At 62.6% G+C, this 113,698-nt stretch carries 101 protein-coding genes (2 of these 101 cut by a window edge); 44 read left to right on the top strand and 57 right to left on the bottom strand.

Features of this window, described 5'->3' with window-relative positions; genetic code table 11:
- From AC3RCM_RS11400 to AC3RCM_RS11380, 5 genes are all read left to right on the top strand, one after another.
- On the top strand, positions 1–428 hold the 3' portion of the coding sequence (locus AC3RCM_RS11400) for a gamma-glutamyl-gamma-aminobutyrate hydrolase family protein (protein WP_020191450.1). Its footprint begins 382 nt before the window's first position; the window shows 428 of its 810 coding nt (coding positions 383–810); the start codon falls outside the window, past its left edge; its stop codon occupies positions 426–428.
- A gap of 563 nt (positions 429–991) precedes the next feature.
- Complete coding sequence (gene kdgD, locus AC3RCM_RS11395) at positions 992–1,903, top strand: 5-dehydro-4-deoxyglucarate dehydratase (RefSeq protein ID WP_010954445.1); 912 nt, start codon at positions 992–994, stop codon at positions 1,901–1,903.
- A 104-nt stretch (positions 1,904–2,007) separates the two neighbouring features.
- Complete coding sequence (locus AC3RCM_RS11390) at positions 2,008–3,372, top strand: MFS transporter (RefSeq protein ID WP_064492668.1); 1,365 nt, start codon at positions 2,008–2,010, stop codon at positions 3,370–3,372.
- 77 nt (positions 3,373–3,449) lie between these two features.
- Complete coding sequence (garD, locus tag AC3RCM_RS11385) at positions 3,450–5,003, top strand: galactarate dehydratase (RefSeq protein ID WP_014756302.1); 1,554 nt, start codon at positions 3,450–3,452, stop codon at positions 5,001–5,003.
- Between the two features lie 58 nt (positions 5,004–5,061).
- Entirely contained in the window at positions 5,062–6,642 is a 1,581-nt protein-coding gene (locus AC3RCM_RS11380; RefSeq protein WP_064492669.1) for an aldehyde dehydrogenase (NADP(+)), read from the top strand.
- A gap of 133 nt (positions 6,643–6,775) precedes the next feature.
- On the opposite strand, the gene AC3RCM_RS11375 is transcribed toward AC3RCM_RS11380, so the two are convergent.
- Positions 6,776–7,525, bottom strand: coding sequence for a FadR/GntR family transcriptional regulator (locus AC3RCM_RS11375; protein WP_003247694.1), 750 nt, complete (start codon positions 7,523–7,525; stop codon positions 6,776–6,778).
- Between the two features lie 200 nt (positions 7,526–7,725).
- Here AC3RCM_RS11375 and AC3RCM_RS11370 point away from each other — a divergent pair, with 200 nt between their 5' ends.
- Both AC3RCM_RS11370 and AC3RCM_RS11365 read left to right on the top strand, forming a co-directional pair.
- Positions 7,726–8,376, top strand: coding sequence for a DUF998 domain-containing protein (locus AC3RCM_RS11370; RefSeq protein WP_457250566.1), 651 nt, complete (start codon positions 7,726–7,728; stop codon positions 8,374–8,376).
- A gap of 74 nt (positions 8,377–8,450) precedes the next feature.
- Positions 8,451–8,780 (top strand): hypothetical protein, encoded by a 330-nt coding sequence (locus AC3RCM_RS11365; protein ID WP_049588097.1) that lies wholly within the window; start codon positions 8,451–8,453, stop codon positions 8,778–8,780.
- A 32-nt stretch (positions 8,781–8,812) separates the two neighbouring features.
- Here AC3RCM_RS11365 and AC3RCM_RS11360 read toward each other — a convergent pair whose 3' ends face one another.
- From AC3RCM_RS11360 to AC3RCM_RS11350, 3 genes are all read right to left on the bottom strand, one after another.
- Positions 8,813–9,733 carry a LysR family transcriptional regulator gene (locus AC3RCM_RS11360; RefSeq protein WP_457250568.1) on the bottom strand — a complete coding sequence of 307 codons (921 nt, stop codon included), beginning with the start codon at positions 9,731–9,733 and terminating at the stop codon, positions 8,813–8,815.
- A gap of 39 nt (positions 9,734–9,772) precedes the next feature.
- The gene (locus AC3RCM_RS11355; RefSeq protein WP_457250569.1) at positions 9,773–10,747 is read right to left on the bottom strand and encodes a quinone oxidoreductase family protein; all 975 of its coding nucleotides are present in this window, start codon (positions 10,745–10,747) and stop codon (positions 9,773–9,775) included.
- A gap of 113 nt (positions 10,748–10,860) precedes the next feature.
- A complete protein-coding gene (locus AC3RCM_RS11350; RefSeq protein ID WP_198747661.1) occupies positions 10,861–12,075 on the bottom strand; it encodes a YeeE/YedE thiosulfate transporter family protein in 1,215 nt (404 codons plus the stop codon).
- Positions 12,076–12,205: 130 nt separating this feature from the next.
- Between AC3RCM_RS11350 and AC3RCM_RS11345 the strand changes: the two genes are divergently transcribed.
- The gene (locus AC3RCM_RS11345) at positions 12,206–13,114 is read left to right on the top strand and encodes a LysR family transcriptional regulator (RefSeq protein ID WP_064492674.1); all 909 of its coding nucleotides are present in this window, start codon (positions 12,206–12,208) and stop codon (positions 13,112–13,114) included.
- Here the strand turns inward: AC3RCM_RS11345 and AC3RCM_RS11340 are convergent, their stop codons facing one another.
- Complete coding sequence (locus AC3RCM_RS11340) at positions 13,115–13,633, bottom strand: DMT family transporter (protein ID WP_457250572.1); 519 nt, start codon at positions 13,631–13,633, stop codon at positions 13,115–13,117.
- Between the two features lie 176 nt (positions 13,634–13,809).
- On the opposite strand from AC3RCM_RS11340, the gene AC3RCM_RS11335 reads away from it, so the two are divergent.
- Genes AC3RCM_RS11335 through AC3RCM_RS11325 form a run of 3 tightly spaced genes read left to right on the top strand, consistent with a single transcriptional unit; the run spans position 13,810 to position 15,005 of the window.
- On the top strand, positions 13,810–14,574 hold the full coding sequence (locus tag AC3RCM_RS11335) for a hypothetical protein (RefSeq protein ID WP_064492676.1): 765 nt from the start codon (positions 13,810–13,812) through the stop codon (positions 14,572–14,574).
- Positions 14,575–14,594: 20 nt separating this feature from the next.
- Positions 14,595–14,762: a hypothetical protein gene (locus AC3RCM_RS11330; protein WP_196766218.1), complete on the top strand. Its 168-nt coding sequence runs from the start codon at positions 14,595–14,597 to the stop codon at positions 14,760–14,762.
- A 6-nt stretch (positions 14,763–14,768) separates the two neighbouring features.
- Entirely contained in the window at positions 14,769–15,005 is a 237-nt protein-coding gene (locus AC3RCM_RS11325; RefSeq protein WP_196766219.1) for a hypothetical protein, read from the top strand.
- 100 nt (positions 15,006–15,105) lie between these two features.
- Here AC3RCM_RS11325 and AC3RCM_RS11320 read toward each other — a convergent pair whose 3' ends face one another.
- Complete coding sequence (locus tag AC3RCM_RS11320; RefSeq protein ID WP_457250575.1) at positions 15,106–15,687, bottom strand: hypothetical protein; 582 nt, start codon at positions 15,685–15,687, stop codon at positions 15,106–15,108.
- A gap of 216 nt (positions 15,688–15,903) precedes the next feature.
- Here AC3RCM_RS11320 and AC3RCM_RS11315 point away from each other — a divergent pair, with 216 nt between their 5' ends.
- Positions 15,904–18,036 carry a TonB-dependent receptor gene (locus tag AC3RCM_RS11315; RefSeq protein ID WP_014861625.1) on the top strand — a complete coding sequence of 711 codons (2,133 nt, stop codon included), beginning with the start codon at positions 15,904–15,906 and terminating at the stop codon, positions 18,034–18,036.
- Positions 18,037–18,120: 84 nt separating this feature from the next.
- Here AC3RCM_RS11315 and AC3RCM_RS11310 read toward each other — a convergent pair whose 3' ends face one another.
- Together AC3RCM_RS11310 and AC3RCM_RS11305 are read right to left on the bottom strand one after the other, a co-directional pair.
- The gene (locus tag AC3RCM_RS11310; protein ID WP_064492679.1) at positions 18,121–19,413 is read right to left on the bottom strand and encodes a PQQ-dependent sugar dehydrogenase; all 1,293 of its coding nucleotides are present in this window, start codon (positions 19,411–19,413) and stop codon (positions 18,121–18,123) included.
- A complete protein-coding gene (locus AC3RCM_RS11305; protein ID WP_020192131.1) occupies positions 19,410–19,838 on the bottom strand; it encodes a DUF2231 domain-containing protein in 429 nt (142 codons plus the stop codon). The genes AC3RCM_RS11310 and AC3RCM_RS11305 overlap by 4 nt, the downstream gene beginning before the upstream one ends.
- Positions 19,839–20,002: 164 nt before the next feature.
- Here AC3RCM_RS11305 and AC3RCM_RS11300 point away from each other — a divergent pair, with 164 nt between their 5' ends.
- The 3 genes from AC3RCM_RS11300 to AC3RCM_RS11290 all read left to right on the top strand — a co-directional run bounded on the left by AC3RCM_RS11300 (position 20,003) and on the right by AC3RCM_RS11290 (position 24,492).
- On the top strand, positions 20,003–20,287 hold the full coding sequence (locus AC3RCM_RS11300; protein WP_104887775.1) for a hypothetical protein: 285 nt from the start codon (positions 20,003–20,005) through the stop codon (positions 20,285–20,287).
- Between the two features lie 333 nt (positions 20,288–20,620).
- Positions 20,621–23,611 (top strand): T6SS effector BTH_I2691 family protein, encoded by a 2,991-nt coding sequence (locus AC3RCM_RS11295; RefSeq protein ID WP_492629614.1) that lies wholly within the window; start codon positions 20,621–20,623, stop codon positions 23,609–23,611.
- Positions 23,612–23,613: 2 nt separating this feature from the next.
- A complete protein-coding gene (locus AC3RCM_RS11290) occupies positions 23,614–24,492 on the top strand; it encodes a DUF6708 domain-containing protein (protein WP_064492991.1) in 879 nt (292 codons plus the stop codon).
- Between the two features lie 209 nt (positions 24,493–24,701).
- Here AC3RCM_RS11290 and AC3RCM_RS11285 read toward each other — a convergent pair whose 3' ends face one another.
- A complete protein-coding gene (locus tag AC3RCM_RS11285; protein ID WP_014590666.1) occupies positions 24,702–26,888 on the bottom strand; it encodes an OsmC domain/YcaO domain-containing protein in 2,187 nt (728 codons plus the stop codon).
- A gap of 270 nt (positions 26,889–27,158) precedes the next feature.
- Here AC3RCM_RS11285 and AC3RCM_RS11280 point away from each other — a divergent pair, with 270 nt between their 5' ends.
- From AC3RCM_RS11280 to AC3RCM_RS11270, 3 genes are read left to right on the top strand one after another with little or no spacing between them, the layout of a single operon-like run.
- Positions 27,159–27,614, top strand: a complete 456-nt coding sequence (locus tag AC3RCM_RS11280; RefSeq protein WP_003256023.1) for a (2Fe-2S)-binding protein — start codon at positions 27,159–27,161, stop codon at positions 27,612–27,614.
- Positions 27,614–29,869, top strand: a complete 2,256-nt coding sequence (locus AC3RCM_RS11275; RefSeq protein ID WP_064492992.1) for a xanthine dehydrogenase family protein molybdopterin-binding subunit — start codon at positions 27,614–27,616, stop codon at positions 29,867–29,869. The genes AC3RCM_RS11280 and AC3RCM_RS11275 overlap by 1 nt, the downstream gene beginning before the upstream one ends.
- A gap of 18 nt (positions 29,870–29,887) precedes the next feature.
- A complete protein-coding gene (locus AC3RCM_RS11270; RefSeq protein ID WP_064492993.1) occupies positions 29,888–31,231 on the top strand; it encodes a c-type cytochrome in 1,344 nt (447 codons plus the stop codon).
- A 69-nt stretch (positions 31,232–31,300) separates the two neighbouring features.
- Here AC3RCM_RS11270 and AC3RCM_RS11265 read toward each other — a convergent pair whose 3' ends face one another.
- From AC3RCM_RS11265 to AC3RCM_RS11250, 4 genes are all read right to left on the bottom strand, one after another.
- Positions 31,301–32,089 carry a substrate-binding periplasmic protein gene (locus tag AC3RCM_RS11265; RefSeq protein WP_064492994.1) on the bottom strand — a complete coding sequence of 263 codons (789 nt, stop codon included), beginning with the start codon at positions 32,087–32,089 and terminating at the stop codon, positions 31,301–31,303.
- Between the two features lie 206 nt (positions 32,090–32,295).
- Positions 32,296–32,937, bottom strand: a complete 642-nt coding sequence (locus AC3RCM_RS11260) for a LysE family translocator (protein ID WP_010954467.1) — start codon at positions 32,935–32,937, stop codon at positions 32,296–32,298.
- A gap of 50 nt (positions 32,938–32,987) precedes the next feature.
- Positions 32,988–33,188: a DUF1289 domain-containing protein gene (locus AC3RCM_RS11255; RefSeq protein WP_064492995.1), complete on the bottom strand. Its 201-nt coding sequence runs from the start codon at positions 33,186–33,188 to the stop codon at positions 32,988–32,990.
- 8 nt (positions 33,189–33,196) lie between these two features.
- Positions 33,197–33,514 carry a hypothetical protein gene (locus AC3RCM_RS11250; protein WP_003256033.1) on the bottom strand — a complete coding sequence of 106 codons (318 nt, stop codon included), beginning with the start codon at positions 33,512–33,514 and terminating at the stop codon, positions 33,197–33,199.
- A 314-nt stretch (positions 33,515–33,828) separates the two neighbouring features.
- On the opposite strand from AC3RCM_RS11250, the gene AC3RCM_RS11245 reads away from it, so the two are divergent.
- Positions 33,829–35,574 carry a BCCT family transporter gene (locus tag AC3RCM_RS11245; protein ID WP_064492996.1) on the top strand — a complete coding sequence of 582 codons (1,746 nt, stop codon included), beginning with the start codon at positions 33,829–33,831 and terminating at the stop codon, positions 35,572–35,574.
- Positions 35,575–35,654: 80 nt separating this feature from the next.
- On the opposite strand, the gene AC3RCM_RS11240 is transcribed toward AC3RCM_RS11245, so the two are convergent.
- Entirely contained in the window at positions 35,655–36,134 is a 480-nt protein-coding gene (locus AC3RCM_RS11240) for a VOC family protein (RefSeq protein ID WP_014590658.1), read from the bottom strand.
- A 196-nt stretch (positions 36,135–36,330) separates the two neighbouring features.
- Between AC3RCM_RS11240 and AC3RCM_RS11235 the strand changes: the two genes are divergently transcribed.
- Positions 36,331–36,981, top strand: a complete 651-nt coding sequence (locus tag AC3RCM_RS11235) for a TIGR04211 family SH3 domain-containing protein (RefSeq protein WP_064492997.1) — start codon at positions 36,331–36,333, stop codon at positions 36,979–36,981.
- Between the two features lie 67 nt (positions 36,982–37,048).
- Here AC3RCM_RS11235 and AC3RCM_RS11230 read toward each other — a convergent pair whose 3' ends face one another.
- A complete protein-coding gene (locus tag AC3RCM_RS11230) occupies positions 37,049–37,927 on the bottom strand; it encodes a LysR family transcriptional regulator (protein WP_014590656.1) in 879 nt (292 codons plus the stop codon).
- A 156-nt stretch (positions 37,928–38,083) separates the two neighbouring features.
- Between AC3RCM_RS11230 and argC the strand changes: the two genes are divergently transcribed.
- Complete coding sequence (gene argC, locus AC3RCM_RS11225) at positions 38,084–39,025, top strand: N-acetyl-gamma-glutamyl-phosphate reductase (RefSeq protein WP_064492998.1); 942 nt, start codon at positions 38,084–38,086, stop codon at positions 39,023–39,025.
- Between the two features lie 76 nt (positions 39,026–39,101).
- Positions 39,102–39,788 (top strand): GNAT family N-acetyltransferase, encoded by a 687-nt coding sequence (locus AC3RCM_RS11220; protein WP_064492999.1) that lies wholly within the window; start codon positions 39,102–39,104, stop codon positions 39,786–39,788.
- 111 nt (positions 39,789–39,899) lie between these two features.
- Here AC3RCM_RS11220 and AC3RCM_RS11215 read toward each other — a convergent pair whose 3' ends face one another.
- The 5 genes from AC3RCM_RS11215 to AC3RCM_RS11195 all read right to left on the bottom strand — a co-directional run bounded on the left by AC3RCM_RS11215 (position 39,900) and on the right by AC3RCM_RS11195 (position 44,389).
- Complete coding sequence (locus AC3RCM_RS11215; protein ID WP_064493000.1) at positions 39,900–40,655, bottom strand: ABC transporter permease; 756 nt, start codon at positions 40,653–40,655, stop codon at positions 39,900–39,902.
- Positions 40,655–41,860, bottom strand: coding sequence for an ABC transporter substrate-binding protein (locus tag AC3RCM_RS11210; protein ID WP_064493001.1), 1,206 nt, complete (start codon positions 41,858–41,860; stop codon positions 40,655–40,657). Before AC3RCM_RS11210 ends, AC3RCM_RS11215 begins: the two co-directional genes overlap by 1 nt.
- The gene (locus AC3RCM_RS11205) at positions 41,847–42,668 is read right to left on the bottom strand and encodes an ABC transporter ATP-binding protein (RefSeq protein ID WP_064493002.1); all 822 of its coding nucleotides are present in this window, start codon (positions 42,666–42,668) and stop codon (positions 41,847–41,849) included. The genes AC3RCM_RS11210 and AC3RCM_RS11205 overlap by 14 nt, the downstream gene beginning before the upstream one ends.
- Complete coding sequence (locus AC3RCM_RS11200; RefSeq protein ID WP_064493003.1) at positions 42,665–43,729, bottom strand: acyl-CoA dehydrogenase family protein; 1,065 nt, start codon at positions 43,727–43,729, stop codon at positions 42,665–42,667. Before AC3RCM_RS11200 ends, AC3RCM_RS11205 begins: the two co-directional genes overlap by 4 nt.
- 99 nt (positions 43,730–43,828) lie before the next feature.
- Positions 43,829–44,389, bottom strand: a complete 561-nt coding sequence (locus AC3RCM_RS11195; RefSeq protein ID WP_029615376.1) for a carboxymuconolactone decarboxylase family protein — start codon at positions 44,387–44,389, stop codon at positions 43,829–43,831.
- A 102-nt stretch (positions 44,390–44,491) separates the two neighbouring features.
- Between AC3RCM_RS11195 and AC3RCM_RS11190 the strand changes: the two genes are divergently transcribed.
- Positions 44,492–45,412, top strand: a complete 921-nt coding sequence (locus AC3RCM_RS11190; RefSeq protein WP_064493004.1) for an AraC family transcriptional regulator — start codon at positions 44,492–44,494, stop codon at positions 45,410–45,412.
- Positions 45,413–45,481: 69 nt separating this feature from the next.
- Here the strand turns inward: AC3RCM_RS11190 and AC3RCM_RS11185 are convergent, their stop codons facing one another.
- Positions 45,482–46,885: a purine-cytosine permease family protein gene (locus tag AC3RCM_RS11185; protein ID WP_010954483.1), complete on the bottom strand. Its 1,404-nt coding sequence runs from the start codon at positions 46,883–46,885 to the stop codon at positions 45,482–45,484.
- A gap of 316 nt (positions 46,886–47,201) precedes the next feature.
- Here AC3RCM_RS11185 and AC3RCM_RS11180 point away from each other — a divergent pair, with 316 nt between their 5' ends.
- The 10 genes from AC3RCM_RS11180 to AC3RCM_RS11135 all read left to right on the top strand — a co-directional run bounded on the left by AC3RCM_RS11180 (position 47,202) and on the right by AC3RCM_RS11135 (position 56,865).
- On the top strand, positions 47,202–47,687 hold the full coding sequence (locus tag AC3RCM_RS11180; RefSeq protein WP_014756273.1) for a flavin reductase family protein: 486 nt from the start codon (positions 47,202–47,204) through the stop codon (positions 47,685–47,687).
- Between the two features lie 80 nt (positions 47,688–47,767).
- Positions 47,768–48,808 carry an LLM class flavin-dependent oxidoreductase gene (locus AC3RCM_RS11175; protein WP_010954486.1) on the top strand — a complete coding sequence of 347 codons (1,041 nt, stop codon included), beginning with the start codon at positions 47,768–47,770 and terminating at the stop codon, positions 48,806–48,808.
- Positions 48,809–49,072: 264 nt separating this feature from the next.
- Positions 49,073–49,669 carry an amino acid synthesis family protein gene (locus tag AC3RCM_RS11170; protein ID WP_003256068.1) on the top strand — a complete coding sequence of 199 codons (597 nt, stop codon included), beginning with the start codon at positions 49,073–49,075 and terminating at the stop codon, positions 49,667–49,669.
- A 68-nt stretch (positions 49,670–49,737) separates the two neighbouring features.
- Positions 49,738–50,571, top strand: coding sequence for an alpha/beta fold hydrolase (locus AC3RCM_RS11165; protein WP_064493005.1), 834 nt, complete (start codon positions 49,738–49,740; stop codon positions 50,569–50,571).
- Positions 50,568–52,049 carry an aldehyde dehydrogenase gene (locus AC3RCM_RS11160; RefSeq protein WP_064493006.1) on the top strand — a complete coding sequence of 494 codons (1,482 nt, stop codon included), beginning with the start codon at positions 50,568–50,570 and terminating at the stop codon, positions 52,047–52,049. The genes AC3RCM_RS11165 and AC3RCM_RS11160 overlap by 4 nt, the downstream gene beginning before the upstream one ends.
- A 12-nt stretch (positions 52,050–52,061) precedes the next feature.
- On the top strand, positions 52,062–52,547 hold the full coding sequence (locus AC3RCM_RS11155; RefSeq protein ID WP_014590641.1) for a flavin reductase family protein: 486 nt from the start codon (positions 52,062–52,064) through the stop codon (positions 52,545–52,547).
- A 186-nt stretch (positions 52,548–52,733) separates the two neighbouring features.
- On the top strand, positions 52,734–53,123 hold the full coding sequence (locus tag AC3RCM_RS11150; protein ID WP_003256073.1) for a carboxymuconolactone decarboxylase family protein: 390 nt from the start codon (positions 52,734–52,736) through the stop codon (positions 53,121–53,123).
- 88 nt (positions 53,124–53,211) lie between these two features.
- Positions 53,212–53,964, top strand: coding sequence for a GntR family transcriptional regulator (locus AC3RCM_RS11145; RefSeq protein WP_010954490.1), 753 nt, complete (start codon positions 53,212–53,214; stop codon positions 53,962–53,964).
- Positions 53,965–53,966: 2 nt separating this feature from the next.
- A complete protein-coding gene (locus AC3RCM_RS11140) occupies positions 53,967–54,530 on the top strand; it encodes an NUDIX hydrolase (RefSeq protein ID WP_010954491.1) in 564 nt (187 codons plus the stop codon).
- A gap of 151 nt (positions 54,531–54,681) precedes the next feature.
- Positions 54,682–56,865, top strand: coding sequence for a GAF domain-containing hybrid sensor histidine kinase/response regulator (locus AC3RCM_RS11135; protein ID WP_064493007.1), 2,184 nt, complete (start codon positions 54,682–54,684; stop codon positions 56,863–56,865).
- Positions 56,866–56,884: 19 nt separating this feature from the next.
- On the opposite strand, the gene AC3RCM_RS11130 is transcribed toward AC3RCM_RS11135, so the two are convergent.
- Together AC3RCM_RS11130 and AC3RCM_RS11125 are read right to left on the bottom strand one after the other, a co-directional pair.
- Positions 56,885–57,517: a LysE family translocator gene (locus AC3RCM_RS11130; RefSeq protein WP_014756268.1), complete on the bottom strand. Its 633-nt coding sequence runs from the start codon at positions 57,515–57,517 to the stop codon at positions 56,885–56,887.
- A gap of 67 nt (positions 57,518–57,584) precedes the next feature.
- Entirely contained in the window at positions 57,585–58,199 is a 615-nt protein-coding gene (locus tag AC3RCM_RS11125) for a LysE family translocator (RefSeq protein WP_064493008.1), read from the bottom strand.
- Positions 58,200–58,310: 111 nt separating this feature from the next.
- Between AC3RCM_RS11125 and AC3RCM_RS11120 the strand changes: the two genes are divergently transcribed.
- Both AC3RCM_RS11120 and AC3RCM_RS11115 read left to right on the top strand, forming a co-directional pair.
- Positions 58,311–58,763, top strand: coding sequence for an Lrp/AsnC family transcriptional regulator (locus AC3RCM_RS11120; protein ID WP_064493009.1), 453 nt, complete (start codon positions 58,311–58,313; stop codon positions 58,761–58,763).
- A gap of 396 nt (positions 58,764–59,159) precedes the next feature.
- Positions 59,160–60,572: a purine-cytosine permease family protein gene (locus tag AC3RCM_RS11115; RefSeq protein WP_492629613.1), complete on the top strand. Its 1,413-nt coding sequence runs from the start codon at positions 59,160–59,162 to the stop codon at positions 60,570–60,572.
- 150 nt (positions 60,573–60,722) lie between these two features.
- Here AC3RCM_RS11115 and AC3RCM_RS11110 read toward each other — a convergent pair whose 3' ends face one another.
- The 5 genes from AC3RCM_RS11110 to AC3RCM_RS11090 form a co-directional block, all read right to left on the bottom strand.
- Positions 60,723–62,042, bottom strand: coding sequence for an OprD family porin (locus AC3RCM_RS11110; protein WP_104887782.1), 1,320 nt, complete (start codon positions 62,040–62,042; stop codon positions 60,723–60,725).
- Positions 62,043–62,144: 102 nt separating this feature from the next.
- Positions 62,145–62,873, bottom strand: coding sequence for a nitroreductase (locus AC3RCM_RS11105; RefSeq protein ID WP_019436941.1), 729 nt, complete (start codon positions 62,871–62,873; stop codon positions 62,145–62,147).
- 28 nt (positions 62,874–62,901) lie between these two features.
- Positions 62,902–64,254: an MFS transporter gene (locus AC3RCM_RS11100; protein WP_336092585.1), complete on the bottom strand. Its 1,353-nt coding sequence runs from the start codon at positions 64,252–64,254 to the stop codon at positions 62,902–62,904.
- Between the two features lie 270 nt (positions 64,255–64,524).
- Complete coding sequence (locus AC3RCM_RS11095; protein WP_492629612.1) at positions 64,525–65,550, bottom strand: AraC family transcriptional regulator; 1,026 nt, start codon at positions 65,548–65,550, stop codon at positions 64,525–64,527.
- Between the two features lie 200 nt (positions 65,551–65,750).
- Positions 65,751–66,638: a LysR family transcriptional regulator gene (locus AC3RCM_RS11090; protein ID WP_492629611.1), complete on the bottom strand. Its 888-nt coding sequence runs from the start codon at positions 66,636–66,638 to the stop codon at positions 65,751–65,753.
- Positions 66,639–66,750: 112 nt separating this feature from the next.
- Here AC3RCM_RS11090 and AC3RCM_RS11085 point away from each other — a divergent pair, with 112 nt between their 5' ends.
- Positions 66,751–67,812, top strand: coding sequence for a YeiH family protein (locus tag AC3RCM_RS11085; RefSeq protein ID WP_457250601.1), 1,062 nt, complete (start codon positions 66,751–66,753; stop codon positions 67,810–67,812).
- Between the two features lie 208 nt (positions 67,813–68,020).
- Complete coding sequence (gene ppnN / locus AC3RCM_RS11080; RefSeq protein WP_014590577.1) at positions 68,021–69,394, top strand: nucleotide 5'-monophosphate nucleosidase PpnN; 1,374 nt, start codon at positions 68,021–68,023, stop codon at positions 69,392–69,394.
- A gap of 121 nt (positions 69,395–69,515) precedes the next feature.
- On the opposite strand, the gene AC3RCM_RS11075 is transcribed toward ppnN, so the two are convergent.
- Both AC3RCM_RS11075 and pssA read right to left on the bottom strand, forming a co-directional pair.
- Complete coding sequence (locus AC3RCM_RS11075) at positions 69,516–70,661, bottom strand: GGDEF domain-containing protein (protein ID WP_492629610.1); 1,146 nt, start codon at positions 70,659–70,661, stop codon at positions 69,516–69,518.
- A gap of 231 nt (positions 70,662–70,892) precedes the next feature.
- On the bottom strand, positions 70,893–72,221 hold the full coding sequence (gene pssA / locus AC3RCM_RS11070; RefSeq protein WP_104887787.1) for a CDP-diacylglycerol--serine O-phosphatidyltransferase: 1,329 nt from the start codon (positions 72,219–72,221) through the stop codon (positions 70,893–70,895).
- 181 nt (positions 72,222–72,402) lie between these two features.
- Here pssA and cahR point away from each other — a divergent pair, with 181 nt between their 5' ends.
- Positions 72,403–73,410, top strand: a complete 1,008-nt coding sequence (gene cahR / locus AC3RCM_RS11065; protein WP_104887788.1) for a transcriptional regulator CahA — start codon at positions 72,403–72,405, stop codon at positions 73,408–73,410.
- 253 nt (positions 73,411–73,663) lie between these two features.
- Here the strand turns inward: cahR and AC3RCM_RS11060 are convergent, their stop codons facing one another.
- From AC3RCM_RS11060 to katG, 3 genes are all read right to left on the bottom strand, one after another.
- Entirely contained in the window at positions 73,664–74,998 is a 1,335-nt protein-coding gene (locus AC3RCM_RS11060; protein ID WP_010954505.1) for an MFS transporter, read from the bottom strand.
- Between the two features lie 162 nt (positions 74,999–75,160).
- Positions 75,161–76,372 carry a creatinase gene (creA, locus tag AC3RCM_RS11055; protein WP_020191657.1) on the bottom strand — a complete coding sequence of 404 codons (1,212 nt, stop codon included), beginning with the start codon at positions 76,370–76,372 and terminating at the stop codon, positions 75,161–75,163.
- Between the two features lie 157 nt (positions 76,373–76,529).
- A complete protein-coding gene (gene katG, locus AC3RCM_RS11050) occupies positions 76,530–78,785 on the bottom strand; it encodes a catalase/peroxidase HPI (protein ID WP_104887789.1) in 2,256 nt (751 codons plus the stop codon).
- Positions 78,786–79,171: 386 nt separating this feature from the next.
- Between katG and AC3RCM_RS11045 the strand changes: the two genes are divergently transcribed.
- Positions 79,172–80,077: a LysR family transcriptional regulator gene (locus tag AC3RCM_RS11045; protein WP_010954508.1), complete on the top strand. Its 906-nt coding sequence runs from the start codon at positions 79,172–79,174 to the stop codon at positions 80,075–80,077.
- Positions 80,078–80,136: 59 nt separating this feature from the next.
- Here the strand turns inward: AC3RCM_RS11045 and AC3RCM_RS11040 are convergent, their stop codons facing one another.
- Entirely contained in the window at positions 80,137–81,015 is an 879-nt protein-coding gene (locus AC3RCM_RS11040) for a DMT family transporter (RefSeq protein WP_010954509.1), read from the bottom strand.
- Positions 81,016–81,259: 244 nt separating this feature from the next.
- Between AC3RCM_RS11040 and AC3RCM_RS11035 the strand changes: the two genes are divergently transcribed.
- On the top strand, positions 81,260–82,084 hold the full coding sequence (locus AC3RCM_RS11035) for an aldo/keto reductase (RefSeq protein ID WP_492629609.1): 825 nt from the start codon (positions 81,260–81,262) through the stop codon (positions 82,082–82,084).
- 14 nt (positions 82,085–82,098) lie between these two features.
- Here AC3RCM_RS11035 and AC3RCM_RS11030 read toward each other — a convergent pair whose 3' ends face one another.
- From AC3RCM_RS11030 to AC3RCM_RS11010, 5 genes are all read right to left on the bottom strand, one after another.
- On the bottom strand, positions 82,099–84,198 hold the full coding sequence (locus tag AC3RCM_RS11030) for a putative bifunctional diguanylate cyclase/phosphodiesterase (protein WP_492629608.1): 2,100 nt from the start codon (positions 84,196–84,198) through the stop codon (positions 82,099–82,101).
- 161 nt (positions 84,199–84,359) lie between these two features.
- Complete coding sequence (locus tag AC3RCM_RS11025; protein ID WP_274144614.1) at positions 84,360–84,854, bottom strand: GNAT family N-acetyltransferase; 495 nt, start codon at positions 84,852–84,854, stop codon at positions 84,360–84,362.
- Positions 84,855–84,970: 116 nt separating this feature from the next.
- On the bottom strand, positions 84,971–85,906 hold the full coding sequence (gene catA, locus AC3RCM_RS11020; protein ID WP_492629607.1) for a catechol 1,2-dioxygenase: 936 nt from the start codon (positions 85,904–85,906) through the stop codon (positions 84,971–84,973).
- A 43-nt stretch (positions 85,907–85,949) separates the two neighbouring features.
- A complete protein-coding gene (gene catC / locus AC3RCM_RS11015) occupies positions 85,950–86,240 on the bottom strand; it encodes a muconolactone Delta-isomerase (protein ID WP_003256111.1) in 291 nt (96 codons plus the stop codon).
- Between the two features lie 21 nt (positions 86,241–86,261).
- Positions 86,262–87,383 carry a muconate cycloisomerase family protein gene (locus tag AC3RCM_RS11010; protein ID WP_104887791.1) on the bottom strand — a complete coding sequence of 374 codons (1,122 nt, stop codon included), beginning with the start codon at positions 87,381–87,383 and terminating at the stop codon, positions 86,262–86,264.
- 135 nt (positions 87,384–87,518) lie between these two features.
- Between AC3RCM_RS11010 and catR the strand changes: the two genes are divergently transcribed.
- The 3 genes from catR to AC3RCM_RS10995 all read left to right on the top strand — a co-directional run bounded on the left by catR (position 87,519) and on the right by AC3RCM_RS10995 (position 90,704).
- Positions 87,519–88,391, top strand: coding sequence for an HTH-type transcriptional regulator CatR (gene catR, locus AC3RCM_RS11005; RefSeq protein ID WP_064493065.1), 873 nt, complete (start codon positions 87,519–87,521; stop codon positions 88,389–88,391).
- A gap of 245 nt (positions 88,392–88,636) precedes the next feature.
- Positions 88,637–89,404 carry an SDR family NAD(P)-dependent oxidoreductase gene (locus AC3RCM_RS11000; protein ID WP_012051983.1) on the top strand — a complete coding sequence of 256 codons (768 nt, stop codon included), beginning with the start codon at positions 88,637–88,639 and terminating at the stop codon, positions 89,402–89,404.
- Positions 89,405–89,432: 28 nt separating this feature from the next.
- A complete protein-coding gene (locus tag AC3RCM_RS10995; protein WP_017148266.1) occupies positions 89,433–90,704 on the top strand; it encodes a D-arabinono-1,4-lactone oxidase in 1,272 nt (423 codons plus the stop codon).
- A gap of 46 nt (positions 90,705–90,750) precedes the next feature.
- On the opposite strand, the gene AC3RCM_RS10990 is transcribed toward AC3RCM_RS10995, so the two are convergent.
- The 17 genes from AC3RCM_RS10990 to AC3RCM_RS10910 form a co-directional block, all read right to left on the bottom strand.
- Positions 90,751–91,548 (bottom strand): helix-turn-helix domain-containing protein, encoded by a 798-nt coding sequence (locus AC3RCM_RS10990; RefSeq protein ID WP_064493064.1) that lies wholly within the window; start codon positions 91,546–91,548, stop codon positions 90,751–90,753.
- A 115-nt stretch (positions 91,549–91,663) separates the two neighbouring features.
- Entirely contained in the window at positions 91,664–92,896 is a 1,233-nt protein-coding gene (gene eutH / locus AC3RCM_RS10985; RefSeq protein WP_004577508.1) for an ethanolamine utilization protein EutH, read from the bottom strand.
- A gap of 153 nt (positions 92,897–93,049) precedes the next feature.
- Positions 93,050–93,898: a helix-turn-helix domain-containing protein gene (locus AC3RCM_RS10980; RefSeq protein WP_080580376.1), complete on the bottom strand. Its 849-nt coding sequence runs from the start codon at positions 93,896–93,898 to the stop codon at positions 93,050–93,052.
- 53 nt (positions 93,899–93,951) lie between these two features.
- On the bottom strand, positions 93,952–95,364 hold the full coding sequence (locus AC3RCM_RS10975) for an aminotransferase (RefSeq protein WP_064493062.1): 1,413 nt from the start codon (positions 95,362–95,364) through the stop codon (positions 93,952–93,954).
- A 34-nt stretch (positions 95,365–95,398) separates the two neighbouring features.
- Positions 95,399–96,502 carry a polyamine ABC transporter substrate-binding protein gene (locus AC3RCM_RS10970; protein WP_492629606.1) on the bottom strand — a complete coding sequence of 368 codons (1,104 nt, stop codon included), beginning with the start codon at positions 96,500–96,502 and terminating at the stop codon, positions 95,399–95,401.
- A gap of 296 nt (positions 96,503–96,798) precedes the next feature.
- On the bottom strand, positions 96,799–97,500 hold the full coding sequence (locus AC3RCM_RS10965) for an NAD(P)H-dependent oxidoreductase (protein ID WP_492629605.1): 702 nt from the start codon (positions 97,498–97,500) through the stop codon (positions 96,799–96,801).
- Between the two features lie 98 nt (positions 97,501–97,598).
- On the bottom strand, positions 97,599–98,789 hold the full coding sequence (locus AC3RCM_RS10960) for a pyridoxal phosphate-dependent aminotransferase (protein ID WP_492629604.1): 1,191 nt from the start codon (positions 98,787–98,789) through the stop codon (positions 97,599–97,601).
- 24 nt (positions 98,790–98,813) lie between these two features.
- Positions 98,814–100,043 (bottom strand): alanine racemase, encoded by a 1,230-nt coding sequence (gene alr / locus AC3RCM_RS10955; protein WP_492629603.1) that lies wholly within the window; start codon positions 100,041–100,043, stop codon positions 98,814–98,816.
- A gap of 34 nt (positions 100,044–100,077) precedes the next feature.
- Positions 100,078–101,685 carry a 5-guanidino-2-oxopentanoate decarboxylase gene (locus tag AC3RCM_RS10950; RefSeq protein ID WP_047603061.1) on the bottom strand — a complete coding sequence of 536 codons (1,608 nt, stop codon included), beginning with the start codon at positions 101,683–101,685 and terminating at the stop codon, positions 100,078–100,080.
- Complete coding sequence (locus AC3RCM_RS10945) at positions 101,678–103,795, bottom strand: acetate--CoA ligase family protein (protein ID WP_492629602.1); 2,118 nt, start codon at positions 103,793–103,795, stop codon at positions 101,678–101,680. Before AC3RCM_RS10945 ends, AC3RCM_RS10950 begins: the two co-directional genes overlap by 8 nt.
- A 17-nt stretch (positions 103,796–103,812) precedes the next feature.
- A complete protein-coding gene (locus tag AC3RCM_RS10940) occupies positions 103,813–104,973 on the bottom strand; it encodes an acyl-CoA dehydrogenase family protein (RefSeq protein WP_104887800.1) in 1,161 nt (386 codons plus the stop codon).
- A 33-nt stretch (positions 104,974–105,006) separates the two neighbouring features.
- The gene (locus AC3RCM_RS10935; RefSeq protein WP_179053608.1) at positions 105,007–105,801 is read right to left on the bottom strand and encodes an enoyl-CoA hydratase/isomerase family protein; all 795 of its coding nucleotides are present in this window, start codon (positions 105,799–105,801) and stop codon (positions 105,007–105,009) included.
- A 238-nt stretch (positions 105,802–106,039) separates the two neighbouring features.
- A complete protein-coding gene (locus AC3RCM_RS10930; protein WP_265977768.1) occupies positions 106,040–107,446 on the bottom strand; it encodes an amino acid permease in 1,407 nt (468 codons plus the stop codon).
- 196 nt (positions 107,447–107,642) lie between these two features.
- Positions 107,643–109,895: an ATP-binding protein gene (locus AC3RCM_RS10925; RefSeq protein WP_492629601.1), complete on the bottom strand. Its 2,253-nt coding sequence runs from the start codon at positions 109,893–109,895 to the stop codon at positions 107,643–107,645.
- The gene (locus tag AC3RCM_RS10920) at positions 109,892–110,674 is read right to left on the bottom strand and encodes a substrate-binding periplasmic protein (RefSeq protein ID WP_003256136.1); all 783 of its coding nucleotides are present in this window, start codon (positions 110,672–110,674) and stop codon (positions 109,892–109,894) included. Before AC3RCM_RS10920 ends, AC3RCM_RS10925 begins: the two co-directional genes overlap by 4 nt.
- Positions 110,671–111,387, bottom strand: coding sequence for a response regulator (locus tag AC3RCM_RS10915; protein WP_003256139.1), 717 nt, complete (start codon positions 111,385–111,387; stop codon positions 110,671–110,673). Before AC3RCM_RS10915 ends, AC3RCM_RS10920 begins: the two co-directional genes overlap by 4 nt.
- A 74-nt stretch (positions 111,388–111,461) precedes the next feature.
- Positions 111,462–112,106 carry a TetR family transcriptional regulator C-terminal domain-containing protein gene (locus AC3RCM_RS10910; protein ID WP_064493056.1) on the bottom strand — a complete coding sequence of 215 codons (645 nt, stop codon included), beginning with the start codon at positions 112,104–112,106 and terminating at the stop codon, positions 111,462–111,464.
- Positions 112,107–112,222: 116 nt separating this feature from the next.
- Between AC3RCM_RS10910 and AC3RCM_RS10905 the strand changes: the two genes are divergently transcribed.
- A complete protein-coding gene (locus tag AC3RCM_RS10905) occupies positions 112,223–112,969 on the top strand; it encodes an enoyl-CoA hydratase-related protein (protein ID WP_064493055.1) in 747 nt (248 codons plus the stop codon).
- Between the two features lie 72 nt (positions 112,970–113,041).
- Here the strand turns inward: AC3RCM_RS10905 and AC3RCM_RS10900 are convergent, their stop codons facing one another.
- A protein-coding gene (locus tag AC3RCM_RS10900) for an OmpA family protein (protein WP_492629600.1) crosses the window boundary here: on the bottom strand, positions 113,042–113,698 show its 3' portion. The gene runs 510 nt beyond the window's last position; the window shows 657 of its 1,167 coding nt (coding positions 511–1,167); its start codon lies off the right edge, out of view; it ends in the stop codon at positions 113,042–113,044.

The following is a 113,698-nucleotide window of genomic DNA, read 5'->3' as shown; positions in this document are numbered from 1 at the left end:
AGGAAATCAACGTGGCCCTGGGTGGCGACATTTACCAGAAGGTGTATGCCGAACCTGGGTTCAATGACCACCGGGAAAACCCGGAAGACCCGGTCGAAGTGCAGTACGCCCAGGTGCATGGGGTGAAGATCCAGCCGGGCAGCTGGCTGCATGACACCCTGGGTACCGACGAGATTCGCGTCAACTCGCTGCATGGCCAAGGCCTGCATAAGCTTGGCGCCGGTATTGAAGCGATCGCCCGTGCCGAAGATGGCCTGGTCGAAGCGATTCACGCGCCAAGCATTTCGCCGTTCCTGTTCGCGGTGCAGTGGCACCCTGAATGGCAAGCGGCGAAGAACCCTGATTCGATAAAGATCTTCCAGGCTTTCGGCGATGCTTGCCGGGCCCAGGTACGCAAGGCGCAAATCAAGCGCCAGCACGCGGCCTGACCTTCAGTTTCCTCTGCTTTGATCGCGGGGCGGCGCAAGGCCGCCCCCGTTTCCCCGGTCACCCTCTGCTGGTCCCAGAACTCTTCCCGTGGAATCGGGCGGCGGGCTTGTGCCTGTCTCCGCGATCGTTTTTTCCCTCCCCTCAAGAGATACGATGACTGCTATGTGTTTGTCGTCGTACCTGCTGCGCCTGTGAAATCGAGCGCCGCCCGCGCGGCGCTTCGCGGGTAAACCCGCTCCTACGTTTGTTTCGGGCCAGTTATGCCTGTGGCATTTGCGCGCGAACGCCTTGGCGCATGCCTCGATATCGTGTCGTATAAACAAGGCAGTCGCGCGCGTCTGACACAGACGATACTGGCCCGAAACAAACGTAGGAGCGGGTTTACCCGCGAAGCGCCGCGCGGGCGGCGCTCGATCTGCGCCACAACACACATATCCAGACAACCACCCTGGCGAGAACACAAAATTCTGAAAAAGGACTAGTCATCACGCAGGTTGTACGATAACTTACCTCCAACGAAAAGCCACACCCCTCACCCAAGCGCCACAGGATGCCAACAACAATGAATCCACAAGAACTCAAATCCATCCTCTCCCACGGCCTGCTGTCTTTCCCGGTCACCGACTTCAATGCCCAGGGCGACTTCAACCCGGCTGGCTACATCAAGCGCCTCGAGTGGCTGGCCCCATACGGCGCCAGCGCGCTGTTCGCCGCTGGCGGTACCGGTGAATTCTTCTCCCTGGCCGCCAGCGAATACAGCCAGGTGATCAAGACCGCGGTCGACACCTGCGCCACTTCGGTACCGATCCTCGCCGGTGTCGGTGGCTCCACCCGTCAGGCCATCGAATACGCGCAAGAAGCCGAGCGCCTGGGTGCCAAAGGCCTGCTGTTGCTGCCGCACTACCTGACCGAAGCCAGCCAGGACGGCGTCGCCGCCCACGTCGAAGCGGTGTGCAAATCGGTAAACATCGGTGTGGTGGTGTACAACCGCAACGTCTGCCGCCTGAACGCCGACCTGCTGGAAAAACTGGCCGAGCGCTGCCCGAACCTGATCGGCTACAAGGACGGACTGGGTGATATCGAGCTGATGGTGTCGATCCGTCGTCGCCTGGGCGAGCGCTTCAGCTACCTGGGTGGCCTGCCGACCGCCGAAGTGTATGCCGCCGCCTACAAGGCCCTGGGCGTACCGGTGTACTCCTCCGCGGTGTTCAACTTCGTGCCGAAAACCGCCATGGACTTCTACAACGCCATCGCCCGTGACGACCACGCCACCGTGGCCAAGCTGATCGACGATTTCTTCCTGCCATACCTGGACATCCGCAACCGCAAGGCCGGCTACGCCGTGAGCATCGTCAAGGCCGGCGCCAGAATTGCCGGTTACGACGCCGGCCCGGTGCGTACCCCGCTGACTGACCTCACCGCCGAAGAGTACGAAATGCTCGCCGCGCTGATGGACAAGATGGGCCCGCAGTAAGCGCTGCCCGCGGCCTGCCAGATGCCGCGCCCGGAGTGGGCCTGCCCCACTCCGGTTACAATTCGTGAGCCCGCACAAAAATAACTAGTGGGAGTATTGCCAGCATGCAAGCGACTAAGAAAACGCATGTGCGCTACCTGATCCTGTTCATGCTGTTTCTGGTGACCACGATCAACTATGCCGACCGCGCGACCATTGCTATCGCAGGCTCCAGCCTGCAGAAAGACCTCGGCATTGACGCCGTAACCCTCGGTTATATCTTTTCCGCCTTCGGATGGGCTTACGTGGCTGGCCAGATTCCTGGTGGCTGGCTGCTCGATCGCTTCGGTTCCAAGAACGTCTACGCCTTCAGCATATTCACCTGGTCGCTGTTCACCCTGCTGCAAGGGTTTGTCGGTGGCCTGCCGGTTGCCTGGGCTGTGGTCACCCTCTTCACCCTGCGCTTCCTGGTCGGTTTCGCCGAAGCCCCGTCATTCCCGGGTAACGCGCGCATCGTCGCCGCATGGTTCCCGACCCAGGAACGCGGCACGGCGTCGGCCATCTTCAACTCGGCGCAGTATTTCGCCACTGCACTGTTCGCCCCGATCATGGGCTGGATCGTGTTCAGCTTCGGCTGGGAGCACGTGTTCGTGGTCATGGGTGTGCTGGGCATCATCTTCTCGATGGTGTGGCTGAAGACCATCTACAACCCGCGCCAACACCCGCGCATCAGCCCAAGCGAACTCGAGCACATCGAGCAGAACGGCGGCCTGGTCGACATGGATCAGAAGCGCGGCAGCGACGGCCCGAAATGGGGTTACATCAAGCAGTTGCTGACCAGCCGCATGCTGCTGGGCGTGTACCTGGGCCAGTACTGCATCAACGCCATCACCTACTTCTTCCTCACCTGGTTCCCGGTGTACCTGGTGCAGGAGCGCGGCATGACCATCCTCAAGGCCGGCTTCATCGCCTCGCTGCCGGCGGTGTGTGGATTCATCGGCGGCGTCCTGGGTGGTGTGATCTCCGACTGGCTGCTGCGCCGCGGCAACTCGCTGACCTTCTCGCGCAAACTGCCGATCGTCTGTGGCCTGCTGCTGTCCACCACCATGGTGTTCTGCAACTACGTCGATGCCGAGTGGATGGTGGTTGGCTTCATGACGCTGGCGTTTTTCGGCAAGGGCATCGGCGCGCTGGGCTGGGCGGTGGTCGCGGACACTTCACCCAAGCAGATCGCCGGGCTGTCCGGTGGCCTGTTCAACACCTTCGGCAACATCGCGTCGATCACCACCCCTATCGTGATCGGCTACATCATCAGCGCCACCGGCTCGTTCAAGTGGGCGCTCGTGTACGTGGGTGCCAATGCGCTGGTAGCGGTATTCAGCTACCTGGTAATCGTGGGCCCCATCAAGCGTATCGAATTGCGTGATGCTGCCCCAAAGCCACACGCTGAGCCGGCCTCCGACGGCGAACTGGCCAGCTCGCGTCACTGAAAAAACACGCCCGCGCCGGGTCACCCGGCATGGGCGGATGTACAAAAGCCTGAGAACCTGACAAGTAGGGCCCAAACATGCAGTTGATCGAACACTCCGACTCGCCCCGCTACGTCCGCCTGCACGACGACGACAACGTCGTGGTCGTCGTCAACGACGGCGGCTTGGGCGAAGGCGCCCGCTTCGCCGACGGCCTGACCCTGATCGAAGGCGTGCCGCAAAGCCACAAGGTGGCCACCGTGGCCATCGCCAAGGGCGAGCCCGTGCGCCGCTACGGGCAAATCATCGGCTACGCGCTGGAAGACCTGCGCCAAGGCAGCTGGGTGCAGGAAAGCCAGCTGGCCATGCCGGCCGCCCCGGAACTGGACAGCCTGCCGCGCTGCGATGCAGTGCCACAACCGCTGCCGCCGCTTGAGGGCTTCACCTTCGAGGGCTATCGCAACGCCGACGGCACTGTCGGCACCCGCAATATCCTCGGCATCACCACCACCGTGCAGTGCGTGACCGGCGTGCTGGAACATGCAGTCAAGCGCATTCGCAACGAACTGCTGCCCAAATACCCCAACGTCGATGACGTGGTGGCCATTACCCACAGCTACGGCTGCGGTGTGGCAATCAACGCCCGCGACGCTTACATCCCGATCCGCACCGTGCGCAACCTGGCGCGCAACCCAAACCTCGGCGGCGAGGCACTGGTGATCAGCCTGGGCTGTGAAAAACTGCAAGCCAGCCAGGTGATGCACGACAACGACCCCTCGGTGGACCTCAGCGACCCATGGCTGTACCGCCTGCAAGATGCCAGCCTTGGCTTTGTCGAAATGATCGAGCAGATCATGGACCTGGCCGAAACCCGCCTGAAGAAGCTCGACCAGCGCCGCCGCGAAACGGTCCCGGCCAGCGAACTGATCCTCGGTATGCAATGCGGTGGCAGCGACGCCTTCTCGGGCATCACCGCCAACCCGGCACTGGGCTATGCCGCCGACCTGCTGGTCCGCGCTGGCGCCACCGTGCTGTTCTCTGAAGTGACCGAGGTGCGCGACGCGATCTACATGCTGACTTCGCGCGCGGAAAACCAGGACGTTGCCGACGCGCTGGTGCGCGAAATGGACTGGTACGACCGCTACCTGCAGCAAGGCGCCGCCGACCGCAGCGCCAACACCACGCCGGGCAACAAGAAAGGCGGGCTGTCGAACATCGTCGAGAAATCGCTGGGTTCGATCGTCAAGTCGGGCAGCGGCGCTATCCAGGGTGTGCTCGGCCCAGGCGAACGGGTCAACCGCAAAGGCCTGATTTTCTGCGCCACCCCGGCCAGCGACTTTGTCTGTGGCACCTTGCAACTGGCGGCCGGCATGAACCTGCACGTCTTCACTACCGGCCGTGGCACCCCGTATGGCCTGGCCATGGCGCCGGTGGTCAAGGTGTGCACCCGCAGCGAACTGGCCCAGCGTTGGCCCGACCTGATCGACATCGACGCCGGCCGCATCGCCAGTGGTCGCTCGACCATCGAGGAGCTGGGCTGGGAGCTGTTCCATTACTACCTGGACGTGGCCAGCGGTCGCAAGCAGACCTGGGCCGAACAACACCGGCTGCACAACGACATCACCCTGTTCAACCCGGCGCCCATTACCTGATGCCGCAGCCCTGACCACGCATTCACACACGCCACTCTCAATCCCACAGGAGCACCCCATGCCTGAGATCCTCGGCCATAACTTCATCGCCGGTCAGCGCAGTGCCGCTGGCCCTCAGCGCCTGCAGAGCCTGGACGCCAGCACTGGCGAAGCCCTGCCCTACAGCTTTGCCCAGGCCACCGAAGCCGAAGTGGACCAGGCCGCCAAGGCCGCTGCCGCAGCCTTCGCCGAGTTCCGCCAACTGGCCCCGGCGCGTCGGGCCGAGTTCCTCGACGCCATCGCCGCTGAACTCGACGAACTGGATGACACCTTCGTCGCCATCGTCTGCCGCGAAACCGCCCTGCCCGCCGCCCGTATCCAGGGCGAGCGCGGCCGCACCAGCGGGCAGATGCGCCTGTTCGCCCAGGTGCTGCGCCGCGGCGACTTCCTCGGCGCGCGCATCGACCTGGCACTGCCCGAGCGCCAGCCGCTGCCACGCGTAGACCTGCGCCAGATGCGCATCGGCGTAGGCCCGGTCGCCGTGTTCGGGGCCAGCAACTTCCCGCTGGCCTTCTCCACCGCCGGGGGTGATACCGCCGCCGCCCTGGCCGCAGGCTGCCCGGTGGTATTCAAGGCGCATAGCGGCCACATGGCCACGGCCGACCTGGTCGGCTGCGCCATCGTGCGCGCCGCTGAGCGTACCGGCATGCCCAAGGGCGTGTTCAACATGGTATTTGGTGGCGGCGTGGGCGAGTGGCTGGTCAAGCATCCGGCCATCCAGGCGGTTGGCTTCACCGGCTCGCTGAAAGGCGGTGATGCCCTTTGCCGCATGGCCGCTGAGCGCCCGCAGCCAATCCCGGTATTTGCCGAGATGTCCAGCATCAACCCGGTCATCATCCTGCCAGGCGCCCTGGCCAAACGTGGCGAGGCCATTGCCCGCGAGTTGGCGGGGTCCGTGTGCATGGGCGCCGGGCAGTTCTGCACCAACCCTGGGCTGGTGATTGGCTTGCAGTCGCCACAGTACAGCCAACTGCTCGCCGACCTTGGCCAGTACCTGGACCAGCAAGCCGGGCAAACCATGCTCAATGCTGGCGGCTTGCACAGCTACGTCGGCGGCCTTGAACACTTGCATGCCCATGCCGGTATCGAGCATGTGGCCGGCCAGGCGCAGGAAGGCAACCAGGCGCGCGCTCAGCTGTTCAAGGCCGATGCACGCCTGCTGGTCGAGTCCGACCCGCTGTTGCAGGAAGAAGTGTTTGGGCCCACCACCGTGGCCGTAGAGGTGCAGGACAACGACCAACTGCGCGACGCGCTGCTCGGCCTGCGCGGCCAGTTGACCGCGACGCTGATCGGCGAAGCGGAGGACTTCGATGCCTTCGCCTGGCTGGTGCCGCTGCTGGAGGAGAAAGTCGGGCGAATCCTGGTCAATGGCTACCCGACCGGTGTCGAAGTCTGTGATGCCATGGTGCACGGCGGCCCGTACCCGGCGACCTCCGATGCGCGTGGCACCTCGGTCGGCACTTTGGCCATCGACCGCTTCCTGCGCCCGGTGTGCTACCAGAACTACCCGCAGACGCTGCTGCCTGAGGCACTGCGCGACGGCAACCCGCTGGGGCTGCGGCGGTTGGTGAACGGTCAGTGGAGTGACGGGGCGATCTGACTGGTTGCCAGAAACAGGAAAGCCCTGCGCACGGCGGGGCTTTTAATTTTGACTGTACTGGCCTCTTCGCGGGCAAGCCCGCTTCTACAGGGCTATCTTGCCCGCGAAGAGGCCAGTACAGGCAGCAAAGGCTTCAGGTTCCTTGCGCTTCAGCCGCCTCATGCGCCTGGCGCAAGCGCTCGCGGCTGTTGCTCAGGTGCATGCGCATGGCCATCTTCGCCCCTTCGCTGTCACGCCGGGCAATCGCCTCATAGATCGCCTCGTGCTCATGCATCAGGCGGCTCATGTAATGCGCCTGGTCATCATGGGCCAGGCGCGCCGAATTCAGCCGGGTGCGCGGGATGATGCTGGTACCCAGGTGGTTGATGATGTCGGCGAAGTAGTGGTTGCCGCTAGCCTGGGCAATGCGCAGGTGGAACTGGAAGTCCGCCGACACCGCATCAGTAGCGTGGGCCGCCCCCTCGTTGAGTTCGTCCAGCGCCGCCCGCATACCGGCCAGGGCTTCGTCGCTTCGCCGCTGAGCCGCCAGCCCAGCCGACTCGATCTCCAGGGCAATGCGCAACTCCAGCACCGCCAGCACTTCGCGCAGAGTGACCACGGTGGCCGGGTCGATACGGAAACCGCCCGTAGCCGGCGCATCCAGCACGAATGTACCGATGCCGTGGCGAGTCTCTACCTGCCCGGCGGCCTGCAACCGCGAGATCGCCTCACGCACCACCGTGCGACTGACGCCCTCTTCGGCCATGATCTGCGATTCGGTCGGCAGCTTGTCGCCGCGCTTGAGCTGGCCGCTGCGAATGCGTTCGGTCAGCACCGTGACCAGTTCCTGGGCCAGACTGCGCGGCTTGCGCCGGGTCCTTGCCTGTACCTGCTGCTCTGTCATTGCCCTGTATTTCACCTTGGAAGACAGCGCTCATCATAGCGCAAGCGGTTGTACGATCACATACACCCCGTGCGGTATTTATTGCCCATCTTTGCAGTCCCTGGCCCCATGAAAAAACGCGCAGAATCACTGGCCCATGGCCTGCGCGAGCCTGTACTGTACGCCTCCACGCTCACTGTTCCATGGAAGGAATCTGCAGTATGAAAACCCTCGACCGCCTTTTGCTCGGCAGTGGCCTGCTGATCCCCCTCTGGCTGCTGGCGGGGGTATGGCTCACCGCCCAGGCCTACCCTGGCTATGATCACCTGCAACAGGCCATGAGCCAGCTTGGCGCGGCAGGCTCGCCAACCCACAGCTGGTCACCACAGGTCAACAACTACCCTCTAGCCCTGCTGTTTGCCCTGTTTGCCTGGGGCCTGATGCGGCGCTGGCATAGCTCGAAGCTGGCGCTGCTGAGTGCGGGCCTGGTGTTGCTGCATGGCATGGGCAGTTTGGGCACCGGCTGGTTCCCCTGCGACCAGGGGTGTGCACCGGTACAGCCATCTACCTCGCAGCAACTGCATAACCTGTTTGGTCTGCTGATGTTCCTCTCGCTGACCTTGGCCAGCGCCCTATGGGCATGGCTAGGCAACCGCCTTGCCGGCTCCCCCGCCCTGGCGCTGTTTTCCCTGGCTTGCGTGGTGTTGGCGATCATCACCGTCGCGTTGATGGGCCAGGCGGCTCAGAGTGGCCAGCTGTTCGGCCTGTATCAACGCCTTAACTATGGTGTTTCGGTGCTCTGGGTTGCCAGCCTGGCCTGGACAAGCCTGCAGAAGCCGAAGGCCAGTCCCCTGCGCATGGCTGTGACCTGACGGCAAATTGCTGGCCCACGGCTGCGGAAAGCGAAGGCAAACTCCGTTCTCTTTCAGATGCTTAGGACAGCAACATGCGAGTACTTCTAGCAACGATGGCCGGCTGCCTGCTGGCCACCCTCGCTTTCGGCGCCCAGGCCAGGGCACTGAGCCAGAACGATCGCCACACCTGCGGCTGGGGCGCGCAGATAGCCGCCGAGGCCCAACAGGCCAAGCTTTCCGGGGTGACCTTGTATGCCACGCGCAAGAAGCTGCAGGTACGCAAATTCCCCAAACCCTGGATGCGCATGACTGCCTTCGGCATTACCGAGCAGACGTACAACAGCCGCTCGCGGCTCAAGCCAGCAGCGATCAAGCAAACGTACTTCGAGCAGTGCGTTCAGCATGCCGTTGCAAGACGATAACTCTTTATTTACTCACGCCTGCAAAGGCCGCATCAGCGTCTCCAAGGAGGGCCTGCCTTGAAGCGATCTTCTAGCCAGGTCTTGAAGACGCCCATCGCTGCCGTGTTCAGGCGCGCGGTCGGCCGTACCAGGTAAATGCCCGCCGCCTTGTCCAGCTGCCATTGCGCAAGCACCCTTACCAGGCATCCGCTGGCCAGGTCCTCGCCCATGAGCCAGTCACCTCCGGCCAGAATCCCCACGCCGCGCCGGGCCGCCTCCAGCAGCGCTTCGTTGTCATTACTGCGAAGGCTGCCGGCAACTTTGACACTTGTCTGTCGCGTGTCGCTCATCAGGCGCCATTCAGGAAACGATCGTAAGCCATTGAAACCCAAACAGTTATGCACCGCCAAATCTTCCGGCTGCGCGGGTTCCCCATGCCGAGCAAGGTATTGAGGAGAAGCGCACAGGATCCGCACGTGATCGCACAGTTTACTTGCCACCAGACGATTGTCCGCCAGCTCACCAATCCGGATCGCGGCGTCGAAACCCTCGCCGATCAGGTCGACGAAACGATCGGCATACTCGGTCTCCACGATTACCTGCGGGTAGGCCAGTACAAAGTCGGCCAGCATGCCGCTCAACCAGCGTCGGCCCATGGCCGCCGGCAACGCCAGACGCAGACGCCCACGGACCGTTGCCGCACCTTCGGCTGCCTCTTCCTCCGCTTCGGCAATCAGCCGGCTAGCCTCGAGAACCTTGGCTACCAGCCGCTCGCCCTCATCGGTAAAGCGCAGTTGCCGCGTACTGCGCTCCACCAGGCGAATGCCCAGCCGCGTCTCTAAAGCACTCAGGCGTTTCGACAGCACCGTAGGGTGGCGCTCCAGTTGCCGCCCGGCGGCAGCAAACGAGCCCTGCTCATACAAGGCCAGCAGGGTGGCAAGTTCATCAGCGCGGCGACTGTCGAAGGTATCCATGGCAAGGCTCGGCTCAGGGCAGTGAAATCAGGGGGCGGATCAGGCAGTCAGCACCAGCGCGCCCTCCGACCGCCCTTGCTCCAGGTACTCATGGGCCTTGGCTGCTTCAGCCAGCGGGAAGCATCGCCAGACCCGAGGCTGGACGATACCTTCGGCAACCGCTGCCAGCACATCGGCCGCGCGCTGCTGGTACTCCTTGACCGTGCGGGTGTGTGCTGCGAGCGATGGCCGGGTCAGGTACAGCGAGCCATTGGCATTGAGCGTGGCCACCTCGATGGCAGGCGGTGCACCGGAGGTGCCGCCGAACGATACCAACAAGCCGCGCACCCTCAGGCTGCCCAACGAGGCCTCAAGCGACACCTTGCCCACGCAATCGTACACTACGTCCACACCTTGGCCTTGGGTCAGCTCACGCACCTGGCTGGCCAAGGTTTCCGCGTCGAACACCAGCACATGCTGGCAACCCGCCGCCCGTGCCCGCTCCACACTATGCAGGCGCGATACCACCCCTATCACCGTCGCCCCCAGGTGCCGCGCCCAAGGCACCATCAGCTGGCCCAAAGCACCAGCCGCACCGTACAACAACACCTGGGTGCCCGGCCCTACGGCATAGGTGGTTTTCAACAGATATTGCGCCGTGATTCCCTTGAACAGCACCGCTGCGGCGGCCTCGTCCTCCAACTGCGGCGGCAGCGGGACCAGCCGCTCGGCCGGGAACAGCCGGCCACTGGCATAGGCACCGACCGGCCCCATCGCGTAAGCGACCCGGTCGCCCACCTGCACGTTGTGCACCCCATCGCCAATGGCCGAGACCCTGCCAGCGCCTTCCAGCCCCAGGCCTGAAGGCAATGCCAGCGCTGCTCCCCCCTTGCGCTGCAACACATCCAGCGGGTTCACGCCCATGGCCGTCTGCTCCAGCCAGACCTGGCCAGGCCCTGGAGATTGTGCTGCTACGTGTTCAAGCTGCATCACGTCGGCAGCGCCGGTGCTATTGAGAATGATGCGGGTAGCCATGATCGAATCCTGCTGAATGAGTGCTCGAGTCAGGCTAAACAGGAAGCAAAAGTTGAACAATCAGGCGGGATGCAGATGATTTCTGCACCCCTTGCAGCAATTCAGTCAGTGCATCAGCAGCCAGTAAGCATCGTAGGGCGCCGTTCACCGACGAAGAACAAGGGGCGCAGGCGCACGCCTATCAGGTTGCCGGTATAGGCCGCCACCAGCCACAACCAGCCGTGTAAGCTACCCGAGGCGATACCACTGAAGTAAGCACCAATGTTGCAGCCGTAAGCCAGGCGCGAACCATAGCCCAGCAGAAGGCCGCCAATCACTGCGGCCACCAGCGACGGCAGCGGAATCTTCAGGCTTGGTGCAAAACGCCCGGCCAGGCCCGCCGCCAGCAACGCACCCATTACGATGCCCAGGTCCATTACCGTGGTGATGTCCTGCCACAGCGGCGCAGCCAAAGCCTTGGCATTGGCCGGTGCCTGCCAGAACACCCAGCTACCGACATCCACGCCCAGCCCGCTGAGGACCTTGGCCCCCCACAAGGCGAAAGCCGAGGTAATGCCCCAAGGCCGCCCCGCCAGCGCCAAGGTCGCGTAGTTAAGCAAGGCCAGGGCGATGGCGCCCCACAGCAAGGGCCAGGGGCCACGCAGGAAGCGGCGAAGGCCTTGGTGCTCGCTGGCAGGCAGTGCTTCAAGCGCGCCATGCCGGCGCTTCTCAAGCACCACGGTGGCCCAGGCGATCAGCCCGAACACCGCCAGACTTGCCAGCAGCGCAGGCCCTATCCCCCAGGCCTGCACGATCGAGGTGGCCGGAAGCGACGGCAAGGCAAACCACCAATCGGCATGGTGGGTGGCGCTGACCGAGCCGATGATGAAGAACAGCAGAGTCACCAGCATGCGCGCATTACCTCCCCCCACGGTGAACAGCGTGCCCGATGCGCAGCCGCCACCCAACTGCATGCCGATGCCGAAAATGAATGCACCGAACACCACTGAAACACCCGCAGGGGCAACCAGGCCAGTGACCGGGTTACCGAACAGGCTGCCAGCTGACAACGCCGGGAAGAACAGCAGCACCGCCAGGGTCAGCATGACCATCTGCGCACGCAGGCCCGCGCCACGGCGCTCGTTGATAAACACCCGCCAGGCTGAGGTGAAACCGAAGGCGGCGTGGTACAGCGTCAGGCCAAGGGCGGTGCCGACCAGCAGCAACACCACCTGCTTGAAGCCGGCATTGAGGTTGAGGAACCAGGCACTGGCCAGCATCAAGGTCAAGGCGATCAATGGCGCGCCGAGGCGACGTGGTTCAGGCGTGGCAGTTGCGGAAAGACCCATCAAAATACTCGGACAATAGTAAACCGGACAGGGAGTATACGCCCAACAGCCGACACAATCGTTGTAGGAACACACAAAGCATTTGTTAAGCTGATTCAAGTCGCCAGAATTGACCAAGGCCATTCACCCGATGGATGAACTGCGCAAGATCGACCTCAACCTGCTGCTCGCCCTGCACGCCCTGCTCAGCGAAAGGCACGTGACCCGTGCAGCCCTGCGCCTGCACCGCAGTCAACCGGCGGTCAGTCACGCCTTGGCGCAATTGCGCAAACACTTCGACGACCCCTTGCTGGTACGCCAAGGCGGCAGCATGGCCCTCACCGCCCGCGCCCAATCGCTGGCACAACCGCTACAGGATGCACTGAGCAATCTCGACAGCCTGCTGGCCACCCCACTGTTCGAACCAGCCAGGGCCCAGCGCCGGTTCCGGCTGTCGCTGTCCGACTACGCTTCGCGCATCATCCTGCCGCGCCTGCTGCGCCACCTGCGCAAAGTCGCGCCCGGGGTGGACCTGGCCATCAGCCAGGCCAGCCGTGAAACCATGTTGGCGCAGTTGCTCGATGGCGAGCTGGATCTGGCCCTGGGCCTGTTCCCCGAACTGCCTCAGGACATCACCGCCCAGCCCCTGTTTGCCGATCGCTTCATCAGCGTTGCCGATCGCCAGGTGCTGCCTGCCAGCGGCGGCATGACGCTGGAAGACTGGCTGGCACGCCCACATGTATTGATGGCCATGCGTCCGGATGCTTTCGATGAAATCGAGCGCGCACTGGCTGCCCGGGGCCTGCAACGCCGTATTGCCCTGGCCTTGCCACACTGGAGTGCGGCAGTCGAAGTGCTGGCCGGCACCGACCTGATCCTGACAGTGGCCAGCCGCGCTGTGGGGTCGTTGCGCCAACATAAGACACTGCGCCAGTTCACACCGCCACTGGCCATCCCCTCGTTCGACTATCAGCAAGCCTGGCACAACCGCAAGGACAGTGACCCCGGGCACCGCTGGTTGCGCGAAACCGTATGGGCCTGCAGCCAACCAGGGCGCTGATCAGTTTTCTTGCGCCTTCACAGCTGCCGTCGGGTGGGCCGGTGACGCCGTTGCCCAAGTGCCCTGTACCAGCAGCACTCCGCACAGGATCAGCACCACGCCAGCCACCCTGGCCAGACTGAGCGGCTTGCCACCCAGCCCCATCACCCCGTAGTGGTCGGCAAGCACTGCCGTGATGATCTGCCCCGCCACCACCAGTACCAGGAACCCTGCTGCGCCAAGTTTAGGGGTGAGTGCTGCGGCGCCGGCTACATACATTGCCCCCAGCACGCCACCAATCCATAACCACCAGGGCCCCTGCAGGGCCTTGCCCATGTCTGGCGCCGGTACCCGGATAATCAGCAGGGCAGCGATCACCACCAGCATGCTCACCGTCAACGATGTGAAAGCCCCCCACAGCCAGTGCCCAAGTGCCCGACCTGCCGCAGCATTACCTGCGGCCTGAAACGGCAACACCGCACCGGCAAGCAACGTCATGGCCACAGGAAGCGCCAGCAGAAGCATTGATTTACTGAACATGGCAGTCCTCATCCAAGGTATCGATGGCCACCATGATGCTGCATGCCCCAGCACTGATAGAAATCAAAATCCTGCACTTGAACTATTCGTACCCTGCATACTGAAACATTCCTTCCGGCCGGCGTGCGCATGGCCGGCAATCGACTGCACCGTGCCACTGCCATGGAGCCTTAGCCATGAGCGACGACCGAAAGTCCCTGATCGACCTTGGCCAACTGCCAACCCGCAACCTGGCCGAATGCCTGGCGGTGGATCAAGCCGCCTTGGTCAACGCCTTGACAGGCCAACTGCCAGCAGCATTGGTAGAGCACCTCGCTGCCAGTGCGGACCAGACCCAGGCACTGGGCCTGTCAAAAAAAGTGGCGGCCATTGGCCTGGCACTGGGCAAGTGGCTGGAGCAAGCCGCCGAGTCGTTGCGCCAGCAAGTGTTCGAGCAATGCTGCACGCACCCGTCCGATACCGTGCGCAGCTGGGCGGCGTTCGCCCAGGCGTACCTGTCACGCTCGCAGCCTGCGGAAGATGCCCTGCTGGCGCAGTTTCGCTTCGCCCGCGATGAGCACTTCGGCGTACGTGAATGGGCCTGGATCGCCCTGCGCCCGCGCCTGGCCCAGCACCTTGAAACCGCCCTGGCGCTACTCGGCCGACATACCGGTGATGCCGACCCGCTGGTACGTCGGTTCTGCATCGAGATCCTGCGCCCGCGTGGCGTTTGGTGCGAGCACATTGCCACGCTCAAGCAACGACCAGAAGTGGCCGAGCCGTTGCTGGTACCGCTGCTGGCCGAAGCCGAGAAATACGCCCAGGACTCGGTCGCCAATTGGCTCAACGATGCCAGCAAGACCCGCCCCGACTGGGTACTTCAGCTGTTTGAGCGCCATCCCCCGGCCTGCAAGGCCTCACAGCGCATCCAGAGCCGGGCCACCCGAAGCCTGCCCCAGTGAACCACCACAAGGAAACACGCATGTCACTCAAGGCAAAACTCGACGCCGTCAAACAGCAGATGGCCCAACTGCCCACCGAGGTGCTGGAAAAATTTGGCGCCTCGCTGCAAGCCCTTATCGCCAGGCATCCTGAGGACCACGCGCTCAAAGCCGGCGACAACGCCCCGCTGGCCGTGCTGCCACTCTGAAAACCCGTGAATACAAGGACGTGCGCTACCAACTGCCAAGCGGCCCCAAGCCATTACGGCATCGTCTTTGAGCTGGAGCCAGCGCTGGTGTACCGGGCACTCGGCGCCGACCTCAAGACACTGAACGAAAGCGACGACCTCAGCCTGCCGATAGCCAGCGCTTTCGTCATCGGCCAGGATGGCCGCATTCGCCAAGCCTTCGTCAATGTCGACTACTCCGAACGTGCCGAACCCAGGCCTTGATCGAAGCCGCCAGCGGCTAAGACCCACTCCCCGGCACCGGGCTGCCCGGACCGCAAACGGCCGATCGTAGGCGAGTAACCGAGGTCGGCAACGGCCAAGGTCAGCGCGAGGTTTCGACGCGCAGCACTTCGGTGTAGATCGCGTCAACCGTCTGGCCAACCTTGAGGTTCTTCATGCGTTTCTGCAGGTCTGGATTTTCGACCTTGACCACCTGCAGCTTGCCCTCCGGTGGCAACAAGCTCACCTCATGCGTCTTGAGGTCGATCTTCTTGATCTGAGAGGTAACCTTGACCTGGCGGAACGCCTCGCCGCCTGGGTTGGGGTTTTGCTCGGTTGCACGGATGGTACCGGACTCTTCAGTCGCTTTCGGCGCCCCACCCACTTCCGGATTGAGCACATAGGCCACGGCGCGTGTCACGTAGATGTCGACTTGGTCACCGACTTTCAGGTTGGGCAGCGCCTTGGCCCTTTCGGTCAGCTGGAACGTCACATCCTTCTTCTCGTCAGGGCCTTTCACCGTGACCTGGCGGGTGGCCAGGTCGATAGCCGTTACCTGAGTGGTGACATGGCTTTCCAGCGCCTCGCTCCCGATGGGGATACCGGCAGCCTGTACCGTGAAGCTGGCAGCAGAGGCCAGCGTGGCAAGGGCTACAGCACGAGCGAGAGTACGAATGGGGTTCATAGGCGTGCTTCCATGTGATCAAGTCCGAATAGGCGCGTGAAAGGTTCACGCGGTATCAAGCATAGCCATTACCTGCCGCCTTGCCGGCCCTTCCGGCGCGCGACGCATTTCGGCGCAAAAACCACTGTTATAGCTAATACGAATTCTTTACACTTGCTTTACATTTGCAAATCATTACTATTCGTGACTCCCGATAACAACAAAGAGTCGCCTGTAATGGCAAAAAGGTCTGTTGCCCCAGCATCCATTTCCATGCTGGGCCTGCTCGTTGTGCCTGCTGTACACGCTGCCGCCCAAACCGATACGCAAAGTAGCCTCGCCCTGCCTGCGACCGCCGTCACCAGCGTCTATGAGCAGCAAAGCTACAAGGCCAGTGAAAGCCGCAGCGCCATGAAGATCGACGCGCCGCTGCGCGATATCCCGCAAACTGTCAACGTCGTTCCCGAAAGCGTGATCAAGGACCAAGGCGCACAGTCCATGGAAGACGTGCTGAAGAACGTGCCCGGCATCGGCCTGTCCAACGGCGACGGCCAACGCGATCAGGTAACCATCCGTGGCTTCAGCGCCATTGGCGACATGTACATAGATGGCGTGCGTGACGACGCCCTGTACTTTCGCGATCTGTCCAACATCGAGCGTGTCGAGGTGATCAAGGGCCCGGCCGCGGTGCTGTATGGCCGTGGCTCCTCGGGCGGGCTGATCAACAGCATCAGCAAGAAACCAAGCTTCACGCCCAAGCGCGAAGTCGGCATGAACGTCGACAGCGAAGGCAAACGCCGAACCCAATTCGACACCGGCTGGGCCGACCCGCAAAGCAATCAGGCCTACCGCGTAACGGGTGCCTTCGAAGACAGCGACACCTTCCGCGATGATGGCTACATCGACCGCAAGGCCATCGCGCCGTCGGCCTACTTCCGTCTCTCGGACGACCTGGAACTGAACCTGGGCGCCACCTACCTGTACGACAAGCGCCTGATCGACTTCGGCATACCGGCCCTGGGCAACCGCCCGGTGGACGTGGACCGCGACAAGCGCTTCGGCTCTGGCGATGCTGACCAGGATTACGCCCGCAGCGAGGTGTTCTCGCTTACAGCCAGCCTGGACTACCGCATCAACGACAACTTCACCCTGACCAACACCAGCCGTTACTACCGCTACGACCTGGACCGCAACAACACCTTGGCCGACAGCAGCCCGACGCGCTTCGTCACCGCGCCCGATGGTGAACTGCTGATCAAGCTCAACCGCGGCAACGTCGCCCGCGATGAGTACGGTGTGTTCAACCAGACGGAGCTCAAGCAACAGGCGCAACTGGCGGGCATGCAGCACAACCTGTTGTATGGCGTGGAAGCAGGCTTTCAGGACAAATACCAGCGCGTGCTGAGCCAGACCAACGTGGCCCAGGTACCGGTTTACCGCGATGCCTTGGTGCCGGTACCGGAACATGCCGCAAACCTGTCTTCCAAGGGCACCAACTTCCAGCAGACCACCGGTCTGTACGTGCAGGACATGATCGAGCTGAACGCGCACTGGAAGGCGTTGGTCGGTGTGCGTTATGACATCTTTGGCCAGGAGTACGACGACGACCGAGTGCAGAACATCGACCTCGATCGTACCGACAAGACCTGGAGCCCGCGTGCGGGTCTGGTCTACCAGCCAGACGCCATCCAGTCCTACTATGTGTCGGTCAGCCGCAGCTATCAGCCTTCTGGCGAAGTATTCGCGGTGAGCCCGAGCAACCAGCACCTGGAGCCGGAAGAAACCACCAACTATGAAATCGGCGCCAAATGGGACCTGCTCGACAGCCGCCTGTCACTGACCGCCGCAGTGTTCCGCCTTGAGCGCACCAACATGAAGACTGCCGACCCGGCCAACCCCAACCTGACCGTATTGGCTGGCGAACAGCGTACCGATGGCTTTGAAGCCACCGTCAGCGGGCATCTCACCGACAAGTGGCAGATCTATGCCGGTTACGCTTACCTGGACGCCGAAATCACCAAGTCCAACAGCAAGACCAATGGCGTGGCGAACGAAGGCCAGACACCTACCCTGACGCCGCGCAACAGCGCCAACGTCTGGCTGGTACGTACCCTGACACCAGAGTGGCGCGTGGCCGCCGGAGCCAACTACGTCGACGAACGCTACACAGCACTCGACAATGTGGTGGTGATGCCAGGCTATACCACCTTCGACGCCGCGCTGCTGTACAGCGTGCCGCAGTGGGATGCCGCGCTGCGCCTGAAGAACGTGTTCGACCGTGACTACTATGCCTCGGCACATGGCTCGGTCGACCTGATCACCCCAGGGGCACCGCGCACGCTGGAAGCCAGCTTCAACTACCGCTTCTGACCCACGCGCAATGCCTGTCATTCAGCAATTGGGCCGCTCTGCGGCCCATCGCCAGCAAGCTTTGACGATTTGATCAGATAGCATTCAGCGATTACGCGTCACCCGCCACACCGTATTCGCCAGGTCATCGGCAATGATCAACGCTCCCCGCGGGTCCACCGTCACCCCAACCGGTCGCCCCCGGGTCTTGCCATCCTCACCGCGAAAGCCCGTGGCGAAGTCGATCGGCTCCCCTGCAGGCTTGCCATTGCTGAACGGCACGAAGATCACCTTGTATCCCACCGGGTTAGGCCGGTTCCAGCTGCCGTGCTCACCCACGAATACACCGTCGGCAAAGCGCTCGCCCATTGCCGGGGTCGAGAAGTCCACACCCAGTGCAGCCACATGCGAACCCAGGCTGTAATCCGGCTTGATCGCCGCCGCCACCTTATCCGGGTTCTGTGGCCGCACCCGCTCATCCACATGCTGCCCCCAGTAGCTGTAAGGCCAACCATAGAAGCCACCCTCACGCACCGAGGTCAGGTAGTCGGGCACCAGGTCAGGTCCCAACTCATCCCGCTCATTGACCACCGTCCACAACTGCCCGGTCTGCGGCTGAATGGTCAATGCCGTCGGGTTACGCAAGCCGGTGGCATAGGGCCGGTGAGCGCCGGTCTCGGCATCGACCTGCCAGACCATGGCCCGATCGATCTCCACCTCCAGGCCGCGCTCGGTGATGTTGCTGTTCGAGCCGATACCCACATACAAGAAGCGGCCATCCGGGCTGATGGTCAGTGCCTTGGTCCAATGGTGGTTGATTTCGGCCGGCAGGTCGGTGACCTTGGTTGGCGGGCCGTCGGCCTGGGTCTGGCCTTCCTTGTAGTCAAAGCGCACCAGCGCATCCTGGTTGGCTACATACAGCTTGCCGTTGGCATAGGCTAGGCCGTACGGTGCGTTGAGGTTATCCGCAAACACGGCCTGTACCTCGTAGTTGCCATCGCCGTCAGCATCGCGCAGCAAGGTCAGGCGGTTGCCACCCTTGACCTGGGTATTGCCCTTGGCCTTGATCTGGCTGGCGATTACATCCTTGGGCTTGAGCTTGGCCGCGCTGCCCCCCCTGCCCTCAGCCACCAGAATGTCGCCATTGGGCAGCACCAGGCTCTGGCGCGGGATTTTCAGGCCGGTGGCAATGGCGGTGACACTGAAGCCCTCCGGCACGGTCGGTTTCAGTTCGCCCCAGGCAGCCGGTTGCGCAATCTTCATGCTCGGCAGCAAACCGCGCTGAGGCTCCGGCAGCTTCGGGTCCGGGCCATGGGCCTGGGTCGGCTCGCCGTCGCCACCACAGGCACTCAGCAATAGCGCCACGCCCAACAGGCTAAATGCATGCAAAGGCTTCATGCCACACCTCCTGAACGCAGGTTGCTCAAACCGGTCCAGGCGGCCACCACCGCGAGCACTGTCACGATTACCGACAACACCAGCCCAGAAGGCATCACCGCCCAGGCGTCCTTGGCATGCTCAAAGGCATTGATCAGCCCAAGCACCCAAGTCACCAGCAGCAGCACGAAGTACAGCGTAGCGCGCCCACCCTTGCGCTCTGCGCGGATCAGGTTGGCCAGCGCGAACAACAGTGCCAGCCCACAGAAGACCAGGGCCCCGGCGATCAGCCAGGCGGCGAAGTTGCTCCACTGAATCTGATAGCTGTTGTAGTAGGCGATATCGCTCAGCAGCGCGCCGAGGAACAACGGCACACTGCCCGCCAGCAGCAGGGCGTGCAGCGGGCTGGGCGTACAGCGGTAGAGGGTTTGATCAGGTGCGGTCACGGTGCCTCCTTTTCATTCAGTGACCCAGGGTTGATGGTCTTGCGCCATCAGGTAAGCGCAGGGTGCGCTTAGCAAAGGAGCCCCTTGACGCCGAGATAGTTCACCGCTTCGCTGTAATGAAATATCCTGCAAGGCATTTGCTGCCAAGCGCAGAAGGGGAAAACATGAGCAGACCACATGCGTCCTGGGCACTGGCCACCCTGCTCGGCCTCAGCCTGGCTCTCGCTGGCTGCTCCAGCAACGCCAGCAAGGCACGCTACGCCACGCCTGCAGTAGGCTCCAACTGCTTTGCCAAGGCCGTCCCCACTACCGGTGAAGGCGGCCTGGCCTGGGGCAATACATTGAGCATTGCGCAACAGAAATCCCTGAACAACTGCGTGCGTTATGCCAGCCGCTCGGGAGGCACGCCCAGGACTTGCCAGGTAGTGATGGCCAAGTGCAAAAACTGAACATATAACAATCTTAAAGTACGAAACTTCCTACAAAAAACACTGCAACTTTTCACACGATATTGCGCAAACACAATACATATACATTCAAATAAAATCTTACACTTTCATCCTCGACCGAAAAGCAGCGATCGAGGCATTGTCTTTCACTTGAATTCCAGATACTTGATCGCCCGGTCATCTCAGCAAGTAAGTAGGAAACTTCTTACAGTATAGAGTCGGGCCTGAAATCCAGCACAGTATGAATAACGGCATTTCAGTCTTGTCAGTACTGAAAGTTGCCGCAGTGCGTCTCTGGTTGGAAAAGACTGTCTCTCTGAGCAAGGAGCTCGCATGACCAATGCCTCCGTCAGTAGCGCCACCTCCGGCCCTGCCTGCAGCGCACGCGTGCCCATCCTGCCAGTGCGCTACGCCATCGTGCCCCGCACCGGCGACGCCCCCGCCTGCCGCTATGCCGATGCAGGCTTCAACCTGGAACAAGGCTTCCCCATGCTGCAGCACTCGGCCTACACCCTCCGCGCTTTGCGCCCGGGCTATGTCTACGTGTTCATGAAAGGCCCTCAGGGCGAAAAGCTGGTCATTCATGAGCACGTCGGCGCGGGCCTCTACAAGGAGCTGCGCTACCAAGGGCTGGAGGACTACCACCGCCGTGAGCGCTACCTGTCCGGCCAGAGCACCGGCTGGGTGTGGGCCGACACCTGCCAGGACACCGCCAAGGAAGTGTGGATCGGCTACAGCCCGCACCTGTGGACCAACGCCATCACCGCCCGTATCACCGGTTCGGCAGCCCTGCGCAAACGGCACATGCGCCAGCTGGACATGGCCGAGCTGGTGAGCGGCAACCAGGCGCCGTCCACCCAGCCCCATGTGTTGCCAGTCAGTGCCCTGCAAACCTGGGTCGAAGACTTCAAGCCAACCGAGCGGCGCATGCCGCTGACCTGGAGCAGCGACCCGATCACCGAAACCTTACCCATCGGCAACCTCAATGCCATCGCCCGGCACTACCCCTGGACCCAACCGAAAGTGCCGGTGGTGGTGGCGCTCGCCGATGCCGAAGGCATGGCCCTGGACCTGAGCCTGTCGGTCTCGGCCTACCAGCATCAACTGCGTGACCTGATGCCGGCCGAGCAACTGGAGCACACAAGACCCGCCCAACCTCCCGAGCAGGAGCGCGTGCCGGCATGCTACCGGCTGGATGCCGAACAGCTCAGCCCGCAGAGCCGCGACTTTCACCATCGCAACCTGGTCGCCATGCTGCTGAACAAGACGCTGGAAAGCCTGTACCCGGCGGATGCCCCTTCACCGGAACTGGCCGCGTTCAGGCTGGGCACGTCACGCCGGGGGCCCGCCCTGTCGCCGGCCGAGTCACATTTCCAGGCCCTCACCCATGAAGACTACTCCCCCAACGGCGCACGCCTGGCACAGCGCCTCGATGTCGACAAATACCGGCGCTTCCTCGCCGAACGCGACGCGCTGGAACGGCGGATTGCCGCCCTGCGCAACCTGGCCTTGCAAGCCAGCAACGATCATGACACCTGGCTGGCGACGGCCGAATCCCAACACATCGATAACCCCTACAGCCTGGCAGCCGCCTTGGCCTGTTATGACCGCGACGAACGCACCTCCGCCCGCGGTCTGGAAATCTCACTGGCGTTGCTGATTCACCCGATGGGCCAGCCGACACCCGGCACCGAAGATCATGACCGACGCTTCAAACGCCTGGAGCAATGGCTGGACCAGCACGACAGCCCGCTTTACACCGCCTTGGCGCCGTTCAACCCGTTCAAGGACAAAGCCGATTCGATCGGCACCTTGTTCGGCGCCAGCGACAACGTGATCGAAGGGCTGGCCGGTCGCTTCCCGGCCATGGCTGACATCACCGACCTCACCGCCCAGTCGGTCAATGCCGTGGTGCTCAAGCGCCTGCGTGGCCAGACCCGTTGGGATGCCAGCCATGGCCTGCGCCAGCAAGTGTTGCTGGCAGCGCGTGAGGCCAATGCCGAGAAAGCACTGGGGTTGTTGGCGGCGCGCTATCGAATCACCGAGCAGGCCATTACGGAAAATCCATTTAGCCAGGAGGTGCAGCGGTATTTGAAGAGCGGCATGGCGCAGGTTGAAGAGATGAAAGCGTTGCGCATCTCGGGTAGCCGCACGGTGTCGATCGAGCTGACCACCACTGCGCGGGTGAAACCTAACTTTCTCGGGCTGCTCACCTCCGGCGGTGGTGGTGGTTTAAACGCGGGGATGCTGTGGTTCAACATCTTATCGCTCAAGACGGCCTACAACAGCCTGCAGAAGAGCGACGCACCGGAATACACCCTGGGGTTCGCTTCATCTGTTTTCGGGGTGATCGGTGCAGCGGCGGCAACAATGGTCAGCGTGCGGGCAACGCATAAGGCCGTCATGCTGAGATTAAGTGCCACAGCGCCGGGCATGGCCTTTGGCAATGGGATTATCAAGTTCTTGGGTAGCAATCTGTTTGCGCGTTTAGCCGGTTACCCGGCAATTGCATTTAGCTTGCTTTCTGATATCTCCAAAGCAAGGCGCCAGAAAGCGAACGGCAATCAAGCGGCTGCCGATTACACGTTGACTGGTGGTTTCACCATGGCTGTCGGTTCCGCTGTCGTCCTTGAAGCAGGACTTGCAATCGCGGGCGTGACATCGGTTGTGCCCTTTGCCGGATGGGCCGCAGCGGCCCTTGTCCTCGTAGGAGTAGCCATCATTGCAGGAGGCCTCTACCTGCACGCCAAGGCACATGAGCACCTTCACAGCCCAATAGAACTGTGGGCAGCACGTAGCATATTCGGTAATCGCATCAATGATGGAGAGTCGCACGCTGACATCAACTTGGACTTTGACAAAAAACTTCCTGCTTTCACCTCACTACAAACAGAAATTAAGGCTTGGCACAATGAACATTACGGACCCAAGCTACTATCCGCCGAGCAGGCCCTATCCCTCGGCATAACTAAAGTCGACACCCGATGGCATCAGAACAACCACTGGTCGCCGCCAAATTGGACAGCTATCACACATAACGAAGTAGCCACATCCCAACCAACCGTAGAATTCACAGTGCTGCTGCCTGCGTTCAGGCTAGGCGTAAGTGAATGGTCAGGAAGTTTGAGTTCCCTCCGTGACGACCAAGGAATTGACGTTTTTCCAATCAGCCCGACCGGCCACATCGTAGATGCTGGCTTAGTTCTACATTTCGAAAACACCCTAGCCAACCAAAATCATGTCTCACTTCATCTAACCTACAACGCCAATCAAGGCCTGGACGAAGATAATGAGACCCTGTCAATTTTTCGTCTGGAGCGCTGATCATGGCAACCATCTGGATATTCAATTCAGGCTCAAGTTCAGGGCATAAGCCCGCTATTGGCGGGCAACTATCAAGCTTGTCAAAAACCACCTTATGCCTGAAAAACCCCTGGGTAACAGACTCAGTCTTTATGGGAAAGCTGTACTGTGCAATGACCATTGCGCTCGTTGTCTTCACCTACCCTTACTTACTAACCAGTGAAGCCTGGAACCCATACACCTTTAGTCATACCTTTATCCTCCTTACACTAATTACACCTTTCATCTTCCTCCCATTCTTAGCCTATCGAATATATTTCATAAAACGCCTATCAAGTTTCTGCTTCAATCGGTCAACCCAAAAAATCTATTACCAACGTCTGAGTAAGGTACTAATATTCGAATGGGCCAACACCGGAGGTGGCATCTTCAAGCGCACCGAATACGGCGGCTCATCGTTCAGCACCAGCTATGCCCTCGCCTTCGCCCCCCGCCGGGAAGACGGCAGCCTGCATCAAAAAGACTGCCTCTGGGTCGACAGCAACGAACCCACCGAACCCGGCGTCAAGCATGTCGCCGAAGTGTGGGAATACCTGCGCCACTTCATGGACCACGGCCCGGACAAACTCCCCCCGCCCGGTGAACCCAACTGGTGGCACAAGCCACTGCACGCCATCTGCCTGACCCCGGCAGAAGCCTGGCGCCACTATGCCCCCTGGCGAACCGGCGAGCCCGGTGAAATGCAGGGCAAAAAGAACTGGCAATTGCCGTTCTGGGCGGTGCTGTTCCCCTACAACCTGACCGTCGCTCTCTGTTGGTACTGTGTCTGCAAGCTTTTCAATGTCCGTGCAGCGCCACCACCGGCGGAGGCTTTCGAAGGTGGGCCTGCTAAGCCCGAATAGTCACCACCTGAAGTGGATAGGAAGAGAACGCTACGCGCCTGGATGGCAACGCGGCAAGACAGAATGGGGATGGCGCCCAGATCAAAGGGCTGTAGGACGGCTCCTGACTTATCGCAGGCAAGCCAGCGCCCACAGGTTCGGCACAAATCTCAAGAGCGGTGCAATACCTGTGGCGCTGGCTTGCCGGCGATGATTGGGCGCAGCGCCTGTCAGGCGAACTTGGCCCGGGCCGCGTGCAGTTTCTTGTAGCTGTCGATCAGGCGCAGGTGGCGATCAAGGCCTTCGAGCTTCATGCTGGTCGGGGTCAGGCCATGGAAGCGCACACTGCCGTCCAACGAGCCCAATACCGCGTCCATGCGCGCATTGCCGAACATACGGCGGAAGTTGGCTTCGTAGTCATCCATCTCCAGTTCGTCATCCAGTTGCACTTCCAGCACCACGTTCAGCGCCTGGTAGAAGAGGCCGCGGTCTACGGTGTTGTCGTTGAACTGCAAGAATGCCTCGACCAGTTCCTTGGCATCCTCGAAACGCTGCACCGCGAGGCAGATCAGCAACTTCAGTTCGAGAATGGTCAGTTGGCCCCACACCGTGTTCTCGTCGAACTCCACACCAATCAGCGTGGTGATGGTGGTGTAGTCATCCACATCGCAGTTGTCCAGGCGCTTGAGCAGCAGCTTCAGCGAGCGGCTGTCGAGGCTGTGCAGGTTGAGGATGTCGGCACGGAACGACAAGGCGCGGTTGGTGTTGTCCCAGATCAGGTCCTCGACCGGGTAGATTTCCGAATAGCCCGGCACCAGGATACGGCACGCGGTGGCGCCAAGGTTGTCGTACACCGCCATGTACACTTCCTTGCCCAGGTCTTCGAGGATGCCGAACAGGGTCGCGGCCTCCTGCTGGTTGGAGTCCTCGCCGTGCCCGGAGAAGTCCCACTCGACGAATTCGAAGTCGGCCTTGGCGCTGAAGAAGCGCCACGACACCACGCCGCTAGAGTCGATGAAATGCTCGACGAAGTTGTTCGGCTCGGTCAGCGCGTGGCTTTCGAAGGTGGGTTGCGGCAGGTCGTTCAGGCCTTCGAAGCTGCGGCCCTGCAGCAGTTCGGTGAGGCTGCGCTCCAGCGCCACTTCCAGGCTCGGGTGGGCACCGAACGAGGCAAACACGCCACCCGTGCGCGGGTTCATCAAGGTCACGCACATGACCGGGAACTCGCCCCCCAGCGACGCATCCTTGACCAGTACCGGGAAGCCTTGCTCTTCCAGGCCCTGGATGCCAGCGAGGATCGCCGGGTATTTGGCCAGCACCTCTTGCGGCACGTCCGGCAGGCACAACTCACCCTCGAGGATTTCGCGCTTCACCGCGCGCTCGAAGATTTCCGACAGGCACTGCACCTGCGCCTCAGCCAAGGTGTTGCCCGCGCTCATGCCATTGCTGAGGAACAGGTTTTCGATCAGGTTGGACGGGAAGTACACCACCTGCTGGTCGGACTGGCGCACGAACGGCAGCGAACAGATGCCCCGCGCCGTGTTACCCGAGTTGGTGTCATACAGGTGCGAACCACGCAGCTCCCCGTCAGGGTTGTAGATCGCCAGGCAGTGCTCATCGAGGATCTCGGCCGGCAGCGCGTCGCGCGGGCCCGGCTTGAACCACTGTTCGTTCGGGTAGTGCACGAACGGGGCGTTGGCCAGGTCTTCGCCCCAGAACTGGTCGTTGTAGAAGAAGTTGCAGTTGAGGCGCTCGATGAACTCACCCAGCGCTGAGGCCAGCGCAGCCTCCTTGGTGGCGCCTTTACCGTTGGTAAAACACATCGGTGACTGCGCATCGCGTACATGCAGCGACCAGACGTTGGGCACAATGTTGCGCCACGAGGCGATCTCGATCTTCATCCCCAGCCCGGCGAGGATGCCCGACATGTTGGCAATGGTCTGCTCCAGCGGCAGGTCCTTGCCGGGGATATAGGTGCTGGTGTCCGACACCGGCATCAACAACCCCTGGGCATCGGCATCGAGGTTGTCGACCACTTCGATAACGAACTCAGGGCCGGTCTGCACCACCTTTTTTACCGTGCAGCGGTCGATGGAGCGCAGGATGCCTTGACGGTCCTTGTCGGAGATGTCCTCGGGCAGTTCGACCTGGATCTTGAAGATCTGGTTGTAGCGGTTTTCCGGATCGACGATGTTGTTCTGCGACAGGCGGATGTTTTCGGTGGGAATATCGCGGGTCTGGCAGTACAGCTTGACGAAGTAAGCCGCGCACAAGGCCGAAGACGCCAGGAAATAGTCGAACGGGCCGGGGGCCGAACCATCGCCTTTGTAGCGGATAGGTTGGTCGGCGATCACCGTGAAGTCATCGAATTTGGCTTCGAGACGGAGATTGTCGAGAAAATTGACCTTGATTTCCATGCGGGATTACCGTGATTTAAGCGTGCAAAACGAAATTGGCCGGCATTATCCGGGTTTTCGTTGCGCAAGTCCTGTTCAACGCCGACCGCAGGCTTGATTTTTCGAAGCTGGCTTGCGTATTCCACCGGATTACTTGCCTGATCCTCTGAAGCCACCCCCGCCACCAGACCAGCGGTCATCCTCCTGTGCTAGCGTTTCTGCACCGGGGGACAACGTATTCCCCATGCAGAAAAAACACAGCGACAACAACCGTGACGGGCAGGTGAAACCATGGAACTACGCATCAACCAGAAGACCTATCAGGTCGAGGCGGACGCCGACACGCCCCTGCTGTGGGTAATCCGCGATGACTTGGGGCTGACCGGCACCAAGTATGGCTGCGGCTTGGCCCAGTGCGGCGCCTGTTCGGTGCTGGTGGACGGCAATGTGGTGCGCGCCTGCGTTACCCCGGTGGCCGGTGTGGTGGGGCGTGAGGTCACCACCATCGAGGCGATCGAAGCCGACCCCGTCGGCAAACGGGTGGTCGCCGCCTGGGTTGAGCACCAGGTGGCTCAATGCGGCTATTGCCAGTCTGGCCAGGTAATGGCAGCCACGGCGCTGCTCAAGCACACGCCCAAACCCAGCGATGCGCAGATCGATGCAGCCATGGTCAACCTGTGCCGATGCGGCACCTACAACGCCATCCATGCCGCCGTGCATGACCTGGCCCAGGGGGAGCAGGCCTGATGAACACGCCAGTCGATACACCCGCCGAACTGCTCAGGCTGCAGCGGGGCGAAACGGTCAACCTGTCACGTCGGCGCTTTCTTGCCGGCACCGCAGTCGGTGCCCTGGTGCTAGGTTTCGGCCTGCCCATGGGCTCGGCCCGCGTGCAGGCAGCAGCCGCCGCTGCGGCAACGGCTGAACGCGGCACCCAGGTGCCTGCATTTCTGGAGATTCGCCCGGACGGCACGGTGCGCCTGCTGAGCCCCTTCATGGAAGGCGGACAAGGCCCTTTCACCGCCATGGCGCAGATTGTGGGTGAAGAGCTGGATGTCGACCCGGCCCATTTCGTGGTCGATAGCGCACCACCGGGCGAAGCCTACGTGGTGATGGAGAACGGCATGCGCATCACCGGTGGCAGCATGTCGGTACGCATGAGCTACCCGACCATGCGCCGCCTGGGCGCGCTCGCCCGGGGCATGCTGCTGCAGGCGGGCGCCGAACACCTGGGTGTACCGGTCGATGAGCTTTCTACCACGCCGGGTAACGTAGTACATACCACGAGCGGACGTTCCGTACCCTACGGTGAGCTGGCCGGTCGCGCCATGGACCTGCCGGTGCCCGACCCGGCCAGCATCAAGCTGCGCGACCCCAGCCAGTTTCGCTGGATTGGAAAGCCCGTACGCCGCCTGGATGCCTACGACAAGTCCACCGGCAAGGCCCAGTACTGCATCGACATCAAGGTCGACGGCATGCTCCACGCTGCCGTGCAGCATGCACCGCGCCTGGGCATGACGGTTGGCAGCCTGCGCAACGAAGACCAGATCAAGGCCATGAAAGGCGTACATTCTGTGCATCAGCTGCCAGGCGCCGTGGCTGTGGTCGCCGAGCGCTGGTGGCACGCCAAGCGTGCAGTGGAGGCGATTCAGGTGGACTGGAAAGAACCGGCCGCCGACAGCAAAGTGCGACCGATGCCGGCCGACTTTTCCAGCGACGCCTGGCGCGAACACCTCGCTACGGTGCAAGGGCCGTCCCGTGATGAAGAGAACGAAGGGGATATTGCCGGCGCCTTGGCCAACGCCAAGACCAAGGTCGAGGCCAGCTACCACAACCAGTACCTGAACCATGCCCAGCTGGAGCCACCGTCCGCCCTCGCCCGCTTCAACCCGGACGGCAGCCTCGACGTCTGGCTGCCCAACCAGGCCCCGGACATGTTCCGTGACGACATTGCCAGACGCACCGGCCTGGAGCCTGCACAAATCAACCTGCACTCACCGCTGCTGGGCGGCTTCTTTGGCCGCCACTTCCTGTACGACTCTGCCAACCCTTACCCGCAGGCCATTGCCCTGGCCAAAGCGGTTGGCCGGCCGGTGAAGCTTATCTGGAGTCGCGAAGAGGAGTTCTTGCGCGATGTACTGCGCCCCGTGGCAGTGGTGAAGTTCCGCGCCGGGCTGGACGCAGACGGTATGCCAGTGGCGCTCGAAGCGGTCAGCGCCACCGAGGGCCCAACCGAGGCACTTGCTGGAAAACAAGGGGAGAAGATCGACCCGACCGCGCTTGAGGGGCTGTCAGGCAAGTCCTACGCCATCGCCAACAAGCGCATTGCCCAGATCTACGTCAAAGGCCCGGCCATGCTTGGTTACTGGCGCTCGGTAGGTAACTCGCTGAACGACTTCTTCTACGAATCATTCCTGGACGAACTGGCGGACAAAGGTGGCAAGGACCCGTTTGAACTGCGCCTGCACCTGCTGCGCGACAACCCGAGACTGACCACCCTGCTGAACGCAGTGGCCGACTTGTCCGGCGGCTGGAAGCGCGGACCGTTCACCGCCGAGGACGGCAGCAAGCGCGCACGCGGCGTGGCCATGGCCTCACCGTTCGGCTCGGAGGCTGCGGTCATTGCCGAGGTTTCGATCGACAACGGCCAGGTCAGGGTGCACGACATCTGGCAAGCCATCGACCCGGGCAGCATCGTCAACCCGGCGATCATCGAGCACCAGGTCAACGGCGCCGTCGCCCTGGGCCTGTCGCAGACGCTGGTGGAAGAAGCGGTGTACGTGGATGGCAAGCCGCGCGCACGCAATTACGACCTGTACCCGATCCTGCCGCCTTCGCGCATGGCGCGGGTGCATGTGCGCATCATCGAAAGCGGGGCGAAGATGGGCGGCATCGGCGAACCACCGCTGCCCGCCGTGGCCCCGGCGGTGGCCAACGCGGTCGCGCAGCTCACCGGCCAGCGCGTGCGCAGTTTGCCATTGAGCCGCCACACCTTCAGCTGATCGCACAAGGGACGCCTCATGACCCATCGTTTCGCAAGAACCGCTGGCTGGCTGGCGCTGCCGTGCCTGGTCGCGGCGGGCCTGCTGGCCTGGTATGTCACCCGTGAACCCGCATCACCGTTTGCCGACGCACAGGCCACTGCTGCCGACCCGGCGCTGGTCAGCCGCGGCGAATACGTCGCCCGGCTCAGTGACTGCGTGGCCTGCCATAGCCTACCGGATGGCAAACCGTTCGCCGGCGGACTGGAAATGGCCACCCCGCTGGGGGCAATCCACGCCACCAACATCACCCCCGACCGCGACAGCGGCATCGGTAACTACACCCTGGCCGACTTCGACCGCGCCGTGCGCCAGGGTGTCGCACCGGGTGGCCGACGGCTGTACCCGGCGATGCCCTACCCGTCCTACGCCAAGCTCAGCGATGATGATGTCAAGGCGCTGTATGCGTTCTTCATGCACGGCGTGCAACCGGCGCGGCAGGCCAACCTGGGCAGCGACATCCCCTGGCCGCTGAACCTGCGCTGGCCCATCGCCTTGTGGAACGGCCTGTTCGCCGCCACTACGCCTTACACCGACAAGGCCGGGCAGGATGCACAGTGGAACCGTGGCGCCTATATCGTCCAGGGCCCCGGACACTGCGGCAGTTGCCATACGCCACGTGGCCTGGCCTTCAATGAAAAGGCGCTGGATGACAGCGGCAAGCCGTTCCTGTCCGGCGCACTGCTCGACGGCTGGTATGCACCCAGCCTACGCGCCGATCACAACACCGGGCTGGGGCGCTGGAGCGAGGCAGAGATCGCGCAGTTCCTGAAGACCGGGCGCAACCGGCATGCAGTGGTATATGGTTCGATGACCGAGGCGTTCAACAACTCCACGCAATTCATGCACGATGACGACCTGGCTGCCATCGCTCACTACCTGAAGTCGCTGCCCGGCGACCCCCAACGGGACGGCGCGCCATGGCAATACCAGGCCGAATCGCCAGCGACACGGCTGGACAGCCCGGGAGCGCGCACCTACGTGACACGCTGTGCGTCGTGCCATGGCCTGGACGGCAAGGGCCAGGCCGAATGGATGCCGCCCTTGGCCGGGGCGACTTCGGCACTGGCCAAGGAGAGCGCCTCGGCAATCAATATCACGCTCAATGGTTCGCAGCGGGTGGTGGCTGCAGGGGTGCCGGACGCCTATCGCATGCCGGCTTTGCGCGAGCAGTTGAGTGATCAGGAGATTGCCGACGTGCTCAGCTTTGTGCGTACGGCCTGGGGCAACCAGGGGGGTGCGGTGGATGCGCAGGCAGTAGGCAAGCTGCGTGGGCATACCGACCCGGCTAGCAGCAGCCCCATCATCTTGCATATGCGTTGAATTGGAGTGGCACATGTACCGACGCGAGGCTGCCCCCAACAAAGACCGCGCAGCGCATGAGCCACTCTGTCACTGCCACCGCTCCAGATTCTGTTTCAACCACTGCTCGGGCAAGGCCCCGCCAACGATCTTCGCCATCTCCCGCGCCAGCGCCTCACGCAGCAGTGGCCGGTTGCAAGGCGACTCATGTGAGATTGCCAGGTACAACCCTTCGCTGGACACCGGTGGCAGCAAAACCTGCACAGTGGCTGCGATGCCCAATGTGCGCGCCAGCGCCATGCCAGGATACTGCTCGTACACCACGTAATCGCTGCGCTTGTGCATCAGCTTCTCGAACGCCTGCCTGGCAGTGGGCACCGCTTCGAGGGTGAGATTGGCCTGGGCGTATTCATCGAACTGTTGGCCGTGGCTGTTGTTGACCAGAGTGCCACCCTTGCGGCCTTTGAGGTCGGCCCATTGCTGGTAGGCAAAGGCATTGTCCTGGCGCACCCAGATTACGCTGGGCGTGCGCAAAAACGGCGGGGCAATGAAGTCCACGTGCTGCCGGCGCGCTTCGGTCAGGAAATACCCGGCCATCAAGTCGATCCGGCCGGTGCGCACTTCTTCCTGGGCTCGCGACCACGGCCCGGCATAAACCACCTCTATGTCCAGCCCCAGCTGCTTGCCCAGGTATTTGAGCAGGTCGGCATTGGCACCGATCAGTCGTTGAGGGTTCAGCGGGTCGCGCCACAGGTACGGGGGGTATTCCGGGTTGCCTGTGGCGGTCAGCCGTAGGCATGCATCATCCGCTGTTGCAGCCAGGGGCAGCAGTGACAGGCACATCAGGAGCAAGACGTGGCGGAAGCAACGCTCGATCATCTACGACCCTCGGCACATGAAACACCCGGCGATCCGGCGTAGTGGCCAAAGGCTGCCACCTGCCGTGGTCGCCTGCAGCTATCATCTGCGCGCTGTAGACAGTCTGGACCATCAGCAACCCGCAGACGAGCCTTTCATCGTCCGTTGATAAATCTGCCGAAGGACAGACAGTGAGCGCCTGCACGGCCGGCGACAACCTGGGCTTTTCAGGCACCCTGCCGTCGCATCGCCAGGATCGCCGCGCCAAAACCGATAAAGGTGGTGCCCACCACCCTGTTCACCCAGCGCGACAGCGACGGCCGGGTCAGCACCCCCTTGGCCCGCGCAGCCAGGGCGGCATACGCGCTTAGCGAAGTGAGCGACAAGGCCACGAAAATCCCGGTCAAGGTCAGGAACTGCGGCAACAGCGCAGCCCCTTGGTCGATGAACTGCGGGAACAGTGCAGTAAAGAACATGGTCGCCTTCGGGTTGGTCACTGCAGTGAGAAAGGCCGATTTGAACAGTTTCAGCGGCGTGGGCCGCACCTTGGCTGAACGCTCTGCGGCACCCTGCTCCAGCATCGGGCTCTTCTTCAGCAGTTGGCGCGCCCCCAGGTAGAACAGATAGCCCGCCCCCAGGATCTTCACGGCATTGAAAAGTACTTCAGAACTGGCCAACAGTGCGCCTAGCCCCAGCATGGCCGCTGCCGACAGACAGAACAGACCCGTGCCATTGCCCAGCGACGACCAGATCGCGCTGCGCTGGCCATGGGCAAGGCTGTTGTTGATAGCCATCAAGGTGGCAGGGCCGGGGCTGGCGATCGCGATGGCGGCGACCAGGGTAAACGCGAACAGCGAGTGAGAATCCATTTTCAGGCTCGTCAGACAAACAGGAAAGGCTGCGTCAATTGCACGCAGGTTCAGCCGGCATTCTGCCGCTTGGCCGCCTTTTTGGCGATAGCCTTCATTCGCGTCGCCGCACGCTGCACAGTGGCCATTTTCTCGGGCCGCTTCATGCCCCGCCACTTGCGAATTTCGTCACGGGTACGGCCGCAGCCCACGCACAGTTCGCTGTTGAGCTGGCATAACGAGACGCAGGGGTTGTCGATGTCTTTGGCCATGCCACTGCTCAGCCAGGCAGTTCTGCCCGCGCACGTTCGCCTGCGCTGTGGAACACCTGGCGCACTTCCTCGGCCTTGACCTTGGTTACCGACCTGGCTGCCAGCAACTCTTCGACCACGCGCAAGCCCTGCTCCAGGGCTGTTGCCAGTTGCTCGGCGTCGGAGGCGTCAGCGATATCACCCAGATAAGGAGCGATGAGATACACGTAACGGTCCTGCAGCTTGAGCGCTTCCAGCGCGTCGAGGGCTTTCTGGAACCGATCGGCAGCGGCAGGGCTCATGCTCAATTTATCGAAATGAATCAGGCTCACACGGTCAGTGGCCATTATGACGAATCTCCGTTTCCTGGTGCGGCCAGGCCCGCAAGCAGCAGCGCTTCTACGATGCTCGTATGTGCGGTCCCGGGTTATGCCCATCAGGGTACCAGAAGCCGAGGCAGAAAGGGCCATTGCCCCCAGAACTAAAAGTATTTGCCAAGTCGCGCAATGGACGCCCCATGGCGTTATGGGGACATGAGCCGCTATCTGCTGCGCAGGATAATCCCGCCAGCAATCCACCCCGCCGAGGCCGTCATCGTGCTCGGCAGCCCACACAACAAGCCTGCGCGTCCAGGCAATACACAAATGGGGCCTCATCATACATGGCAAAGGAACACATCCCCGAAACACTCGATCTTGGCGTCACAGACCCCTCGAAAACCGCAGAAGCCCGCCAGGATCGACATTTCGAGGGCAAGCTTGACTGGATCGTCTTTGGTTTCACCAGCCTTCTGGCCATCGCCTTCGTGCTCTGGGGCTTCCTCAACCAGGCCAGCCTGGCCAGCAGCGCCTCCAGCGCGCAATCCTGGGTCATTCTCAATTTCGGCTGGTTCTTCGTGCTCACTTCCTCCCTCTTCGTGGTGTTCGTGCTGTGGCTGGCCGCCAGCCGTTACGGGCGGGTGCCGCTGGGCCGCGATGGCGAACAGCCAGAGTTCCGCACGGTGTCCTGGGTCGCGATGATGTTCAGCGCCGGCATGGGCATCGGCCTGATGTTCTTCGGCGTGGCCGAGCCGCTGTCGCACTACATATCGCCGCCGCCCGGCTCGGCCAGCGGGCAGACCAGCGAAGCGATGCAGGTGGCAATGGCCACCACTTTGTTCCACTGGACCCTGCACCCTTGGGCCATGTACGCCATCGTCGGCCTGGTAATCGCCTACGGCACCTTCCGCCGTGGCCGCTCGCAGCTGATTTCCGCCGCCTTCCGGCCGCTGATCGGCAAGCACGCAAACGGCCCTCTCGGCCGCCTGATCGACATGATGGCGATCTTCGCCACGCTGTTCGGCTCGGCCGCCTCGCTGGGCCTAGGGGCGCTGCAGATTGCCGGCGGCCTGGAATACAACGGCTGGATCGAAAGCCCCGGTAAACTGTTCTACATCTCGATCATCACCCTGCTGACCATTGCCTTCGTGACCTCGGCGGTGTCGGGCATCGGCAAGGGTATCCAGTGGCTGTCCAACACCAACATGGTGCTGGCACTGGTGCTGGCGGTGTTCGTGTTCATGGTCGGGCCGACGCTGCTGATGCTCAATCTGTTGCCGACCTCGCTCGGCATCTACATCAAGATGCTGCCGGAAATGATGGCCCGCACCAACGCCAGCGGCGGCGAACAGATGAACAGCTGGCTGGCCGGCTGGACCGTGTTCTATTGGGCCTGGTGGATCTCCTGGACGCCTTTCGTGGGCATGTTCATCGCCCGCATCAGCCGCGGTCGCACCATTCGCCAGTTCGTTACCGGGGTGCTGTTGGTGCCAAGCCTGGTCAGCCTGGTGTGGTTCACCATCTTCGGTGGCGCCGCCATCGAGGCCGTGCGCGAGGGCGCCTTCCAGCTGGCCAACGGTGCGGTCAACAGTAACCACGCGCTGTACCAGTTGCTGGACAGCTACCCGCTGGCCTCGGCAACGTCGGTGCTGGTGATGATCCTGGTGGGCATCTTTTTCGTTTCGGGTGCCGACGCCGCCTCGCTGGTGATGGGTACGCTGTCGGAACACGGCACCACAGCGCCATCGCGACGCACAGTGATTTTCTGGGGGACGCTGACCGGTACGGTGGCGGCCATCATGCTGGCGATCGGCGATCCAGGTAACCCTGGCGAGGCGCTGACCGGGCTGCAGAACCTGACCATCGTCGTGGCCTTGCCATTCGTGGTGGTGATGGTGCTGCTATGCCTGGCGCTGTACCGCGACCTGCGCAAGGACCCGATGATGCTGCGCCACCTGCGCGGCAACGAGCTGATCGAGAAGGCCGTACTGTATGGGGCGGTGAAGCATGGGGAGGAGTTCTACATTGTGGTGCAGGAGAAGAAGGCATCGGCCAAGACAGCGGCAGAGGCCGAAGTAACCAGCAACTGACGGCGTCAACCCGAAGACCACGGGCTGCTACGCAGCCCGTTCGCAATGCGAAACCGCGCCTGCTGAAACATGGACCTGCTTCAACCTTTCAACGCCGCCGCTATCTTGGCCACATCGATCTTGCCCATCTGCATCATGGCCTCGAACGCACGCTTGGCCGCCGCACGGTCGGGGTGGCCGATGGCTTCGATGAGGATGCGTGGAGTGATCTGCCACGAAATCCCCCATTTGTCCTTGCACCAGCCGCAAACGCTGGCCTCGCCGTCGTTGCCGACAATGGCATCCCACAAGCGGTCGGTCTCTGCCTGGTCCGCGGTACTGACCTGGAACGAAAACGCCTCACAGTGCTTGAAGGCCGAGCCGCCATTGAGCCCCACGCAAGGGATACCCATTACCGTGAATTCCACGGTGATCACATCGCCCTGCTTGCCTGAAGGGTAATCGGCGGGTGCCTGGTGCACAGCGACAACCCGGCTATCGGGGAAAGTTCGGGCGTAGAAGTTCGCCGCCTCTTCGGCATCGTGGTCGTACCACAGGCAGATGGTGTTCTTGGCAGTCATGGTCTTGCTCCAAGATCGAAGGTGAGCCTTGAGTCTAGCCTCATAGCCCCGGCGTACCGGTTCTGCAGACATTTCCGACATCAGGTAGTGAACCTGCTGACAAAAAAACGGTCTTTCGCTGACGGTCAACTCACCGACCGGTTCATCGGCCCAGTCACCGGGCCTACTTTTTGTCCTGTTTCAGCGAAGACCCAACATGCCCAATTCCCGCCCAAATGCTTCCGCCCTCCCTGCCCTGCGCATCGGCCTGATTGCCGCCTTGGTGAGTCTTGTCGCACCCGTGTACGCCGAAGAGCCTGCCAGCGACGCACGCTGGGTCAGTGACAGCCTGAGCACCTACGTGCGCAGCGGCCCGACCGACGGGCACCGCATTGTCGGCACGCTCAAGTCCGGGCAGAAGCTGACCCTGCTCGGCAGCCAGGGCAATTACAGCCAGGTGCGCGGGCAGAACGGCGATGTGGTGTGGATCCTCAGCAACGACCTGCAGACAGTGCCCGGGCAGAACGAGCGCCTGCCATTGCTCGATGCCCAGGTCGCCGAACTGACCGGGCAGTTGAAGACCATCGACGACAGCTGGAAGAACCGCGTACAGGGCATGCAGGAAACGCTTGATTCGCGCAAGCAGCTGATTGACGAGCTGGAGGCGCGCAACAAGGCACTGAACGAGCAGCTCGATCAGAGCCAGTCGGACCTGCGCGATACCCAGGCCCGCCTGGGGGATGAGAACAAGCAGGTGATGATGCGCTACATGGTGTATGGCGGCAGCATTGCCGGTGCAGGCTTGCTGGCGGGGCTGATCCTGCCGGCACTGACCCGTGGGCGCAAGAAGAACGATCGCTGGTTCTGAGTTAGGCAAGGCGTCGGGGCTGGAACGTGCCGGCCTGCCACAGGTCTTGCAGCAGCGAAAGCTGCCCCTACCGCAACCGTTCCAGCGCCTCCAGCACATACCCCGTGGCCCGCTCCACCTGCCCTTCCCGACACGCAATACCCAACTGCCGCCACAACCCCGGCCGCAGCGGTCGGCGGGCAATGCGTCGGTCCAGCTCAGTCGCCTCCCCCTCCTGCGGCAACAATGTCGCCCCGTACCCGGCGCCGACCAGGCTCTTGATCGCATCGTTGTAGTTCAGCTCGATCCGCGGTTCGGGGTACAACCCCGCCGCTGCAAACCATTCGCCGGTAACCCGCGACAGCTGGGTGGTGCTGTCGTTCAGGATCAACGCCCGTTGCGCCAGCCAGGCCGGGGTGATCCTGGCCGGCGGCTGCCAGTCGGCCGGCACATACGCCAGGATCGGGTCGCGCCGCCAGGGGGTAACCGTCAGCCCTTTGCCGGCTACCTGCGGCAAGGCCACAAGGCCGATATCCAGTGTGCCCTCACGCAAGCGCGCGAGCGATGCCTGGGAGGTCAGCACCTGAACCTGCACATCGATCCCCGGGTGCTCCACACGCAGGCGCGCCAGCGCCTGCGGCAGCAAATGGGCGATGGCACCGGTGGAGGCGCCCAGGCGCACACGCCCGGTCAAACCTGCGACCTGCCGGCGTACTTCGTCCAGCGCCAAGTCAGCGTCCGCCAGCAGGCGTCGGGCGCGCCCCAGCAGTGTTTCACCGATGACGGTAGGCCGCACCTGGCCGCGGGTGCGGGTGAGCAACGGGGCGCCGATACGCGCCTCCAGCTCGGCCACGTGCAAGCTGATGGTGGGCGGCGCCAGGTTAAGCTGGCGGGCGGCCTCGGCAAAGGAGCCCAGGTCGGTGATGACCACCAATGTGCGGAGGCGGTCGAGGCTGATTTCGCGCAATTGTCAGTGCAGACCCTTTTTCGAGTAAACCCACAGGTTCACCACGTGTTTCAAAAATCATTCAGAAAACCTGAATGTATCGGTCATCATATTCAAATTTTCATTACCAACGCTACGGGCGAGCATAGGCTATCTTTCCCCAACCGGACCCCGAGCATGCACACCCCTGTTGTTTTCATCGACGGCGACCAAGGCACCACAGGCCTGCAGATCCATGCCCGCCTGCAGGGCCGGAGCGATCTTCGCCTGCTGACCCTCCCCGAGGCCGAGCGCAAGGACCCGCAACGCCGCTGCGAAGCGATCAACAGCGCCGACATTGCCCTGCTGTGCCTCCCCGACGACGCCGCCCGCGAGGCCGTGGCCGCAATCCACAACCCACAGGTGCGGGTGATCGACGCCAGCTCGGCGCACCGCACCACACCAGGCTGGGTGTATGGCCTGCCGGAGCTTGACCATCAGCAAGCCGAGCGCATCGCGCAAAGCACGCGTGTCAGCAATCCCGGCTGCTATCCCACCGGCGCCATCGCGCTGCTGCACCCACTGGTCAAGGCCGGCTTGCTGCCTGCGGACTACCCCCTGAACATCCACGCCGTGTCTGGCTATTCCGGCGGTGGTCGCGCGGCGGTCGAGCGGCATGAACAGCCCGGCGCCGCCAAAGCCCCGGCGCTACAGCTGTATGGCCTGGAGCTGGCGCACAAGCACGTACCGGAGATCCAGCAGCACGCGGGGTTGTCGGCGCGGCCGATGTTCATGCCCGGCTATGGCGCCTACCGCCAAGGCATCGTGCTGAGCATTCCGCTGCAACTTCGCCTGTTGCCTGGACAGGTCAGCGCCGAGCATTTGCAAGCCTGCCTGGAACAGCATTACCAGGGTGCCCGCCATGTTCAGGTGATGCCTCTGCATCAGTGCGGTGCTGCGGCAAACCTCGACCCCGAGGCATTGAACGGCAGCAATGACCTGCGCCTGGCGCTGTACGCCAACCCCGAGCATGGCCAGGTACTGCTCACCGCAGTGTTCGACAACCTGGGCAAAGGTGCCTCTGGTGCTGCCGTGCAAAACCTCGACCTGATGCTCGGTGCCTTACAGGCACACGGCTGATACGGCAAAAACGGTTAGACTGTACAACCCGCGCCAACACAGCGCGGGTCGTATTCTCATCCGCCGGAGCCCCCAGATGTTCATCCTGAGCCGCCTCGACAGCGTGCCGCCCGAATCTTTCCAGAACCAGATCCGCGAGCTGGTCATTCACAATGTCGGCGATTTGAGCAGTGTCGCCATCGCCGTCGACAACCCGCTGTACCCGCTGTACCAGTACGGCGTCGGCATGGAAGTCCACCAGTACCTGCAAGCGCTGGACGGCACCCGCGGTCTGGCCGTGGCGCTTACCCTGGCGCTGGATGCCGAAGCACCGGACCAATTGCTGGGCTTTGCGCTGTCGCTGCCAGCCCAGGACGATGGGCAGGCCTGTGCATTGGCCTTTCTGGCCGTGTGCGCCAGCCATCGCCGCCAGGGCATCGCCCGTGCTCTGCTGGGCGACCTGCGCTCACGCCATGCCTGCGTAGAGCTGAACGCCTTTGCCAACCAGGTGCCGTGGTTCGAGGCGATGGGCATGCAAGTGGTGGCCGCCAACGGCCCGCAGGTGCTGATGAGCAGTACCGGCCAGCCCAGTGGTGCGCTGATCGGGCGCCTGGACATTGCGCCGATTTATCAGACGGCTGAAGTGCTGCAGATTCACACCTATCTGCTTAACCAGCAGGGTGAGGATGCGATGATCGAAGCGGAGCAGATGCGCGATGAGCGGCTGGATGAGCTGACCGCTCAAGCCCAGGAATGTGTGCGCCAGCGCAAGAACGTGCATTGATCCAAAGGCCTGTTCGCGGGCTTGCCCGCTCCCACAGGAATACCCTAAGGCCCAAGGCCGGTGATGTACCTGTGGGAGCGGGCGAGCCCGCGAAGAAGCCCCATTGGCCTCTCAGCCATGCACCCAGCGCCGATGCAGCCCACGCGCCAGGGCATCCAGCACAAACCCCAGCACGCCAATCAGCAGCACCATCGCCATCAGTTCGGAATACGCCAGCCGGTCACGGGTATCAAGAATGAAATACCCAAGCCCCGCACTCACCCCAAGCATTTCGCACGGCACCAGCACAATCCACAGAATACCGATGGCCAGGCGCACCCCCGTCAGCACGTGACCGATCACCCCCGGCACAATCACCTTGCACAAGGTTTCCCAGCGCGTGGCACTCAAGCTGCGGCTCAGTTGCAGCCAGCGCGGGTCCAGTTGGCGCACCCCAGCCGCCGTGTTCAGCAAGATCGGCCACAACGCGGCAAACGCCAGCAGGAAGTAGATCGGCTGGTCACCCACGCCCATCAGCATCACCACCACAGGCATCCACGACAATGGCGATATCATGCGCAGAAACTGAAATGCTGGCGTGGTCACCGCCTCCAGGTGCCGGTAGCTGCCTACCAGCAAGCCCAACGGCACGCCCATCAGCAGCGCCAGCAGCAGCCCAATCAGGATGCGCTTGAGGCTGACCCAGATATGCCCATAGACCTCGCCCTGCCCCAGCAGCTCGACCAGGCTGGCCAGGGTTGCCGCCGGCGAAAAGCGCGCCGACAGGCCGTGGGCCTGGCCGAACATTGCCACACCGGCCCACCATAACAGCAACAAGGCCAGCAACCCGACCAGCCCAAGGCCGGCATGTACGACATGCGTGCGCATCAGACCGCAAACTCCTCGCTACGCTCGAAGTTGTCGGCAATGCCGAACACCGACGGGCCACCCACTGCCGCGATGGCATTCCGCACGAAGCGATCGTCGACCAGGTCGCGGGCGGCATACGCCGGATCCAGCCCGGCAAGAAACGCATTGTCGCCTTCGATCAGGGTGGTTTTCAGGCGCTTGACCAGCTCTTCGGTGTAACTCGGGAACGGGTATGGCTGGAAGTCGATGCGTTTTTCGTCCCACTGCTGATGGCGAATGGCGCCACTGGCAATGTAGCCAGCACGGTCTTCGGCGGCGGGCGCCAGGACCTTGGTCAGCACCGCAGGCTCGTGCGGGGTGTACTTGTTGGGGCCCGCCCTAGACAGCAGTGCGGCGGCTTCGGTGCGATGGTCACGGGTCCATTGCTGGGCCTTGACGATGGCGTTGACCACTTTCTGGGACCACTCCGGGCGGTTATTCAGGTCATGCTCGTGCATGAACACCACGCAGCACGCATGGTTGCGCCATACATCGCCGGTAAAGCGCTGCACGCGGCCCACCTTGAGGTTCTCGGCCAGTGCGTTGAACGGCTCGGCAACGATGTAGCCGGCAATGCGCTTGCTGGCCAGAGCGGGTGGCATGTCGGACGGTGGCAGCACCAGCAGGTTGACCTCGTTGGCGGCCAGTTGCGCATTGGCCGGCTTCGACACGGGCGTCAGGCCGTTGTCGTTGAGCAACTGTTGCAGTACCACATTGTGGATCGAGTACCAGAACGGAATGGCCACTGTCTTGCCACCAAGCTGTTTCACGTCGGATATATCCGGCGCAACAGTCAGGCCCGAACCGCCCACGTGGTTCCAGGCCACCACCTTGGCTGGCACCTTGCTGCCATAGCGCGCCCATACCGTCATCGGCGAAAGCAGGTGGATGACATTGACCTGGCCGGAGATGAATGCCTCGATCACCTGCGCCCAGCTGCGCAGCAGCACCGGGCGCTCGGCCTTGATGCCTTCGGCCTCGAACAGGCCGTTGTTATGTGCCACCAGCAGCGGCGTGGCATCGGTGATCGGCAGGTAGCCGATGCGCACCGGCGCGTCCGGCTCGGCAGCGGCACGCGCCTGCAAGCTCGACAGCAACGGCAATGCACCGGCAGCAGTGAGCATGGCGCCGAGCTTGAGAAAGTCACGACGCGAAGAAGAGGAACAGCAGTCATCCATGCACATGGACAGCCTCCGAGGGCAACGAGGTTGGGGTAGGTTCGACTGTGCGGCTTGCCCGCCGAAGGGTTTTGAGGATTTCGATACGCAAAGCGCCCAGTTCTTCGACCCGCTGCGTCCGTGGTTGCGGCAGGTCGATGTGCCACTGGCCGAGGATGTGCGCTGGGTGGTTGCCCAGTAGCAGAACCCGGTCTGACAGCAGCAGGGCTTCGTCGATATCGTGAGTGATCAGCACGGCCGCGGTCTTGTGCGTGGCGATCAGTTGCAGCAGCAACTGCTGCATGTCGGCGCGGGTCACCTCATCCAACGCACCGAAGGGTTCATCCAGCAACAAGACTTCGGGCTGGCGTGCCAGGCAGCGGGCCAGCGCGGTGCGCTGGGCCATGCCGCCAGACAACTGCGCCGGGTACTGGCCACGGGCGTGGGCCAGGCCCACAGCGGCAATCGCATGGTCGATGCGTGCACGGCGTTCGGCATCCGCCAGCCTGGGCTGACGGGCGAAGTCCAGGCCGAAGGCGACGTTCTTCTCCAGGCTCAGCCAAGGCAGTAGGCTTGGGTCCTGGAAGGCCACCGCCAGACGCGGGTGCGGCCCCTGCAGCGGCTGGCCGTGCAAGCTCACGCTGCCGCCGCCAGGCTGCTGCAAGCCTGCCAGCACCCGCAGCAAGCTGGACTTGCCCACACCACTGGGGCCAAGGATGCTCACGACTTCACCTGGCGCCAGCTGCAGGTCGAACTGCGCCAGCACCTGCTGCCAACCACTCTCACGCGGGTAGCCCAAGCGAATGTCACGGGCCTCCAGCAATACCGCGCTCATGCAACGCCTGCTTGGCGTTGCAGTTCGGCGCGCAATTGCACCAGGCTGGGCGTGACGATCGGCACGAAGGCCGACTCCCGCCAACGGCGGGCAAACCCTTCGCCGTATTCGCAGAGGTAAGCCTTGCCGCCACTGGCCTGCAATTCCAGTTGTACCGCGTCGGCAGCACTTTCAGCCAGGATGATGCGCAGCTTGAACAAGGCCGCCGGCTGCTGCTGGAAGCGACCTTCGAGCAAGCCCTGCTTGAGTTCGCAGACGGTGTTTTCCAGGCGTTCGCCAAGCACCTGACGGGCTTCGTCGAGGAACGAGGCTCGGCCATGCAGATGCGCCTGAACCTCTTCCAGCGCTCGTCGCGCCAGGCCAATGGCCATGCCACATTGCAGCGCCAGGAATGCCGGACGTACCCGTGGCAGGAATTCGCGTGCATTTTCATGCAGCAACCAGTCGCGGGCCAGCGGCACCTGGTGAAAAGCCAGTGCTGCCGTGTTGCTCGACTGCAGGCCCATCAGTTGTAGATCATCAGAGCGCTCCAGGCCTTGAGCGTCGGAAGGAATGGCCAGCACAAACGGCGCGCCGCCGGCTTCATCCTCGATGGCCGCCGCCACCACGAAGCCGCTTTTACGCAAGTTGGTCACCCAGTGCAGTCGCCCTTCCAGGTGCCAGCCATCGGCTGCCGGGCGGCCACGCACCTGCAGCGCTTCGATACCGGACAGGAACTTCATGGCGTTGGACAGCCCGGTGGCACCGGCCAATTCACCGGTCAACAGCCGCGGCAGCAGGCGCTCACGCAGGGGCTGGTTGGGGCTGTGCAGCAGGTATTCGATGAAGGCACGCTGGCCCCAGCAGACGAAAGCCGCAGCCAATGAGCGGCTGGCAATGGCGGCGATGGCCTCGACCGCGTCGGTCACCTGCCCGCCCGTACCGCCCAGCGCTGGGTCGACCCCCGTGCGCAGCAGCTGCGATTCTGCGATCTGCGCCAGCACCTGCTGCGGTTCGCACAGGCCCCGGTCGATGGCCTCGGCATTGGCATCCAGCCAGTGTCGAAATGCACAATCTTGCATGGTCTTGCTCCTTTGATAACGCCGGGGCCGCTCTGCGGCCCGTTCACGGCACAAGGCCGCTCATACAACGGCCTGGTAATGGCCATTATCACAGGTGGACTACGCAGAAGGCTGCCAGCGGTATTTGCCAAGCTCTTCGTTGAGTGGCGTCTGGGCGAAAACATTAGCAAAGTTGCACAGGGTTGCGAGGCTTACGCCCAGAATCACCTCCAAGGCGTTGCCTTCACTGAAGCCGGCCTCACGGAAGGCCTGGTAGGTGGCTTCGCTGACATTGCCACGGGTGGCGATCACTTCGCGGGCAAAGGCGGCCAGGGTTTCGTAGCGGGCGTTCGGGAGTTCGCCACGGGCACGCAGAGCATCGACCACCTCCTGCGGCAGCTTGGCCTTGTTCAGCGCGACGGCCGTATGGCCGGCCACGCAAAAGTCGCAGCCATGCTGGGTGGCCGCGATCAGTTGCACCACTTCACGCTCGGCCAGGCCAAGCTCAGACTTGCCATTGAGTGCCGAAACGGTCACGTAGGTTTCCAGCGCCGCCGGGGCGTTGGCCAGCACACCAAGCAGGTTGGGGATGAAGCCGGAATTCTTCTGCGCGTTCTCAAGGAACGGCCGTGCCGCTTCCGGGGCGCTCTGCAGCGTGTGTAAAGTAATGCGCGCGGACATGCAGTGATCTCCTTTGATGAGTGTCACTACAGTCTGTTGGTTATAAGAACTACCCTCCATATTCGTCAGTCGCCTTTCCTTGCTCCTGAGTCTTTGCATTAGATGATTTCGTCCAGCCCGCTTGTCGATTGGTTATTAGAAAGCCTGGAGCTCGATGCCAGCCTGTTTCATGTAGGCCGCTATTGCGGCGGCTGGCATGCCAGTACCCAAGGCATGGGCCGCGCCAGCTTTCACCTGGTGGTGCAAGGGCATTGCTGGCTGCACATTGACGGCCAGCCGCAGGCCATTCGCCTGGAGAAAGGTGATGCCGTGTTCCTGCTGCGTGACCTGGCCTATCGCTTGTCCAGCGATCAGGACCCGGTCGACGCCTGTGCTCAGCCACGCCAGGCCATGCAGGCGCTGGATAGCCAGGCCGCCGACGGCGTTGGCTTGGTCTGCGGCTTCTTCCATTTTCAGTCGGGCCTCTGCTCGCTGATTGTCGAGGGTCTCGCTGACTGGATCTTGTTACGCGCTGAAGATCCCAGCGGCAGCGCAGCGCGGGCGCTGTTCGGGCTGATCCTGGAAGAATGCCGGCGAGATGCTGGGCCATCACAGATGCTACTGGAACGGCTGACGCACTTGTTGTTCCTGTACGTGCTGCGCCAGCAGGTGCACGCAGGGCAATCGCTGGGCGGGCTGGTCGCCCTCGCCCGCCAGCCGGCATTTGCCGGATTGCTTGAGCAATTGATCGAGCAACCGGGGCAAACCTGGACCCTGGAGAACATGGCCGCTTGCACCGGGTTGTCACGGTCGGCTTTTTTCAAGCGTTTCAGCGAGCTGGCCGGGCAGTCACCGGGACAAGTGCTGCTGGCGCTGCGCATGCGCCATGCCAGCCAGTTGCTGCAGGCGGGGCATACCGTTGAGCAGGTGGGCGCGCAGGTGGGGTATCAGTCGGTGGCCGCATTCACCAGGGCGTTCGCCAAGGCAGTGGGGGTGCAGCCGGGGGCGTATCGCAGGCAGCATGACGGGCGCGGGCATGCCTGACCCAGCAAAGCGCGGAAATCGACCAAGCGGCCATAGTCGGGGCTGCTTAGCAGCCCCATGTTGCAGTTGTCAGTCGTTGACGCTGATAACCCGCGCACTGTTAACCGCCTTCCCGCGTGTGGCCAGGCAGTAATACAGCGGCACGGTCACCAGCAAGCCGAATAGCCACGACAGGTCGGCCCCTTCGACAATGTTCGAGTACGGCCCCACATACAGCGAAGTATTGGCAAACGGCAGCTGCACCAGGATGCCGCAGGCATAGGCAATGATCGCGTGGTGGTTGAAGCGGCCATAGATGCCGCCGTCTGCACTGAAGATCGAGGCGATGTCGTACTGGCCCTTCTTGATCAGGTAGAAATCGATCAGGTTGATCGAAGCCCAAGGCACCAGCACCAGCAGCAGCGCCAGGATCAGGCCGATGAACTGACCGATGAAGTCCGCCGAGGCATTCAGTGCCACCATCCCGCAGCCCACCAGAATGACCGAGGCCAGAATCACCCGTACCTTGACGCTCGGCGTCCACTCGGCCACGAAGGTCTGGATTGCGGTCACGATCGACAGCACCGCGCCATACAGGTTGAGGGCGTTGTGGCTGATGATGTTGAGCAGGAACAGCACCATCAGGATCGGGCCCAGCCAGCCGGTAGCCTGCTTCACCGCGTCCATTGCGTCGGTGCCTTGCGGGACGCACAACACGGCCACTGCACCAAAGCTGAAGCACAGGATGGTGCCCAGGGTGGCGCCCAGGTAGGTAGCCCAGAACGGTTTGGCAATGCCCACTTCACGCGGCAGATAGCGCGAATAGTCTGACGTGTACGGCGAGAAGCTGATCTGCCAGATGGTGCCCAGCGACACGGTGGCGATAAAGCCCGACAGGTTGAATGCGCCGCGGCTGAAGAAGTCTGCCGGCAGGTCCTGGATGAACATCATGATGAAACCGGCCAGCAAAGCCGAACCCATCACCCAGGTACCGATGCGGTTGAGAATGTGGATGAAACGATAGCCGATCACGCCGATGGCAGTAGCGCTCAGGGCGCCTATCACGATCGCGCCAGGCATCGGCACGCTCGGGGCGATGCCGTGGATGGTCTTGCCTGCCAGGACAATGTTGGAAATAAAGAAGCCGACATAGATCAGCGCGGTGAAGAACACGATCAGCAAGGCACCGTAACGGCCGAACTGGCCACGGCTTTGCACCATTTGTGGAATGCCCAGCTGCGGCCCCTGCGCAGAGGCCAGGGCGATGACCACGCCCCCGACCAGATGGCCCAGGACGATGGCTATCAACCCCCACAACAGGTTCAGGTGGAACACCTGGACCACCATGGCACCGGTGACGATGGGCAGTGGTGCAATGTTGGTACTGAACCAGAGGGTGAACAGGTCGCGCGCCTTCCCGTGGCGCTCGGCAGGTGGAACGTAATCGACCGTGTGATTCTCGACAAACTGGTGTTGCGACGACGGTTGGGACATGGTTTTCAGCTCGAAAGGTCGTTTTTATCTTTGTAAGGAAACCGCATCTAGGCGGCCTCTCAGCTGCGGACCATATTATGGTATTCCAAACTTTTGACAACACTGATCCGCATGAAAAAACGGCCACTGATCCGCTTGCGAAACCCCTGCGACAAACCGCCTCACCGCTCAAGGCCACGGTTTTCGTGGCTTTTGGCCGTTCATCGCGAAAACCTAGGGTTGAAAATTCCGCTTGCAAAATAGGTATTACGGTATACCATCAGACACATCAACGATAAAAACCGCGGACCACCGCAGCCCTTCAGAGGTACTCCCGATGATCGACGCAACTGTCTACAAGAACGTTCTGGGCTCCTTCCCGTCCGGCGTTACCGTCATCACCACCCAGGACGACGACGGCTCGGTCGTCGGCCTGACCGCCAGCGCCTTCTCCTCACTGTCGATGGACCCGCCACTGGTGCTGTTCTGCCCCAACTACACCTCCGACTCCTACCCGGTACTGATCAAGCAGAAGCGCTTTGCCATTCATCTGCTCTCGGGTGAACAGCAGGCAGAAGCCTACGCGTTCGCCAGGAAGGGCAAGGACAAGGCCAGCGGTATCGAGTGGAGCCTGAGTGAACTGGGCAATCCGATCCTGGCCGGCGCCACCGCCGTCATCGAATGCGAACTGTGGCGTGAATATGAAGGTGGCGACCACGCCATCATGGTCGGCAAGGTGCACAACCTGATCGTCCCGGCAGAAGCACCACGGCCCATGGTGTACTGCCGCGGCAAGATGGCCAGCCTGCCGGCCTTTGCCTGAAGCCTGCAGTTGGACGCAGCCCGCTCCCACATTGAAGCCCGATTGACTGACGGGCAATAACAAGCGTTGAGGAAAAACCCATGAAATTTTCGTTGTTCGTGCACATGGAACGTTGGGATGAACAGGTCAGCCACCGCCAGCTGTTCGAAGACCTGACCGAACTGACCCTGATGGCCGAAGACGGCGGTTTCAGCACCGTGTGGATCGGTGAACACCACGCCATGGAATACACGATTTCGCCAAGCCCGATGCCGCTGCTGGCCTACCTGGCCGCGCGCACCGAGAAGATCCGCCTGGGCGCCGGCACCATCATCGCGCCATTCTGGAACCCGATCCGCGTCGCTGGCGAATGCGCCCTGCTCGACGTGATCAGCAACGGCCGCATGGAGGTGGGCCTGGCCCGCGGTGCCTACCAGTTCGAGTTCGACCGCATGGCAGGTGGCATGCCGGCCACCGACGGCGGCAAGGCGCTGCGCGAGATGGTGCCGGTGGTGCGCAAGCTGTGGGAAGGCGACTACGCCCACGACGGTGAAGTCTACAAGTTCCCGACCTCCACCAGCGTACCGAAGCCGTTCAACGCCACGCCGCCCATGTGGATCGCCGCCCGCGACCCGGACTCGCACAACTTCGCCGTTGCCAATGGTTGCAATGTCATGGTCACCCCGCTGATGAAGGGTGACGAAGAAGTGCTGGACCTGAAGAACAAGTTCCAGGCCGCCCTGGACAACAACCCGGACGTGCCGCGCCCGCAACTGATGGTGCTGCGCCACACCCACGTGCACAGCCCGTCCGACCCGGAAGGCTGGAAGGTCGGTGCCCAGGCGATCTCGCGCTTCTACCGCACCTTCGATGCCTGGTTCGGCAACAAGACGACCCCGGTGAATGGCTTCCTGGAGCCGAGCCCGGAGTCGAAGTTCGCCGAAGTGCCGGCGTTCCAGCTGGAGAACATCCGCAAGAACACCATGATCGGCACGCCGGAAGAGATCATCGCACGCATCAAGTACTACCAGGAACTGGGCGTCGACGAGTTCAGCTTCTGGTGCGACAACAGCTTGCCCCACGCCGAGAAGAAGAAGTCGCTCGAGCTGTTCATCAAGGAAGTGGTGCCGGCGTTCGCCTGAATTCCCATTGCCTGAATCATTGCGGGACGCGCCCGCTCCCGTGGGCCCCTTCGGCCTGCGTGAGCGGGCTTTTTTTTGAAACCTGTGCAGTCCTTGTGGGAGCGGGCAAGCCCGCGAAGAGGCCAGTACAGACAACAGAGAAATCAAGGCATCAGGGCACCTTTCGTCCCCCGGCAAGAGAAATTTCCTGACACCTCTTGCACAACAAATATTATGGTATACCATCAGACAACAAGAGCTGATAACCCTCACCAGGAGCCATCCATGAGTTTCGAAATCCGCAAGATCGTCACCTACTCCGAAGAGACCCGCATCGAAGGCGGCAAGGCCACTGACAAGCCGGTGACCATGGTCGGCCTGGCCGTCGTGATCAAGAACCCATGGGCCGGTCGCGGTTTCGTTGAAGATCTGAAGCCGGAAATTCGCGCCAACTGCTCGGAGCTGGGTGCCCTGATGGTCGAGCGCCTGACTGCTGCCATTGGCGGCGCCGACAAGATCGAGGCCTACGGTAAAGCCGCCGTCGTCGGCGCTGATGGCGAAATCGAGCACGCCTCGGCCGTGATCCATACCCTGCGCTTCGGCAACCACTACCGCGAGGCAGTTCAGGCCAAGAGCTACCTGAGCTTCACCAACAAGCGCGGCGGCCCAGGCACTTCGATCCAGATCCCGATGATGCAGAAGGACGACGAAGGCCTGCGTTCGCACTACATCACCCTGGAAATGCAGATCGAAGACGCCCCGCGTGCCGATGAAATCGTCGTGGTCCTGGGCGCAGCCGATGGCGGCCGCCTGCACCCGCGCATCGGCAACCGTTACATCGACCTGGAAGAACTGGCTGCCGAAAAAGCCAACGCTCAATAACAACAACCAAGACGGGCCGGGGCGTGGCGTGCTTACCCGCCGCGCCCGACCTTCAAGGAGCGCCCTCCATGATTCAGCCTGTCGCTGAACGCACACCTGCCGGCACCAGCTATCTGGATGTCGGCCAAGGCCAACCCGTGGTACTGATCCACGGCGTGGGCCTGAACAAGGAAATGTGGGGCGGTCAGTTCGTTGGCCTGGCCAACGACTACCGCGTCATCGCCTACGACATGCTCGGCCACGGTCAAAGCCGCGTACCGGCTGCCGACACACCGCTGGAAGGCTATGCCGACCAGCTCGCCGAACTGCTTGACCACCTGCAAATTGCACAAGCCACCGTAATCGGCTTCTCCATGGGCGGCCTGGTTGCTCGTGCATTCGCCCTCAATTACCCGCAGTGCCTGGCTGCACTGGTTGTGCTCAACAGCGTGTTCAACCGCACCCCCGAGCAGAGTGCCGGGGTGATCGCGCGTGCCGCCCAGGCGGCGGAGCTGGGCCCCGACGCCAACGTCGATGCTGCCCTGGACCGCTGGTTCAGCCGTGAATACAAGGCTGCCAACCCTGCGCAGGTCGCCGCAATTCGCCAGGTGCTGGCGAGCAACGACCCGCAGGGCTACCACACCACTTATTCGCTGTTCGCCACTCAGGACATGTACCGCGCCGACGACTTGGGCAGTATCCAGGTGCCGACGCTGATCGCCACCGGCGAACTCGACTCGGGCTCCACCCCGGCCATGACCCGCCAGCTCGCCGCCTGCATTCCTGGCGCACGCAGTGTGGTCCTCGCCGAGCAACGGCATATGATGCCGGTGGAAGCACCGCGTGAAGTCAACAAGATGCTGCTGGACTTCCTCACCCAAGCCCGCACCCTCACCGAATCCGCCAAGGGGATTGTTGCATGACCCTCGTTCGTTTCCAGATGTGCATCGACGGCCAATGGCGCGATGCCCAGAGCGGCAAGACCTTCGACAGCCTCAACCCGGCCACCGCCCAGGCCTGGGCGCAACTGCCCGACGCCGATGAAGCCGATGTGGAGCTGGCCGTTCAGGCCGCCCAGCGTGCTTTCGACAGCAAGGCGTGGCGCAGCATCACCGCCACCGCCCGCGGCAAGCTGCTGCGTCGCCTGGGTGACCTGATTGCCGAGAACAAGGAGCACCTGGCCCAGCTGGAAAGCCGTGACAACGGCAAGCTGATCCGCGAAACCCGCGGCCAGGTCGGCTATCTGCCGGAGTTCTTCCACTACACTGCGGGCCTGGCCGACAAGCTCGAAGGCGGTACCCTGCCGCTGGACAAACCCGACCTGTTCGCCTACACCGTGCACGAGCCGATCGGCGTGGTTGCCGGGATCATCCCGTGGAACAGCCCGCTGTACCTCACCGCGATCAAGCTGGCCCCTGCCCTGGCTGCCGGCAACACCATCGTGCTCAAACCGTCCGAGCACGCCTCGGCGACCATCCTCGAGCTGGCCCGACTGGCCCTTGAGGCCGGCTTCCCGGCCGGTGTGGTCAACGTGGTCACCGGCTACGGCCCCAGCACCGGCGCGGCGCTGACCCGCCACCCGCTGGTGCGCAAGATCGCCTTCACCGGCGGTGCCGCCACCGCCCGCCACGTGGTGCGCAGCAGTGCCGAAAACTTCGCCAAGCTGTCGCTGGAACTGGGCGGCAAGTCGCCGAACATCATCTTCGCCGACGCCGACCTGGACAGCGCCATCAATGGCGCCGTGGCCGGCATCTATGCCGCGTCCGGGCAAAGCTGCGTGGCCGGTTCGCGCCTGCTGGTGCAGGATGAAATCTTCGACGTGTTCGTCGAGCGCCTGATTGCCCGCGCCAAGCGCATCCGCATCGGCAACCCGCAGGACGACGCCAGCGAAATGGGCCCGATGGCCACCGCGCAACAGCTGGCAGTCGTCGAAGGCCTGGTGGCTGCGGCCAAGGCCGAAGGCGCCAAACTGCACATGGGCGGAAAGCGTGCCGACGTTGAAGGTGACGGCTGGTTCTACGAGCCGACCCTGTTCGAGTGCGACAGCAACGCGATGACCATCATGCAGGAAGAAGTGTTCGGCCCGGTCGCCGCAGTAATTCGCTTCAAGACCGAAGAAGAAGCCCTGGCCATGGCCAACGACTCGCAATTCGGTCTGGCTGCCGGCATCTGGACGCGCGATCTGGGCCGTGCCCACCGCCTGGCCCGCGACGTGCGTTCGGGGATCATCTGGGTCAACACCTACCGCGCCGTGTCGGCCATGGCACCGATAGGTGGTTTCAAGAACAGCGGCTACGGCCGTGAGAGCGGCATCGATTCGGTGCTGGCCTATACCGAGCTGAAGACCGTGTGGATCAACTTGTCCACCGCGCCGATGCCCGACCCGTTCGTGATGCGCTAGGAGGAACACGAGATGATCGAACCCGGCATCTACAAAGACGTGATGGGCTCCTTCCCGTCAGGCGTCACGGTAGTGACCACCCTGGACGCCGACGGCGGCATCGTCGGCATTACCGCCAGTGCGTTCAGCGCGCTGTCGATCGACCCGGCGCTGGTGCTGTTCTGCCCCAACTATGCCTCCGACACCTACCCGATCCTGCGCGACAGCAAGCAGTTCGCCATCCACCTGCTGTCCGCCGACCAGACCGCCGAAGCCTATGCCTTCGCAGGCAAGGGCAAGGACAAGGCCAAGGGCGTCGAATGGCACCTGAGCGAGCTGGGCAACCCTCTGCTGGCCAAGGCCACGGCGATCATCGAGTGCGAATTGTGGCGCGAGTACGACGGCGGTGACCACGCGATCATTGTCGGCGCGGTGAAGAACCTGGTGTTGCCTGAGCAGCCGATGACCCCGATGGTGTACCACAAGGGCAAGCTCGGCGCCCTGCCGCCGCTTGGCTGATACATCCTGAAGTCGGTGTTGGCCTCTTCGCGGGCTCGCCCGCTCCCACAGCTTGCGGAATCTGTGCGATACCTGTGGGAGCGGGCAAGCCCGCGAAGAAGCCAACACCGATGCCCCTGTTTTCAGGGGTCGCGCTAATCGTCTCACCCTCGGTTGCGGCCCCTTTTTTATGCCGGAGTACTGCACATGAGCAATGAAAAGTACGAAAAGGGCCTGAAAATCCGCACCCAGGTACTGGGCGAGGACTACGTCAACCGCTCGATCCAGAACGCAGATGAATTCACCAAACCGTTGCAGGAGCTGGTCACCGAGTATTGCTGGGGTCACGTCTGGGGCCGCGAAGGCTTGTCGCTGAAAGAGCGCAGCATGATAAACTTGGCCATGATTTCCGCGCTCAACAGGCCCCACGAGCTCAAGTTGCACATTCGCGGTGCCCTGCGCAATGGGCTGAGCCGTGAACAGATTCGCGAAATCCTGCTCCAGGTCGGCATTTATTGCGGCGTACCCGCGGCGGTGGACAGTTTCCGCCTGGCCCGTGAAGCGTTTGCCGAAGCCGATGCGGAGCCAACCCGTTAACAACGGGCTGTTCGAACCACTGCATGGAAAGCCTCGGTTCGGGGCATTCCGCAATGTTGGCGCAACAGCCTCATAAAGAGCGCACCTGATGAAACGCCAGCCACTCGACGACAGCTTCAAGGTCAACCGCAACCCCGTTACTCTGCGCGAAATCGTGCTCGACAAGCTGCGCACCGCAATCATGAACTTTCACCTGTTGCCCGGCGACCGCCTGGTCGAGCGCGACCTGTGCGACCGCCTCGGCGTCAGCCGCACTTCGGTACGTGAAGCGCTGCGTCACCTGGAGTCCGAAGGCCTGGTCGAGTTCGCCGACGCCAAAGGCCCGCGCGTGGCCATCATCACCCTGGAAGATGCACGTGACATCTATGAGCTGCGCTGTGTGCTCGAAGGCCTGATCGTGCAACTGTTCACCCTCAACGCCAAGGCCAAGGACATCCGTGCGCTGGAACGCGCGCTGGAAGTGAACCGCGAAGCACTGGAAGAAGGCGAGTTGCAACAGGTGCTGGACTCGGTACAAGGTTTCTACGATGTGCTGCTGGAAGGCTCTGGCAACCAGGTGGCGGCCCAGCAGTTGCGCCAGTTGCAAGCACGCATCAGCTACCTGCGCGCCACCTCGGTATCGCAGGAAAACCGCCGCGGCGCCAGCAACCGCGAAATGGAAAAGATCGTCGAGGCCATCAAGGGCGGCGACCCGCTGGTGGCCCACCAGGCCTCGGTCGACCACGTCCGCGCCGCAGCCAAGGTGGCCCTGGACTACCTGCGCCAGAAGCAGGATGACAACGCCAAGGTGCGCGACATTGTCGAACCCTTGGCCCTGAAGGAACCCCGCATAGGTCGCTGATCATGCCCAATGCCCCGCGCTACTGCCCGCACTGCACCAAGGAACTGGCCCGGGGCGTTCCCACAGGCGATACCCACGAACGCCTGCATTGCACCGGCTGCGGCTACATCCATTACATCAACCCCAAGATCATCGCCGGCTGCATCATCGAGCGCGATGGAAAGTACCTGCTGTGCCAGCGCGCCATCCCCCCTCGCCCCGGCACCTGGACCTTGCCTGCCGGGTTCATGGAGGCTGGCGAAACCACCGAACAGGCGGCGCTGCGCGAGGTATGGGAAGAAAGCGGCGTACGTGCGGACATCGTCTCGCCGTATTCGATCTTCAGCGTGCCAAAGATCAGCGAGGTGTACATCATCTTCCGTGCCATCGTTACCGAAGAGACCGGGCAGTACGGGCCGGAGACGCTGGCTTACAAGTTCTTCGAACCGGATGAAATCCCCTGGGATGAGATCTACTACCCGGCTATCCGGCAAATTCTCGAGCGCTACATCCTCGAGCGGCAGGCCGGGGTGTATGGCATTTACATGGGCAATGATGACACCGGCAAAGTGCACTTCATGCGCTAGCCTGTCCGGCCTCTTCGCGGGTGAATCTGCACTCCCCCGGATCGCGCAGTGGCAGAGGCTCGTGCAGTGGCACAGCCCCTCACAAAACCCTCGCCAACGGTCTATTCTCGGTGCACCCTAAGGGCCTTGAGAAAGAGGACCGGCAAAGCACATGGCTAGATGGCTAGACGGCGGCGGGCAAATGGCCGAACGCATCCGCAACCACGACTGGGCCAGCACTCCCCTGGGCCCGCTGGAACATTGGCCCGACGCCCTGAAAACCACGATGTCTCTGTGCCTGGCCTCGCGCTTTCCGCAGGCCGTGCTGTGGGGCCCGGACTTGATCACCCTGTACAACGATGCGTTCACGCCGATTCTCGGTCGCAAGCCCCTGGCCTTGGGCATCCCCTTCCGCGACGTGTGGCACGAAGCCTGGGATGAAATCAGCAGCATGGCGGACCGTGCGTTGGCCGGTGAAGCGGTGTACATCGAAGACTTCCCGCTGATGATCGACCGCAACGGAGGTTTGGAGCGGGCCTATTTCACCTTCTGCTACAGCCCGATTCGCGGCCATGATGGCGAGATTCTGGGCATGCTCGACACGGTCACCGAAACCACCGCCAGCGTGGTCACCAACCAACGCCTGAACTTTCTCGATGCCCTCGGGCGAGCCGTGACCGAGGCAACCGACCCGGACCAGATCATGGCCATCACCACCCGCATGCTGGTCGAGCACCTTGGCCTGTCCAGCTGCGCCTATGCGGTGATGGACCCCGACGAGGACGGTTTCACCATTTGCGGCGATGCGGTGACCCCCGGTTCACCACGCCTGGTGGGCCACTATCACCTGCATGACTTCGGCCGCCTGGCTGTCAGCCGCCTGCGCAGCGGCCTGGCCCTGGTGATCAATGACAACCTGCGCGAACTGGCCGCTGACGAGGCGGCGACTTTTCAGGCCATCGGCATTACGGCCACCATCTGCATGCCACTGATCAAGGGTGGCAGGCTGACCGCGCTGATGGCGATTCACGACCGCGTACCCCGGGCATGGACCGACTACGAGCAAACACTGATCAGCGAAGTGACCGAGCGATGCTGGGCACATATACAACGGGCCCAGGCCCATGCCGAAGTGCGCGAAGCGATGGCGGCCCTGGAAGCGCTCAACACCACCTTGGAACATCGCGTCGAAGAACGCACCACTCAGTTGCTGCACACCGAGGCCGTACTGCGCCAAGCCCAGAAGCTGGAAGCCATTGGCCAGCTGACCGGCGGCGTAGCCCACGACTTCAATAACCTGCTGACCATCATCCGCTCGTCGCTGCACTTCCTGCAGCGCCCCAACCTGGCCGAGGAGCGCCGCGAGCGCTACCTCAAGACCATGTCCGACACGGTCGACCGTGGTGCCAAACTGACCGGCCAGCTACTGGCCTTCGCCCGCCGCCAGGCCCTCAGCCCACAGGTGTTCGAGGCCGGGCCTCGGCTGGAGGCCATGGCCGACATGCTCGACACCGTCACTGGCGCGCGCATCCGGGTCGAGCTGCAGTTACCGCAAGCGCCCTGCCACATCCGCGCCGACCTCAGCCAGTTGGAGACCGCGGTGATCAACCTGATGCTCAATGGCCGCGATGCCATGGCAGGCGAAGGTGCCTTGCAGCTGCGCCTGCAGGCCGACCAGTGCCTGCCTGCCTTGCGCGGTCAGCCTTCGCTGCCTGGCCCGTTCGCGGCGATATCGGTGAGCGACAGCGGAGTCGGTATTGCCAGCGAGTTGCTGGAGCGCATCTTCGACCCGTTCTTCACCACCAAGGCCCCGGGTGAAGGTACCGGGCTCGGGTTGTCGCAGGTGTTCGGTTTCGCCAAGCAATCCGGGGGCGATGTACAGGTGAACAGCATCCCCGGCCAGGGCACCACCTTTACCCTGTACCTGCCGCAGGAGGACTCACCTGCGGCCTTGCCCGAAGACGCCTCGGCCGGCAGCCAGCCGCAGGTACAGGGCGAGCGGCGACGAATACTGGTGGTAGAAGACAACCCCGACCTGGGCAGCTTCACGGCTCAGTTCCTCGAGGACCACGGCTACCAAATCAGCTATGCGCGTTCGGCAGAAGAAGCGCTGGCGCAGTTGACTGGCCCGGCAGGTGATTTTGATGCGGTGTTTTCCGATGTGGTCATGCCCGGCATGGGTGGCTTGGCACTGGCCCGCGAACTTCGCCGCCAGCGCCCGCAGTTGCCGGTGATCCTTACTTCGGGCTTTAGCGATGCGATTGCCGAAGGCGGGCACCAAGGGTTCACCTTCCTGGCCAAACCCTACTCGGCAGAACAGGTGTGCCAGATGCTCGGGCAAGTACTCGGCCACTGATACTTGTCGCAATGGACGATCAACGGCGCCCTTCTGCCAGCATGCGCACCGCCAGCCCCGCCAGCACCGTTCCCATCAACCAACGCTGAACCTGTTGCCACAGTGGCCTGCCAGCCAGGAACACGGCGATGGAGCCGGCCATTATCGCAATCAGCGCGTTGAACGTAACGCTGATGGCGATCTGCGTCGAACCCAGCACCAGCGACTGCAACAGCACGCTGCCGTGGCCCGGTTCGATGAATTGCGGCATAAGCGACAGGTACATGACGGCAATCTTGGGGTTGAGCAGGCTGGTGGCAAACCCCATGGTGAATAGCCGCCGCGGGCTGTCGGCGGGCAGTTCACGGAGCTGGAACGGCGATTGGCCACCCGGCCGCAGCGCCTGCCAGGCCAGGTACAACAGGTACAGCGCGCCACCGATGCGCAGCGCGTCGTAGGCAAAGGGTACTGCCATCACCAGCGCCGTAATGCCCATTGCCGCGCAGAACATGTAGATGACGAAGCCCAGAGCCACACCGCCAAGCGAAATCAACCCGGCTTGGCGGCCCTGGCAGATCGAGCGGGAAATCAGGTAGATCATGTTCGGCCCTGGGGTCAGGACCATGCCGAGGCAAATCAGGGCGAACGTGAGCAGTTGCGTGGTTTCGGGCATGGGGGCACTTCCTGGTTGTGCATGAGGGTGCAGCGAGTGTATCTGAAGTCATTCTGAACCGGTAAATTCAGGTCATTTGCCCGGCTATCAAGCCCAGGGCCACGGTAATCATCGCCATCCCCGACACCCGCCCGACCAGCTTTGCCGCCCCCGGCCGGGTGCTCAGCACCGCTTTGGCGCCATAGCCGACCAGCGTGTAGATCACCAGCGAACTGCACAGATGGACCAGCCCCAGCAACAAGATCTGCAACGGTACGGGCCAGCTCGACTGCGGGTCGGTGAACTGCGGCAGCAGGGCCAGGAACAGCAGGAATACCTTGGGGTTCAGGCCGCTGACGCAAAAACCCTTCAACGCCCAGCGCGAGCCCGACTCCCCCGCGCCGCCCTGCCCGGCCGCCGGCAAGGACGGGCTGAGCAACAAGTTACCGCCCAGCCACAGCAAATAGGTGCACCCCGCCAGGGTCAGCAAGGTCAGCGCCAACGGGTGACCAGCCAGCAGGCTGCCAACCCCGGCCGCCACCACCAGCGTGGCCAGGAAATGCCCCGACAACATCCCCGCCACCGCTGGCATCACCCAGCGACCGCGCATGCCTGCAGAGATGGCATACGCCCAATCTGCGCCCGGGGTAATCACGAACAGCATCGATACAGCCCAGAACGCCGTCAGCACACTGATAGCCACTTGAATCTTCCTTATCTACTGCATTGGGATGTCGAAAGATTACGGATTTCGCTCGGGGATATTCTTTCGTATATTTCCCCTCGACATTCATGAATTAGAAGATTCTTCCCAATGGATAGAACTGATCGAAAAATCCTTGCCGAGCTGCAAAAAGACGGGCGCCTGTCGGTCACCGAGCTGGCCGACCGTGTGGGGCTCAGCCTGTCACCCTGTCATCGGCGCTTGAAGGCACTGGAAGAGTCCGGAGCCATTCTGGGCTATCACGCACGGCTGGCACCGAGCGCCCTTGGACTGAACTTTGCCGCGCTGGTATTCGTGACGCTACGCGAGGTAACCCGCCAGCCGGTGGCGGACTTTGAAACGGCACTGGCGCAGATCCCGCAGATTGTCGAAGCGCAGCGGCTGTTCGGCGACCCCGATTACCTGCTGCATGTGGTAGCCAAGGACCTGCCGGCGTTTCAGAAGCTGTATGACGAGCACCTGACCAGTATTCCCAATGTGAAACGTTTGAGCTCGACCTTGGTGATGAAGGAAGTGCTTCAGGATCGGCTGCTACCCATGTAGCTGTTTCTTCGTGTGCCGGCCCCTTCGCGGGTAAACCCGCTCCTGCAAAGGTGACTTAGCCCGTTGTAGGAGCGGGTTTACCCGCGAAGAGGCCGGCCCAGGCAACCTTTCATCTGCCCTGAAAACGCGCACATCGCACCAACCCAGCCCACCGTGATCCGGTTGCCACCCCCGCCGCCCCTCTACCCCAAGGCCTTCAGCCAGCTGGCACTCTCCTTGCTACCGTCACCCGCTTAAGCTTTTGTCAGCCTTAGTTTTTTTAACGCTTATGGGCACATATTTACTAATTTCTCGTTATCCCCGCGCCCCTCATCATCGCTCCAACAAGAACGCGTCGCCCACCGCCGGCACGCCCCCGGGCAGTTCCCAATGCCCTACCTTGCCTTGGAGTCAGTCATGACCAGTGCAGCCAATTCGGCACCCCTGATAGAAAAACACACGATCGGCTACGTGCCCCCGCAAGACCGCCATGGAAAGGTAAGGGATCTGTTCACACTCTGGTTCGGCGGCAACATCGCGCCGTTGCCCATCGTCACCGGCGCGCTGGGTGTGCAGCTGTTCCACCTGAACCTGATATGGGGCATCGTCGCCATCCTTGTCGGCCACCTGGTCGGCGGGGTGCTGATGGCCCTGCACTCGGCCCAGGGCCCGCAAATGGGCATTCCGCAGATGATCCAGAGCCGCGCCCAGTTCGGCACCCTCGGCGCGCTGCTGGTGGTGGTGATCGCCGGCGTCATGTACATCGGCTTCTTCGCTTCCAACATCGTCCTTGCCGGCAAGTCACTGCATGGCGTGGTCGACGCCGTTCCGGTACCGGTGGGCATCGTCATCGGGGCGCTGGGTTCAGGCATCATCGGCATCATCGGCTACCGCTTCATCCACGTGCTCAATCGCATTGGCACCTGGGTACTGGGTATCGGTATCGTGGTCGGCTTCGGCTACATCTTCACCCATGTACAAAGCGACGATTTCCTCACCCGTGGCAGCTTCAACCTGGCCGGCTGGCTGGCCACCGTGTCGCTGGCGGCGTTGTGGCAAATCGCCTTTGCGCCCTATGTGTCGGACTACTCGCGCTACCTGCCGGCAGATGTCAAAGTCAGCTCGACCTTCTGGACCACCTACCTGGGTTCGGCCCTGGGCTCAAGCCTGTCGTTCATCTTCGGCGCCGTGGCCGTGCTGGCGATCCCGGCCGGCATGGACACAATGGACGCGGTCAAGCTGGCCACCGGCACGCTCGGCCCGATCATGCTGGTGCTGTTCCTGCTCAGCGTGATCAGCCATAACGCCCTCAACCTGTATGGCGCGGTGCTGTCGATCATCACCCTGGTGCAAACGTTCGCCTACCGCTGGATCCCCACCGCCAAAAGCCGGGCAGTGCTGTCGCTGATCGTGCTGTCGGCCTGCTGCGTGGTAGCCGTGTTCGCTTCGGCAGACTTCATCGGCCACTTCGTTGACATGGTGCTGGTACTGCTGGTGGTGCTGGTGCCGTGGACGGCGATCAACCTGATCGACTTCTACGCCATTCACAAAGGTGACTACGACATCCAGTCGATCTTCCAGGTCGATGGCGGGATCTATGGGCGCTACAACCCGCAGGCCCTGATCGCCTACGCTTTGGGTATCGTGGTGCAGATACCGTTCATGAACACCCCGCTGTACGTCGGGCCGATTTCCGAGCACATCAACGGGGCTGACCTGTCGTGGCTGGTAGGGTTGGCGATCACCTCGCCGCTGTACTGGTGGCTGGCGAGCCGAGACAGTGCCTACCGTCGTCGGCAGACCAGCGCCAAGCTGGCAGCGATGGCTTAATCGGTACTGGCCTTTCGTTGCAAAAGATGAAACGGCTGGGTGCAGGCGTCCGAACGCCTGGTGCAATTCAGGCGGAAAACAGCGAACCCTTCGATTGGGAATAAATGGCGAAAAATGGGCCGGCTTCAGAAGGCCGGCCCGTTTCGCTATTTAGAAGTTGAAGGTGTAGCGCATGATCAGGCGATTTTCATTAGCGCTGTCAGCGTAGGTCGAGCGGTTCGTGGAGTTACGCCACTGGAACGAAACACCCTTCGCCGGACCACTCTGAATAACATAAGAGATATCAGTGACCCGCTCCCATTCTTTGCCATCCTCCCCGTTGAGGCGGAGTGAAGCAGCTTGGCGGCTGGTCAGCAGATCAGGATTAACATCATCACCTTTCATGTACCGAGTGGTGAACAGCAAGCCCGGTACACCCAACGCGGCGAAATCAAAGTCGTACCTTGCGAACCACACTCGCTCCTCAGGGGCAGTGAATGTACTGACCAGCGATTCGCCGAACAGATAGGTATCCGTGCCGTTCACGAACGCAAACGAGGTGTCGCCCCAGGCCTTCTGGTAACCGCCACCGATGGTGTGTCCCTTGATGCTGTAGGCGAAGTAGCTACTCAGCGTTCTGTTGTCCACCTCACCCAGTTTTTTGGAGCCCGTCTCGCTGGCATCGAACACGCGAACATCCGCGATCACATTGCCTTCCCACAACGGCTTGATGACTTTAATGCCGGCGAAGTAGGATTTATAAAGATCTTCAAGTTCGGCGGCGTGCAAACTGAAGGTCATGTCCTTCGCAGGCTTGAAGTCAAATGCCAGGTAGTTGTAGTGATCCGCCTCAACCGGGGCATAGCCAGTGGCTGTGAGTGATTCGAAATCGGTGGAATTACGCTGCTTCACTGCGTTGACTCTTGTAGCTGTTACCGTCAATTTATCGATATCGTTGACGGTCAGCGAACCACCGCGAAAGACCTGAGGCAGCAAGCGGCTGTTATTACTCCAGAGTAGAGGCATCAGAGGGTTTACCCCCCCTATCCTCAACTCCGTCTTACCCATCCTCGCTTTGGCGGTGGCCACGAACTTACCGTATTCATCCTCAACCTGCCTGTCGGAATCGTAGGCCAGCAGCCCTGATCCCGTTCTGTCCGGGCTGGAATCAAGCTTCACCCCCAGCAAGCCCATCGCATCAATACCGAAGCCCACTGGCCCTTCTGTAAAACCGGATTGCAGGTTCAAAATAAAACCTTGCGCCCACTCATCGCGCTTGGACTGAGTGGCGCCATCATTGCGAAAATCCCGATTATAGTAAAAGTTCCGGAGCTCAAGACTGCCTTTGAAGTCTTCCACGAACGCGGCAGAAGCATAAGGCGCGACTAGCAGTGTTGCTGAACAAGCCAACGTTTTTTTAAAAGCAATAGACATCACAGGCACCTTGTTCTTGTTGTGTGCTTGAGCATGGTCCGCCGCTAAGCGCCCCATGCAATGCCAGTCCTACAAATGGGTTAAGGCCCGCTTTAGCGGAATGATCGAAACAGTATCACCCTGCCCGCCGCCAAACTTGGACAGGGCCCACGCCAGTTTTTATTCTGAGTGAAAGGTAGTGAATGCACGCACGGGCTCACGGCCAGTAACCAACGTGTTCTCAATGCTGCCATCATCGGCATAACCCAAGCTCATCCCACAGACGAGCATTTGGCTCTTCGGTATTTCCAGCATTTCAGTGATAATGCTGTGATATTTAAGGAATGCTGCCTGTGGGCAGGTGTGCAAGCCTCTTCCCCGTGCGGCAATCATGAGGCTTTGCAGGAACATGCCATAATCCAGCAGGCTCCCTTCCTGAAGCACGCGGTCAATCGTGAAGAACAGGCCAACAGGCGCCCCGAAGAAGCGATAATTCCGGCCGTGTTGCTCGTGCATCCTTTGTTTATCGCTTCGACTGATGCCCAACAAGCTATAGAGCCCCCACCCTACCTCCCTGCGCCGCTCGATGTAGGGAGACGTCCACTCCCTGGGGTAATACGCGTAGGGATCAGAAAAGCGTTGGTCATCAGCCGGATGGTCATCAACCTCAGCAAGTGCTGCGGACAACCGTGCCTTCATATCACCGGTAACAACATGCACATTCCAGGGCTGCAGGTTGACGCCTGTTGCGCTAAAGCGAGCAACGTTCAGCATCGCTTCGATTTCCTCTAGCGGAACTGGGGTTGGGAGGAACGACCTGATGCTCCGACGTGAGACAATTGCCCAGTCGATCAAACGGGCTGTTTCGTCCGAACCTACCGGTGATTCGCGCAAGCGATCAATAAGCATACTTGGCACCTGTCTCTCAGAATTACGGTCAGGTCAGCTCGTGGGCAACCGTGGCCTTCTTCCTCACTACAGCCGAGTCCGAGCGGGATTGGTTGATCATGGTCACTGCAACAGCCCCTACCAGGCCGGCGAGCGCGATTGCCATGAAGTTCTGCTCCAGCGGCAACGCCATCGACACCAAGGCACCAATCAAAACAGGTGCGACAATCGCCCCGACGCGACCGACCCCCGATGCAAAACCGACGCCAGTCGAACGGATGGTGGAGGGATAGAAATCGCCGGCGTATGCATAGGCCAGAAGCTGGGTGCCAAGGGTCGAGGCCCCCACGATGAACACGACGACAAAGAGCAGTTCGGTGGAGCGGGTATATCCCAGCAACGTGAGTGCGACCGCGCCCACCACATAGAACACCACCAAGACGTGCTTGATGCTGAATTTGTCGCTAAGCCATCCACCCAGAATTGCACCGAAGATCGAACCGAGGTTGAACACGATGACGAAATTCAGGGCTGAACCGAGGCTGAAACCCGCCATGGCCATCAACTTGGTGAGCCACGAATTGAGCGCATACACCATGAACAGCCCGGTCATGAATGCCATCCAGATCATGACCGTGCTGTATCCACGGCCTTCCAGGAAAAGGCTTCGTACCGGCTTGTCTTGAGCAGAGATAATCTGCGGATTGCCAACGAATTGCGTGTCATCCTTGATCACAAGGTCAGGACGAAGGCGACGCGCGATGACTTTCAACTGGTCTTGTCGACCCTGCTTCAACATAAAGCCGATAGAGTCGGGCATTGTCTTGAGAATGAAAGGAATCAAAACCACTGGCAGGACTGCCACGTAAAACACGTATTGCCAACCGTAGCTTTCGATCAGTTGTTTACCCGTCAGCGCTACCAGAATTCCGCCCACCGAATAGCCTGCGAAAACGATGGTCACCAGCCGGGTGCGAACTTTCAAGGGCGAGAACTCACCCATCTGCGCCGTACAGATGGGCAACACACCGCCGATTCCCAAGCCGGCGATAAAGCGCATGATACTGAAGGTCAGCGGGCTGTCAGTGAACCCTGCCGCAGCGGTGAAAACGCTGAACAGCGCGACACACATCGCGATCATTTTCGGCCGGCCAATTCGATCTGCCAATGTGCCTAAAAAAATGGCGCCCAGCATTGTCCCGAACAATGCTGAGCCAGCCATTACCCCGGCGCTGGTTGCGTCAATTTGCATATCGGCCATGATGGCTGGCAGGGCAGCCCCCACCACTGCCAAGTCGTAACCATCAATAATCAGAATCAACACGCACCAGAATAGAATAAGTCCATGAAAGCGGTTGAACTTCGACTCTTCGGTCAACGTGTACATATTCAAAGAACTCATACCGTGTCTCCTTCAATCTTATTGTTGTGTTTTTGAAGTCCACATACGTATAGCGATCTGGCACAACTCGACCACACGCACAGGTACGCATGGTTCCGCGTGTGAGTCGGGAGAGTTGAGAGGCACCAGCTAGACGGCGCCCGAGAAAAATCGTAGGCCTTATGGCAAGCGCCAACCATGCCCAATGGCATCATTCTGCTTGACCGGAACGGGCAGTTTTGGAAAACCAGATGGCTTCAATCAGCGGGTGATCAGCCCAAGCGCAGAGGACTAGTCCCCTCGAGGGCTACGCAACGAGCGTCGGTAAGCACCAGGGGTGATACCCGTCCATTTTTTGAATGCCCTGTGGAACGCACTGGTCTCAATGAAGCCAACCTCTGACGCAACGCCATCCACCGTCATACCTGCCCGGCAGAGCAGACTGATGGAAATATCCCGCCTTAGATTATCTTTGAGCCGTTGGTAGGTGAAACCCTCAGCGTAGAGCCTTCGCTGTAGGGTGGAACTGGACATGCTCAAGTCGCGTGCGAGTTCATCGAGTTCAGGCCATGTGTGTGGAGAGAGCAGTTTTAGTCGCCGCCGGATCGTAATGCTCGTGCTGTCGTCGTTACGGTATTTCACAAGGAAGTTACTTGGCGTGCCTTTTAGAAAGGCAGGAAGAGAAGCGGGCGTTTGGCAAACCTTGTACGCCAGAAAGCTCTTCTCGAACACAGCGGAGGTTCTATCGGCCCTCCACTCGATTTCCTCACAGAAACGCATTCGATAGTCGCTGTCGTCCACCGGCTGAGGAGGACGCATCGATAACTTCACAATAGGAATGCGCCTGTCGCACAGCCAGCAAAGCAGGCCGTGCACGAGCACCAGCCAGGCACCGTAACAAAACACCCTTCGCAACTCACCATGATCATGAATGATAATTGCAGCATGCTCTCCCTCGCATTCCACCGACCCGTAGATGTCATCAAGAGCAGTCCTGAGAAACGCCAGAATCCGCTTGAGCGCCTGCCCAATGGTGTCGCAGCCGAGGGCCAATTGCGCCATCAGCTTGAAGCTACCTCTGCGAAGAGGGTGACTGTCTGCCGCAAAAAACTCATCGTCGAGCAAATCCGCTAACGCAATCCACAATCTGGAGAACGTACCAGCAGGTACCCTGGCATAGCGCTGGTCCAGCAGGCGTGGATCAATATGCGCGTGGCTGAGCACAGTAGCAACATCCAGGCCACGCAGTTCTGCTCCTTGAAGTGCGTCCCGCACGAGGCTGATCGACGTAGTGCCTTTGTGGGCAGAAAACTCCATCTGGGGCTCCGTTGCTAACTCGATACCGAAGGCTGCCTTGCAAAGCATACACGCCGATCCATATAGCCAATACCCTATGTGCAGAAGCCACCAAGGGTTGAATTGGTGTCCAACTTCCTGGGGGCAGTCCAGATACAGCACCGTCTTCAAATATCTGTGCTGTACCTGTGGCGGGCACGCCCGCGAAGAGGCCAGTACAGTCAACCCACCTCTTGCATGGCCACACACAATTCAAGAAACCGCGAGGCAGCCCGCGAAGGCGTAGCCGCATGCGGCAACAGAATGGAAAAACGCCGCACCAGCGGCTGCGGTGCTACCTGCAGCCGGTGCAGCGCCCCATCTTCATGACGAATGGACATCGCCGACACAAAGCCAACCCCCATCCCGGCCCGGACCGCCTCTTTTACCCCTTCAACGCCAGCGATCTCCAGCGCCACTCGCATTGCCACGCCATCACGGGCAAACGCCCGCTCGACGATCTGCCGCACACCCGAGCCGCTTTCACGCAGTACCAAGGGGTAGGTGCCGAGCGCCGCCAGTGTCTGCTGGTCACTGCTTGCCAGGGGATGCCCACGGGGCACAATCGCCACGATCTCGTCCTCGCGCCACGGCGTCACTTGCGTACCCAACGGCAACTCCTGCCCGGGCGGCCCCTCGATCAGGGCAATATCAACACTGTCCAGGGCGGCGACGATCTCCGCCGTGTTGCCATGCGAGGTGCTGACCAGCACATCCGGATGACGCCCGTGAAAATCGGCGATCAGGTAAGGCAGCAGGTAACTGGCGGGCGTGGTACTGGCGCCGATACGCAAGGTGCCGCGCTCCAGCCCGCGCATGGCCTCGCGCAATGCTTGCGCCTGTCGGAAGGTTTCGCGCAGGCGCTCGGCATGCGCCAGCAACTGCTCACCGGCCGCTGTCAGCCGCACGCCGCGGCCGGCACGTTGGTAAAGGGGTTCGCCAAACGCCTCCTGCAAGAGCTTGAGCTGGCCGGACACCGCCGGCTGCGACAGGTGCAGGGCTTGAGCGGCATGGCTGATGTTGCCGTGTTCGGCAACCGTGGCGAATGTTATCAGCTGTTCTGGGGTCATTTTTGAAAATTATCAGATTTTCGGATATTTGCCATCCTAAATTACGATTTTTTATAAGCTTATAACCAGATTAACGTAGGCCTTGTCGAAACACCTTTTCCGGAGGACTCACATGGCCACGGTTCCGTCCAACCCTGCCTTTGCCCCTACCCTCTCCACCCGAGGGCGGCTCAATGGCATTCTTTTCGTCGCGCTGTTCGCGGTCGCAGTCACTCAACTGGCGGCCCTGCCCGCTATCGCCAACCTGGGCATCAGCCCGCTGATCGTGGGTATCGTCGCAGGTGCCTTGTATGGCAACGCGCTGCGTGACGGCGTACCGGCAAGCTGGGCGGCAGGCATCAATTTTTCCGCTCGCGGCCTGTTACGCATTGCCGTGGCATTTTTTGGCCTGCGGGTAAGCCTGCAGGAAATTGCCGAAGTCGGCTGGTCGGGGCTGGTCGTGTCGGTGCTGGTAGTCACCAGTACCCTGCTGATCGGCCTGTGGTGTGGCATGAAAGTGTTCAAGCTCGACCGCGATACCGCCTTGCTGACCGCCGCCGGCAGCGCCATCTGCGGCGCCGCCGCCGTGCTGGCATTCGAATCGGCGCTGCGCAGCGCTCCCCATAAAAGCGCCATGGCAGTCGGAAGCGTAGTGCTGTTCGGTACCTTGTCGATGTTCCTTTACCCACTGGCGATCAATGCCGGCTGGCTGCATCTGGATACCATGGGCGCCGGGCTGCTGCTGGGCGGCACTGTCCACGAAGTGGCGCAGGTGGTAGGCGCGGCCAGCAATGTCAGCCCCGAAGCCACGCATGTCGCCACCATCGTCAAGATGACCCGGGTCATGCTGCTGGTGCCGGTACTGCTGGTGGTGGGCCTGTGGATCAGCCGTTCGCGCAAGGCCGGCCAGGCGCAGGGCAACGGGCGCATTGCCATGCCCTGGTTCGCTTTCGGCTTCCTGGCCCTGGTCCTGGTTAATTCGCTGCAAATACTGCCTGGCAGCGTGACCCAGGCAGTGAACAGCCTGGACACCTTTGCCTTGACCATGGCCATGACGGCGTTGGGCATGGAGACCCGCTTCAGCCAGATTCGCCAGGCCGGGCCACGGGCGCTGGCCACCGGGGCGATCCTCAACCTGTGGCTGGTTGGCGGGGGGCTGGCGATTACCCTGGGGGTGCAGAAGCTGTTGGGCTGACTGGAGACCGAGTCGGCTGCTTCGCGGGTAAACCCGCTCCTACAGGTGGGTGCTGCCCTGAAGATGGCAACGCCCCTGTAGGAGCGGGTTCACCCGCGAAGCAGGCAGCTCGGTCTCAAGGTTTTTCACACCCCCCCTCGTTGCCGTCCACATTTCTAGGTATGGTGGTGTCAAAGAAGGATGTTTTACCCGCACAGGAAAGACTTAGATGCCTCAACGCCATGTCATCAATGCATCCGTCAGCCCCAAAGGCAGCCTGGAGACGCTGTCACAACGTGAAGTGCAGCAACTGAGTGAAGTCGGTACCGGTAGCCTCTACACACTGTTCCGCCAGTGCGCCCTGGCAATCCTCAACACCGGCGCCCATGTCGACAATGCCAAGACTATCCTTGAGGCCTACAAAGACTTCGAGGTGCGTATCCACCAACAGGACCGCGGCGTGCGCCTGGAGCTGCTGAACGCCCCGGCCGACGCCTTCGTCGATGGCGAAATGATCGCCAGCACCCGTGAAATGCTGTTCAGCGCCTTGCGCGACATCGTCTACACCGAAAGCGAGCTGGCCAGCCAGCGCATCGACCTGGAAAGCTCCCAGGGCATCACCGACTACGTTTTCCACCTGCTGCGCAACGCGCGCACCCTGCGCCCAGGCGTGGAGCCGAAGATGGTGGTGTGTTGGGGCGGCCACTCGATCAGCACCGAGGAATACCAGTACACCAAGAAGGTCGGCCATGAACTGGGCCTGCGCAAGCTGGATGTCTGCACCGGCTGCGGCCCGGGCGTGATGAAAGGTCCGATGAAGGGCGCCACCATCGCTCACGCCAAGCAACGCATGCATGGCAGCCGCTACCTCGGCCTGACCGAGCCCGGCATCATCGCCGCCGAGGCGCCCAACCCGATCGTCAACGAACTGGTGATCCTGCCAGACATCGAGAAGCGCCTGGAGGCCTTCGTGCGTGTCGGCCACGGCATCATCATCTTCCCGGGCGGAGCCGGCACGGCGGAGGAGTTCCTGTACCTGCTGGGCATCCTCATGCACCCGGACAACCACGACCTGCCGTTCCCGGTGGTGCTCACCGGCCCGCGCAGCGCCGAGCCTTATCTGCAACAGTTGCACGCTTTCGTCGGCGCCACGCTGGGTGAAGCGGCCCATCGCCTGTACGAAATCATCATTGATGACCCGGCGGAAGTCGCCCGGCACATGGTCGAAGGCCTCAAGGCGGTCAAGCAGTTCCGCCGCGAGCGCAACGATGCCTTCCACTTCAACTGGCTGCTGAAGATCGAGGAGAGCTTCCAGCGACCGTTCGACCCGACCCACCAGGCCATGGCCGACCTGGACTTGCGCCGCGAGCTGCCCCCCCATGAACTGGCGGCCAACCTGCGCCGGGCGTTTTCCGGGATTGTCGCAGGCAACGTCAAGGACAAAGGCATCCGCCTGATCGAGGAACACGGGCCGTATCAGATCCACGGTGACAGCGCCGTACTGGACCCGCTTGGCCGGCTGTTGCAGGCATTCGTCGACCAGCACCGGATGAAGCTGCCCGGCGGCGCGGAGTATGTACCGTGCTATCAGGTAGCGACCTGACCACGCTGTTTTGCTGATGACGGGCATGGATGCCCGTCAAACGCGGGGGCCGGGTGTCGGGAGCGCCTGTTCGGATCCCCAACATGGGTTACATGAAAGCTCACCCACCTAGGTGATTCGCTCATTGCCGGAGTTCAACCACCGCCCGCTCGAAAAACCGAATGCTGTCGCGCCCCCCACGTTTGGACTGGTACAACGCCACATCCCCCTGCTCGATCAACGCCGCCAGGCTCGCCGGCGGCTGATCGAACAAGTTGGCACCAATGCTCAAGGTAACCGCCTGGGTCGTAGGCACGGTCTTGTCGGCGTACTGCTGGAACTGCTCACGCAGCCCACTCCCCAGTTCCATGACCCGTTCACTGCTCGCGCCACTGAGCAAGATGACGAACTCATCCCCGCCCAACCGCGCCGCCAGCGAGCGCTCGGGCAGCGCCGTACGAATCATCTCGCTCAAGGCAATCAGCAAACGGTCGCCGGCGATATGCCCGTGCAGGTCGTTGACCAGTTTGAAGTTGTCGATGTCGATCAACAGCAATGCCCCGGGTTGCGCCGGGCTCACGTCCTTGAAGAAATGCCCCGCCCGCACCTCCAGTGCACGCCGGTTGTACAGCGCAGTCAGCGGGTCACGGGCTGCCAGCCGGGCAATCCGCTCTTCCCGCCGGTAACGTACGGTGCCGGTCATCGACAAGGCAATCAGCATGATCGCCATCGCGCCTTCCACCAGCGAAACCTGAATGATCAGCCCGCCAAAGGTCGCCAGGTCAATCAGCGTGCCTGGCGTGATCGCGATGGCCGCCTTGGCCACATAGAACAGCCCATGGATCAGCAACACATAGCGCAGTTGCACGGCCCCGACACTCAGCGATTTGCCATGCGGCCGCAGCAGGAAACTGGCCTTGAGCGTCAGCGAGGCCACCAACAACGAGTTGACCATCAGCATCACTTTCGACCACTGCGGGCCCACGGGCAGCAGCAGCAAGGCAAACCAGACCACCACAACCATCATCCAGGCGCGTGACAAGCGCTCCTGGGTGAAGCGCAGCACGCCGATCAGGAAAAAAACGTGGGCCACCACCAGCAAGCCATTGGCGAACCAGATGCCGATGAACAGAAAGCCGACCCCGCGCAACAATGCCAGGGTGCTACCAACCGTAATCGTGGCGAAACCCGCACTCCAGTAAAGCAACGAGGTTTCGCGCACACTGCGCCATTCAATCGCCAGGTACAAGGCGGCCGCAGCGGCCAAAGCGACTGAAATAGTCAGCATCGTGGGTGGATCTAACGCCATATACGCATTGGCCTGTCTGGTTAACGGGAAAAGGCCCGACTGCATGCGATCGTGATCACGTTCAGAGGGGCCTTGCAAGGTTGCCTGTACATTGTAAACCAGCCCCTGACAAAGGGCCGTGGGCAGCAATATCATAATGACATCAATGCGCGGTGCGTACCACTCTGGCCCTTCGCTGGCTTGCCGGCGACAGGGCCATTGCAGGCGACGTCAGAGCACCCGTTTGATCAACGGTTCCAGCCGGCTATAGCGCAGCCGACGCAGAAACTTGCGCACTTGCTTGGGATGTTCGGCCTTCGCCCCCAGCGCCTCTGCCGAGCCGATTCTCGGCGCAAAGCGCCGCAGCTCGCTCAACTCCGCTTCCCGTGGCGCCAGCCATTGACCCTGCGGGTCGTCGATCAGCAGGCCGTTCTCCAGGTCCAGGTTGAACCCGCGCGGGTTGAGGTTGTTGCCGGTCAGCAGCGAATAACGCTGGTCGATCCAAACGCCCTTGGCATGGAAGGTATGCCCGGGATCGTTCCAGATGCGTACTTGCAGCTGGCCAGTGGCAATCGCAGCGTGGCGGCGGCGGGCGAAGGCGCGCAGGTTGTCCTCGTACAGATAGGGCAATGCACCACTGGCACTGAACGGTTCGCCAGGGGCGATGTAGAAGTCGTTGGCGGTGCGGTCACCGACAATCAGCTCCACCCCAACCCCCCGCGCCAGGGCATGGTCAAGTTCGCGCATCACGACCTGCGGCGGGTTGAAATACGGCGTACTGATGATGATCTGCGTGCGCGCCACTGCCAGCAATGCGCACAGCGCCCGGTTCAGCGGATTGCCACGGCCCACACCCAGCAGCGGGATCACCTGCAGGCCCTGCCCCGTCACGCTGGCCGGTACCTCGTAGGCCATGCGCCGCAGCCGTGCGCGCAAACGCCGAATGTCACCGCGCAAGCTGCGGGTAGAAGGTGGCGCCGGCAGGTCGAGGCGCGGTGTGGCGGTATGGTGCAGCAAACGCTGAACCAGGCCGACCATGGCATCAGCCAGTGCCGGTGACTGGAACAGGTGGTAGCGATCCAGGCGATAGCGGTCGAAACGATGCAGGTAGACGTTGTTCAGACTGGCGCCGGTGTAGATCACGCAATCGTCGATGATGCTGCCTTTGAGGTGCAACACCCCGAACAGCTCGCGGGTCTGCACTGGCACGCCATGGATCGCGATGTCCAGCCCGCGCAACTGGCGCTGGGCCTGATACCAGGCGGCATTGCCCGGCTGACGCCCGGCCCCCAGCAGCCCGCGCCTGGCGCGGAACCAGTCGACCACGATGGTGATCTCCAGGCCTGGCCGCGCGGCCTTGGCCTGGTACAAGGCATCCAGCACTTCCTGGCCGGCCTCGTCCTCCTGCAGGTACAGCGCGACGATAACGATGCGCCGAGTCGCCGTACGGATGCGCTCGAACAGGCAGGCGCGGTAAGCCCTGGCATCGGGCAGCACCTGGATCGCTTCGGGGGCCATGGCATAGCCTGGCAAGCCCGCCAGCATGGTTTCGGGGTTCACTGACGCTCACCTTCTCTGTGCAATCACTGTCGGCCCTGCCAGCCGGCGGGGCCATTCCTGGCCGCTGCATCGGGGGTGTATGATCGACCCGGCAACGACCCATAACAACAAGAACCACGCGAGGCTCTGCTTTCTCACTGCCCCTGACCAACCAGGCCTCAGCTTGCACAGGAACAGCGCAATGGTCCACCCCGCTTCTGCAAACCTATCGCCGTCTAGTGTAAAGAATTGTTCGGCAAAGACCTTTGGCTTCCTGATTTTGCCCAATTTCACCACCATCGGCCTTGCGTCGGCGGTGGAGACCCTGCGCATGGCCAACCTGGCCGCGCGCAAGCCACTGTATCGCAGTGTGCTGATCGCCGCAGACGACGCGCCGGTGGTGGCCAGCAACGGCATGCGCGTACTGCCCGACTACAACATCACCAACGCCCCCACGCTGGATGCCTTGCTGGTGGTCGGCGCCAACCCGATCGACCGAAGCCGTAGCAACCGCCCATTGATCGACTGGTTGCGCCAACTGGCCCGCCAGCGCTTGCCACTGGGCGGTATCTGCACCGGTAGCTACCTGCTGGCCAAGGCCGAATTGCTCAAGGGTTACCGCTGCACCATCCACTGGGAAGACCTGCCGACGTTGCAGGCGCACTTCCCCGGTATCGTGATCTCCAGCCAGCTGTTCGAACTGGACCGCGACCGTTACACCTGCTCAGGCGGCGTGGCGGCCATGGACATGATGCTGCAACTGGTGGCCCGGGACACGGGCGGCCAGGACATCGCGGCCAAGGCCGCCGAGCTGTTGCTGTGCGACCGCGTGCGCGGTGAGCGTGAGCGCCAGCGTGTACCGCTGCGCACCCTGCTCGGCAGCGCTCAGCCCAAACTGAGCCAGGTGGTGGCGATCATGGAGGCCAATCTGGAGGAACCGCTGGGGCTGGAGGAACTGGCCAGCCTCAACGACGTGACCGTGCGCCAATTGGAGCGGCTGTTCCACAAGTACCTGCAGCGCACGCCCAGCCAGTATTACCTGGAGCTGCGGCTGTCGCGGGCGCGGGAGTTACTGCTGCGCAGCGACGTGCAAGTGCGTGAGGTGGCGCTGGCCTGCGGCTTCAGTTCGCCTGCGCATTTCTCCAAGAGTTATAGCCGGTTCTTCGGGCTGTCGCCTTTAGGGGAGCGGCGCCAGGCCTCTCTCCACTGACTTGGGTCAGGTATTGGCATTGCTGGCCTCTTCGCGGGCAAGCCCGCTCCTACACGCACATCGGTGGTCCAGGCCGTTGTAGGAGCGGGTTCACCCGCGAAAGGGCCGGGCCTGCTGGCCAATCTCCACCCGCCGCTCACCGTTGCCGCCGCCACCGTATTCGCGGGTAAACCCGCTCCTACACGCACATCGGTGGTCCGCCACAGGCCGTTGTAGGAGCGGGCTTGCCCGCGAAGAGGCCAGTGCAGGTCAACTAATCTTCAAGGGCCGCGTGCGCCGTCTCCCGACACATCAGCATGGCCACAAGCGCCACCAGTGCTGCCGCCAGCAAGTATCCTGCCGGGGCCAGCTTGCTGCCCGTCACCTGAATCAGCCAGGTGGCAATGAACGGCGCAGTCCCTCCAAACAGCGCATTGGCCACATTGAAGCTCAAGGCAAACCCGCTGAAGCGCACCCGGGTCGGAAATATTTCGGCCAGCAGGCACGGCAAGGTCCCGTCGTTCATCGCCAGCATCGCACCGAAAAGGATCTGGATGGCCAGAATCACCAGCAGCGGCTGGCCGTCCAGCAGGCGAAACAACGGCACGGTCAACCCCAGGAACAACAGCGAGGCCACCACCAGCATGGTCTTGCGACCAAACTGGTCGGACAGCCGCCCCATCAGGAAAATCAAGCCGATATAGGTGGCCAGCGACACCGTCGAGGCGATGAACGAATCCCGCTCGCTCATGCCCATTTCACTGGACAGGTAGGTCGGCATGTAACTGAGCAACAGGTAGAACGCAACCGCATTCAGGCAGGTGACACCCATGCCGATCGCCAGACTGCGCCGGTGCTGGCCCAGCAGTTCGCGCAGCGGCGTCGTGGCCATGCCGGCCTTGGTTTCCAGGCGCTGCTCCATCTCCAGGAACTTGGGCGTGTCCTGCAGGCTCATGCGGATATAGCGCCCTACCAGGCCGAACGGCGCCGCCAGCAGGAACGGCAGGCGCCAGCCCCATTCATGCAGGGCTTCACTGCTGAGCAGCTCATGCAGCACCGCAACGAACGCCGCACCGAACAACAACCCCGCCGCCGTGCTGGCCGGCACGATGCTGGTGTACAAGCCACGCCGCCCAGGCGGCGCGTACTCGGCCAGGAACGCAGCGGCCCCGGCGTACTCACCCGAGGCGGAAAACCCCTGAACCAGGCGGATCAGCAACAGCAGGGCCGGTGCCCACAGCCCGATCTGCGCATAGCCCGGCAACAAGCCGATGCAGAAGGTGGATACCGACATGATCAGGATCGACCAGGACAACGCGTTGCGCCGACCGTGTCGGTCGCCGAAATGGCCCCAGACAATGCCGCCCAGCGGGCGTACCAGGAAAGACAACGCGAATACCGCGAAGGTAGCCAGCAGGCCGGTGGTCTTGTCAGTTTGCGGGAAGAAGGTGGCGGCGATGATGGTGGCCAGATAGCCGTAGGCGGCGTAGTCGAACCACTCGACGAAGTTGCCCATGAAGCTGGCCCGGGCGGCCTTGCGCAGCGCCTGGCGTTCGGCGTTGTGCGCGGGGCCGGCGATGGCGGATGGGTCTAGGGTGGTGCTGGACATGACGGGTACCCTCTGGTTCTTTTAATTGGAGGCAGGGTCTGGTGGTCATACGGGGATCTTGTTGTTGTCTGGGCCAGCCTTTTCGCGGGTGAACCCGCGCCTACGACAACGGTGAAATCCCCGTAGGAGCGGGCTTGCCCGCGAAGCAGCCGACGCCGATGCTTATTTGCGAATGATGTTGTGCTCCGGCCCATACGGGAACTTGGTGATGTTCTCGGCGCCGCTGTCGTTGACGATCAGGATGTCGTGCTCGCGATAACCGCCCGCCCCCGGCCGCCCTTCAGGCAGCATGATCATCGGCTCGATCGACACCACCATGCCCGGTTCCAGCACGGTATCGATGTCCTCGCGCAGCTCCAGCCCCGCCTCGCGGCCGTAGTAATGGCTGAGCGTGCCGAACGAATGGCCATAGCCGAAGGTGCGGTACTGCAGCAGGTCGTGGCGCAGGAAGATCTCGTTCAGTTCGCGGGCGATATCGCTGCAGCGCATGCCTGGGCGCACCAGTTGCAGCCCGGCTTCGTGCACTTCGACGTTGGCCTGCCACAGGCGCAGGTACTCGTCCGGGCAGTGGTCAAGGAACAGGGTGCGCTCCAGCGCGGTGTAATAACCGGCGATCATGGGGAAACAGTTGAGGCTGAGGATCTCGCCCTTGCCCACACGGCGGCTGGTGACCGGGTTGTGTGCGCCATCGGTGTTGAGCCCGGACTGGAACCAGGTCCAGGTGTCCATCAGCTCGGCGTCCGGGAAGCGTTTGGCAATTTCGCGCACCATCGCCTGGGTGGCATGCAGTGCCACCTCGTACTCGGGCACCTGCTCACGCAGGGCCTCGACCACTGCCGCTCCGCCGATGTCGGCCACCTGTGCACCGTGACGGATAAGCGCCTGCTCCTCGGCCGACTTGATCATGCGCATACGCATGCACGGCGCAGCGATGTCCACCAGCTCGGCCTTGGGGTAGCAGGCGGCGAATTTGCCGTGGTTCTGCAGGTTCAGGTGGTCGTACTCCACGCCGATGCGCGAGGCCAGCGGCAACGCCTGCTGGATGGCGACGAAATAGTTGTCGCGCTGCCAGTCGGTGTAGACGATGTTGTCAGTGCCGACCGTGCGCCGCCAAGGTTGCCCGCCGTCGATGTTGGCACTGATCGAGACCACCTTGTCCTGGGTGATCACCAGCGCATAGGGGCGGCCGAACGAGCAGTAGAGGAAATCGCTGTAGTAGTTGACGTTATGGTACGAGGTGAAGATTGCCGCCTCGATGTCCTGCTCGGCCATATAGGCCCGCAGCCGGGCGTGGCGAGCAGCGTATTCCTGAGCGGAGAAGGTTGGCTGCACCTTGTCGCCATTGCGGATTTTCAGGGTCTTGGGCATTTGCATGGTCGGGGTTCCTTGTCGTTGTGAGCACGCTGTTCAGGCCGGCCGCCTGAGAAGCATTGCAACAGAACCGACGAGGACACTTTTGTATCTATCCGACCTGGAATTGGCGGGATGACCACTGGCCAAGGGGGCGCTGAGCGCCCCCCGCCAGGCAACGCTATTTCAGATCAAAGCGGTCCAGCTCCATGACCTTCTGCCAGGCGGCCACAAAGTCCCGGACAAACTTGTCACCGCCATCACTGCTGGCATACACCTCGCTCAACGCCCGCAACTGGGCATGCGAACCGAACACCAGATCGACCCGGCTACCGCTCCACTTCACCTGCCCGGTCTTGCGGTCGCGGCCTTCAAAGGTTTCGTTGTCCGCCGAGGTCGGTTTCCACTCCACGCTCATATCCAGCAAGTTGCGGAAGAAGTCGTTGCTCAGCGTCCCCGGCTTGTCGGTGAACACGCCGAGTTTGCTACCACCATGGTTGGCACCGAGCACCCGCAGGCCACCGATCAGCACGGTCAGCTCTGGCGCGGTCAAGGTCAGCAACTGCGCCTTGTCCAGCAACAGTTTCTCGGCCTTGACGCTGTAGCGTGCCTTGGTGAAGTTGCGGAAGCCATCGGCCAGCGGTTCCAGCACGGCGAACGACTCGACGTCGGTCTGCTCCTGGGACGCATCGACTCGGCCCGGACGGAACCCTACGCTGCCGCTGTAGCCCGCATCCTTGGCAGCTTTTTCGACTGCCGCGGTACCGGCCAGCACGATCAGGTCAGCCAGGGAAACCTTCTTGCCGCTGCTGTTGAACTCGCCCTGGATCTTCTCCAATGCCGCCAGCACCTTGTCCACGCCCTGGTTTGCAGCCCAGTCCTTCTGTGGCGCCAAGCGCAAACGCGCGCCGTTGGCACCACCGCGCTTGTCGGAGCCGCGGAAGGTCGACGCGGATGCCCAGGCGGTGGAGACCAGTTCGCCCACGCTCAAACCCGAGGCCAGGATCCTGGCCTTGAGGGTCGCGATGTCTTGCTCGCTGATCGTGGATGGGTCAGCTTTGGGCAACGGGTCTTGCCACAGCAACTCTTCATTGGGCATTTCCGGGCCCAGATAGCGCGCCAGCGGGCCCATGTCGCGGTGGATCAGCTTGTACCATGCACGGGCGAACGCATCCGCCAACTGGTCAGGGTTGTCTTTGAAACGGCGGGCGATCGGCTCGTAGATGGGGTCGAAGCGCAATGCCAGGTCGGAGGTCAACATCGACGGTGCATGCCTTTTACCGGGATCGTGTGCATCGGGCACCATGCCTGCGCCTTTGCCGTCTTTCGGCCGCCACTGGTGCGCGCCGGCCGGGCTTTTGGTCAACTCCCACTCAAAGTCGAACAGGTTATTCAGGTACTCGTTGCTCCACCGGGTCGGGGTGGAGGTCCAGGTCACTTCCAGGCCACTGGTGATGGTATCCCCGCCTTTGCCGGAGCCAAACGTGTTGTGCCAGCCCAGGCCCTGCATCTCCAGGCCTGCCGCTTCCGGCTCGGGGCCGACGTTGTCGGCGGGGCCGGCACCATGGGTCTTGCCGAACGCGTGGCCACCGGCGATCAAGGCCACGGTTTCTTCATCGTTCATGGCCATGCGGCCAAAGGTTTCACGGATGTCCTTGCCCGAGGCCACAGGGTCGGGGTTACCTTCCGGGCCTTCCGGGTTCACGTAGATCAGGCCCATCTGCACGGCGGCCAGCGGGTTTTCCAGGTTACGCTCGGCCGACAGGTCGCGATTCTGCTCTTCACCATGCTTGGCCGGCTCGGCCACCAGGTCACCCTGCCCCGGCGGCTGCGCCTTGACCTGATCCTTGCCGTAACGGGTATCGCCGCCCAGCCAGACCTTTTCCGACCCCCAGTACACGTCTTCGTCCGGCTCCCACACATCGGCACGCCCGCCGGAGAAGCCGAAGGTCTTGAAGCCCATGGATTCGAGGGCAACATTACCGGTGAGTACGATCAGGTCGGCCCAGGAAATCTTGTTGCCGTACTTCTGCTTGATCGGCCACAGCAGGCGCCGGGCCTTGTCCAGGCTGACGTTGTCCGGCCAGCTGTTGAGCGGGGCGAAGCGTTGCTGGCCAGAGCCCGCACCACCGCGGCCATCACCAATGCGGTAGGTGCCGGCGCTATGCCAGGCCATGCGGATGAACAGCGGGCCGTAGTGGCCGAAGTCGGCCGGCCACCAATCCTGCGAGTCGGTCATCAAGGCGGTGAGGTCTTTCTTCAGGGCCTGAAAGTCGAGGCTCTTGAACGCCTTGGCATAGTCGAAGTCCGGATCGGGGCTGGACTTGGAGGAATGCTGGTGAAGAATTCTCAGGTTGAGCTGGTCAGGCCACCAGTCACGGTTGGTGGTGCCGCCACCTGCGGTTTGATGGAACGGGCATTTCGATTCGTTCGACATCTGCGGGTACCTTTGGGTCGGTTATCCAGATTTCCGGTCTATGCCAGTGTTCTTTCAGCCGAGCGGGTGGGCTCGTACTACCCCTCATCAGGTGTACACGGGGCTTGCGAAGCTGTCACGGCGGGGGGGCACGGTCTTGCACGCAGGTGCTGACGCGCTGCCCTGTCGCGGAATTCGCGGGGCCACGAGAAAGACTAGCCGAGCTTGGGCAGAGGTCTAATAGAGTGGCTGTTGGAGCCTGATAGGCTGGCTCTGTCAAGCGCAGGCCTGTATCGGCCTCATCGCGGTCAAGCCCGCGATGAGGCCGGCACATCCATACAAGGCACAAGGCCCCGCGCCATGCTTCAATACACAGCCATACCCTTTGCCCAGGACGCCGAGCCCTCATGAACCGCAACGACCTGCGCCGCGTCGACATGAACCTGCTGGTGCTGTTCGAAGCCCTGATGATCGAACGCAACCTGACCCGCGTGGGTGAAAAGCTGTTTATCACCCAATCCACCGTCAGCGCCGCCCTCGCCCGCCTGCGCGAGCTGTTCGACGACCCGCTGCTGATCCGCAGCGGCCGGGCCATGGAACCCACCCCACGGGCCATGCAGATCTTTGCTGAACTGGGCCCGGCCATGGACGTGATTTCCGCTGCCATCAGCCGCGCCCGCGAGTTCGACCCGGCCAACAGCTGCAACGTGTTCCGCCTGGGCCTTTCTGACGATGCCGAGTTCGGCCTGTTTCCGGCCCTGCTGCAGGCCCTGCGTGAAGAAGCCCCCGCCATTAGCGTGGTAGTGCGGCGGGCCAATTTCCTGCTGATGCCGGGCCTTCTGGCCAGCGGCGAGATCTCGGTAGGTGTGAGCTATACCACCGACCTGCCGGCCACCGCCAAACGCCGCAAACTGCGCGACATCGGTGTACGGGTGCTGCGCGCCGACGACCGCCCGGGGCCGCTGACCCTCGACGAATACTGCGCCCGCCCGCATGTGATGGTGTCGTTCTCCGGTGACATGAGCGGCAACATCGACCTCGACCTGGCACGCATCGGGCGTTGCCGCAAGGTGGTGCTGGCGGTGCCGCAGTTCGGTAGCCTGCGCGCCCTGCTGCGCAACACCGAGCTGATCGCCACGGTGCCGGACTATGCCGCTTGTGCCCTCGCCGACGACGGCAGCCTGCGCGCCGACCCGGCGCCGTTCGACATCACCGAGGCCGAGCTGTCGATGGTCTGGAGCGGCGCCCAGGACAACGACCCCGCCGAGCGCTGGCTGCGCGACCGCATCCTGCAGTTCATGGCCAGGCAGTGATGCCCTCTTCGCAGCACAACGCTGCGCCTATCGGTCGTACAGCCTGAAGCACGCGGCTGCTATTTGCCGCGCTGCATCCAGGCTGCGCCAAGCCCACTGAGGCAGATCACCAAAATCCCCACCAGGCTCAGGGTATCCGGCACCTGGCTGTACACCACGAAGCCAAGCAACCCGGCAAACACAATCTGGCAATAGCTGAACGGCGCCAGCAACGCCGGCGCTGCATGGCGGAAGGCCTGGGTCAACAGCAGGTGCGCAGTCATGCCAAAGCCGCCCAGTGCCAGCATCAACAGGGCGTGGTCCCAGCGCGGCACCTCCCAGAAGAACGGCACCAGCGCACTCATTGCCAAGGTGTTGCACAACCCCGCATAGAAGTTGCTGGTGGTCGGGCTGTCATGCGCCGCCAGAATGCGCGTCAGCAACTGATAGAAGCAGAAGCCCAATGCCGAACCGAACGGATACAGAATGGCCGGGGTAAACATCGCCCCGCCAGGGTGCACCACCACCAGCACGCCGATAAAGCCCATCACCACCGCCACCCACTGCCCCACTGTCACTCGCTCTTTGAGCAGCGGCGCCGACAGCGCGGTGACCAGCACCGGGGCAAGGAAGTTGACGGCCGTGGCCTCGGCCAGTGGCAGGTATTGCAAGCCGGTCGTGAACAGCAGGCTGGTGCTCAGCAGGCTCAGGGCCCGCAAGGTCTGCAATACCGGCCGGCGGGTGCGCAATACGTTGAGCCCAGACTTGGGCAGGAAGATGCCGGCCATCAGCAACGTGTGCACCACATAACGCGCCCACACCACCATGACTATCGGGTACAGGCCACCCAGGAATTTGGACAAGGCATCGTGGCTGGCGAACAGGAACGTCGCCACCACCACCAACGCGATGCCGCGCAGGGGTTGGTTGACGCCGGACAGCGGTGTGCTGGAACTCATGGCTCTCTCGATGACGGCGGGGCAACATGCCTCGCCCAAGGAAGGCCGCGCAGGCATTGCCTGGCGGATGTAACAGCTGGGATTCTAGAAGAGATGGCGCAGAATAAGGAAGTTCATTTGCCGCTTGCCCCGGCCAAGTGCAATTTCTGTTCGCTGATCGACCACTTTCCACCTTGTCTGCATGGCCCGTACACGGTTGATCGCCGACCATCGACCGACCCTGCACACCCTACAAGGAATTTACATGCAAAGGCTCAGCACCCGCACCGGCCTGGACCTGCCCGCCATCGGCCTGGGCACCTGGCCAATGACCGGCAGTGAATGCACCCAGGCCGTGCGCCAGGCACTGGACGTGGGTTACCGGCACATCGACACTGCCACCGCCTACGAAAACGAAGCGGCCGTTGGCCAGGCGCTGCGCGACAGCGACGTGCCACGCGAGCAGATTCACCTGACCACCAAGGTCTGGTGGGACCGCCTGGAGCCCAAAGCCATGCGTCAGTCGCTGGAAGACAGCCTGCGCGCGCTGGGTACCGAACAGGTCGACCTGTTCCACATCCACTGGCCAGGCACGGACTGGGACCTGGCCCGCAGCATCGACACCCTGGTAGCCCTGCGTGACGAAGGCAAGGCGCGCCACATTGGCGTGGCCAACTTCCCATTGGGGTTACTGCGCCAGGTGGTGGAAACCCTGGGCGCGCCGTTGTCGGCGATTCAGGTGGAATACCATGTTCTGCTCAGCCAGCAACCGCTACTCGACTTCGCCCGCAGCCATGATTTGTTGCTCACCGCCTATACCCCGCTGGCACGCGGCCAGGCAGCGGCGCAGCCGGTGATCCAGGCGATCGCCCGCAAGCATGGCGTGCTGCCCAGCCAGGTGGCGCTGAAATGGCTGCTGGACCAGGACGGCGTGGCGGCGATCCCCAAAGCCAGCAGCCGCGAAAACCAGCTGGCCAACCTGGCCGCGATGACCGTGCAGCTGGATGACGAAGACCGCGCAGCCATTTCCGGGCTGCCGAAAGACCAGCGCGTGGTTAGCCCGCCGTTTGCCCCGGACTGGAACAGCTGAGGCCGCCGCGCAAGTCATTGTTCTTGGGTGATGACCTGCTTCAACCGCTCGCTCGCCGGTGCCGGCCGCCCGTAAAAGTAGCCCTGGAAGTGCGAACAGCCTTCCGCCGCGAGCCGGCGCATCTGCTCCTCCGACTCCACGCCTTCGGCCGTGGTCTTGATCATCAGGCTGTTGGACAGTTCGGTAATGGCGCGAATGATCGACATGGCCTCACGGCTGTCGCACATGTCATGCACGAACGACTTGTCGATCTTGATCCGGTCGAACGGGAACGAACGCAGGTAGCCCAGCGATGAGTAGCCAGTACCAAAGTCATCCAGTGAAATGGACACGCCCAGGTCTTTCAGTGCGCGCAAGGTGCGCACGTTTTCCTCGCTGTTGCCCAGCAGTACCGACTCGGTAATTTCCAGCTCCAGCCGCTGCGCCGGCAGGCCCGAGTCGGCCAGCGCGAGGGCGACGGTATGCACCAGATCGCCGTTCTTGAACTGCACCGCCGACAGGTTGACCGACACCGTCTGCTCACTGTCCCAACTGGCCGCCTCCTGGCAGGCCAGGTTCAGCGCACGGTTGCCCAGCTCGTGGATCAACCCGGTTTCTTCGGCAATGGGGATGAAGTCCATCGGCATGACCATGCCACGGGTCGGGTGTTCCCAGCGCAGCAGCGCCTCATAACCGGTAACGCTGCTGGTCTGATGATCGACTACCGGCTGGTAGTGCAACTGCAACTGCCCCAGGTGCAGCGCTGTGCGCAGGTCGGTTTCCACCAGGCGGCGCTGGCGGGCGGCAACGTCCAGTTCGACATCGAAGCATTCATAACGATTACGGCCGTTACGCTTGGCCTGGTACAGGGCCATGTCGGCGTAGCCCAGCAGTTGCTCTGCCTGGTCATGGTCATCAGGCGCGATGGCGATGCCGATGCTCACCCCCACCGCGAACTGGTGCCCTTCGATCCGGAACGGCGGGCTGATGGCCTTGATCAGGCGCTGCGCGGTATTGCACGCGGCCTCCCGCCCCTCCAGGCCCGTCAGCACCACGGCGAACTCGTCGCCACCCAGGCGGGCCAAGGTGTCGTGCTCACGCAGTTCGCGGCGCAGACGCTTGCCCAACTCGCGTAGCAGCTTGTCACCAAAGGCATGGCCAAGTGAGTCGTTGATGTTCTTGAAGTTGTCCAGGTCCAGGCACAGGGCAGCGGTCAGCTTGGTGTTTTCGCTGCCACGCAACAGGGCCTGGCGCAGCCGTTCGTGGAAAAGCGTACGGTTGGGCAACCCGGTGAGCGCGTCATGGTGCGCCATGTGGTGGATCTGCGCATGGGCGGCCAGCTCTTCGGTGGCGTCTTCAGCCACGAACAACACGTAATCGGCCTGCCCTTCGCGGTTTTGACTGAGCAAGGTTCGGCTACGCAGTGTGCGTGGGCCGCGGGCGGTGTCGACGCGGGTTTCGGCGGCGTGCCCCTTGGTGCTGCGGGCACCCCGCCCGAATTGCTGTTCCAGGTAGTCACCGGCAGCCGCTGCCAGGCATTCCCTGGGCAACTGGCCGATCATGCTGTGCTGAGGCCCGCCGAACAGGCGTTCGGCCTGCTGATTGGCCAACAGGATGCGCTGGCTTTCCAGGTCCTGGACGATGACGCTCGCGGGAATGTTGGCAATGACCGAATCGAGAAACTGCGACAGCTTGGCCATTTCCTGGCTGTACTGCTCGGCCAGCTCTTTGGCCTGCAGCAGTTCGAGCTCCTGGCGGTGGCGTTCGGAAATGTCGCGGGTGACCTTGGCGAAACCCACCAGTTGCCCGGCATCGTCGTAAACCGCTTCGATGACCACATGGGCGTGGAAGGCCGTGCCGTCCTTGCGCAGCCGTGCACCCGTTTCCTCAAAGCGTCCGGTGCTGCGCGCCTGCTCCAGGTTGAATGCCGGCAACCCGGCTGCGCGCTCGGCATCGGTGTAGAACAGCGAGTAGTGCTGGCCGACGATTTCCTCGGCACGGTACCCCTTGGCGCGCTGGGCGCCGGGGTTCCAGTTGGCGACGATACCTTCAGGGGTGAGCAGGTAGATGGCATAATCCACCACGCTCTGGATCAACAGCCGGTACATGATGTCGGGGTTTGCTGCGAGCGACATGAACTTTACCTGAACCTTCGAAGCGCATGAAAAGGGACCCCGGCAAGCGGCGGCCGGGTCTTGGAAAGCGATGGTGGCATTATGCCGCTCGTGAGCATTTTGTGAAGCACATCACAAAAATGGCGCTATCCCTTATCTGGACGAACGAAAGCGCCCCGCCCTCAATGGCGGGTGCCGGTCACCAGGAAATTGAGCAAGTCAGGCTCATCCCCCAGGGCGATAGCCTGCGCCGGCCGCGGCAGGCTCGCCAGCACGGCATTGCAGAAAGCCACGGCGGGCAGATCCTGTGCGTAGCAACGCAGCAGCCAGTCACCCTCGCCCCCCAGCAACTGCAACGCCACCGCTTGGCCGATGCCCTGGCGACGGTACTTCTTCAAGATGAACAGGTCGGCAAGCTCCTGCGCAACGATGCCAGGCAGCTCGCTGCGCTCGACCAGGACGAAGCCGGCGATGAAGCCGTCCACCAGCACCAGATACGCGCCCCAGCCGTCGTCCTGCCAGTAGCGTTGCAGGTGCTCCTCGTGGATGTAGAAACGGCCGTCCGCCTCGACGTCTTCCTGCTCCCAGTCGGAGGACTCGTAGCAATAGAACTGGTAGAGATTGCGGATCAGCGACGCCTGGTCGAGGGTGGTTGGCAGCAGCGCGATGGGGAGCATGGTGTGGGGACCTGAACAAAAAGACGATTCTAGATCACCCGCCCCTGGCGACAAAAAGCCCGAGGCCTCCCCGCACGGAAAGCCCCAGGCAAAATCACAGTGACATAACCTCGAACTCAGCCCTCCTGCAACGCCCGCGGCCGATGGCTTCGCGCCTCGGCGTCAGGCGACTTGGCACCCTGCAAGCGGAAGTCGAATGACAGCTCGGCAAAGCGCTCGCCTTGCACGCCGCGGTCGCGCGCCGCCGCCGCATCCTCGACAAAACGCAGTTCGCCGATCAGTCCGTCGCGGGTGGCATAGGCAAAGTCGTCCCACAGGTACTTGTCGCCAGCAAAGTTGATCTGCGTGGTCAGGTGGCGGTGCCCCGGTGCCGAGATAAAGAAGTGCACGTGCGCCGGGCGCTGGCCGTGGCGGCCGAGCAGGTCCAGGCATTCCTGGGTTGGGCCCTGCGGGTCGCAGCCATACCCGGACGGCACGATCGAGCGCGCGCGATAACGGCCCTCGGCATCGGTAATGATACGCCGACGCAGGTTGAACTCGGACTGTGTCGAATCGAAGTACGAATAGGTGCCCTGGGTGTTGGCGTGCCACAGGTCGACGGTGGCACCGGCCAACGGTTTGCCGTCGGCATCGAACACCTGGCCCTGAAGGAACATCACCACGCCTGGGTCAGTGCCGTCGTCCATGCGCACTTCGCCCTCTGCCAGCGGCGCCCCGGCAACGTACAACGGGCCTTCGATGGTTCGCGGGGTGCCGCCGCCAAGGCCGGCTTCAGCATCCTTGGCATCCTGCAGCAGGTCGAGGAAGTGCTCGATGCCCAGGCCAGCAGCCAGCAGGCCTGCCTCGTTACGGCCGCCCAGGCGGTTGAGGTAGTCCACGGCGTGCCAGAACTCGTCCTCGGTGATGTCCAGGTCTTCGACCAGGCGAGCGGTGTCTTGCAGCACACGCAGAATGATCTGCTTGAAGCGCGGGTTTCCTTCGGCATGGTCCAGGCCAGCCACCCGGTTGAAGAAGGCTTGAATGTCGGCAGTGTGGGAAATTTTCACGGTCATCGTGCTTACCTCGTATTGTTCTTGTCAGGCATACAGGTGCGAATCAGCGATCGTCGCTGTGAATAGACGAGGGATGCCGACACAGGCCGTCGACCTCGATGTCCATGTACGGGAACAGCGGCAGCTGCATCAGCGTGTCATGCAACGCCTCGACGCTGGGCACATCGAACACGCTGTAGTTGGCGTAATGCCCGGCAATGCGCCACAGGTGGCGCCAGGTGCCTTCGCGCTGCAGGCGCTGGGCCAGTTCCTTTTCATCGGCCTTGAGCTGGGCGGCCTTGGCCGGGTCCATGTCGACCGGCAGCTTCACGGTCATCTTCACGTGGAACAACATGGTTATCTCCTTGCTTGCTGATCAGCGACGGGCGAAACGCGCCAGGCGCTGTTCGTCCAACGTCAGGCCCAGGCCTGGGGTGTGGGGGATGTGCAGCTGGAAGTCGCGGTATTGCGGCGGCTCGTTGACGATCTCCTCGGTCAGCAGCAGCGGCCCGAACAGCTCGGTACCCCAGGTGAGCTGGCGCAGGGTGAGGAATGCATGGGCCGAAGCCAGGGTGCCGATCGAACCTTCGAGCATGGTGCCGCCGTACAAGGCGATGCCAGCGGCCTCGGCGATCTGTGCAGTGCGCAGCACCGCGCGCGGGCCACCATTCTTGGCGATTTTCAGGGCGAAGATGCTGGCGGCGCCGTCGGCGGCCAGGCTGAAGGCGTCCTCGACGCTTTCGATCGACTCATCGGCCATGATTGGTGCCGGGCTGCGCTGGTTCAGGCGCACCTGGCCAGCGCGGTTGATGCGCGAAATCGGCTGCTCGATCAGGTCGATGCCGTTGTCGCCCAATACCTGGCAGGCGCGGAGGGCCTGGGACTCGTCCCAGTACTGGTTGACGTCGACCCGCACGCTGGCGCTGTCACCCAACTCGCGCTTGATCGCGACCACGTGCTTGAGGTCCTGCGCCACCGGGTTGGCGCCGATTTTCAGCTTGAACACGCGGTGCCGGCGAATGTCCAGCATGTGCTGGGCTTCTGCGATGTCGCGGGCGGTGTCGCCGCTGGCCAGGGTCCAGGCCACTTCCAGGCTGTCACGCACGCGGCCACCCAGCAGTTCGCTGACCGGCAGGCCCAGGCGTTTGCCCTGGGCGTCGAGCAAGGCGCTTTCGATGCCGGACTTGGCGAAGGTGTTGCCCTTGGCCAGCTTGTCCAGCTTGAGCATGGCGGCATTGATGTTGTCTGCCGGCAGGCCAATCAACGCCGGGGCGAGGTACGCGTCGATGTTGGCCTTGATCCCTTCGGGGCTTTCGTAGCCATACGCCAGGCCACCGATGGTGGTGGCTTCACCGATGCCTTCCACGCCATCGCTGCAGCGCAGTCGCAATACCACCAGGGTCTGCTGCTGCATGGTGTGCATCGCCAGCTTGTGCGGGCGAATGGTCGGGAGATCGACGATAATTGCATCTATGTGTTCAATCAGCACGCTTGTCATTGTTGCCAGGTCCCGTCAGGTCGGGCTTTCAGTTGCAGGCCCGAGTGATGCGTTTACTTGATTGCTGAAGGATTGCGCGAGACCCTGACGACCGTCCAATATCAAATGAATCTCCCACCATACCCTGGAGGTCTGATGGAGCTGCGCCACCTGCGTTACTTCAAAGTCTTGGCCGAGACCCTGAACTTCACCCGCGCCGCCGAGCTGCTGCACATCGCCCAGCCACCCCTGAGCCGGCAGATCAGCCAGCTGGAGGACCAGCTCGGCACCCTGCTGGTGGTGCGCGAACGTCCGCTGCGGCTGACCGAAGCCGGCCGCTTCTTCTACGAACAGACCTGCACCGTGCTGCAGCAGTTGCAGAACATCAGCGACAACACCCGCCGCATCGGCGAGGGCCAGCGCCAGTGGCTGGGCATCGGCTTTGCGCCCTCTACCCTGTACACCGTGCTGCCGGAGCTGATCCGCGAGCTGCGCCAGGACAGCGAGCTGGAACTGGGCCTGAACGAAATGACCACCTTGCAACAGGTGGAGGCGCTGAAAAGCGGGCGTATCGACATTGGCTTCGGGCGCATTCGCATCGACGACCCGGTGATTCACCAGCAGGTGCTGTGCGAGGACCCGCTGGTGGCCGTGCTGCCCAAGGGCCACCCCCTGGCGGGCAGCCCGCTCAGTCTGGCCCAGCTGGCTGGCGAAGCGTTCATCCTCTACCCGGCCAATCCCCGGCCCAGCTATGCCGACCACGTGCTGGCGCTGTTCGCCCACCACGGCATGAGCATTCGTGTCAGCCAGTGGGCCAACGAACTGCAGACCGCCATCGGCCTGGTAGCGGTTGGCGTCGGTGTGACCCTGGTGCCAGCATCGGTACAGCAGCAGCACCGTCCCGATATCGAGTATGTCGGCCTGCTTGATAGCGGCGCCGTCAGCCCCATCATCCTCAGCCGGCGCAAGGGTGATGTAAGCCCGATCGTGAAGCGGTGCCTGGCGTTGATCGAGCAACAGGCAATATGAACACACCATGCACCTTGTGGGAGCGGACGCGCCGGCGAGCACGGGCAAAGCCCGTGCTATGCACCGGTTCTCCTGCTTCGCGGGCAGGCCCCACAGGGACTCTATAGCCCTGCCCCATTGCCTATGCGTGCCCCGTATACCCATCGGTATATGGATGTTCCCGATGATCTGTTTCATGCTCCGGCACGCGAATCGCGAAACGCCCGGGCTCAAGACAGTCAATCAAAAATCATCGGGAGTCGAACATGGCTGGACGTCTTAACGGCAAGGTGGCGCTGATCACTGGCGGTGCGGGTGGCTGCGGGCTGGCCGCATCGGAGCTGTTCGCGGCAGAAGGGGCAAGGGTAGGCATTGTCGACCTGCCCGGCAGCAAGGGCGCCGAAGTTGCAAGGCGATTGCGTGATGCAGGTTACCAGGCCATCTTCGCCGCCGCCGATGTCTCGGACGCACAACAAGTGAAGGCCGCGGTGGCGGCCGTAGAAGAGGCATTCGGCCACATCACCGTGCTGATGAACCACGCGGGCATCCTGTCGGCCATGCCCTTCCTGGAAACCAGTGAAGAAGAATGGGACCGGATCATGGCCGTGAACGTGAAGAGCATGTTCCTGGTCACCGGCGCGGTGTTGCCGGGCATGCTCGCGGCCGGCGGCGGCAGTATCGTCTGCACTTCATCCATCTCGGCAGTGGTGGGCACGCCGATGGAGGTGCTGTATTGCACCAGCAAGGGTGCCACCCATATGTTCGCCCGGGCTATCGCTGTGGAGTTTCGCGACCGAGGCATTCGCGCCAATGCCATCTGCCCGGGCTTCATCGCCACCGCCCACGGCCTGCGCGAGATCGATATGTTGCGCAAACATGGCGTGGACGTCAGCGAACAGGCCATCGCTGCCGCCCAGGGGCGCTTGTGCCAACCCTCGGAAGTCGCCAGCGCAGCCTTGTTCCTGGCCAGTGACGACGCCAGTTTCGTAAACGGTGCGCACCTGTTTGCCGACAATGGCTACACCGCCCTCTGATTACAAGAACAACCGGCAGGAGAACGATGTGAGCACCTCTTCCAACAACATGCATATCAACGAATTCGGCCTTGAACACGCGCACTGGCGCAACTGGGCCGGTAACCAGTCCTGCATCCGTACAGCACGCGGGGCACCGGCCAGCGAGGACGAACTGTGCTCAATGGTCAGCCAGGCCAGCAGCAATGGCATGAACGTGCGCGTGGCCGGCTCGGGGCATTCCTTCACCCCAGTGGCACTGACCAATGGCCTGCACCTGACCCTGGCCAACATGAGCGGCGTACGCCATATCGACCACGAGAGGAAGCGCGTCACCGCTGCCGCAGGCACCACCATCAATGCCTTGGGCAAGACATTGCGTGCCGCCGGGTTATCAATGGTCAACCAGGGCGACATCGACAGCCAGTCGATTGCAGGCGCATTGACTACCGGTACCCACGGCACCGGTCTGACCCTCGGCAACCTGGCCTCGTCGATTGTCGGCATGAAGCTGGTGCAACCCAATGGCGAAATACTCGTGGTCGACGAAAGCACCCCTGACCTGCTACAAGCGGGTCGGGTGTCGCTGGGCGTACTGGGCATTGTTTCCGAACTGACCTTGCAGGTGACCGACAGCTTCAACCTGCACGAGCGCATCTGGCGCGAAGACTTCGAAAGCGTGATGGAAAAGCACGACGAACTGGCACGCAAACACCGCCACTTCAGCTTCTTCTGGTGCCCCTACGAGCAAAGCCGGCATTGCTATTGCCTACCCGATACCGCCGCCACCTCTACAAGCGGGCGCACCACCGATGTCTGCGAAGTGAAGGTCATGGACATCACCGGCCACCCGATCTGGGAAAGCGAGTTCGAGAAAGTGGCCTACAGCTCGGATGTGTACCCGATCGAGTACCTGCCCAACTTTCACGAGCTGGAATACGCTGTGCCGTTGCGCCACAGCAAGGAAGCGTTGCGGGCCGTGCGCAAGCTGATGCTGGAGGACTTCCCCAAGGCCATCTACCCCATCGAGTACCGCTTTACTGCCGGTGACGGGGCGTGGATGAGCCCATTCTTCGAGCAGGACAGCGTGACCATTTCGGTGTCCGGCCAGCCGGGTACCGACTACTGGGACTATCTGCGGGCGGTGGATCAGATCCTACGTTCCTATGGCGCCAGACCGCACTGGGGCAAGCTGCATTTCCTGACGGGTGAAGATGTGAGTGCAATATACCCGCGTGCCGAGGACTTCCGTAAGCTGCGCCGCCAGCTCGATCCGCAAGGGATCTACCTCAGCGAGCACCTGAGTCCGCTGTTCAGGTGACCTGTACCTGATACACCAAGGGGCTGCTTTGCAGCCCCTTGCTGTATCAGCCCTTGGCCAGATAATCGATAAACAGGCGAAACAGTTCGGCGTTGGATGAAATTTCCAGGCGCTGATAGATGTTGTGCTTGTGCACCTTTACCGTCCCATCGGAAATATTCAGCTGCCGCGCAATCGACGCATTGCTGTGCCCCTGTAACAACAACTTGGCGATAAGGCGCTGGGTTTCAGTCAGTTGCCCTTGCAAGATCTCTACGAAGGCGTCCTCCAGCACCACCCCCTCTGGTGCTGCGCGCAGGATATCAGCGTAACGCAATCGACAGTGCTGACCAAAAACCGAAGCCAGCAGCGGCGACATTGCAGCCAACAGGTCCATTTCTCCTGCACCGAAATCCCCGCTGCCGTGGTTGCGCATCAGCGAATAGACGATCGCCAACCGGGGCCGAAGGGGAATGATGAAGCCCACCTCATCCACCGCCGTCCCATAGTCGGACGACACGCAGGGGTGGATGTCCTTGGAAATGGCAAACCCTGAAGAGAAGAAGCAGTCAGGTGCCAGTTCGCTCATGCGCCATAGCCCGGCTGGGTGCTCGTTGACGCAAGCAACGTAGAACGGGTCAAGCAGGTAGCCGCCGCGCACGTAGGCGTTCAACGTACGCTCCGTGACCGTACGGTTGTACCCGTTATGCACCAGCAGTGCTGGTTGATTGAACTGGAACAGGTAGGCGCAACTCATGTCGAACGTCAGCTTGCTGCGCAGCCACGCATCCAGCGCCGGTCCCAGCTGTTCGCTGCCGATCGCCTCGATCACCGCTGCCAACTCGTTTGCCTCATCTTTTGTCATTGTTCACCACACGCTCATGCACCGAAGGCCTGCATGACCTTACCGCCTTGATCGGTTAAAAACACAAAATCCGGAGCGCCCAGGACGCTCCGGATCATGCGCATGACGCTTTTGCTCAGGACGGCTCGGCCACCCCCTTGCAGACACCTGCGGCAGCGTCCTGACGCCCCAACTCCTGCGCCTTGGGCACCGCCAGCCAACTGGCCAGCAGCATGGCGATCAGGCCGCCACTGAGTTTGCCTATCATCAACGGCAGTATCAGCGAGGGCTGGAAGTTGGCGGAGAAGGCCATGTGGTCGCCAAAGGTGAACGCGGCGCACACAGAGAAAGCGATCACCAATACCTTGTCCTTGGGCGGCATTTCGCTGACCAAGCGAAACATGGCCAGGATATTCGCCGAGGCCGCCAATACCCCGGCCGCACCGACACCAGACATGCCAAAGCGCGAGGCCACCCGTTCGATTGGCCGCGCCAGGAAGCGCTTGAGCAAGTGCACCATGGGGAACGCCCCGCACAGCATCAGGCCGATATAGCCAGCAATTTCCAAGGCGCGAAACTGATCATCGGCATCGGCGATGATCGGCGCAAAACCCCAGCTGCCGAACAGGTGGCTGAACAGGCCGGTGAAGTACTGCACGATGGACGCTACCAGCACCAGAACCACGGCGATGTACATGAACTGGCCGAGCTTGAGGAACAGGTACACCATCAGTGTGGGGAAGTAGCGCAATGCTGCTGCCAGGGCAATGCAAAACAGGATCAACGGCATCAGGTTGCGCAGCAGCATTGCCCAGGTGAAGTGCAGTGCCTGGGTAGCGGCGCCAGTGGTAGCGATGTCCGGACGCACGCTCAGGCCAAGCGCCTGCATGGTCATGGCAATGATCATGATGCTCAGCGGAATGGTCAGCAGCCCGGCCATGATCCCCAGTGCCATGTACTTGTGGTCGGCCTTGCGCAGCATGGCCAACCCGACCGGAATAACGAAGATGATGGTGGCGCCGCACTGAAAGCCGGTGATCAGGCCGAGGATCCAGCCTTCCTGGCTTTGCGCCAGCGCTTTGGCTAACTGGTAGCCGCCCATGTCCGAGGCGATGAAGATGGGACCGGCGATGCCAGGGTCGGCCCCGATGGCCTGGAACAGTGGCGCGATCACATGACTGATACCAGCTGAAATGTACGGGATCGCCGCCATGATGCCGGCTACCGGGATAAAGATGGGGCCGATGCTGTGCAGGCCGGCGATGAACTCCTGGCCCAGTTCGCCTTCGGGGTTGTAGATGGATGCCACGGCACCCAGTACCGCGCACACCATGATGACGTAGATGACATAGGTGCCGATGCTTTCCATTTGCCGCCTCATTTTTAGAGTTTTGGGTTGGCAGGACTGAAATGTAACGGGGCATCGTTGTTGTTATGGCTTGAGCATAGCGCGCCCCGTCGAGGGTTAAGCTATGCGGCAAGGTGCAGGGCTGTCCATATACCGGGAGGTATAGAAAATTGATCACCGCGTTACGCTATGGATTTCCAGCTGATCACCGCGTAACCAGTCTATAAACCGTGCAAACAACTCCGATTGCGAGTTGATCCCGAGCTTCATGTACAGGTTCTTGCGGTGCATGCGCACGGTCTCCGGCGAGATACCCAGCTCCTGCGCAGTAGATTTCACCGAGTGCCCGCGCAGGATCATGTGCGCCACTTCCCGTTCGCGGTCGGTCAGCACCTGACAGCCAAAGCTGTCGAACGCTGCCTGCAGGCTGCCACGCTCGGTTGATGCAGCGCCCGGTTCCAGGTTGTGCCGGGCATAGCGCCCCAGCAGTTCGCGCACCATCGGCTCCAACGCACGCAACAGGTCGACCTGCCCGGCATTCAGGCGCGTGCCGCTGCAGCCCTGGAACAGGCTCAGCGACAGCTTGCGGCCTGCGCTGAGGTCGACGATGTAGTAGCTGTCTTCACTGCAACCTGTACCCAGGTAATAAGCCTTGTAGTAGTCGCTGTCGAAGAAGTTGTCGGGGGCGATTTCCTGCAGGTGGTAGAAGCCTTCGGCCAGGCCGCTTTGCACGGCAAGGCAGAAAGGGTCCAGCAGGTAGCCGGCGCTGAAATAGCGCTCCAGCACGGCAGCCCGGTGCAGTTCAGGAATGCCTTGCTGGTACAGCAACTGCGGTGCCCGCCCCTGGCACTCAAGGCTGATCATCATCGACTCCACCTGCACCAACTGGCCGATGGCAGCGGCCACATACTCCAGCGCCTCGGGGGTTTCGCCATGGGCCAGGGCGCGCTGCAACGCCACGTGCCACTGCTGCAGCGCGCCCATTGTGAGGGTAAGCGGGGTATCGGGGGAGGCCTGGGTCATGCCCGGCAGTCTAGCCTGCCAGGCACGCCCGCGCACAGCCCTTTGCGCCAGGTTCATCGGCCTTGGTACAGGCCAAGCGCTGTGAGTTCACGCGCGGTTTCGAGGATGCACTGGCGCAGGGTCTCGACGATCTCGTCCACCTGCGCATGGGTGATGATCAACGGTGGCGACATCACGTTCAGGTGCATGATCGGGCGCACCAGCAACCCTTTTTCCTGCGCCTTGCTGTGGATGCGCTCGCCGATGTTCACCTCATCGGCGAACAGTGCCTTGCTGGCCTTGTTGGCGACGAACTCGACACAGGCCATCAGCTTCATGCAGCGCACATCCCCCACCAGCGGCAGATCGCGCAGGCTCTGCAAGCGTTGCTCAAGGTAACCCCCCACGTCGTTGACATGATCGAGCAGTTGCTCGCGCTCGATGATCTCGATGTTCTTCAGCGCCGCCGTGCAGCACACCGGGTGGCCGCTGTAGGTAAACCCGTGGGTAAAGCAACGACCCTTGCCTGGCTCGGCAATCACTTGCCAGATGCGCTCGGAAAAAATACACGCGCCCAGCGGCAGGTACGCCGAGGTCAGGCCTTTGGCGGTGGTGATGATGTCTGGGGTGACGCCAAACAGTTCCTCGCTGGCGAAGAAGGTGCCCAGGCGCCCGAACGAGGTCACCACTTCGTCGGCGACGAACAGGATGTCGTAGGTCTGGCACAGCTGCCACATGCGCTGGAAGTAGCCCTCGGGCGGAATGATCACCCCGCCCGAGCCCATGATCGGCTCGGCGAAGAACGCCGCCACGTTGTCGGCACCCAGCGACAGGATCTTGTCCTCGAACTCGGCCACCAGGTAGTCGAGGAATTCGGCCTCGTCCATGTCGTGCGGGGCACGGTACGGGTTGGGGTTGGAGACGTGGTGGATCAGGTCGTGGTGATAGTCGAACTCCGGCACCCGGTCGGCGGCCTTGTTGCCGATCGACATGGTCAGGGTGGTGGAGCCGTGGTAGGCGTTGTAGCGGGCGATGATGTGCTTCTTGTGTGGCTTGTCGCGGCAGTTCTGGTAGTACTGGATCAGCCGGTAGGCGGTGTCGACAGCGGTCGAGCCGCCGGTGGTGAGGAACACATGGTTCAAGTCGCCCGGCGCCAGCTGCGCAAGCTTCTGGCTCAGTTCGATGGCCACATCGTTGGCCATGTCGGAGAACGGGTTGGAATACGCCAGCTGGCGCACCTGGTCTGCGATGGCCAGGGCCATTTCCTCGCGGCCCAGGCCGATGTTGGTGCACCACATGCCGCCAACGGCATCGAGGAAGCGGTTGCCGTGGGTGTCACGAATGTAGGCGCCCTCGCCGGCGACAATGTTCAGCGCGCCTTGCTCGCGGTGCTCGTCGAACACATGGTAGCCGTGCATGTAGTGGGCCTTGTCGGCCTCCACCAGCGGGTCGTGGGCGATAGCGAATGCTTTGCTTGGGGTGGCCATGGGCAGCTCCTTGGCGAGAATGTTTGGGCAGTGTTCAGAAACCGGTCTTGACCGTGCTCCAGACCCGGGTGATGGCGCGCATGTCCTTGGGGCTCTGGGTTTTCTGCGCGAACAGGCGCTCACGGGTTTGTGCGTCGGGGTAGATGGCCGGGTCCTGGCGGATGTCGTCACGCACCAGCGCGGTGGCGGCGGCGTTGCTGTTGCCGTAGTGGATGTAGTCGGTGACCTTGGCCATGGTCTGCGGCTGCAGCAGAAACTCGATGAAGCGGTGGGCGTTGGCCGCGTGCGGCGCATCCTTGGGGATGTACAGGTTGTCGAACCAGATCAGCGAACCTTCCTGGGGGATGAAGAACGACAGTTTGATGTCCTTCTTCGCTTCCACCGCGCGGGCCTGGGCGGTGGCGTAGTCACCGGACCAGGTCAGCGCCAGGCAGACATCGCCGTTGGGCAGGCTGGTGAGGTAGTTGACCGAGTCGAACTTGCGAATGTAGGGGCGGATGCCCAGCAGCAGTTGCTCGGCCGCCTTGAGGTCGGTAGGCGACGCGCTGCGCGGGTCCTTGCCCAGGTACTGCAGGGCCAGCGGAATGACCTCGGTGGGCGCGTCCATCAGGGTGACGCCGCAGTCGGCGAAGCGCGAGACGATCTTGGGGTCGAACAGCATGGCCAGCGAACCGATCGGCGCGTCGGGCATGCGCGCGGTGATCTTGTCGACGTTGTAGGTTACCCCCGAGCTGCCCCAGGTATAGGGCGCCGAGTACTTCAGGCCAGGGTCGTAGCCCTGCAGGTTGTTGACCACCTGCTGATCGAGGTTTTGCCAGCTAGGCAGTTGCTGCTTGTCCAGTGCCTGGAACACGCCGGCGCTGATCAGCGGGGGGACCAGCGAGGCGTTGAGCATGACCAGATCGTAGCCGGAACGGCCGGTGAGCAGTTTGGTCTGCACGGTTTCGTAGCCATCAAAGGTGTCGTAGATGACCTTGATGCCGGTGGCCTTCTCGAAGTCGGCCAGGGTGGTTTCACCGATGTAGTCGGTCCAGTTGTACAACCGTAACGTGTTACCACTGTCCACCTCTGCCGCCTGGGCCAGGCTGGCGCCAGACGCCAGCAGCAGACCGCCAATCACCTTCAGTACCTTGCGCATGGCAACTCCATCGTGTGAGTGCTCCGGATCGAGCCGATGGGTTCACTATCGGTGGATTCGCCCAGGGGTGACATACCCCGAATGTGTGGGTGGTCGTTTTTTGGCAGGTGGCGCTGGAAGGTTTGCAGAACATCGTATGCCGACAAAATGTTGGGGCTGCTTTGCAGCCCTTTCGCGACACAAGGCCGCTCCCACAAGGACGGCGCAGCCTTCGAAGCTGGCGGCAATCCTGTGGGAGCGGCCTTGTGTCGCGAAAGGGCCGCAACGCGGCCCCAGTGTTCAGTACAGGAGAAAGGTCACGTCAGCGGGTACAACGCTTCATCGAACTGCGCCAGGCGCGGGAACACCAGTGGCTGGTCGTCCGAGAGCTGCTCCAGACGCTGCCGGTATTGCTGCAGAAAGTCCTGCCGCGCATCAGCACTGATGTACGGCACATGCCACGCCACGAACGGCGGCAGCACCTCGAACCCGACATAGGCCAGCGTGCCACGCAGGATCGGCCGCAGCATGTCTTCCAGCGGCCCGTGAATCGCGCCGTCGCCAAACATGTGCTCGCGCCCGCCCAGGGTCACGGTCACCAGCGCCTTCTTGCCCACCAACCCGCCCTGGTCGTAGAAGCGCTTGCCGCCATAGCACACCCCCGACACCAGCACCCGGTCGATCCAGCCCTTGAGCATGGCCGGGGCCGAGAACCAGAAGATCGGGAAGTTCAGCACCAGCAGATCGGCCCACAACAGCTTGTCCAGCTCCTGCTGGATATCGGCGGCAATGGCACCGCGCTTGACGCCCTGACGCTGCTCCAGCGCATACACGAGGTACTCGGGGTTCTCGCGCTGGGTAAAGTCATCGGCACTGGCCACCGGGTTCCAGCCCATGGCGTACAAGTCACTGACCTGCACCTGATGGCCTTGGGCACGGAAGGTTTCCACAGCCTGGTCACGCAGGGCTGCCGTGAACGATTGCGGTTCGGGGTGAGCGTGGACGATCAGTACATTCACAAGCATTCTCCTCACACAAAACAGGTTATCTTGCCGCAGTGGTTCAGCAGCGCGCGCCTTCCTTCTGGCCCGGGCGGCGCGTACGCTGGACGGTGTGCTCACGCATCCGTCTGCCCGCGCATCAGTTCGCCGGCGCAGCGGGCAATGCGCTGACAGGCATCGACCAGCGCCTCGTTAGCCAGCACCAGGCCCAGGCGGATATGCCCGGCAGCGCTAGGGCCGAATGCCTCGCCGGCGAGCACCGACACGCCCTGGCTGTCCAACAGGTAGTCGGCGAAGGCCTGGGCGCTAACACCGGTTTCACGGATGTCGACCATCACGAACATGCCACCATCGGGCTTCAATGCCTTGAGGCCCGGGCAGCCGGCCAGCTGCTCGCACACTAGATCGCGCCGCTCGCGGTAGGCTTCGCGCATGGCGTCCAGCTCTGGCAACGGCTGCTCCAGCGCCACCACGGCGGCATCCTGGACGAAGTCCGGCAAGCCGTAGAGCATGCACAGGGCGAGGTTTTCCAGATGCGTGGCCAGTGCTGTCGAGCTGACCACCCACCCCATGCGCCAGCCGGTCATGGCATGCGACTTGGACAGGCTGTTCAACGTTGCAGTGCGCTCGGCCATGCCCGGCAGGCTGCCGGGGCTGACATGCTCGCCTTCATACAGCAGCTCGCTGTAGACCTCGTCAGAGATCAGCCACAGATCATGGGCAATGCACAGTTCGGCCAGCGCCTCCCAGGTGGCGCGCGGCAGGCTCGCCCCCGAAGGGTTGTGCGGGCTGTTCAGCGCCAAGGCGCGGGTGCGCGGGGTAATGCGCTCGGCGACGTCACGCGGGCACACGCGAAAGCCATTCTCGGGCTTGACCGGTACCGGTACCACCTTGGCGCCACAGGCGCCGAACACGGCCTCGTAAGTGACATACATCGGTTCGGCAACGATCACCTCATCGCCTGGGTCGAGTATGCACTGGGCCACGCAGAACAGCGCGCACTGGGCACCCGCCAGCACGGTCACCTGGTCGACGCTCACCGCCTGGCCACTGCGCTGCCGGTGACGGTTGGCGATGGCCTGGCGCAGCGCCAGCTTGCCGCGTACATCGGCGTAATGGGTATGGCCAGCGCGCAGGCTGTCGATGGCCGCCTCGACGATAGGCGCGGGGGTGTCGAAGTCCGGGTCACCCACCGACAGCAGCAGGATGTCCTTACCCTCGGCCTGCAGCGCAAGGGCGCGGTAGTGAATGTCCCAGGCCGCAGCCCCGTCGCCGGCGATGCGTTGGGTAAGCTTGGCGTAGCGCATGGCAATCTCCCTTCTTTGGCGGTTTCAGTCGACGAGGATCTTCGGGTTGGAACTGCCCCACACGGTGTACAGGTCGGCCAGCAACGCGCCGTTGATTTCTTCCATCTCGGCCTGGGTGATTTCGCCCCCGGCCTGCTTGCCGAACAGCACCACTTCGTTGCCCCCCTTCACGTCCGGGAAGTCGGTGACATCGACCATCAGCGTGTTCATCGACACCTTGCCCACGACCGGCACACGGTGGCCGTTGATCAGCACATGGCCCTTGTTGGTGAATACCCGGCGGTAGCCATCGGAGTACCCGACCGTAATGTTGGCCAGCCGCGAATCACGGGCCAGGGTGAAGGTGCGGTCATAGCCCACGGTGTTGCCAGCCGGATAGCTGTGCACCGCAGCCACGTGCGATTTGAACTGCATCGCACGCTTGTACTCGGTGCGCGCCGGCACGGTGTCACCGAACAGCGCGCCCCCCGTTCGTACCATGTCCAGGCGCGCTTCCGGCACCTCCAGCGTAGCGAACGAGTTGGCGGCGTGCAGGGTGAGCTTGCTGCGGTCGAGCTTCGCGTGCTTGATCAACCATTCGGTCTGCTCGTTGAAGGCCGCCAGGCCCTTGCGGACATCGTCCTTGTCTTCCACGGCGAAGTGGGTCATCAGCGCGACCAGCTTGAGGTGCTTCTGGTCGGTAATCTGCAGCGCTTCGCCACGGCCGGACCAGGTGGCCATCTCCACCCCGTTGCGGCTCATGCCGCTGGAGTTGAGCGCCATGTGAATGCGCAAGGTCTTGCCATGGCGCGCGGCGATGGCATCGGCCTGGCGGGCAAATTCCGCGCTGCCCACCAGCTCTTCCATGTCGTACTGCAAGCCATCTTCCAGCTCGCTGAGGCTGGCCAGGCGAACCCGCACCAGTTGCCCGGCGAAGCCACTGGCGCGGACCACGCGGGCCTCCTCGTTGCTGGCCACCGCCACGCAGGGCACGCCCTGGGCGATGATCGATGGCATTACCAGGCCGATACCGTGGCCATAGGCATCGGCCTTGAGCACGGCGCACAGCTTGGACTTGCCGGCCAGCTCGGTCTGCAGCGTGCGGATGTTGTGCTGCAGGGCGCTGGCGCTGACTTCGACCCAGGCATTGCTGTTTTGCACGGTCAGGGCATTGGTACCGTTGTCCATCGACAGCGGGGGGGCGGCATACAGTGGGGCTTGGCCGGTGATCAGCAGGGCCAGGGATGCGGCCAGAAGTGTACGGCGAAATGGCATGTGGGTTTCTCTTGTTCTTTTGGTTGTTCGCGGCTTAACAGACGCAGGTGTGTTTGAGTTCGATGAAGGTCACGCCGGGTGTGGCGAAACCGCTGGCCAGGTCGGCCTGCAGCGCGTCCAGATCACGCGGCTGGCGCACCGCGCAACCAAAGGCACGGGCCAGGCCGATGAAGTCCGGATTACGCGGCAGCACGCCGACCGGCTCGATGTTCAGGCCGAGCATGTCATCGCGGATCTGCCCGAGGGCGTCGTTGTTCCACAGCAGCACCACCAACGGCCGGTCCAGTTCCTCTACAGCCGTGGCCAGCTCCTGGGCGGTATAAAGGAAACCGCCGTCGCCCACCAGCACCAGGCCTGGGCGATGGTCGGTGGCAAGCATGCCGCCAATACCGGCCGGCAGGCCGTAGCCGAGTGTGCCGTAGCCGGTCGGATGCAGCCAGCTACGTGGTGCCCGGCTGGCGAAGGCGTAGTTGCCGGTGTAGGCCAGTTGGGTCATGTCGCTGCTGATGAACGCATCGTCGGGCAGCACGGCGGCAATGCGGTCAAGAATCGCCTGATGGGTGGCCTGCAACGGTGCATGCCCATGACGAATGGCCTGGCGCAGGTTGCTCACCGCTTCGCTCGCCTGAGCAGGGTCTCGGTCGAGTGCAGGCAGGTGTTCGAGCAAACCGTCCACGGTTTGCCGGGCATCGCCCTGCAGGGCAATGGCACAGGGGTAGAAGTCGTTGAACTTGCGCGGGTCGATGTCCACGCGCAGCAGCTCGCCAGTGATCGGCAGGCGCTCGCGCCAGAAGTCGGTGTCGGCCATTTCGGTGCCTACGGCAAGCACCACATCAGCCTGGCTGATCAGTTGCCAGCCGGGTTCGACGCACAGACTGGCGCCGGCATTGAGTGGCGCGTCTGGTGGCAGCACGCCCTTGCCGGCCACGCTGGTGAACAGAGGCGCTGCCAGCCGTGTACTGAGTTGCTGCAACTGCTCAGCCGCGTGCAACGCGCCACCCCCGGCAATGATCATCGGCCGCTGGGCGGCGGCAAGCTTCAGGGCAGCCTGCTCGAGGGTTTCGCGGCACGGCTGGCCACGCCCAGGACGGCGTACCACCTCGTCGCTCCAGTCCCGGCTGACCGATGCCGCCAGCACGTCCAGCGGCACCGAAATGTGCACCGGGCGCGGCCGTTCGCTGTCGAACACTGCCCAGGCGCGAGCGATCAGCTCGGGCAAGTCGTCGCCCTGCAGGGCCACCGCAGAAAACGCCGTGATGGGCGCAGTCATGGCGCGCTGGTCCTGGGTTTCATGCAGGCAGCCCCAGCCCTTGCCCAGGCTGGCGGTGTGGTTGACGCTGGAAATCACCAGCATCGGCACCGAGTCGGCATAGGCTTGGCCGATGGGGGTGGCGACGTTGGTCACGCCTGGGCCGGTAATGACGAAACACACCCCAGGCTTGCCACTGACCCGCGCATAGCCGTCGGCCATGAAGCCGGCGCCCTGCTCGTGGCGGGTCAATACATGGCGAATGCCGCTGCCCGGCAGGCCACGGTAGAGCTCCAGGGTGTGCACGCCGGGGATGCCGAACACGGTCTCCACCCCGTAGTTGGCCAACAACCGCACCAGCGCCTGGCCGGCCGTCAGGGTAAGGTCATTCATGTCGTTCTCCTTGCGCCTGGCCAAGGCGGATCAGCGCGTCGACCGCGGTGGTGCCATGGGCACCGACCATCAATGGGTTCACATCCAGCTCCAACAGCTGCCCGGCGTTTTCGCAGGCGTAGTCGGCCACCGCACGGATAGCTGCGACCAAGGCGTCGAGGTCGGCAGCCGGGCGGCCACGGAAGCCTTGCAGCAGGCTGGCACTGCGCAGCTTCAGCAGTGCGGCGCGGATGGCGCTGTCGGTGGTGGGCAACAACAGGCTGACACTGTCCTTGAGCAGTTCGACCAGCACGCCGCCGGCACCGATCACCAAGGCCAGGGCAAAGTCGTGTTCACGTTTGATGCCCACTATCAGCTCGGCCAGCGGCGGCTCGGCCATGGGTTCGAGCAGTACCTGGTCGAACGCGACGTGCGGGGCGTAGGCAGCGATGCGCTGGCGCATCTGCAACAGTGCAGCTTCCAGGGCGGCGGCATCACGCAGGTTCAACGCCACCGCACCGGCTTCGGTCTTGTGCGGCAGCTGTGCGCTGACTGCCTTCAGTACCAGCGGGTATCCCACGCGGGCGGCGTCTGCCACGGCGCGTTCGGGCGTACTCAGCACGCCCGCAGGCACCGGCAGACCGAAGGCGCGCAGGGCTTGTTTGGATTGCCATTCATTCAACAGTCGGCTTTCGCCCGTGAGGGCCTGCGGGCACAGCGGTACCCGCGCAGCCTCGCCCTGGTCCAGCAACCGCTGGCGGTTCCTTTGGTAAGCGACGATGCGCCCCCAGGCCGCCAGGCCATCTTCCACGCCCTGCAGGGCAGCGATACCCCGCGCATGCAGGCGCTCACGCGCACTGGCAGGCAACAGTTCCGGGAAAGCCGAAGTGACGAAGCCGATCTTGCCGTGGCGTTCAACGGCATCGCAGTACAGCCCCAGCAGCAGGTCGCATTCCTTGCGCTCGCCGGTGAAGGCCGCCGGGTAGTCCAGCACCAGCATCGCCGCGCCCGCGGCGCCGCTCAGGGTGTTGTCGAGCATGCGTTGCAGGGCGGCCTCGTCGCCCCAGATGGCAGTGGTGAAGTCCAGTGGGTTGACCAGGTTGGCATAGCCCGGCAACACCTCGGCCAGTGCCGCCACCTGCTCTTGCGCGAGCTTCGGCAGTTGCAACTGGTTGCGTTCGGCATAGTCGGCAATCAGCCCGGCATCGCCGCCTGAGCAGGCCAGCGCAATCAGCTCGCCATCTGCCGGCAAGCGTCCGCAGGCTGCGGCCTTGAGCGTTTCGACAAAGCTCACCGGGCCGCTGACGCGGATCACCCCCAGGCGCTGGAACAGGCTGTCGTACAACGCATCGGAGCCGGACAACGAGCTGGTGTGGCTGAGCGCCAGTTCAGCGCCGATCTGCGAAACGCCCGTCTTCAATGCAATGATCGGCGTGCCCTGCTGCAGCGCCTTGCAAGCGGCGCGGGCGAAGCCCGGCACGTTCTTCAGGCCTTCCAAATGCAGGCCGATGGCGGTTACCCGTTGGTCGTCGAGCAGCACATCCATCAGCTCGGCCACACCCAGTTGCGCCTGGTTGCCGACCGAGGCCATGTAGGCCACCGGCAGCGAGCGGTCGCTCATGGACAGGTTGTAGGCAAAGTTGCCGCTCTGGGTGAGGATCGCCACGCCCTTCTCCACCTGCTGGCCGCCATGGGCCACCGGCCAAAGGGCTGCACCGTGCAGGTAGTCGAGCAGGCCATAGCAGTTGGGGCCGAGCAGGGCCATGTTGCCGGCCGCAGCGAGCAGGCGCTGTTGCAACTGGCAGCCCTCTTCGCCGCTTTCGGCAAAGCCGGAGGCATAGCAGATGGCACCCCCGGCGCCACGCGCGGCCAGCTCGGCAACGCACTGCAACGTCAGCTCACGGTTGGTGGCGATGAACACCGCGTCCGGGGCGTAAGGCAAGTCGGCCACGCGGGCCACGCAAGGGATGCCTTCCAGGCTTTCATGCTGCGGGTTGACCAGCCACAGCTCACCGGCAAAGCCGCCTTCGGCGCAGCGCTTGAGCGCCCGCGCCATGCTGCGCCCGCCAACGAAGGCCAGGTGCCGGGGCGCCAGCAGGCGCTTGAGGTTGTCACGAATCGATTGCGACATGGGTGTTCTCCTGGCGCTCAGCGCAGCAGCGGGCGCAGCAGTTCGCGGGCGATGATGTGCCGCTGGATTTCCGAAGTGCCCTCCCAGATGCGCTCGATACGCGCGTTGCGCCAAATGCGCTCAACCGGCCCTTCGTCCATCAGGCCCATGCCGCCGAAGATCTGCACGGCTTCGTCGGCGACCTTGCCCAGCACTTCGCTGGCAAACAGCTTGGCCATGCCGGCCTCACCGTCGGTCATGTTGCCCTGGTCCATCTTCCAGGCGGTGTGCAGGGTGAGCATCTCGGCCGCGCGGATCTGCGTGGCCATGTCGGCCAGCTTGAACGACACCCCCTGGTAGCTGCCGATGGCCTGGCCGAACTGCTTGCGGTCGGCGGCCCATTGCAGTGACAGGTCGAGGGCGCGCTGGGCCTGGCCCACGCAGTTGGCGGCGACCATCACCCGGCCGGCGGTAAGCCAGGCATTGGCCACTTCCCAACCTTTGCCCACTTCGCCCAGCACCTTGCTGGCCGGCACCCGGCAGTCGTCGAAGAACAGCTCGTAGGTGTGATAACCACGGTTGCTCACGCACTTGGGACCACGGCGGATGGTCATGCCCGGCGTACCCCGGTCGACCAGCAAGGCGGTGACCGCATTGCGCTTGCGCCCGTTGTGCTCGTAGGTGTCGGTGACCGCGAAGACGATGGCAAAATCGGCGTGGCCGGCGTGGCTGATGAAGTGCTTGCTACCGTTGATGACAAAGTCATCGCCCTGGCGCAAGGCGCGGGTCTTGATGGCGTTGGCATCAGAGCCGGCGCCCGGTTCGGTGAGGGCGAAGCAGTCGACCTTCTCGCCCTGCACGCACGGCAGCAAGTAGTCGTTGATCTGCTCGTCCTTGCAGGCCATGAGGATTTTCGACGGCCGTGCAACGAAGACATGCAGCGCCCAGGACACCTTGGACAGCTCACGTTCGATCAGCGCCTGGGACAGGTAGTCCAGGCCGCCCCCTCCCACTTCCTCGGGCATGTTGAAGGCATAGAACCCGGCAGCGATGGCCTTGCCACGGATCTGCGCGGCCAGTTCGGGTGACACAGCGTCGGCGCGGTCCACCGCTTCCTCATGGGGCAGCAGCTCCTTGGCAACAAAGCTGCGTACCGCTTCCACCAACATTTCTTGTTCTTGGGTCAGTTGGAAATTCATCTGCGAAGGTCCTGATGAGGGTCGGGTATCGGATTACTGGCCGGTAAAACGGGGGGCGCGGCGTTCAACCGAGGCTTGCAGGGCCTCGGCGCCATCCTGGCTGCGGCCGCACAGCAGGCCGGCGTGGCGCTCAGCCTCCAGCTGCTCGGCGAGGGTGCGCCGGGCGCCGTCGCGGATCAGCTGCTTGGTCTGCGCATAGGCGAACGTCGGGCCATTGGCCAGGCGCCCGGCCAACTCGGCCGCCACGGCGGGCAGTTGCTCGTCGGCGCAGACTTCGCTGACCAGCCCAGCCGCCAGGGCACGCTCGGCGCCCCACAGTTCATCGAGGAACAACAAGCGCTTGGCCTGCTCGCTGCCGATCAGCCGTGGCAGGTGCCAGCTGGCGCCGGCATCGGGGCTGTAGCCCATGCTGGTGTAGCCGGCCTTGAAGCGCGCCGAGGCGGCGGCGATGCGCAGGTCGCAGCACAGGCTAAGGTCCATGCCACCGCCCACGGCGGTGCCGTTGATGGCGGCGATGGTGGGTTTGTCGAGGCTGTACAGGCGCAACATCAGGGCATGGGCAGTTTCGGTCCAGCCGTAGCTTTCCAGGGTGCCCGCCGCTTCGGCAGCAGCCCATTCGGCCAGGTCGGCGCCAGCGCAGAAGCTGCGGCCGCTGCCGGTCAGCACCACCACGCGTACGGCGGGGTCGTCGGCATGGCTGTCGAGCAGGGCGTGCAGTTGCTTGAGGGTGGGAATGTCCAGCGCGTTGCGCTGCTCGGGGCGGTTGAGGGTGATCCAGGCAACGCCAGCTTCGACCTTGCTCAACAGTGGCGACGACGGGGTAGTCATGGGGGCCTCGGTGTTGTTGTGATGGTTTTGGAGGGCTTGACGAGGAAGATACTAAACGAGTGTTCAACAAGACGGGATGGGCTGTTACAACTTCGCACAACTCGGTGTTTGGCGTTACACAAGGGCGTTCGTCGTGACGGCTTTATGGCCTGTGAGATCGCGCGCCGCGCGGGCGGTGCTCGATCTCACAGGTGCTGAACATGCAGCGATTGACACCCGCCGGCGACGAGCTGCGGCGTCAAATCCCTGGTGCGCTGGGTGCGAAGGCCCCCTGCCGGCGGCGGTTGACGAAGAAGTACGCCGCATAGCACAGGGCAATGAAGCCAAAGCCCCAATACAGCGACGGTCGTTGGGTTTCATCCAGCGCCAGGAACACGAACAGCGAGCTGCACAGGGTGATGCACAGCAGCGGCACCAGCGGGTACAGCGGCGCCTTGTACTTCAGGTCCTGCAGTTGCCCGCCGTCGCGCAGCCAGGCCTTGCGGAAGCGGTACTGCGCCAGGGCGATGACGATCCAGGTCACGGTGCCGGACATACCGCTTACCGCCATCAGCACCATGAACAGCGTGTCAGCCGCAACGAAGCTGGTCATCAGCGAAATCAGCGCAAAGCACAGGGTGATGCTGAGCGCCCGCAGCGGCACGCCACGCTTGCTCAGCGGCGACAGGCTTTTCGGTGCCATGCCAGTCTTGGACATGGCCCAGAGGATGCGCGTGGAGGCATACAACCCGGAGTTGCCCACCGAGAGGATGGCCGTGAGGATGACGAAGTTCATCAAGTCGGCGGCGTAAGGGATGCCGACCATATCGAACACCTGCACGAACGGGCTTTCCATCAGCCCGGCCTGCTCGTGCGGCACAATGGCCGACAGCACGGCAATCGCCAGCACATAGAAGATCAGCACGCGGAACACCACATTGCGCACCGCCCGCGGGATGCTTTTTTCCGGGTGCTCGGTCTCACCGGCAGCCACCCCCATGATTTCGCAGCCCTGGAAGGCATAGACCACGGTCATCATCACCGCGAACACTGCCGACAGGCCATGGGGGAACAGCGACTCGCCCACCAGGTTGTTCAGCATCGGTGCGGGTGCCCCGCTGCTCAGGGGGATGGCACCGAAGATCACCAGCAGGCCAATGACGATGAAGCCGAGGATGGTTGCCACCTTGATGCCCGAGAACCAGTACTCGGCCTCGCCAAAGGCACGCGTGGCCAGGGCGTTGAGGCCGAACAGCACCACCACGAACAGCGCCGACCAGTACCAGATCGGCACCTCCGGGAACCAGCGGGTCATCAACATGCCGGCAGCGGTGAACTCCAGGCCTACGGTGGTGGCCCAGCTCATCCAGTACACCCAGCCGATCATGAAGCCGGTGGCCGGGCCAATGTACTTAGTGGCGTGGGCCTGGAACGAACCGGACACCGGCATCTGCACCGACAGCTCACCCAGGCAGACCATCACCAGGTACATCAGCAAGCCCGCCACCAGGTAAGCCAGGATCGCGCCCACCGGCCCACCCTGATTGATGGTTACGCCCGAGCCCATGAACAGGCCGGTTCCAATAACCCCACCCAGCGACAACATGAAGATGTGCCGGCTTTTCAGGGCGCGGGTGAGCTGGATCTTTTCAACGTTGTCAGTCATGGCACACCTCGCCTTTGCGGCCGGTGCGTGGGAGGGTTCGAATGAGGGGCTGAGCGCTACGGCATGTCATTATTCTTGTCTCCAATAAGCCTCATGGACCGTGTGCAACACGGTTGCCATGGATTATTGGAAACGGATGTAAGACGCCGTTGTACGAACGGATCGAAGATGTAAAAAGTCGTAAGTTTTTTGTACGTCAGCTCTGGATCAACTGTTCCAGGGTCGCACGGGCCTGGCCGAGCTGGCTTGCCAGTGGCTCGGCCAGTGCGTTCAGCGCCTGCCCATCATGCTGGCGGGCGGCGTCTTCCAGGCGTCGCAACAGCGCAGCCAGGCCAGAAAAACCCAGGGAGTCGCAACTGCCGGCCAGGCGATGGGCCAGGTGCAGCACCTCGGTAAAGTCCTGGGCCGGCAGCGCCTCGGCCAACGCCGTGGCGTGCTGCTCCAGTGACTGGCGCAACACATTCAGCAGGCCCTGCAGCTTCTGCTCGCCCAGCAGCGAGCGGTGGGTGGCCAGCAGCGACCAGTCCATGTTTGCGTCAATACCGGCCTCTTCAGTCGGCGTTGCGTCGGCCAGCGCCTGGCGCAGGTTGGCCAGCCGCAGGGGCTTGGCCAGCACACCTTGCATGCCGGCTTCCAGATAATCCGACAGTTGCCCCGGTTGCACGCCAGCGGTCAGCGCCACTATCCGGCTGTGGTGGTTAGGCCCGGGGGTGGCGCGAAGCTGCCGGCACAGTTCCACCCCGCTCATGCCGGGCAGGTGAACGTCCAGTAGGATCAGGTCGAAGCGCCGCTGTGCGCACAACTGCAGGGCCTGCCCGGCATCCTCGGCAAAGCTCACCCGGTGGCCATCGCGCACCAGCAGGCCGCTCGCCACCTCACGGTTCAGCGCGACGTCCTCGACCACCAGGATATCCAGGCTGGCGCTGACCGACTGGGCCGGGGTATTGGCCGCAACCGGCTGCCCAAGGGCGATGTCGAGTTCGAACCAGAAGCAGCTGCCCTGCCCTTGTACACTGTCCAGGCCAATGCAGCCCCCCAGCTTTTCCACCAGGTGCTTGCAGATCGCCAGTCCCAGACCGGTGCCGCCGTAGCGGCGTGCCACGGCCTCGCTGGCCTGGACGAAGCGGTCGAAGATTTTTGCCTGTACGGCCGGCTCGATGCCGATGCCATTGTCACTGACCGACACCCGCAGGCGCTGCGTGGTCGCCTCGCTGACCAGCACCTGCACCTTGAGCCGCACCTGGCCGTGCTCGGTGAATTTGATGGCATTGGCCAGCAGGTTGCTGAGCACCTGACGCAGGTACTGCTCGGCGCCGTGCTGGTAACCGGCTAATTGCTCATCAATCTCCAGATGCAGTGTGTCGCCGTTGCCCGCGGCCATGGGTTCGAGCAGCGCCAGCACTTCCTGGCACAACTGGCGCAGCGAAAAGCCGACCAGCTCGGCGCGGCTCTCACCTTCTTCGAGCCGGGCGAAATACAGCACTTCGTTGAGAATCGCCAACAGCCCCTCGCCGGCCTTGTACAAGGCTTCCAGGCGCTGACGGTCGGCCGCTTCCAGCCCGCCACCGCGTAGCAGCTCGGCCATGCCCAGGATACCGTTGAGCGGGGTGCGCAGTTCGTGGCTCATGGTCGCCAGGAAGCGTGACTTGGCCAGGTTGGCGGCCTCGGCGTCATCCTTGGCCCGGGCCAGGCTGGCGGTACGTCGTTCGACCATGGCCTGCAGTTCGTCGCGCTTGTCTTGCAACGCCAGGCGGTCGCGCTCGCGGCGTTCAATGTCGCTGAGGATGGCGCGGCGCATATCGTCCAGGGCATTGGCCACCGTGTCGATCTCGTCAGGGCGCGATGAACGGCGGCGCCCCAGGCGCAACGGTTCCTGCCATTGGCCGGCGCCAATACGCCGGGCGAACTCGGCCATCACTTGCAGATGGCGGGTGACCAGGCGATAGAACAGCCCCGACAGCGCCACTGCCAGGCCACACAAGAACACGCCCATCCACAGCAGGCTGGCAAGGCCGGTGGCATACAACCGATGGTGCACCGCACCCAAGTCGATACTCACTTCAAGCTCACCCAGGTGCCTGGCGGGGCCCGAGGGGGGCTGATAATCCAGAGGGAAGCGCTCGATGCGCAGCGGCCCCTTGGGTTCGGCCTCCCCTCGCAGCAGTTGAAAATCATCGCTAACCAAGCGCACCCGGGCCACGTCGGAAAAATCCACCAGGCCGCGCAATTGCGTATCCAGCTGCGCCTCGTCCAAGTCCCACAGGCTGCGCTCCAGGCTGGCGAGGTAGCCTGCGCGGATCAACGCCATGCGCGCCTCGATGTCGCGCATCTCGCGGCGGTATTCGAAATACAGCTGCACGCTACTGGCCAGTACGGTAAAGCACAGGCTGAACAACAGGATGAACCGCAGCAGGCGGCGCAGCAGGCCATCGGTGTGCAGGCGAATCATCGGGCATCTGCCGGCAGGTTGATCATGTCGCGGTAGGTGACCTCGCTCTGCTCCAGCCAGCGCGCGATCTCGCCAGCCTGGTTCATGCGCCGCAACTGCGCGTCGATTTCGTCCATGTGCTGGCTCAGGGGTGATTGCCGCGATACGGCTACCCGCAGGTAGTCCACGCTCAGCGCGCTGGGCAATACGCGGATGTCCTGCGCGCCGGGCAGGTGCTCGATGAACAGTTGGCCGGTGCGCCGCTCCTGGATTACGTAGTCGATGCGCCCGCGGATCAGCTTGCCGAAATTCTGCTGACTGGACGATACCCGCTCGATGTTCTGGTGGCGGGCGACGAAGCGGTCGAATTCGGCGCCGTAGCTTTCGCCGTACAACAGGCCGCCACGGTAACCCGCCAGGTCCTCCAGCTGCTGGAACTGCACCGGTCGCTTGCGGTTGTAGAACACGGCCACTTCCTCGCGCACCACCGGCTCCGTGGAAAAACGCATGCGCTGGTCACGTTGGTCGCTGTTGTAGGCCAGGACCACGTCCACCCGCCCGGCGGCGGCATCCATCAGGCAGCGCTTCCAGTTGCCCAGCACCACGGTTTGCACCTCGTAGCCCATGCGCGCGAACAGTTCGCGCACCACGGTGGGGGCCAGGCCGCGCACCTGGTGGCCGTCGCTCCAGGAAATGGGCGGGTACACCGGGTAGTCACAGTAACGCACGGGCTCACTGGCACTGGCGTGCAGGGTGGGCAACGTCAAGGCCAGCGCCAACTGCCAGGCGCGAGGAATCATGCTGCCACGCTGGCGGTGAACAGGTAGCCGGTGCCGTGAATGGTGATGATCAACTGCGGTTCGGCCGGGTCGTCATGCAGCTTGCGCCGCAGGCGGCCGACCAGCACGTCGATGGAGCGGTCGTTGGGCACCCACTCGCGGTTGCGAATCTGGTCCATCAACTGGTCGCGGCTGAGGGTGTGGCCGCTGTTGCGCAGGAACACGCTGAGCAACTGGAACTCGCCGTGGGTCAGCAGGGTTTGCCCGCCACGGGCGTCGATCAGGCGCCGGCGGTCGGTATCCAGTGCCCAGTCGGCGAACTGCTTCAGCGATTGCGCGCAGGCCGGGGCGGGGTGCGCCTCGCGGGCATGGCGTACGCGGCGGATCAGGTTTTTCGCCCGGGACACCAGCTCGCGGGGGTTGAGTGGTTTGATCACGTAGTCATCTGCACCGCATTCCAGGCCAACGATGCGGTCTATGTCGTCATTGCGCCCGGTGACGAGGATGATGCCAACCTCCGAGCGCACCCGCAGTTCGCGGGTCAGGGTGAGGCCGTCCTTGCCGGGCAGGCGGATGTCCAGCAGCACCAGGTCGACATCCTGGCTGGCAAGCAGGGCTTCGGCCCTTTCCGCGGTGTCGGCGCAGTGTACGTCGTAGCCCTCCTGGGACAGGTAGGCCTGCAGCAAGTCACGAATAAGCGGATCGTCATCGACGATCAATACCCGAGGCGTCATTGCGTGTTGTCTCTTTTTTATTGGTGTTGTTCTACACACTCGCGACAGCAGCGTACTCGTTACTGAACAGGTGATCAACAGCCCGCGGACAGGCTGAAGCGCCTCCGGCCACCGGCCTGCAGGCCATCGACCCAGGCCTCGCAGATGATCACGCCCTGCTCGGGGGTGAAGGTGCCGGGGTTCAGGCCCGACTCCAGCCACAGGCCGTCGAGCAAGGCGCTCAGGCTGATGGCCGCCAGGTCGGCATCGAAGCCTTGCCAGCCCTCCTCCTCGGCCAGTCTGGCCAGCAGCTGGCCAAGTTCGTTGCGGTACTCGCCGTAGGAGTGGTCGTGCACCTGGTTGATCGCGTCGGCGGTCTTCACCGCGCCCCAGAAGGCCAGCCAGGCATCGAGCAATTGCGGGTCGAGCAGCTCGGCGCAGAACGAGGCACGGAAAAACGCCGACAACCGCTCGCGGGCATTGGGCGCAGCTTGGGCCATGGCCTCGCGCAACAGGCCCATCACCCGACCGGTGACGGCCATGTAAGCCTCTGCCACCAGTTCGTCCTTGCCGGCGTAATGGTGGCTGATCAGCCCGACCGAGACCCCGGCCTCAGCCGAGATCTTGCGGATCGAAGCCCCCTGGAAACCATGGCGCTTGAGGCACACCAGGGTCGCCTCGACCAGGTTGGCTTTGCGCAATTCCGGCAGCATGCGGTGGTAGCGGGCTTCCTGAGTCATCGGTGGGTCTCTGGTTAGGGGCTGGACTGAACGACTGTACAACAAGCCGGACTGCGTGATAAACCCTAAGCGCCACTGCCCGTCAGGGCCCCCTCACAACAATAAAAGCGGCTGCCATGAACGACCTGATCACACGCGAGCTGGACCAAGGCCTGCTGACCCTGGCCTTCAACCGCCCCGACAAGCTCAATGCCCTGAACACTGCCATGTACCAGCTGCTGGGCGACCTGTTGCTGGCGGCAGGTGAAGACCCCGCTGTCGATGCCATCATCATCACCGGTGGGCCGCACTGCTTCAGCGCTGGCAACGACCTTCGCGACTTCCTCGACAACCCGCCCAGCGACCTGGACAGCCCGGTATTCCGCCTGATGCGGGTGGTCATGGGCCTGGACAAGCCGCTGATCGCAGCGGTCAGTGGTGCGGCGATCGGCATCGGGGCCACCCTGTTGCTGCACTGCGACCAGGTGCTGGTCAGCCGCTCGACCAAGCTGCGCATGCCTTTCGCGCCGCTGGGTGTGTGCCCGGAGTTTGGTTCCAGCCTGCTGCTGCCGCGTGTGCTTGGCCAGGCCCGGGCGGCACGCTTGCTGCTGACCAATGCATTGCTGGATGGCGAACAGATGCTGGCCTGGGGGCTGGCCAATGAGCTGCATGAAAACGGCGAACAGTGCCTGGACGCTGCCCGCACGCTGGCGCGGCAGCTGCAAGGCTACCCGCAGGCGGCACTGCGGATCAGCAAGCGGCTGCTCAAGGACAGCCAGCGGGCGGAGCTGGAGGCCACGGTGGCGCGGGAAAGCCGACTGTTCATCGAATGCTTGCGTACTGAAGAAGCGCGGGCAGTGCTGCGAGGGATGATCAAGGATTGAAAGGGTGACTCGACCCTTTCGCGGCACAAGACCGCGCTGAAAGGGAGCGGCGGCATCGACGGGATATTGGGGTTAGATGCTATCGCTACGCGGCTCAACGCGAATGTCATCGCTCTCCCCCCCGCACGCACTGCTCTGCGGCAATAGCCGGATGTCCACACGACGATTCTCCGCCCGCCCATCGAATGTGTGGTTGCTGCTGACCGGCTGGCTGGCCGCGACACCTTGAACAGCAAAACAACTGTCCTGGATATCCCCCATCCGTTGCATCCAGTCGCGCACGGCTGAAGCACGGGCACGGGACAGGTCGAGATTCTTGGCCGCGTCACCCCGTGCATCCGCATGCCCGGAGATAACAATCAGCCAACCCGGTTGAGCCTTGATGCCAACCAGTGCGTTTATCAGCAGTTTGGTTGAACCGGGCTTCAGTTCGGCACTGCCCGGATCAAACAGATTCAGACTGTCGAGTTGGATCGGCTCAGGCGTGGGCGGCTCTTTGACTTGCCTGGATGCCCATTCTTGCCAGCCCAGCCACCCCACAAAGACACTGGTGACCGTCAGTGTCAGCAACCACGGCAACACCGCGCGTTTCTGCGCCGCTGGTTCAACTACAAAGGTGTAAGTCGGTGGTGCTGAGACAACCGCAGCGATCGGAGGGCTAAGCGCTGGCTCGGCTGGTGATGCCCATGGTTGCAACGGAAGCGGCATCGGCACGTCCCTGCTTCCCGA

Source organism: Pseudomonas sp. GW823-FHT05G12, from assembly GCF_058795575.1.
This window is presented reverse-complemented; position numbering and strand designations above follow the sequence as displayed.

What these genes read in the sequence shown, in the direction of transcription:
- kdgD (WP_010954445.1), top strand. Translation starts at nt 992, where the DNA reads ATGAATCCACAAGAACTCAAATCCATCCTCTCCCACGGCCTGCTGTCT.
- AC3RCM_RS11390 (WP_064492668.1), top strand. Translation starts at nt 2,008, where the DNA reads ATGCAAGCGACTAAGAAAACGCATGTGCGCTACCTGATCCTGTTCATG.
- garD (WP_014756302.1), top strand. Translation starts at nt 3,450, where the DNA reads ATGCAGTTGATCGAACACTCCGACTCGCCCCGCTACGTCCGCCTGCAC.
- AC3RCM_RS11380 (WP_064492669.1), top strand. Translation starts at nt 5,062, where the DNA reads ATGCCTGAGATCCTCGGCCATAACTTCATCGCCGGTCAGCGCAGTGCC.
- AC3RCM_RS11375 (WP_003247694.1), bottom strand. Translation starts at nt 7,525, where the DNA reads ATGACAGAGCAGCAGGTACAGGCAAGGACCCGGCGCAAGCCGCGCAGT.
- AC3RCM_RS11370 (WP_457250566.1), top strand. Translation starts at nt 7,726, where the DNA reads ATGAAAACCCTCGACCGCCTTTTGCTCGGCAGTGGCCTGCTGATCCCC.
- AC3RCM_RS11365 (WP_049588097.1), top strand. Translation starts at nt 8,451, where the DNA reads ATGCGAGTACTTCTAGCAACGATGGCCGGCTGCCTGCTGGCCACCCTC.
- AC3RCM_RS11360 (WP_457250568.1), bottom strand. Translation starts at nt 9,733, where the DNA reads ATGGATACCTTCGACAGTCGCCGCGCTGATGAACTTGCCACCCTGCTG.
- AC3RCM_RS11355 (WP_457250569.1), bottom strand. Translation starts at nt 10,747, where the DNA reads ATGGCTACCCGCATCATTCTCAATAGCACCGGCGCTGCCGACGTGATG.
- AC3RCM_RS11350 (WP_198747661.1), bottom strand. Translation starts at nt 12,075, where the DNA reads ATGGGTCTTTCCGCAACTGCCACGCCTGAACCACGTCGCCTCGGCGCG.
- AC3RCM_RS11345 (WP_064492674.1), top strand. Translation starts at nt 12,206, where the DNA reads ATGGATGAACTGCGCAAGATCGACCTCAACCTGCTGCTCGCCCTGCAC.
- AC3RCM_RS11340 (WP_457250572.1), bottom strand. Translation starts at nt 13,633, where the DNA reads ATGTTCAGTAAATCAATGCTTCTGCTGGCGCTTCCTGTGGCCATGACG.
- AC3RCM_RS11335 (WP_064492676.1), top strand. Translation starts at nt 13,810, where the DNA reads ATGAGCGACGACCGAAAGTCCCTGATCGACCTTGGCCAACTGCCAACC.
- AC3RCM_RS11330 (WP_196766218.1), top strand. Translation starts at nt 14,595, where the DNA reads ATGTCACTCAAGGCAAAACTCGACGCCGTCAAACAGCAGATGGCCCAA.
- AC3RCM_RS11320 (WP_457250575.1), bottom strand. Translation starts at nt 15,687, where the DNA reads ATGAACCCCATTCGTACTCTCGCTCGTGCTGTAGCCCTTGCCACGCTG.
- AC3RCM_RS11315 (WP_014861625.1), top strand. Translation starts at nt 15,904, where the DNA reads ATGGCAAAAAGGTCTGTTGCCCCAGCATCCATTTCCATGCTGGGCCTG.
- AC3RCM_RS11310 (WP_064492679.1), bottom strand. Translation starts at nt 19,413, where the DNA reads ATGAAGCCTTTGCATGCATTTAGCCTGTTGGGCGTGGCGCTATTGCTG.
- AC3RCM_RS11300 (WP_104887775.1), top strand. Translation starts at nt 20,003, where the DNA reads ATGAGCAGACCACATGCGTCCTGGGCACTGGCCACCCTGCTCGGCCTC.
- AC3RCM_RS11295 (WP_492629614.1), top strand. Translation starts at nt 20,621, where the DNA reads ATGACCAATGCCTCCGTCAGTAGCGCCACCTCCGGCCCTGCCTGCAGC.
- AC3RCM_RS11290 (WP_064492991.1), top strand. Translation starts at nt 23,614, where the DNA reads ATGGCAACCATCTGGATATTCAATTCAGGCTCAAGTTCAGGGCATAAG.
- AC3RCM_RS11285 (WP_014590666.1), bottom strand. Translation starts at nt 26,888, where the DNA reads ATGGAAATCAAGGTCAATTTTCTCGACAATCTCCGTCTCGAAGCCAAA.
- AC3RCM_RS11280 (WP_003256023.1), top strand. Translation starts at nt 27,159, where the DNA reads ATGGAACTACGCATCAACCAGAAGACCTATCAGGTCGAGGCGGACGCC.
- AC3RCM_RS11275 (WP_064492992.1), top strand. Translation starts at nt 27,614, where the DNA reads ATGAACACGCCAGTCGATACACCCGCCGAACTGCTCAGGCTGCAGCGG.
- AC3RCM_RS11270 (WP_064492993.1), top strand. Translation starts at nt 29,888, where the DNA reads ATGACCCATCGTTTCGCAAGAACCGCTGGCTGGCTGGCGCTGCCGTGC.
- AC3RCM_RS11265 (WP_064492994.1), bottom strand. Translation starts at nt 32,089, where the DNA reads ATGATCGAGCGTTGCTTCCGCCACGTCTTGCTCCTGATGTGCCTGTCA.
- AC3RCM_RS11260 (WP_010954467.1), bottom strand. Translation starts at nt 32,937, where the DNA reads ATGGATTCTCACTCGCTGTTCGCGTTTACCCTGGTCGCCGCCATCGCG.
- AC3RCM_RS11255 (WP_064492995.1), bottom strand. Translation starts at nt 33,188, where the DNA reads ATGGCCAAAGACATCGACAACCCCTGCGTCTCGTTATGCCAGCTCAAC.
- AC3RCM_RS11250 (WP_003256033.1), bottom strand. Translation starts at nt 33,514, where the DNA reads ATGGCCACTGACCGTGTGAGCCTGATTCATTTCGATAAATTGAGCATG.
- AC3RCM_RS11245 (WP_064492996.1), top strand. Translation starts at nt 33,829, where the DNA reads ATGGCAAAGGAACACATCCCCGAAACACTCGATCTTGGCGTCACAGAC.
- AC3RCM_RS11240 (WP_014590658.1), bottom strand. Translation starts at nt 36,134, where the DNA reads ATGACTGCCAAGAACACCATCTGCCTGTGGTACGACCACGATGCCGAA.
- AC3RCM_RS11235 (WP_064492997.1), top strand. Translation starts at nt 36,331, where the DNA reads ATGCCCAATTCCCGCCCAAATGCTTCCGCCCTCCCTGCCCTGCGCATC.
- argC (WP_064492998.1), top strand. Translation starts at nt 38,084, where the DNA reads ATGCACACCCCTGTTGTTTTCATCGACGGCGACCAAGGCACCACAGGC.
- AC3RCM_RS11220 (WP_064492999.1), top strand. Translation starts at nt 39,102, where the DNA reads ATGTTCATCCTGAGCCGCCTCGACAGCGTGCCGCCCGAATCTTTCCAG.
- AC3RCM_RS11215 (WP_064493000.1), bottom strand. Translation starts at nt 40,655, where the DNA reads ATGCGCACGCATGTCGTACATGCCGGCCTTGGGCTGGTCGGGTTGCTG.
- AC3RCM_RS11210 (WP_064493001.1), bottom strand. Translation starts at nt 41,860, where the DNA reads ATGTGCATGGATGACTGCTGTTCCTCTTCTTCGCGTCGTGACTTTCTC.
- AC3RCM_RS11205 (WP_064493002.1), bottom strand. Translation starts at nt 42,668, where the DNA reads ATGAGCGCGGTATTGCTGGAGGCCCGTGACATTCGCTTGGGCTACCCG.
- AC3RCM_RS11200 (WP_064493003.1), bottom strand. Translation starts at nt 43,729, where the DNA reads ATGCAAGATTGTGCATTTCGACACTGGCTGGATGCCAATGCCGAGGCC.
- AC3RCM_RS11195 (WP_029615376.1), bottom strand. Translation starts at nt 44,389, where the DNA reads ATGTCCGCGCGCATTACTTTACACACGCTGCAGAGCGCCCCGGAAGCG.
- AC3RCM_RS11190 (WP_064493004.1), top strand. Translation starts at nt 44,492, where the DNA reads ATGATTTCGTCCAGCCCGCTTGTCGATTGGTTATTAGAAAGCCTGGAG.
- AC3RCM_RS11185 (WP_010954483.1), bottom strand. Translation starts at nt 46,885, where the DNA reads ATGTCCCAACCGTCGTCGCAACACCAGTTTGTCGAGAATCACACGGTC.
- AC3RCM_RS11180 (WP_014756273.1), top strand. Translation starts at nt 47,202, where the DNA reads ATGATCGACGCAACTGTCTACAAGAACGTTCTGGGCTCCTTCCCGTCC.
- AC3RCM_RS11175 (WP_010954486.1), top strand. Translation starts at nt 47,768, where the DNA reads ATGAAATTTTCGTTGTTCGTGCACATGGAACGTTGGGATGAACAGGTC.
- AC3RCM_RS11170 (WP_003256068.1), top strand. Translation starts at nt 49,073, where the DNA reads ATGAGTTTCGAAATCCGCAAGATCGTCACCTACTCCGAAGAGACCCGC.
- AC3RCM_RS11165 (WP_064493005.1), top strand. Translation starts at nt 49,738, where the DNA reads ATGATTCAGCCTGTCGCTGAACGCACACCTGCCGGCACCAGCTATCTG.
- AC3RCM_RS11160 (WP_064493006.1), top strand. Translation starts at nt 50,568, where the DNA reads ATGACCCTCGTTCGTTTCCAGATGTGCATCGACGGCCAATGGCGCGAT.
- AC3RCM_RS11155 (WP_014590641.1), top strand. Translation starts at nt 52,062, where the DNA reads ATGATCGAACCCGGCATCTACAAAGACGTGATGGGCTCCTTCCCGTCA.
- AC3RCM_RS11150 (WP_003256073.1), top strand. Translation starts at nt 52,734, where the DNA reads ATGAGCAATGAAAAGTACGAAAAGGGCCTGAAAATCCGCACCCAGGTA.
- AC3RCM_RS11145 (WP_010954490.1), top strand. Translation starts at nt 53,212, where the DNA reads ATGAAACGCCAGCCACTCGACGACAGCTTCAAGGTCAACCGCAACCCC.
- AC3RCM_RS11140 (WP_010954491.1), top strand. Translation starts at nt 53,967, where the DNA reads ATGCCCAATGCCCCGCGCTACTGCCCGCACTGCACCAAGGAACTGGCC.
- AC3RCM_RS11135 (WP_064493007.1), top strand. Translation starts at nt 54,682, where the DNA reads ATGGCTAGATGGCTAGACGGCGGCGGGCAAATGGCCGAACGCATCCGC.
- AC3RCM_RS11130 (WP_014756268.1), bottom strand. Translation starts at nt 57,517, where the DNA reads ATGCCCGAAACCACGCAACTGCTCACGTTCGCCCTGATTTGCCTCGGC.
- AC3RCM_RS11120 (WP_064493009.1), top strand. Translation starts at nt 58,311, where the DNA reads ATGGATAGAACTGATCGAAAAATCCTTGCCGAGCTGCAAAAAGACGGG.
- AC3RCM_RS11115 (WP_492629613.1), top strand. Translation starts at nt 59,160, where the DNA reads ATGACCAGTGCAGCCAATTCGGCACCCCTGATAGAAAAACACACGATC.
- AC3RCM_RS11110 (WP_104887782.1), bottom strand. Translation starts at nt 62,042, where the DNA reads ATGGGGCGCTTAGCGGCGGACCATGCTCAAGCACACAACAAGAACAAG.
- AC3RCM_RS11105 (WP_019436941.1), bottom strand. Translation starts at nt 62,873, where the DNA reads ATGCTTATTGATCGCTTGCGCGAATCACCGGTAGGTTCGGACGAAACA.
- AC3RCM_RS11100 (WP_336092585.1), bottom strand. Translation starts at nt 64,254, where the DNA reads ATGAGTTCTTTGAATATGTACACGTTGACCGAAGAGTCGAAGTTCAAC.
- AC3RCM_RS11095 (WP_492629612.1), bottom strand. Translation starts at nt 65,550, where the DNA reads ATGGAGTTTTCTGCCCACAAAGGCACTACGTCGATCAGCCTCGTGCGG.
- AC3RCM_RS11090 (WP_492629611.1), bottom strand. Translation starts at nt 66,638, where the DNA reads ATGACCCCAGAACAGCTGATAACATTCGCCACGGTTGCCGAACACGGC.
- AC3RCM_RS11085 (WP_457250601.1), top strand. Translation starts at nt 66,751, where the DNA reads ATGGCCACGGTTCCGTCCAACCCTGCCTTTGCCCCTACCCTCTCCACC.
- ppnN (WP_014590577.1), top strand. Translation starts at nt 68,021, where the DNA reads ATGCCTCAACGCCATGTCATCAATGCATCCGTCAGCCCCAAAGGCAGC.
- AC3RCM_RS11075 (WP_492629610.1), bottom strand. Translation starts at nt 70,661, where the DNA reads ATGCTGACTATTTCAGTCGCTTTGGCCGCTGCGGCCGCCTTGTACCTG.
- cahR (WP_104887788.1), top strand. Translation starts at nt 72,403, where the DNA reads ATGGTCCACCCCGCTTCTGCAAACCTATCGCCGTCTAGTGTAAAGAAT.
- AC3RCM_RS11060 (WP_010954505.1), bottom strand. Translation starts at nt 74,998, where the DNA reads ATGTCCAGCACCACCCTAGACCCATCCGCCATCGCCGGCCCCGCGCAC.
- creA (WP_020191657.1), bottom strand. Translation starts at nt 76,372, where the DNA reads ATGCAAATGCCCAAGACCCTGAAAATCCGCAATGGCGACAAGGTGCAG.
- katG (WP_104887789.1), bottom strand. Translation starts at nt 78,785, where the DNA reads ATGTCGAACGAATCGAAATGCCCGTTCCATCAAACCGCAGGTGGCGGC.
- AC3RCM_RS11045 (WP_010954508.1), top strand. Translation starts at nt 79,172, where the DNA reads ATGAACCGCAACGACCTGCGCCGCGTCGACATGAACCTGCTGGTGCTG.
- AC3RCM_RS11040 (WP_010954509.1), bottom strand. Translation starts at nt 81,015, where the DNA reads ATGAGTTCCAGCACACCGCTGTCCGGCGTCAACCAACCCCTGCGCGGC.
- AC3RCM_RS11035 (WP_492629609.1), top strand. Translation starts at nt 81,260, where the DNA reads ATGCAAAGGCTCAGCACCCGCACCGGCCTGGACCTGCCCGCCATCGGC.
- AC3RCM_RS11030 (WP_492629608.1), bottom strand. Translation starts at nt 84,198, where the DNA reads ATGTCGCTCGCAGCAAACCCCGACATCATGTACCGGCTGTTGATCCAG.
- AC3RCM_RS11025 (WP_274144614.1), bottom strand. Translation starts at nt 84,854, where the DNA reads ATGCTCCCCATCGCGCTGCTGCCAACCACCCTCGACCAGGCGTCGCTG.
- catA (WP_492629607.1), bottom strand. Translation starts at nt 85,906, where the DNA reads ATGACCGTGAAAATTTCCCACACTGCCGACATTCAAGCCTTCTTCAAC.
- catC (WP_003256111.1), bottom strand. Translation starts at nt 86,240, where the DNA reads ATGTTGTTCCACGTGAAGATGACCGTGAAGCTGCCGGTCGACATGGAC.
- AC3RCM_RS11010 (WP_104887791.1), bottom strand. Translation starts at nt 87,383, where the DNA reads ATGACAAGCGTGCTGATTGAACACATAGATGCAATTATCGTCGATCTC.
- catR (WP_064493065.1), top strand. Translation starts at nt 87,519, where the DNA reads ATGGAGCTGCGCCACCTGCGTTACTTCAAAGTCTTGGCCGAGACCCTG.
- AC3RCM_RS11000 (WP_012051983.1), top strand. Translation starts at nt 88,637, where the DNA reads ATGGCTGGACGTCTTAACGGCAAGGTGGCGCTGATCACTGGCGGTGCG.
- AC3RCM_RS10990 (WP_064493064.1), bottom strand. Translation starts at nt 91,548, where the DNA reads ATGACAAAAGATGAGGCAAACGAGTTGGCAGCGGTGATCGAGGCGATC.
- eutH (WP_004577508.1), bottom strand. Translation starts at nt 92,896, where the DNA reads ATGGAAAGCATCGGCACCTATGTCATCTACGTCATCATGGTGTGCGCG.
- AC3RCM_RS10980 (WP_080580376.1), bottom strand. Translation starts at nt 93,898, where the DNA reads ATGACCCAGGCCTCCCCCGATACCCCGCTTACCCTCACAATGGGCGCG.
- AC3RCM_RS10975 (WP_064493062.1), bottom strand. Translation starts at nt 95,364, where the DNA reads ATGGCCACCCCAAGCAAAGCATTCGCTATCGCCCACGACCCGCTGGTG.
- AC3RCM_RS10970 (WP_492629606.1), bottom strand. Translation starts at nt 96,502, where the DNA reads ATGCGCAAGGTACTGAAGGTGATTGGCGGTCTGCTGCTGGCGTCTGGC.
- AC3RCM_RS10960 (WP_492629604.1), bottom strand. Translation starts at nt 98,789, where the DNA reads ATGCGCTACGCCAAGCTTACCCAACGCATCGCCGGCGACGGGGCTGCG.
- alr (WP_492629603.1), bottom strand. Translation starts at nt 100,043, where the DNA reads ATGCCATTTCGCCGTACACTTCTGGCCGCATCCCTGGCCCTGCTGATC.
- AC3RCM_RS10950 (WP_047603061.1), bottom strand. Translation starts at nt 101,685, where the DNA reads ATGAATGACCTTACCCTGACGGCCGGCCAGGCGCTGGTGCGGTTGTTG.
- AC3RCM_RS10945 (WP_492629602.1), bottom strand. Translation starts at nt 103,795, where the DNA reads ATGTCGCAATCGATTCGTGACAACCTCAAGCGCCTGCTGGCGCCCCGG.
- AC3RCM_RS10940 (WP_104887800.1), bottom strand. Translation starts at nt 104,973, where the DNA reads ATGAATTTCCAACTGACCCAAGAACAAGAAATGTTGGTGGAAGCGGTA.
- AC3RCM_RS10935 (WP_179053608.1), bottom strand. Translation starts at nt 105,801, where the DNA reads ATGACTACCCCGTCGTCGCCACTGTTGAGCAAGGTCGAAGCTGGCGTT.
- AC3RCM_RS10930 (WP_265977768.1), bottom strand. Translation starts at nt 107,446, where the DNA reads ATGACTGACAACGTTGAAAAGATCCAGCTCACCCGCGCCCTGAAAAGC.
- AC3RCM_RS10925 (WP_492629601.1), bottom strand. Translation starts at nt 109,895, where the DNA reads ATGATTCGCCTGCACACCGATGGCCTGCTGCGCCGCCTGCTGCGGTTC.
- AC3RCM_RS10920 (WP_003256136.1), bottom strand. Translation starts at nt 110,674, where the DNA reads ATGATTCCTCGCGCCTGGCAGTTGGCGCTGGCCTTGACGTTGCCCACC.
- AC3RCM_RS10915 (WP_003256139.1), bottom strand. Translation starts at nt 111,387, where the DNA reads ATGACGCCTCGGGTATTGATCGTCGATGACGATCCGCTTATTCGTGAC.
- AC3RCM_RS10910 (WP_064493056.1), bottom strand. Translation starts at nt 112,106, where the DNA reads ATGACTCAGGAAGCCCGCTACCACCGCATGCTGCCGGAATTGCGCAAA.
- AC3RCM_RS10905 (WP_064493055.1), top strand. Translation starts at nt 112,223, where the DNA reads ATGAACGACCTGATCACACGCGAGCTGGACCAAGGCCTGCTGACCCTG.